This window comes from Brevibacillus formosus (assembly GCF_003013405.1).
In the GTDB taxonomy this organism is placed as follows: domain Bacteria; phylum Bacillota; class Bacilli; order Brevibacillales; family Brevibacillaceae; genus Brevibacillus; species Brevibacillus formosus.
Window position 1 is genome coordinate 518,106 of the sequence record NZ_PXZL01000013.1, and the last position, 115,343, is coordinate 633,448.

The following is a 115,343-nucleotide window of genomic DNA, read 5'->3' on the forward strand; positions in this document are numbered from 1 at the left end:
GCGGCTATCCTTCTCTTGACTGCTTACAGTCAAAAGGACATGGTCATGCAAGCCAAAGCGAAAGGGATATGTGCCTATCTGGTCAAACCCGTCATGGAGGAAGAACTGCTACCGGCAGTGGAGTTCGTGCTTACGGGCAAACAATGAACGCAAAAAAGTGAATCGTATGAAGAGCAACGGCGCTTGGACCAAGGCGAGCAATTCGTCTTATGTTTCGAAGCGCTTTTTTCGTTCCATGAGATAGAGTTTACGGAAAGTTGAAAAGAAAGTGAGTGAAGCTAGAGATGAAATTGGCTTGCGTGGTACGTAAACAGCATTACCAGTTTACTTCGGTTCGTGATGTATTGGCAAAAGCGAGTGAAGAAAAGTCTGGCGATCACATGAGTAAATTAGCAGCCAATTCCGCACTGGAGCGGATGGCGGCGAAAGTCGTATTAAGCGAAATGCAACTTCGTGATATATATGAAAATCCAGTCATTCCATACGAAAAAGACGAAGTGACGCGGATCATTTATGATGATATCAATCTCTCTATTTACGATGAGATTAAAAATTGGACAGTAGGGGAACTACGGGAGTACATCTTGTCGTTTTCCACAGGAATGCCTGAGCTGACACGAATTAGTCGCGGGCTGACCAGCGAAATGATTTCCGCTACGGCCAAACTGATGTCCAGCATTGACTTGGTCATGGCTTCACAAAAAATGAAGCATCAAGCCTATTGCAACACACTGATAGGCGAGCCGGGAAGACTGGCGTTCCGCTGCCAGCCAAATCACCCGATCGATGATCCCGATGGCATTTTGGCTTCGATGAAGGAAGGCTTGTCCTATGGATCAGGCGACGCTGTCATCGGAATTAACCCTAATAATGACTCTGTTGAAAGCGTTACCAAGCTCTTGAAAATGACACATGATTTCATGCAAAAGTGGGAAATCCCTACGCAAAACTGCGTACTGGCTCACATCACGACACAGATGCAGGCTCTTCGCGGCGGAGCGCCCATTTCTCTGATGTTCCAAAGTCTGGCAGGTTCCCAACGCGCGAATGATGCGTTCGGGGTAAACAAAGAGATTTTGGATGAGGCAATGGATTTGATGCTTCGAAAAGGCACAGCGTCGGGACCAAACGTCATGTATTTTGAGACAGGGCAAGGCTCCGAAGTGTCGCTGGACTCTCATGAAGGCGTCGATATGCAGACGCTGGAAGCGCGTACGTACGGTTTTTGCCGTCACTGGAAGCCGTTTATGGTCAATAACGTCTCAGGCTTTATCGGGCCAGAAACACTTTATGATGGCAGACAGATGATTCGTGCCGATCTGGAGGACTTATTCATGGGCAAGCTGCATGGTTTGCCGATGGGAATCGCTCCGACTTATACGAATCATATGTATGCGGATCAGAATGACCAGGAGATTGCAGGGATGCTGACGACCTTGGCAGGGGCGAATTTTTATATGGGCGTACCTGGTGGGGACGATGTCATGCTCAGTTACCAGGACACGAGCTACCACGATGACGCCAGCTACCGCGAGCTTTTGGGACTGCGACCTCTCCGGGAATTCGAGAAATGGTTGGAAAAAATGGGCATTATGGAAAATGGTCGTTTGACAGAGCGTGCAGGCGATTTAACCATTTTTGACTAACGAGTGGGGAGGGAAGCAAGATGAAACAGATCAATATGGAGGATCTCGTCCAGCGCGTAATCGATGAGCTGTCCAAAAAAGGTCATGGAGTTATTCATTTTCCTGAGCAAAAGCAATGCGGAGTCAAGAACCCAAACAATCCAGAAGCATTGGAGCTGGCGATGAAAAGAACGCCAGCTCGCATCGGAATCGGGCGGGCGGGTACCCGGATGAAGACGGGAAGCTACCTCCAATTTCGGATTGATCAGGCAGCAGCACGCGATGCGGTCATGAAAACCATCAGTCCAGAGCTGATCGAGAGCCTGCAGTTACCTGTCCTCCATTCAAGAGCGACGAGCATGGAGGAGTATTTAATGAACCTCGACTCCGGTCGGATGCTATCAGATGAGTCTGTTCGCTGGCTGGAGCAGAATGGGGATAAAAACAAAGACGTGCAAATCATCATATCGGACGGACTGAGCACCTCTGCATGTGAGGCGACCATTCCAGACCTCTTGCCTGCCTTGATGCAGGGATTGTCCATGCGAAACATCAGTGTCGGGAAGCCAGTGTTTATTCACAGAGGCCGCGTTTGGATTCAGGATCAGGTCGCGTCCATTGTCAATTGCAAGGTCGTCATTTCCTTAATTGGGGAAAGACCGGGGCTTGCGACGGCAGAAAGTCTCAGTGCTTACATGATTTACAAACCGGATGCCAATACGGTAGAATCGGATCGTACGGTTATTTCTAATATTCATAAGGGTGGCACGCTACCGATTGAGGCAGGTGCTTACCTTGCAGAGCTTTTGGAGGAAATTTTGAAGTACCAAGCGAGTGGTGTAAAATTATCACAGCTTCGGGCGATTAACGGGTAGATTCCCACTGGCGCTTCCTCCTGTCTTGCACTAGAATACATAGAAGATAACCAATTTCTATGAGGAGTTGCTACGCATGACGGAGCCAAACCAAAACGAAAAAGAAACCACTGAGCAAAAGCCTGGGAAAATCAGCCTGCAAGAGGCGATGAAGCGCAAATTGGCGGAGAAAAAACAAGCGCAAGCACAGGCCAATAACCCACTGAATCAAAAGGCGAAAAACCAAACGATGAAAAGCCAGCTCACCAAAAAACCAAACAATCAACGCAGACGTATGGGCGTATAGCTTTGAATGAAGCAAGGCAAAAAGGGAATGTGCAGCACGTTTTGGCTGCAGATTCCTTTTTTGTATGATCAATCATACCGAATGATCTTCAAATTTTTAAAGGTATCGAAGAACCAATAAAGCTGGCGAGAAGAAAAAGCACAGGGCTCGCAGACCTTGACAACGCCTACCCAGTCGGAACTTCAAAAAGGGGACCACGCTCGTCGAACACATCTCCTTTGAGAAACTTCCGCCCGTAGGGTGGCTTTGGCTCGACGGTCCCCTTTTTGAAGTGGGGACGTCCAGTCAATCCCCCCAGTTGGCGTGTCAGAGTCGAAGAGACCTGTGCTTTTTCTTCTCCACCACTATGTTGACTCAAAAGAAAAGTGGAGGCGATCATGAAGGTAGAACGGCTACTCGCTATTGTCATCATGCTGTTGAATAAACGTCGTGTGAGCGCTCGTGAACTATCCGATCACTTTGAAGTATCCTTGCGTACAGTCTATCGGGATTTGGAAACCATTAATGCAGCCGGAATTCCGATCGTAGCGTACCCTGGGGCAAGCGGCGGATACGAGATCATGGAGAATTTTACGATCGATCGGCAATACTTATCCCTGGACGAGCTAGTCGCGGTGATTGCAGCGCTAAAAGGGGTTCATTCCTCTACAGACGATAAGCAAATCGGACAGCTTCTGGAAAAAATAAAAGCGTTGCTCACCACTGCACCATCCTCTTTGCAAGGAAGTGCACATCCCGTTGTTTATGACTTCAATCCATGGGGAAGTACACCGGCAATCGCCGAGAAAGTAAATAAGCTGCGGGAAGCCATCGAGAAAAGACTTCGTGTGCGGATCATTTATACGAAAATACAAGGCGATGCGACAGAGCGCACCATTGAGCCTGTCACACTAATTATCAAAGGTTATGTGTGGTACGTGTATGGCTATTGTTTACAGCGCCAGGAGGATCGTCTGTTTCGCTTATCGCGGATTGCAGACATGTCTGTGCTGGCAGAGGAGTTTTTGGCTCGTCCCTATCAAATAGATAAACTGGAATGGCTCGAAGAATGGGATACAGCAGAGCGCATTTCTCTTGTCCTCGAATTTGCGCCGCGTGTACATGTAAGGGTACGGGATATGTTTGCGCCAGAAGCAATAGAGACCCAGCAGGATGGTTCATTGTTGGTACGAACGATGATGACAGACGATGAATGGTTAAACGGGATGCTGCTTAGCTTTGGCGATGCCCTGTGTGTACATGAGCCTGCGCATGTGAGGCAGAGAATTGGGGATACGGTAAAAAGAATGGCGAAACTTTATGAATAAACGGTAGAACGTTGACAGATAGTTGTCAGGGTATGGTCGTTATACTAAGTCATGTAAACAAACTCTTACAGGAGCGTGGTTAATGATGAACCCAACGATTGTCAAACTGGATGAAATTCGTGTAGCTGGCTTGCAAATTCGGACAACGAATGAGGCGGAATGCGGACCGAATGGGAAAATTGGGGGACTGTGGCAGCGCTATTATCAAGAAGAGCATCCTTTCAAAACTCCCCATCAAAAAGAACCGGGTGTTGTTCTAGGGGTGTACTCCGATTACGAGAGTGATGAGACCGGCGAGTACTCCATGTTAGTAGGAACCGAGGTAGAAAAGAACGGTGAGCTTCCTGCTGAGCTCACAGTCAAGGATCTGCCTGCTGCTACCTATGCCGTATTTACGACTCGCGTAGGCCCGATAGTAGAGGTTGTGACGGAAGCGTGGGCGAAGGTGTGGGAGTGGTCCCATCAACCGGGGAACAAGCGGACATTTACTGGAGATTTCGAGCGATATGACGGAGTGCGCTGCGCTGATCCCAACAACGCACAAGTGGATTTGTACATCGCGATCGCTGAAGAATAATGGTGCATCCAATCATACAAGCAGTCGTAGTCGATCAGGCTACGACTGTTTTGCTTTTTTCCATGATTTCTTCACAAGTTTCGTTTACTCTAGAGAGAGTGGCAGAGGGGAGTCATACAGACGGATGGATTGGATAACGAATGTAGAAGCCCTGGCAGAATGGATTCGTTCTTTGGGGATGCTGGGGATTATCGGCAGTATTTTATTGAACATCGTGATCAGTGTGGCAGGTGTATTGCCGTCCATTTTTTTATCGGGTGCGAACGCAGTCGTGTTTGGCTTGTACGGAGGGTTCTTGATTTCCTTAACGGGAGAGGTAGCGGGTGCTTGCATCGCCTTTTTCCTTTATCGCTACACGATCAAAAAAGCAGATCGGCTCGAAAAGCTGAAATCATTCAAATGGGTACATGCCATCAATGGAACGACGAGTTTTCGCAAATGTCTTGCCGTTGTTTTGCTCCGGTTGAATCCGTTGATGCCTTCGGGTGTGATTAATTTGGGCGCGGCTTTGACGAATATCACCTTCGCGCAATTTTTTGTGGCGACCTTGTTAGGAAAAGTGCCGTCGATGGTATTTGAAACATTCGTTGGCCATGATCTGATAACATTTCGTGAAAACAAGTTTCGCTTGCTCTTTGCCTTGCTAGCAGGTGCTCTCGTCTTTTTGCTTTTCTGGAAAAAAGGAAAAGATCAAACACAACAGGAGTAGGGAGGATTCACATGTCTACCATTTTGCTAGTCGACGATGAGCCGCAAATCTTAGAAATATTGTCCTCCTATCTGCAAAAGGAAGGCTATCATGTTCTGACCGCACAAACTGGCAAGGAAGCAGTGGAAATGGCCACGACGATTTCATTGACCTGTATCATTCTGGATCTGATGCTACCTGATCTGAGCGGGGAAGAAGTCTGCGTCCAAATTCGCAAAGAGTCGCGTGTCCCGATTTTGATGCTAACGGCGAAAAGTGGAGAGGCGGATCGAATTCGCGGTCTTACGATTGGCGCTGATGATTATTTAATCAAGCCCTTTAGCCCGAGAGAACTTGTAGCCCGTGTTCGAGCCGTCATGCGTCGTGCGGGCGATTATTCAACACTCTCCGATTTCGTTGAAGTTGGCGACTTGACCATATCGATGAATGAGAAGAGAGTCACGAAAAATGGAGTCGCTTTGGAGGTTACGCCAAATGAATACCGCTTGCTCACAACGCTTGTCCGTTATCCGGGGAGGACGTGGGGCAGGGAGGAGCTCGTGCGTGAGGTAATGGGGTTTGATTTCGAGGGATACGACCGAACCATTGATACGCATATCAAAAATCTTCGCCAAAAGATAGAGGCAGACCCGAAGCAACCGGAGTATATCAAGACGGTGTATGGATTGGGCTATCGCTTTGACGATCCCATGAAGAAGTGAGGCCACGATGAAGCATATTTGGGTAAAGCTTGCCTTTGTGATCATGACAGTCGGCGCATGCGCTGTTCTTTTTTCCTCGTTGTTGTCCGTAAAGGAAATGGATGTTCATTTTTCCATGTATGCCGATGAAGTGAGAAATCAGCATAACGAAGAAATATCGCGAGTCGCACTCCAGGCGTATCAGGACAATCAGGGCTGGGGAGCGGAAGCCTATCATAAGCTTGAAGCAGTTTCTGAGGTTTTGGGATTACATATCATACTCCTGGATCAGCAGCAACAAGTGAAAAACGAGTGGGGCAAGCGGCCAGTCCATCCGAGCAATTACAGTGTTGACAAGATTCCCCTTGTCAGTAAGGGTGTCATGATTGGGCAACTAGTGATTAGCCACGATGATCGGAGTGCCTATATGACCTTGGAAAGTCATTTCCAATGGGCCCATAAAAACACGACGATGTGGACGATGGCTGTGCTGCTCATCCTGGTCATTATCATCAGTATACCGCTCGCTCGGACCATGGTGCGTCCAGTCGTACAAGTGAGCACCGCAGCGCAACGAGTCGCGCGAGGCAATCTGTCCATACGCGTACCGGAGCCTCGTGGCAAGGATGAAGTTACGTCATTGGTCGTTGCTTTTAACAACCTGGTCCATAGTCTCGAGCATCAGGAAGAGCTGCGAAAGCGACTGACCTCCGATATTGCCCATGAATTGCGAACACCACTGAATACCTTGCTGGCGCAAGTAGAGGGGATGATCGACGGCATCTGGGAAGCAACTCCCAAAAATCTCGAAAGCACAAGGTCTGAGGTACTGCGTTTGAGCCGTCTCGTCCGCGATTTAGATCAGGTGATCCAGGTGGAGTCAGGTTCCTTGCAAATGCGCAGTGAAGAGGTGGAGCTACGTGAAGTTGTCAAAGAAGTCACCGAGTCGATGAGTGCTACGTTTGCCCGTGAGCAAGTGAAATTTCACTTCAAAGGTGATCACGCTGTCTGGATCAAAGGGGACAGGCAGAGACTGGCGCAAATCGTAGCCAATTTGTTGACGAATGCCTGCAAGCATACGCCAGCGGGAGGAGAAGTCGTAGTCACGGTAGACAAGCCGAGTCCGATGGTCCGGTTGCAAGTGAAGGACAGCGGCACAGGCATCGATCAAAAGGACCTCCCGTACGTCTTCGAGCGTTTTTATCGGGGAGATCGCTCGCGAGCAAGAGAACGCGGTGGAGCAGGATTGGGGTTGACGATTGTGAAAGGGATCGTGGAGGCGCACAAGGGAATCATCTCATTGGATAGCAGAGTGGGGGAGGGAACGACCATCACGATTTTGTTTCCGTCACAAGCTCATGAAGGCGAAAAGTAAGCCTATACCGTATCGTTCTGGCTGTACATCGTTTATGATAGAAAGAGAATTTGAATATTCGATACAAAGAGGGAGAGCACATGTTTGATTGGACTACCATGGGGGCATTTTTAGCTGTTGTGATCGGCCTCTTTTTAATACCGGGACCCGCTGTCCTGTTAACTGCGACGCGTACCGTTCAGGGAGGACGTAAAGCAGGGATCATGGCTGGGCTGGGCATTGCTACCGGAGACTTCATTCATACGATTTTTGCTGCCGTCGGTTTATCCGCGATTTTGATGACATCTGCATGGGCATTCAATCTCGTAAAATTTGCGGGAGCGGCTTACTTGGTCTATTTAGGCGTTCGGGCCATGCTTGAAAAACCGGTTGACCCAGAGCTGCCAAAAGTAACACCGTTGCCACCGCTGCAATCGTATGGGCAAGCCATCCTCGCAGAAGTTCTGAATCCGAAGACGGCGTTGTTCTTTCTGGCGTTTCTGCCACAATTTGTACATCCTGAGCGTGGGGGAGCCATTTTCCAATTCCTAGTCCTGGGGCTGATTTTCGCTATCTTAGGGTTCTTTTACACCGCGTTGATTGCGATCAGCATCAGACCACTGGGGCATCTGGTGAAGCGAATTTCCTGGCTGGGCCGTTGGAGTGGCAAGATCGTAGGCTCTGTTTATATCTTATTGGGATTAAAAATAGCATTGCAAGAAAGATAAGTTATGAGTCGGGAAGACAGTCTTCCCGGCTTTTTTGTTGCTTGAATATGGCTATAAGGTACTTTTTAGTGCCTATGATACTTGAAAGTACGTACTTCCTATCAAGTTAGGCATGAGACATAATAGCATTCAGAACCAACATATTCGCCAATCATGATAAGTAAGGGCCCTGCTTTGTGAACGGCAAGAAAAATAAAGGGAGGATACAACTCAGATGAGCACTATTACATCCAACGAGAAGCAGCAAGCAATCGGTGCGAAAAACTCCACTCTTGCTTTACTTGCTCTCGCAATCAGCGCATTTGGTATCGGGACTACTGAATTCGTAATCGTCGGTTTGTTGTCTACAGTCGCACAGGATTTGAAAGTAACCATCACCTTAGCAGGACTTCTTATTTCTGGATATGCATTAGGGGTAGCTATTGGAGCACCGATTATTACAGCACTCACAAGTCGAATTCCACGCAAAATGCTGCTTATGCTTTTGATGATTGTCTTTGTAGTCGGAAACAGTGCGGCAGCCTTGTCGAGCAGCTTTGCAATATTAATCATTGCCCGTTTCTTTACTGCGTTTTCTCATGGGGTATTTTTCTCCATCGGTTCGACGATCGCAGCCGATCTGGTGCCAGAAAACAAGCGTGCCAGTGCGATTGCGACGATGTTTACAGGTCTGACTGTTGCTACTGTTACAGGTGTACCTTTGGGAACGTTTATTGGACAAATGTTTGGATGGAGAGCGACTTTTTGGGGAGTGGCCATTCTTGGCGTGATTGCTCTTATCTCGACAGCGATTCTGGTACCAAGCAATTTGAAAAAAGCCAAGCCTGCTTCTATTAAAGACCAAGTGAAAATAATGACAAACTTGCCACTGTTGCTTGTCTTTGCAATTACGGCGCTTGGCTACGGAGGTACCTTCGTAACCTTTACGTTCTTAGGTCCGATTCTGGAAGAAATTACAGGTTATCAGGCGAGTGCCGTCAGTCTGATTCTTCTCGTCTATGGGATTGCAGTAGCGATTGGAAATACGGTCGGAGGAAAAGCGGCCGACAAGAATCCAGTAAAAGCGCTGCGCTGGATGTTTATCATTCAGGCGATCATTCTGGTCATTCTCACGTTTACTGCGCCTTTCAAATGGGTGGGAACCCTCACGATTATGCTGATGGGCCTCTTGGCCTTTATGAACGTACCGGGCTTACAAGTATATGTCGTGCAGTTGGCTGAAAAATACGTGCCAAGTGCTGTTGATGTAGCTTCTGCCATTAACATTGCGGCATTCAATCTCGGCATTGCGATTGGAGCGTTCGTGGGAGGAATCATCGTCGATACCATTGGACTGATTCATACTCCATGGGTCGGCGGAGTGATGGTGTTAGGTGCAGCCTTACTCACGGTAATCAGCAGCAAGCTGGAAAAAACTCGTCGTTAATCGAACAAAGACGGCGGATGCGGATCAAAGCATGTGTCCGCCGTTGGTTTCCCAAATCCATCACGTAAGGAGAGAGCAGCGTTGAGCAAATTCGCCGGTCACTATGGTTTTCAGCGAATGTTCAAAGAAGGAAAAATGACGTTAGGATTTCACATTCCGCTGGAGGCATACGAATGGGAACCACCGACAATGGAGCGCCAGGTTGAACTTGTCCAAGCGGCAGAAGACTACGGCTTTACTGGTATCTGGCTGCGCGATGTGATTTTGCAGGACCCCGCTTTTGGTGACCCTGCAACGGGGCAAATTTATGACATGATGATTTATTTAACCTATTTGGCTGCGAAAACCAAAAAAATCGCTTTCGGTACCTCGAGCATCGTGCTTCCACTGCGGCATCCGTTGCGAGTGGCAAAAGAGACAGCGACCATTGAAAATTTGTTTCCCCAACGTCTGATGATGGGGATTTCCTCTGGAGACAGACGGGCTGATTTTCATGGATTGAATGTGCCGCATGAACAGCGTGCGGAGCTGTTTCGCGATGGCTACGACTACTTGCAGAAGGTTATGGCAGAGGATTTCCCGAAAATCAACTCTCCATACGGTATGATTAATGGAGCGAATCTGGTGCCTAAATCGACTGCGCCCATTCCTACCTTTATCACGGGGTACAGTCAACAAACGATGGACTGGTTTGCGCAAAACGGAGATGGCTGGATTTATTATCCACGTGACCCATACAACCAAGCACACGCCATCCAAGAATGGAGAGAGCTTGTCCAGAAATATCACCCAGGTGTATTCAAGCCGTTTATTCAGCCTCTACACCTGGATCTTGCGGAAAATCGGGATGAGTCGGTCACGCCAATTCGATTAGGGTACCGAGTCGGTAGAAAAATGCTTGTAGAACTGCTGGCCCTGTATCAAGAGATCGGCGTCAATCATTTGTTCTTTGCCCTGTTCCCTAGCCAGCGTCCCATTGACGAGGTCATCGATGAGCTTGGACAAGAAGTATTGCCTTATTTCCCGGCCCATATCGACGCACCGGAGCGAGTTTGAGCACATCTTCGTATGAGGAGGGGAGGACATGGAAAAATACAATATCCCTGTAGAGGCAACATTGGAAGTTATCGGGGGGAAATGGAAAGTAGTAATTCTCTGTTTGTTGGCAAAAGGGACAAAGCGGACAAGCGAATTGAAACGCGCAATGCCTGCCATCACGCAAAAAATGTTAACGCAGCAGCTGCGAGAATTGGAAGCGGACAATATCATTTCCCGCAATGTGTATCAGCAGGTTCCCCCACGCGTCGAGTATGACTTGACGGAGTACGGCAAGACACTGTCGAAGGTTCTGGATATCATGTGTGAATGGGGAGAGAGTCACATCGAAAACCAATTGCGAAAAATAGCCGAATGAAAAGGGGAGGTTCTATGAGAGGAATTGGCATTAAGCAATACGGCGACATCCAACAGCTAACAGAAATTGAACTGCCAACAAAGCCGATCGGGCCGGACGATCTACTCATTTCCATAAAAGCGAGCGGAGTAAATCCTGTGGATTGGAAGGTGCGGGAAGGACTGTTGCAAGCAGATTTTCCTTTTGAACTGCCACTTATTTTAGGGTGGGATGCGGCGGGCACGGTAACGGCTGTCGGTACGCATGTGCAGGATTTTCAAATCGGGGATGATGTCTTCTTTCGTCCAGAGCTGGAAAGAGAAGGGACATACGCAGATGAAATTGTCGTTCCAGCGAATATCGTAGCCCCGATGCCACGTGGTTTGTCGTATGCGGAAGCAGCTTCGCTTCCTCTGGTCGGTCTAACGGTTTGGCAGGCATTGGTGGAGGTAGGCAACGTACAAGCGGGAGATAAAGTCTTGGTGTTGGGGGGAAGCGGTGGGATCGGTTCCATGGCGATTCAGCTAGCAAAAGCGCTAGGTGCCTATGTGGCGACGACAACCAGCTCCAAAAACAGCGATTATGTCCGCGAGCTGGGAGCAGATGAAGTCATCGTGTATGATCAGGGATCACTTCATACCTCTACACAATTTACATTCATGCTGGATACGTTGGGTGGCGAAGCATACGGTGAAGCTTTAAAATTTATGAAGCGGCAAGGAAGAGTGGCAACGATTATCAGCGAGCGTGATGCCAGGAAACCTTCGTTCGCTGATGCGGTTGAGAAAGAACGAGAGCTGGATGTTAGTTTTGTGTTTACGCGTCCAGATAGGGCAAACATGAATCATATCCGTGAGCTAGTGGAAGCCAAACGCGTAAAGCCTTGCTTGACAAAGATATATCCCTTGACCATTGAAGGGGTTCGAGATGCGCATCTCTTTAGTCAAACGGGTAGAGTGCGTGGCAAAATTGTACTCGTCCATTCATGAGAGGGGAAAGAGCACGAGTAAGTTGCGCAAATGGAACAATGGCGGGCAAGGAGTAGCGTTTTCAACCGAGCCCGCTGCTGTTTTTCATGAAAAAGCCAGTGTGACGGTCTAGACCGCCTTCGCTGGTAACCGCTCGCTTCATCTCTTTCGAATCACGGCCCCTTGTAGAACAAAGGTAATCCCTAAGATTCCTGCGATAGCAAGCAGGCGAATGAAACCGTTGGAGACAAACAGATTGACACAGATCAGTCCAATAATGATCAGAACAAGCAAGATCACGGTTTTCCCCGACATGTACGTATTCCCCTTTCCCCAGACAAAATAAGTGGTCTCGTCAAATCGGAATATACGGGTCGTTTCATGGCGTATGTAATTTGACTTTTTGTTGTCAGAATCTTCTGCTCATCCTTTCGATACCTACCATTGTAGCGAATGCAATCGTAGAAGAAAAGGCGGGGATGACGTGAAAAAACTCCCTTCTGTCATCGTCAGGTGCTCACCTGTACGCTTGAGAGGGAGTTTTCGCATGTGATCAAGCTACTCTCGTTACTTCGTAGCTAGCTGACGCTCCGTTGTTTGCTGCTTCAACGGCTGTCCGGCCAATTGTGATCGTATGGATCGAATCATGATGGCAGTAATCAACAGCGCAATACCATTGATGATAAATACGTAGCGAATCGGGATGAGTCCCCCGAGAACACCGCCAATGATCGGCCCCATCATCGTCGCGAGCTGCGTCGAGGATTGGTTCAAGCTAAATGCTCTGCCGCGAAATTCTGGTTCCGTGACCTTTACGATCATGGCGTTGATTGATGGATAAACAGCGGCAAAAAACAGTCCGTACGCAAATCGCAAAATGCCAAATCCATACAGATTGGTGAAGAAAAATTGCAGTAAATTTCCGATCGCTCCACCCATTAAGCCGATAAACAAGATTTTGGAATAGCCGACCTTTGACCCCAGCTTTCCCCATTGTGGAGCAGCAATGACTGTCGCGATTCCGACTGCCGCAAAAATGATGCCGGAGCTGAGGGAAGCGTCTTGCTGCGAAGCGCCCAATTGCATGACGTACACGGTGAGTAAAGGTTCAAGTAGCATAACGGAAATCGTGACCATCAGGCTCATACCCAGTATCGACATCAACGGCCGGTTTGCCATCGCAGCGCGCAAATCTTCCCGCACACTCGAGCGGCTGCCGGAGCGGTTCAAGTTCGTTTCCTTCACGAAGAAAGTAGCGATCACTGCTGCTACGAGCACGACAAATCCTGAAAAAATGAATGCTTCCGCGTTTCCCCATACATGACTGACGACACCGCCAACCAACGGACCGATGATTCCTCCTGTTGCTCCCGAAGTCGCCATAATCCCCAGTGCGTACCCGACGTGTTTTTCTGGTGTATTCGTCGCTACCAACGCAATGGCGGCAGGTACGTAGCCGGCAAGCAAGCCCTGGAAGATCCGTAACACAAGAAACAAATAAGGGTCCGTAATCAAATACGTCAAAAAGTACAACAAAGCGAGGCTAAATCCAGAACGAATCAACATAGGCTTTCGTCCATATTTGTCCGCAAGAGAGCCCCAAAATGGCGAAATAAGTGCACTTGCTAAAAAAGTGATGCCAAACGAAATGCCGGACCAGGCCTCCAGATGCTCATTGACCCCCAGTGAAGTATGGAGGAAGATGGGCAAAAAAGGGATGGAGATGGAGTAGGCGGTGCTACAGAAAAATACCCCAATCCATAACACAATCAAATTACGTTTCCATGAAAATTCCATCTTTCTGTCACAACCTTTGCAGTTAAAAAGCAGGAATATTGTTATTGATCATTCTAGCACTGCAAAATGATGCTGACCAATTCGGAAATATGATCGGACTATTGCAAAAATGAAATAAGAGGAAATCTTGACTTCATTTGCACAAAAGGAAATCCCCTAACGACAAGAGATGGAGCTCTTGTATCCGTTAGGGGATATTCATTGAAAACGGCAAATTAATGTCCGGCAGGAGTACTTATACCCACACGATCAATCAATCGTTTGCTTTCTTCATTAAGTCCGGTGATGAGTACGAATTTGTCCAGTTGTCTGTATTTGTCTACGACCTTCGAGATAGCCGTAACAGCTGACAAATCCCAGACATGGGAACGAGAAAAGTCAATGATAATCTGCTGGGGATCATCCTGAAAGGAAAATTGGTCGACGAAGTGTGTCATGGTACCAAAGAAGAGCTGACCTGAGACGGTGTACACTTTTTCGCCCGTATCGCTCTCATAGGAGGAGGCATGCAACCGAGCCATCCTCCAGCCAAAAATGACTGCACTCAGGATCACACCAGAAATGACCCCTTTTGCCAAATCGTGCGTAGCGACGACGACGATCACCGTAGTAATCATCACAATGGCATCCCCAAAAGGAATTTTCCGCAGATCCCGTATAGACTGCCAGTTAAATGTCCCGATCGATACCATGACCATGACACCGACGAGGGCAGCCATCGGGATTTGTTTGACGACGTCCCCAAGCACCAGGATCAAGAACAAGAGAAAAATCCCTGCAACCAAGGTGGACAGGCGGCCACGCCCACCTGATTTCACATTGATAACGGACTGTCCGATCATGGCACAACCAGCCATTCCGCCAAAGAATCCGGTGATGATGTTGGCGATCCCTTGGCCTTTCACTTCCGTATTTTTGTTACTGCGCGTATCTGTCATCTCATCAAGAATGGCAGCAGTCATCAATGATTCCAGAATCCCGACCAATGCAAGTGGAAAGGAGTAAGGCAGTATGATCATGAGTGTTTCCCAGTTCAACGGGACACTAGGAAGGTGGAACATTGGCAATTGACGCGTGATTTCACCCATGTCACCGACGGTTCGTACATCAAGACCTGCCCAGATGGAAATGACAGTCATGAAAATGATTGCTACGAGAGCAGAAGGGACTGCTTTGGTGAGACGCGGCAACAAATAAATGATCGCAAGCGTTCCAGCCAGCATGACGTACATTACCCAGGTCGCCCCAATGAAATGGGGAAGCTGAGCCATAAAGATGAGAATAGCCAACGCATTGACGAAACCAATCACAACGGTATGAGGGACAAAGGTCATCAGCCTGCCGATTTTACAGGCCCCCAGTATCACTTGCAAAATACCGGTCAGAACAGTCGCCGCAAATAAATACTCGATGCCATGCTCCTTGACCAGAGTAATCATTAATAATGCCATAGCACCAGTAGCTGCCGAAATCATGCCTGGTCTTCCTCCGACAAACGCAATGATGACTGCGATGCAAAAGGAAGCGTACAATCCAACCATTGGATCGACACCGGCAATAATAGAAAAAGCGATGGCTTCTGGAATCAGGGCAAGTGCAACCGTAATACCTGCCAGTACGTCCGCACGTACGTTAGAAAACCATTCCATTTTTAGTTGTTGAAGGTTCAAATATGTTCCTCATTTCTGTATCGTATAGTGACTTTCCCCTTTCAGAAAAGTCGGGGCCGTTTTTCACAGTTTTTCATTATAGTAAAAAGGCTTCATCTTCGCCATTCTTTTTTTAAAGGAAACTGTAAAAAGGCAAAAAGATATACGACTTTCCGACCAAAAGTGCAGAGGGGAATTGAGCGGGTCGCTGAAACAAGTTATGATAAAAAATAAGTCTGAAATTTCAAAAAATAATTTAACTTTTATGATGAAGGGTGGATACGACGATGGCCAAGGATTGGAAGGATGCGAAGCAAGTACAAGAGAAGCATGAAGAATTGCTAGTGAAACCATCCGTAACCAGGCGGAAATTCCTCCAAAAAACAGCCATGCTAGGATTGGCGGCAGCCGTACCTGCTTCTCTCCTGACGCTTGGAACTGCTATTGGACAGGAGCCAGCGATAGAAGAAGGAAGCTCGTCGAAAAACGGCTCACCCCGAATGCCAAAGCTTGCAAGTGGTACGATTGTCGATGTTCCGGGAGTCAAAGTCGGACAAGTCCAAAATGAGGAGGCCTTGACTGGCTGTACAGTGATTGTTCTGGAAAAAGGATCAGCATGCGGGGTAGATGTACGAGGTTCTGCACCTGGGACACGAGAAACGGATTTGTTGAATCCGATCAATTCTGTCCAGGAGGTCAATGCAGTCGTTTTAACAGGGGGCAGTGCTTATGGATTGGATGCCGCAAGCGGTGTCATGCGTTATATGGAAGAACAGGGACAAGGCTACAACGTCGGAGTGGGCGTCGTCCCGATCATTCCGGCTGCGGTTATTTTTGATTTATCGATCGGCAGTGCCAAAATCCGTCCGGATCAACAAATGGGCTACGAGGCAGCACGTCTTGCCAGCAAACAGCCAGTCCAGCAAGGCAATGTCGGGGCAGGGACGGGTGCGACAGTTGGAAAAATGGCGGGGATGAAGCGAGCAATGAAGGGTGGGCTTGGAACAGCTTCTCGCCGTCTGCCAAATGGTCTCGTCGTAGGTGCAATCGTAGCGGTGAATGCCGTCGGAGAAGTGCGGTTACCCTCCACAGGAGAAATTTTGGCAGGAGCAAGGGGAGAGGATGGCAAGATCCGCGAAAGCCTGTCATGGATGATCGATGCGGCAACTCCCCCGGTTCCGGCAGGGACAAACACTACCATCGCAGTGGTTGCGAGCAACGCGAATTTGAACAAAGTACAAGCGAATAAAGTCGCGCAAATGGCGCATAATGGACTCGCCAAAACGATTCATCCGGTTCACACGATGAGTGATGGAGATACGATTTTTGCCATCGCCACAGGGGGCGTGGAGGCTTCGGTCAATCTCGTCGGGACGCTGAGTGTCGAAGTGCTGGCGGAAGCGGTTGTCAATGCGATCCTCTCTGCCAAAGGGGCGGGTGGGGTGCCTGCTTATCAAGATTTACGCTAAGTGACATTCAGGTTCGAGCCTCGCATTCCTTGATGGATAAGGAGGTTCGAACCGTTTTTTCTGCCAATGTGCTCCGTGAAGAAAAAAATTCCAATAAAACATCGATATAAAAGTCAAATCCATATATAATGAAAATGATTTTCAAAATCAAATACTTGATTGATGTTGTTCTTGAGAGAGGAGTTGCTGCTTCAATGCTTCGCAGATTTTTTTCTTACTATCGGCCTTATCGTGGATTATTCATCCTCGACTTCACGTGTGCAGTGTTCGTTGCCTTGTTGGAGTTGGGATTTCCGCTTGCAGTGAACATGGTTGTCGATCAATTACTTCCAAGTAAGGATTGGAACATGATCGTGTGGGCGTGCATTGGACTTTTGGCCTTGTATGGTCTTAACGCCGGGATGAACTATGTCGTCACGTACTGGGGACATATGCTTGGAATTAATATCGAGACGGATATGCGTAAGAAGCTGTACGACCATATTCAAAAGCTCTCTTTCCGCTTTTTCGATAATACCAAGACGGGGCATCTGTTATCTCGCCTAACGAATGACTTGATGGAGATCGGGGAGGTCGCGCACCACGGTCCAGAAGATCTGTTTATCGCCGTGATGACGCTAATCGGTGCTTTTCTCCTGATGTACAATATAAATGAAGAAATGGCACTGCTTACGTTTTTGGTGATTCCGCTCTTGATATTCTTCGTTGTTCACTTCAACCGTAAAATGACGAGAGCGTTCCACCGTCTGTACGGCGACATGGCGGATTTCAACGCACGTGTTGAGGACAACGTAGGCGGAATGCGTGTCGTACAAGCTTTTGCCAACGAGCAATTTGAAAACAAAAGATTTGCAGAGAACAACCAGCGTTTTCGGATCACCAAGCTGCTGTCCTACAAAATCATGGCCCAAAATATTTCCGTCAGTTACGTCTTGATGCGTTTAGTCAATTTGTTTGTCCTGATTTGCGGCAGCTGGTTTGTGATTCAAGGTGAATTGACCTATGGTGAATTTGTCGCTTTCTTACTGTTAACAAATGTATTTTTCCGTCCGTTGGAAAAAATTAATGCGATTATCGAGAGCTATCCAAAAGGAATTGCCGGCTTCAAACGCTACATCGAAATCATGGACACAGCACCAGATATTGCGGATGCTCCAGATGCGATCCAGGTAGAGTCCTTGAAGGGCGATATCTCGTACAAGAATGTTTCGTTTAGCTACGACCAAGAGTCTTCTGTTTTGCAAAACATCGATTTGAACATCCGGGCGGGCGAGACCATTGCGTTTGTAGGCCCTTCTGGAGCAGGAAAAACCACGTTGTGCAGCCTCTTGCCAAGATTTTATGAGATCGACGGGGGCAGCATCTCCATTGATGGAATGGATATCCGTCAAATCACGCTAGCGTCATTGCGCAGCCAAATCGGGATCGTTCAGCAAGATGTGTTCCTCTTTTCAGGGACGATTCGCGAAAATATCGTGTACGGAAAACTAAACGCTTCAGAGGAAGAGATCTGGGAAGCAGCACGTCTGGCTAAATTAGAAGAGTTTATCCGTTCTCAGCCTGCTGGTCTGGAGACGATTATTGGTGAACGCGGAGTCAAATTGTCCGGTGGTCAAAAACAAAGACTGGCGATTGCGCGCATGTTCTTGAAAAACCCGCCGATTCTGATTTTGGATGAAGCTACTTCTGCACTTGATACCGAAACGGAGGCGGCGATCCAGCAGTCCTTGCAGGAATTGTCCAAAGGACGTACGACATTGGTCATCGCACACAGACTGGCTACCATTAAAAATGCCGATCGAATCATCGTTGTAACGGAACAAGGCATTACCGAGCAAGGAAGCCATGATCAGCTCTTGGCTCGTGAAGGCATCTATAGCAGACTGTATCAAGCACAGTTTGGCACGTACCTCGACCAGTCAAACAGCGTTTTTTCTTGATAACGAATAGAGGGAGAGATTGTGTTGCAACAATGGGATGATGATTTTCTCGCACAGCGTTTTAATATTTCTTCCAAAAAGAGACCCAATACCTTATTTTCAATGAAGGCAAGAGATTTGGTAGACCCGACACATATGAATGAGCTCGTACAAATCTATGCTCCGTTAATCAAGGCACATGAGCTGACTGCTGCTGGTACTTACATCAGCAGTTGGCTCACGAGCCCTTCTCTCGGTCTTTCGTACATGATCTCTGTCTGGAATCGTGCACTTACCATGACGCTGGATCATATGACGATTGAATTGTTTTACGAGGATGACTATCCGCAATTCGCCTTCGTGATCCCGGCGTATGAAATCGTAGAAGCGCCTTTCAGCGAAGCAGAGCGTACAATCTGGCTGAAGGAATGCTATCGTGCGTATTTCCGAGACTTCCTGCACCCGTTGCTCACGACTCTTGCAAAGGTAACGGGAAACCCCGAAGCGATGCTTTGGGGGCAGTTCCCAACCAGGTACAATTACCATACGGATGCTTTTGTGGCGTTGGTAGAACAGGATAGCATCAAGCAGCAAGTAAGGGCTGACTACGATGTCCTCTGTAATCAATTGGAAGGCGAGAGCTTTGGATTGCAAAAAAATCCATTTAAGGTGAAGGTGCGTTGGATCGAGGATATGCGCGATCCGCAAGCGAAAGTGCGGATCAAGAACCAATGCTGTTTGTACTATAAGACGGGGGAGCAAAAGTATTGCTATACCTGTCCGCGGATAAAAGAAGAAGAGCGTGCTCTGATGAGAATTCGCGCGTAGCTGACCCTCCCATTGCGGAGGGTTTTTTCTATACACCTCGACGTATGGAAATTTCCTTTCCACTAGCAAAATCAAACCCAAGGCTAGGGACCATACGTGATCAGGCCTTGGGTTTTTCTCACTTACTCTTTCTTTGTTTGGTTATCGGAAAATTGTTGTTGAACAGCTTCCAAAAAACGCAGCCATGCCTCAGGTAGCTTGGGCTCTTCTGTAGGGCGGCGCATAGTGGAATTGCTGTCGTTTTGTTTCACTCGCTCCATTCTCCATCTATCCTTTCGTGTCTAGCCAATCATGGCGAAGGGTGAACAAATCCCGCAGCTCTTCCGTAGATAGCTCCGTGATCCAGCTTTCACCCGTCCCGACAATTTGCTGGCTCAACGATAGCTTTCTCTCCATCATCTCATCAATGCGTTCCTCAATTGTCCCGAGCGAGATGAATTTGTAGACGTGAACATTGCGCTTTTGTCCTATGCGATGAGCACGGTCAGTGGCCTGATTTTCTACCGCAGGATTCCACCAGCGATCTACGTGAATGACGTGGTTGGCTTCCGTCAAGTTCAAGCCGGTTCCACCCGCGCGCAAGGAAAGGATGAAGATGGCTCCGCGTTCATCGTCCGGAAGTGTCGGGTCTTGAAAACGAGCGATCATCTCATCGCGTTTTTCTTTCTTCGTGGCCCCATTAAGGAAGTAGACAGGTCCATAGCCTTGTCGTGTCAGCACTCGTTGGAGCAAATTGCCCATTTCGATGTATTGGGTAAAAATCAGGCAACGCTCTTTCTTTTGGCGAATATCCTCCACCAATTCCAGCAGTCTTTCCAATTTGTGCGAGCGACTGGCTTCATCTGTTGTGGAGATTTCATTCAAAATGAGGGCGGGATGGTCACACAATTGTTTGAGACGTGTCAATGTCGTCAGTATCAGACCGCGCCGTTCCATAGGGGAGGCTTTTTCCATACGATCAAACATATCTTGAATCGCTGTCTCATAAAGTGCGCCTTGCTCGGTGGTCAGCGGCACATATTCCTTACTCTCATTCTTGTCAGGCAAGTCGAGTTGAATGTTCGGATCGGTTTTCACACGACGGAGCAGGAAAGGCTGAATAAGTCGTTGCACTTGATTGATGAGCTGCTGGTCTTGGTCGCGCTCGATGGGGTGAACAAAGCGCTGGGTAAATTCCCCGAGACTTCCCAAGTAGCCAGGATTCAAGAAATCAAAAATGGACCAGAGCTCACTCAGACGATTTTCGATCGGAGTGCCTGTGAGAGCGATCCGATGCCATGCTTTCAAATCGCGCACAGCGGACGCTTGCTTTGTATAGGCGTTTTTAATATTTTGCGCTTCGTCGAGACAAATCGTATCCCATGTAACCATTCCTAGCTCCTGCTCATCCAAATGGGACAGGGCGTAGGAGGTAATCACCAGATCCGCTCCCTTGATCGCTGGCAAGAACGCTTCCTTCTTCTGGCGATCATTGCCATAGTGAATCATCACGTGAAGAGAGGGGGCGAAACGCTTCAGCTCTTTTTGCCAGTTGCCTATGACGGAGGTCGGACAGATTAAGAGAGAAGGCGTACTGGCTGGGCCATGTTGCTTGACATGTAGCAAATACGTAATGAATTGAACCGTTTTTCCCAATCCCATGTCATCGGCCAGACAAGCTCCCAACCCAAAGCGGCGTAAAAAGAACAGCCACGAACTGCCCTCCAGCTGATAATGGCGCAACGTCCCGTGAAAAGTAGATGGCTGCTCCATGATCGGGATACGCTTTGTTTCCTGCAATTGATTCAACAGCTCTCGCAAATGCTGGTTTAGCTGAACTTCAACAGATAGAGAAGTGTCGAAATCGAACTCATCATCGGGTAGCTCCTCAACCTCCACAGTAGGGGCGAGGTGCATTCTCATGACATCGCGCAGCGTCATGCCGTTTTTCGCTTTGTTTTTCTTGAGCGCTTCCTGTAGCTGCAAGAATAGATCGGGAGTCAATTGTACCCAATGCCCGCGAATTTTCAGCAGGCGCTGTTTTTGTTTAATGAGTTCCTCAAATTCCTCTTCGCTGAGCTCCACAGGTCCCAAGGCGAGCTTCCATTCGAAATCCATAAGCTGGGAGACACCCAGGAAGGACTGTCTGCTAGCTCCGACAGAGGATGTAATTTTGGCTTTTAGCTTCGGTTTAACCCGGCGCACTTGTTCCCACCATGCTGGCAGAAAGACGTGAATGCCTGCTTGCACCAACTGCAAACTGCTCGAAGTCAAAAAGATCCATGCTTGCTCGTTCGTCAGTCGGGTGAGAAAACGGATTTGATTCTTCTGGGTGTCTTTTTGCCAAGGGAGAATCTCTTTGCATTTGGCCAGGTCCGTGAGAAAACGATTCCAGTGTTCACGCCAGTCAGCAGGGATGCGAGCGGTGGCTACTCCCTCAGCCGTCAACTGGTGTGGCTCTATGAGAAATAATTGATCGGGCTCTTCACGATTCTGCAAATACACTTGGAGTTGCCAGTCATTGGGGTGCTCCTCAGCCTCGACGATTTGCAAGCATGTGCGAAACGGTGTTGTATCTGGCAGCCAGCCTATCGATTGCAACCATTCTTGTTCCTGAAGGTGTGGAGAAAGCTCCGCGCCCATGACGTACAGAGCCGGGTATTGCGTCAACAGCTGCTCCCACTTTCGCCCGATCTCGCCAGTACCTTGCAAGGATTCCTCCACGACGAGCGAAAGCCACCTGTGTCCATACTCCGGAAAATCGTCGGAATTATGCAGGGCTCTCCAGCCGATATGTCCTTTTTTCCAGGAAGAAAAATCAGGGGCAATGGAGCCTTCTGCGAGCGAATCACGGATCATTCCCGCGACATGCGTAAATTGTTCAAATGGCGTGCTGGATGAATAGGTCCGATGCAAAAGCCACTGGGGGGAGACGAAAAAGGAGAGGGCCTTGGCAGGGCTGAGCAATACGCCATGCTCGTTTTTGTCCAGGAAGGTTCCGTAATAGGATGACTCATCCCACGCAAACAGTGTTCCTGCCAATTCTTCTGGATCGACCACCGCTCCTTGCGTGTCTTTACCAGTAATCAAGAATTGTCCGTCTGCCAAAAGCTCTCCGTCTAGAACCAATGTAGTGACGGTATTCATAAGTTGAAATTTCCTCTCCTTAGCTCTTCTTGAAAAGCACGTAACCGATTATGTTTGGCAGATAATTGTTCCACGTATTTTTCCCAGCGCGCATCTTGGTTTGCCCTGTTGTAAATCGTCCTTACCTTTTTCATGAGCTTGATCGCTTCTTTGTAGGCCGTTCGATTACGTTCCGCAATGAGCCTGTTCACCTCGCGCAAATAAAAAGGGAAGAGCAGAGTTGGCTCGGCTTCCTCGATTTCTTTCACCTGCACGATCGAGATATCTGCCATAGGCACTTGAAACGACATTTGCAAATCAATCCATTGCTGAAACTGTCGTTCTTCATATAAATAGGCGGCATATTCGTGATAACTGCTCGGTAAGAACTGCTTCAGCTTGGCCCCGCACTCAGCGGATCGTCCCACTTGCTCCATCGCTTCCTGCCAAATGGCGATAACGAGTCGGTAATGCTGTGTCTCGGCTTGACCGATTAAGGATGTCAACGAAGCAGTCCAATCGAGAAATCGCTGCCATTCTCCATTGCGAGCGAATGATTTCATATAGGATAAGTAAAAGGAGAGGTTCAAGCGGCTCATTCTTTTCCAGATTTGTAGAGCAGCTTCGTCCTCCTTTTCCATGACATAAAAGTGGGCACGGAGCAGCAGCGCTTTTTCCTTTTCGTCGGCAGAACTGTTTTCATCGTTGATAAGCTCATCCAGCACATGGATCTCCTCTTGTATCCACTCTGGCTTCTTCAATAGCATCCACCATAACATTTGATAGGCGAATATCCAGTAGAGGGAGGTGGCTTCGTTTTCTTTCAATTGCTTGGTCAGCTGAAGAGTATCAACGATGGCATCCTGATGGTCAGTTAAAAGAGCAGGGATGTCTGCAAAGTACAACGTTCCTTCTAATTGATCCAATAGCCGCTCGGCTGTCTGAACCAAATCGAGGAACCAGTATGATTGGCGGTACGTTTTAACGTATTGTGTCAGCTTCATGAGATGAAACAGATTGGCATGAATGACAAAGAGTTGTGCCCGATCCTTCGGCCACGAGGCAGCAACACTCAACACATTTTGATAGCTCGATAATAATTCAGAGGAAGCTCGATACGATTCCATGGCCGCAAACAGATTGCGTGTCCAGCTCTCAAAAAATGCCCACCACTCTTTGACGGAGCTGTTCGCGGTAAGCGGCGAGGAAACAGACGCTGTATCCTGCTGAGCAGGAGCGGTATGGCTGTATTTATAAGTAGGAATCAGCAGATGAGGAGAAAAAGTAGCTCGTCTTGGTTGTTGGGAGCGGGTCAAAAATGTGCGAGGATTCTCGAACACGCTGTACATCTGAAAAAAAGTAGCAGCAATATGCTTGCAAATGCGCGAATAAGGGCACGTACAAGTGCTGTTTTGAACCGTTTCCATATCGAGGCGAACATGATACACCTCGGAACCCTGAACATCACTTGTCAAATATTGACCTTGTTCTACGCGTGTATTGAAGACGGCGCCATCTGAAAAGTACGTATAGCCCCGTTCAATGATGTGTCCTTCGACGGCAATTAGGATTTGCTCGCCTACCTGTATCGCTTGTTCCCGAGTCAACTCTCTTTGCAGCATGTAGTCAGATCCTCCGAACGAAGTGTCATCCCTCCATTATAACCCAAAATGCGGAGAATGGAAAAAGATGCGTGTGTTCGAAGCATCAATAAAATGGTTTGGGCGATAAGCGGAAACAATGCTTAATTTTTGCGGGAACTGGGTGTATACTTTACACGTCGAACGAAAAGCAACTAAACGCAATGTGTTTAATTGTCTTTGGTTGTGTTTGTACAACAAGAGAGAGAAGGGGCACACATGCTATCGATTTCGATTCTGCTCGTACTATCGTCTGGCCTTGCGCACGCAGTCTGGAACCTGTTCACGAAAAAAAGTGAGAACAAAATGGCGTTCCTTTTGTTGATTACATTGCCAACAACTGTGATTCTCTTGCCTGTTCTCATATGGGAATGGATACACTTGCAACTGACATGGTCTTTGGTTCTATTTCTGTTTATGTCCTTTTTCTTTCAAGGATGCTATATCTTGTTGATTTCAAAGGCGTATACATACGGGGATATCTCACAGGTTTACCCTATCATGAGGGGGACGGGGACGCTTCTCATTCCGTTTTTCAGCGCGATTTTCTTTCAAGAGTATTTATCGGTACCGGGATGGCTAGGAGTCATTTGCATTGTGATCGGAGTCTTCGCCATTAGTGGGATGATAGGCACAGATCGTCAGGCTCAACCAGTGAATCCGCTCGCCCTGCAATACGCTGTTGCTGTTGGACTATGCATTACAGGGTACACGTTAACCGACAAGCAAATCGTCCAACAATTATCTCCATTCGCTTTATTGGAAATAACCAACTTTGCCTGTCTGATTGTCGCTGGGGGCTTCGTATGGAAGAAGGGACTCATTCGCCGTGAGTGGCAAAAAAACTGGCGAACGATTGTACTCGGTGCCGTCCTGTCACCAGGCTCATATTTGTTGTTTTTGTTTGCCATGACATTGGCACCGCTGGCAGCTATTGCGCCCATTCGTGAGGTAAGTACGGTTTTTGGTACGCTGCTCGGGGTTTTCTTGTTAAAGGAGCGACAACGCGTATGGCGTCTGTCCATGTCTTTGATGATCACGATTGGCATTATTTCGATTGCCCTTTGGGGTTAAAGGATGAGAAAGAGTCGGCTGGGAGAAATCCTGTCTGGCTATTTTTTTTGCTAGCAGGGAAAGATGAAGTGGTAAGAAAAAACGGCTAAGGATGATCAAAATGGATGCAAAAACGGTTGCTCCGATCACTCATAAGCGGACGAAAAAAAGAAGGATCGCACTAAGAGCTCTCGGAATCGTCATTGGAGCTTTGTTGGTGGCAGTCGGGCTGGAAATCTTTCTGGTTCCAAACAACATCATTGACGGTGGTGTAACTGGTGTTTCCATTATGGCCTCAAAGCTGACGGGAGGCCCGCTCGGATTATTTTTATTCCTGCTGAACCTGCCTTTTTTACTTATTGGCTACAAGCAAATTGGCAAGACATTTGCCGTCTCTACGCTGGTCGGTGTCGTTGTGATGTCGTTGGGGACGAACTACCTCCATCATGTCCCTAGCTTGACGGACGATTTACTTCTCTCTGCTGTTTTTGGCGGAATCATCATCGGAATCGGTGTGGGACTTGTCATTCGTGCGGGCGGTTCCCTGGATGGAACGGAAATTGTTGCAATCCTGATGACGAGGAAAAGTCCGTTTTCGGTCGGCGAAATGGTCATGTTTTTTAACATTTTTATTTTGGGCAGTGCCGGCTTCATTTTTGGGTGGGACCGGGCCATGTACTCGTTAATTGCTTACTACATCGCTTATAAAATGATCGATATTACCATGGTCGGACTCGAACAATCCAGATCAGTATGGATCATCAGTGATTATCCAGCAGAAATTGGCGATGCGTTAACGGCGAGACTGGGGCGGGGAATTACCTATTTGAATGGAGAAGGTGGATACTCCGGAGATGACAAAAAAGTCATCTTCTGTGTCATCACCCGTTTGGAAGAAGCGAAGCTGAAATCCATCGTGGAGGAAATCGATTCCTCTGCCTTTTTGGCAATCGGTCATATTCATGATGTTTCTGGTGGACGGTTTAAGAAAAAGAATATTCACTAAAACCTTACGTACAAATTACCCCTGAGCCAGTAGGTAGAACGACCTAATTGTTAAGGGGTAAAAATGTATTGACGAAAATAACTGAATTCATTTAATATTGTGTCATGCCAAAATACAAAATAATGTTCCGTATTTTGGGACAAGCGAATGGTGATGAAAATGGACAAAACAGAAAAAACGGCAAACCGAAGTGTGTTAAAAACGCTAGAGTTTCTAGAATATTTTATCCAAAACAGTGAATTAAGCCTGGCTGAGCTTGTCGAGTTGTCAGATATGCCGAAGAGTACGGTGTTTCGAATTCTTCAGACGCTCGAAATGCGCGGCTTTGTCTCCAAAACGACCACTCATAATCCGCCTAAATACCAATTGGGATTGAAGCTGCTGGAGTTTGGGAACATTGTCGCCCAACGGCTGGAGATCAGGAAAATCGCGCTCCCGTATATGCAGCAGCTACGAGATACGGTGGATGAGGCAGTCAACTTGATTATTCGCGATCAAGACGAAGGGGTGTACATCGAAAAAGTCGATACCCGCCAGTATGTTCGTGTATATACGCAGGTAGGTAGAAAATCACCGTTGTACGCAGGTGCATGCCCGCGCATTTTACTCTCATTTATGCCGGATCATGAGATCGAAGAATTATTGAACCGGGTAGACATGAAGAAAATCTCACCAGACACAAATATAGACAAAGATTTGCTATGGCAATGGATACACGATGCACGTAAAAACGGCTATACAGTCAGCTACGGTGAATTGGAGCCGGATTCCGCAGCAATTGCCGTACCTATTCGAGATTTTACGGGAGAAGTAATAGCAGGTTTGAGCTTGGCTGGAGCTACATCACGCTTTCAGATCGATCGATTGGGGTATTTGGTAGAGGAGACAAAAGCAGTAGCGAATAAAATCATGAGCAAGCTGGGCTATTCAGATGCAAAGGCGGGACTTTGATGCTGGAAATCAAAAATCTTCAGACGAGATTCCGAACCGATAATGGAGAAATTACCGTTTTGGATGGAGTTAGTTTTCAAATCAACAAAGGTGAAACGATTGGAGTAGTAGGGGAGTCGGGCTGTGGGAAAAGTGTCACCTCTCTATCCATCATGGGGCTTCTGCCGAGAACCGCGCGAATCACCGGAGGAGAGATCCTGTACAACGGTGAAAACCTGGTTGCCTTTTCCAAGGATCAGATGAGGAAGGTACGAGGAAAAGAGATCGCGATGATTTTTCAAGAACCGATGACCTCACTCAATCCGGTTTATACAATCGGGGCGCAGATCATGGAGCTCGTCTTGAATCATACAAGTATGAACAAAAAACAAGCCAAAGAGCATGCGATCCAAATGTTGAAGCTGGTCGGGATTCCGAGAGCGGAAGAAATCGTTGATGAGTATCCCCATCAGCTATCTGGCGGGATGAGACAGCGTGTGATGATTGCGATGGCGATGTCCTGTAGTCCCTCTCTATTGGTTGCAGATGAGCCTACGACCGCACTAGACGTGACCATTCAGGCGCAGATTCTTGACCTGATGAGAGAGTTACAGCAGAAGAGCGAGATGACCATCATGCTGATCACGCACGATCTTGGTGTGGTAGCAGAGATGTGCGATCGGGTGGTCGTCATGTATGCAGGGCAAGTCGTCGAGGAAGCCGAGGTAGAAAAGCTATTTGCTACTCCAAAGCATCCGTACACGGTTGGTTTGTTGGGTTCGATCCCAGATATGGACACAGAGCAGGAGTACTTGTTTACGATTGGCGGGACCGTTCCGAGTCCAGGTCAGATGCCCCCAGGATGCCGTTTTGCTGAACGATGCCAGAAGGCTATGGACAAATGCTACGAGCAAGCTCCACCGTTATTCGATGTGAACGATGGTACAAAAAGCAGATGCTGGCTGTATGAGTAAGCGGAAAGGACGTGAATCTTTTGGAAAAATCAGAATGTAAACCCTTGCTTGAGGTGAGAGGGTTAAAAAAATACTTTCCGATTCGTAGTGGTTTAATGAAGAAGGTAACGAATCACGTCAAAGCTGTTGACGATCTCTCTTTTACCGTTGCAACAGGGGAAACACTCGGAATTGTAGGTGAATCCGGTTGCGGGAAGTCAACCACAGGCAGAGCCATTCTACGATTGCTCGAGCCTACGGGTGGCGAAGTGATTTTTCAAGGAGAGAATTTAGCGGCACTTTCCCCAAATGAGATGAGGATGAAGCGAAAGGATTTGCAAATCATTTTCCAAGACCCGTTCGCATCCCTCAATCCGCGAATGACAGTTGGGGAGATCATTGAAGAGCCGATGATCATATTCGAACTGTATGAAACGTCAAAAGAACGCAAGGAAAAAGTAGCGGAATTGATGAGGGTTGTCGGTCTGAAACCAGAAAATTCGGAACGCTTTCCTCATGAGTTTAGTGGCGGTCAGCGACAGCGGATCGGCATTGCACGTGCGCTAGCGCTTAATCCCAAGCTGATTGTGGCAGATGAGCCAGTATCTGCGCTCGATGTATCGATTCAATCCCAGGTATTGAACCTGATGAGGGATTTGCAAAAGCAATACGGACTCACTTACATATTCATCTCTCACAACTTGAGCGTCGTGAAGCATTTTTGCGACAGGATCGGAGTGATGTACCTGGGACGGATGGTTGAGCTGGCACCTAAAAATGCGTTATATGAAGAGCCACTGCATCCTTATACACGCTCATTACTGTCCGCAGTTCCGATTGCCAAGCCAAAAACGAAGCGTGAGCGCATCATCTTGACTGGAGATGTACCGAGCCCTGCGAATCCTCCGAGTGGCTGCACGTTCCATACGCGTTGTCCTGATTGTATGGAAATTTGCAAAACGGACAAGCCCGAATTTCAATCGATGGGCGATGGTCGATATGTTGCCTGTCATTTGTATAACCAATAGGAACAAATGACAGCTATCATATTTTTTCAACATGAATTCCAGAACGAAAAGAAAAGGGGGACTTTTTTTGAAAAAGAAGATAGGTATCACCGCTTGCTCCGCATTACTCGTGCTAGCTGCTGCTTTGGGCGGATGTTCGAGTAAGCCAGCTGACACGAGCACACAGCCAAATCCGCAATCTAAGACAGAAGCGCAAGCTCCGGCAAAAAATGAACTTACACTTGGTGTGAATGGAGATCCGCACTCTTGGGATCCGATTGATACGTTTTTGCTTGATTGGAGTACTGTAGCAACATCTGTATTTGAAGGCTTAGTCGAACGTACCACTGACTTGAAAATCCAGCCAGGACTCGCTGAATCGTGGGAGTTCAAGGATGACAAGACACTTCAATTTAAACTTCGTCAAGGAGTTACCTTCCACAACGGTGAGCCATTCAACGCGGAAGCAGTGAAATTTACATTTGATCGCCTGCTTGGTGAAGAAGGGAAAAAAGGACCACAGCAAGCGAACTATGCTTCGATTGACCGAGTAGAAGTGGTGAACGAGTTTACAGTCAACATGATTCTCAAGGAAAAAGATCCTGTACTCCTTACAAAGCTGGCAGGTTATGGCGGTGTGATCGTTCCGCCTAAGTATTATAAGGAAAAAGGGGACGAGTACTTTAACACGCATCCAGTAGGTACGGGTCCTTTCAAAATGGATAGCTATGAAAAAGATAACAAGGTTGTACTGGTGAAAAATGAAAACTATTGGAAGCAAGGTCAACCGAAGCTGGAAAAAGTAACGTTCCGTTTTATTCCAGAAGCGACTACACGTCTAGCTGAAATGCAAACAGGTGCCATCGACATTATGAAAAAAGTCGAGATTAGCCAAACAGAATCCATCAAGGGCATGTCTGAACTTGAACTGATGCAAGTCGGTTCGCCAACCGTTTATTCCATTCGTTTCAATACATCGATGAAGCCAGTCGACAATGTAAAAGTCCGTGAAGCGATTGCTTACGCGATTGATGCGGACTTGATTATCGAAACGCTGCTCGGCGGATATGGTAAGCGCGTCAATTCATTCCAAAGCGATATGTCTTTCGGCTATGATCCTAACCTGCCATTACGTAATTATGATCCAGAAAAAGCAAAACAACTGCTAGCAGAAGCAGGTGTGAAGGAAGGAACTGAGCTTGATCTCTTCCTCCCTGGTACAGATGCTACGTTTAAAGAGGTAGCACAAGCGATCGAAATGCAATTAGGTCAAGTCGGTCTCAAGGTGAAGCTGAATCTGGTGGACGCCTCCACATTTACTTCTGACCTCATTCCGAACGGAAAAGCAGGACATATGTACCGGAATGGCTGGGGTGGATGGACGCTCGACTTTGATAATACTGCCTATCTGATGTATCACAAAGGCGAGTTCTGGAACCCTGATTTCTATGACGAAAAAGTAGAGGAGCTTTTGAAAGCAGAACGCTCCACGTTTGACCAAGAAAAGCGTCTGGCAGCATTTAAAGAGCTGAATCAACGTCTGTATGAGCTAGTCCCAGATGTACCGCTCTATCAATCGATCAACCTGTGGGCTGTAAACAAACGCGTAAAAGGCTTCCAACCTCCGACAGATGAACGTATCGATTTGCGCGAAGCATCGGTTGAATAAGGAATGTTTTGAACAGGGGAGTAGAAGATGTCTCTTCTATTCCCTTCATTTTTGATAAAGGAGGAGCGGGATGGCAGCCTTTTTAATTAGACGTCTACTACATAGTGTTTTTGTCGTTCTTGCTATTACTCTTGTCATTTTTGTCCTGGTGCGAATGACTGGTGACCCAGTATCGATCATGTTTCAAGCAGGTGAGCCTACCAAAGAGGCAATTACTGAGCTTCGGCAAAATCTCGGTCTGGACGAGCCCGTTCATGTACAGTTCGGGCTTTATTTAAAAGATATGTTTACCGGTAATTTTGGCACCTCTTTCCGAACGGGTGAGAGCGTGATCGACATGATGAAGGAGAAAATGGGAGCAACTTTGCTGCTTGCCTTCGGGGGAATGTTTGTCGCCTTGTTGATTGCGATTCCAGTAGGTATCATTTCTGCCGTTTACAGAGGCAGTGTAGCTGACTTTTTGGGACGCATTTTTTCATTGCTAGGAATCTCTTTTCCTAACTTTTGGTTAGGGATCATGTTAATCATCATATTTGCCGTTAAGCTGGGCTGGTTTCCTGCTTCTGGTTACGAAGGTCTGGAGTATTTGGTTCTGCCTTCCGTTGCACTCGGACTCATCTTGTCAGGGATTTTGGCTCGATTAGTTCGCTCTTCCATGCTAGAGGTAATGAATCAGCAATATATCAATACGGCCCGTTCCAAAGGGATCAAGGAATGGCTTGTCATCATCAAGCATGGCTTACGAAACGCATTAATCCCAACGGTAACCTTTATTGGACTGCAATTTGGAACGTTGTTAGGCGGTACCGTGATTATTGAGCAGGTTTTTTCATGGCCAGGTATCGGGCGTATGCTGATTGACGCGATATCGCAACGTGACTTTCCAGTGATTCAAGGCTCTGTGATTATCTTGTCTTTTTTGATGATCTTCGTGAACCTGTTGGTTGATATCAGTTATGGCTTTATTGATCCACGTATTAGGCAGGGAGGAGGAAAAAGCGAATGACTACAGCGACAGTTACAAACAATCAGACCAATCCACCAATCAAAAAACGTGGAAAATGGAGCAAGATGGGCAGAAGATTCGTTCGAAATCCGTGGGCAATGACGGGGATGTTCTTGCTTATGCTTGCCGTCGTATCCGCACTTTTCGCTCCGGTAATTGCGCCATCCACTCCTGATAAAGCTGATTTGCGTGCACGGCTGGTTGCTCCCTCGTGGATGGACGATACTGGGAAATCCGAGTATTTGCTAGGTACCGATCAGGTAGGACGTGACTTACTGAGCCGAATCATTTACGGAGCGCGAATATCGTTATTGGTTGGTGTTGTATCCGTACTGATTTCCTTAGTTATCGGGGTGATTCTGGGCCTCATCGCAGGCTTTTACGGACGCTGGGTAGATGATCTGTTAATGCGCTTGGCAGATGTACAGCTGGCATTCCCTTTCATTTTGTTTGCGATTATTGTCATGACGGTCTTTGGGGCAGGTCTATGGAAGCTCATACTTGTTCTGGGGATCAGTAACTGGGTAGGCTTTGCACGCCTGGTTCGAGGACAGGTCATGAGTGTAAAAGAAATGGAATACGTCCAGGCTGCAAAAGCAATCGGGGCTACGAATTTGCGGATCATCAGAAAACATGTCCTGCCAAACGTTTCTTCTTCGATCATCGTATTGGCAACGTTAAATGTAGCCACCAACATTTTGTTGGAAGCATCGTTGACGTTTATTGGGTTGGGTGTAGACCCTTCGATTCCTACATGGGGAGGCATGCTGGCAGACGGTCGCAACTATCTGGAGACGGCATGGTGGGTTGCTACTTTCCCTGGCATCGCCATTATGATTACGGTGTTTGGAATTAACCTGCTGGGCGATTGGCTGCGTGATGAGCTAGATCCAAATCTGCGCGTGTAAGGGGGCTAACCAATGAGAGGGCTAGGTGATATTTTTACAACGAAAGGGTTAGTTGCGGACCGAAACAATGATGGTGTAGCTGATTCATTGTCTGTTTCCTTCTGTTTTCAAACGGGAATCGTCGTAGAAGGATTCATTGATTTTTGTGCCCGATTAGGCCTTGAAACAAGTGAGCTGGATCTGCCTTCCATTCATTTTGAAGATTCACCGATGGTTGCTAGCAGCACGAAAAGCGGTGAGTGGCTTTGCACAGTATGTATTGAGCCATCCTGCGACGTGGATGATGCTTCATGCACTCTCGATCGAGGGAACAATCGAATTGCTTTCGTTGGTGGAAGCGAGGAGAGTCTTAGCCGATTACTGCGCTGGATGGCGGCGTATTGGACAGATGCAGTACCTGCAACCACTTCACTCGGTGACATTGAAAGGATTCGTTGTTCTTTACATGAAGTTCAACTATATGTTTGTGCGGATGCTTCACCTGTCTATCAAATTGCGATAGCCCAGTACGGGCTGATGAGCTCGCATGAGGGAAGTCCTATCGTAGAGAGACCAACTCCGCTTGATAGTCTGGCAGAGCTTTGGACGACGGCAGGGTTCTATCAAGCAGGGCGTACGGATTTAACGAGTCGGACAGATGTATTTTTTACAGGGATCCATACTGCAGAGGCGGTTATGTCTGCCGCCCGCTTTGCAGCTCGGATTGGTCTAGCCTCGACCGGGATACTTTTCCCGCTCACAGGAGAAGCAAATCGGATTGCGGAGCTCACCTTTTCTTTACACATGAATGGTGAAGCACCTCTAGCAAGTGGAGTGGTCGAAGTAATCCCAGACCCTAAAGAAAAGACAGCAAGAGTCATCCAGCTTTCAGGGGGAGGACAAGCGATTGTTGCTGCGCTTGATTATTTCGGGACTGCCACTTCGCACCGACTCGGGGGGACTTTTGGTGCATGGGAAGTATCAGACGAGCCAAAAGAGAAGGAATTCCCTTTATTTATAGAGAAAACATGGAAAGATCAGGGCGAACGAAATGAGATAGAACAGTTGTTTCATGAGCAGTTGATCGCGATTGTTAGTCAAAAGGAGACGGACGGGTGTTTATCTTCTCCGCTTGCGGTCACCGCGTTTTTGTCAGAACCAAAAGAGATTCGACGTGCGTTGGAGCGATGCTGGAAGAGCGCAATCACGGAGCTGCTTCCGGATAACGATAGTACGGTACATATTCACTCTGCTTTTAAACCAGGCTTGTGCTGGATAAAAGAAACGATTTTGCCGTCTCTTGTACGTACAGGGGAACGAGTAGAACGAATTTTGATCTCTTTCCAACGAGAAGAAAGAGAAGGAGGCATGGAGCTTTCTCATCGATGGCTTCAAGAATTATACCCGGTTGATCAGTTGTTGGAAAAAGAATTGGGCTTGTCCTTGTCGCAAGTATCATTCGTGATGGATGAGAACCTACCTTATACTTACCAAGTCGAGGCTTGGGGAGTCGGGTTGGAGCACTTAGGTACATGGAATTTGGATGTACCTGTATCCACAGTGCCGTATGCCGACGAGCAAAGTCGAGCTTATCCAACTACGTCAGGACTCTTCTTCTCCTATGGAACAACAAAAGAACAATTCTTGGTTCCTACGGATCGGGAGAGGTTTTGGCAATTCTATACGCAGCAATTTTTACCTGAGTTGACGGAAGGATTGTTATGTAAACAAAATGAACCGTATCACGGAAACATTCCGCTCTTTCATTCGATAGAGGTAACCGTCACTATGAGTGAACAGGAAGAACGGCTAGACATAGACGAAGAAACAATATCGTCGTTAGAAGCGTTGCATGAAGATATTTATTTTTATACGCTGGACTACTATGCGTATTTGGGTGAAAGAAAAACGGGAGTGGCGTGGAATTCTCCTGGGGCGGTGCGACCATTTGTAAAGGTCAAACCAGGAAGCTCTCCAGTGGCAACCATTCGCGTAAAAGAATATAAAGAGGAACCAGCTTTCTCTATCAAAACGACTCATTTATACTTCGAGGCAGAGCAATCTGCTCCTGTAAAAGCACGCATCCAGAGAACGAACGAAAAGAGTACCAGCATCGAAGAACGGAAGCTTCCTAATCTACACCGAAACCATCATCCAGATATGTGCGAATGGGCAGAGCTGGCTACACATCCGTCTGTGCATATCTGGGAAGTAGAGAAATCGTTTGAAGGAAGGCCGATTTTTGCAGTGGAAGTAACAGCACCCCAGATTTCTACATACGTATCAACTCACAAGCTATCTTTGTATAAACCAACCATTTTGCTCGAAACCGGACATCATCCAAACGAGGTTTCCAGTATGCCTGCTGCACGTGAACTGGTGGCAGAGCTCATAACCGAAAAAATGGATTTGCTTACTCGTTTCAATCTGATCGTGATTCCATTTGCCAATCCGGATGGGGTCGCACTTCATCAAGAGCTCGTCAAAGATAATCCATTTTGGAAGCATCATGCTGCCCGTTATAATGCCGTTGGATTAGAATATACCAATCACCGTTTTCAGCCGAGTGTTTTTGGCGAATCGCGGGTAGTTCCCCAACTGTTTTATCGCTGGTTGCCGGATGTGATCATTGATGATCACGGAATCCCTTCGCATGAATGGACACAACCATTCGCAGGGTACAATAGCCCGCCGAGATTCCCAGTATCCTATTGGTTGCCGATCTCACTCTTTTACGGAATTGGCCGCGAGATGGAGCGATCTGACTATCCTCATCATGCTGTCGCTCTTGATACGGTTCAAAAGGCAGCCGAGGAAGGGCTGAGACATCATCCGCGTCTGTGGAACAAAAATAAACGCTTTATCGAGCGCTACATTCGGTATGGACATAATTGGGAGCCCGCCATTTTCCCATTGCCTACTGATCAAGATTTCTTGTTTTATCGTTGGCCTACAAAGCCGAACAGAACCTCTCCTTCTTTACTCTCTCGTTTTCCTGAATGGGTGACGCTTGATTTAATAACGGAAGCGGCTGATGAGACGGTCGCGGGAGGAGCATTGCGAGATTGCATAGAAACACATAAAGTTTTCAATCGTGCTGTCATGGAGTGTGTGGCATCCAGCCCACGGCGTGTTTCGCGACAGTATAGACAAGACCATATTCGACTCACACGAATGAGACCGATGCGGATCGGAGGAGGCAATTATGAAGACCATTTTAGTAACAGGGTTTGATCCTTTTGGTGGAGAAATGGTTAACCCTGCTTGGGAATCAGTAAAAGAGCTGGGAAAAATCGAGTCTGATTTGTATAAAGTAGAGCTGCGCCAAATTCCTACGGTTTTTGAAAAATCTATCGAACATCTGTACACAGCGATAGATGAAACGAATCCGGACATCGTGTTATGTATCGGTCAAGCAGGTGGACGAGGAGATATTGCGGTTGAGCGTGTAGCGATTAACGTCAATGATGCTCGAATCCCGGATAATGAAGGAAATCAGCCGATTGATACACCGATCAGGGAAAATGGTCCTACTGGCTACTGGTCTACATTACCAATCAAAGCGATTGTACACGAGTTAAAACAACAAGGAATTCCGGCTTCCATATCGCAGACGGCGGGTACATATGTGTGCAACCATCTTTTTTATGGATTGATGCATTACCTTGCTGAGAAAGAAGCTTCCGTACGCGGCGGGTTCATCCATATCCCTTATTTGCCTGAACAGGCAGCAAGGCAAGCAGGGCAGCCAAGCATGGCGTTAGAAACAATTGTAAAAGGCTTGCGATTGGCAATCGAGACGACCATATCTAATGATCGAGATATTGTCATGGAAGGCGGACAAATTAGCTGAGCAGGAGGAGAAACCCTCCTCCCTTCCATTCATGTGGCAGTGCCGATATTCGAAAATGGAGGGAAAACCGTTGCCTAGATATGAATTCTCTCCTCTTGGGGACTCGGGTGTCATGGTCAAACTAGGAGAGGTTATCGATCAACAGACCCATGAGAAGGTCATCCAATTCTACGAATACCTACAGGAGCATCCTTTCCCCGGGATGATCGAATCTGTACCTGGCTTTACGACTGTTACAGTCTATTACGATCCGATTACTCTTTTCGATCCACTTGATGATATTTTGCCATACGATCGTGCTGTTGCTATTCTTGAGCAAATGTCGCAGCAAATCTCCAACACTCACTCTAAAGAGTACAGACTGGTAGAAATCCCGGTTTGTTATGGTGGGAGCTTTGGGCCGGATCTAGAAGTTGTTGCCAAACAAAATGGTCTTAGTATAGAGGAAGTGATTTCGATCCATTCGACAACAGAGTACCTGGTGTACATGATCGGATTTGCTCCTGGCTTTCCGTATCTCGGTGGAATGGATGAGCGACTGGCTACGCCGCGACGTTCCTCGCCACGACTATCTATTCCGAAGGGTAGTGTAGGAATCGGAGGATTGCAAACAGGTATTTATTCGATAGAGAGCCCAGGTGGGTGGCAAATTATCGGAAGAACACCATTGAGCTTATTTCAGGCAGGTGAAAGTTCTCCAAGTCTCTTGTGCGCTGGTGATAAAGTTCGTTTCCGTCCTATCTCCGAGCGGGAATACGATAACGGGGAGAAGGTGTACTAAGTGAGTGTAGAGGTGATTACGCCAGGACTTTGCACAACCGTTCAAGATACAGGTAGATTTGGCTTTCAGCAGTATGGGGTCAGTGTCAGTGGGGTGATGGACAAACAAGCTGTACAGATTGCGAACATGATAGTTGGCAATCAACAAACGGATGCGGTTCTGGAGCTGACGATGAGAGGTCCAAGCTTGTTGTTTCATAAGGACATGCTAATAGCCATTTGTGGTGGTGACTTCAAAGTCACGATCAATGATAGATCCGTCCTGCCCAATCGAGCAATCTGGATCAGGAGTGGAAGCATCTTGAAGTTTGGCCTTGCCCAGGAAGGCTGTCGCGCCTATCTCGCAGTCGCAGGCGGATGGGATGTGCCACTTTTGATGGGAAGTCGTAGTACGAATCTCCGTGGAAGCTTCGGAGGCTTTGCGGGTAGAATGCTTGCGGCAGGAGATAAGCTAGTTCAAAGCTCTCCAGGTGCATTCAGCCAATTTCTCGCTAACCAATTGGAAAAAAAGGCAGGAGCGGCTCCCTTCTACCAAGCGAATTGGTTTATTCCTTCAAATACGTTTGTAAAAAATGGAGAAGCGGTTGTACGGGTGATACTAGGCGAGCAATTCGCAGATTTTTCGGAAGAGAGTCGTCAAAGCTTTTTCGAACAAACCTTTCAAGTGTCTACTCAATCAGACAGGATGGGGTATCGCTTAACAGGACCGGCGCTCGAACTTACGAAGTCAATGGAACTGATCTCGGCTGCGGTCACCATTGGTACGATACAGGTTCCGCCAAACGGTCAACCTATTATCCTGATGGCAGACAGACAAACCATTGGAGGTTATCCGAAGATAGGCTATGTGCCAACGATAGATTTGCCGATCGTCGCCCAGTTGCGGCCAGGCGAAAAGATTCACTTTCAAGAAATTTCTCTGCGTGATGCTCAAAAGGCGCTTATCGAGAGGGATTCATTGATGAAGGCGATCAAGCTTGGTATAGAAGTAACCGTGGGATGGAGGTGAAAAGATGAAAACAGTAGATCTAAACTGTGATCTGGGAGAGAGCTTTGGCGCCTATCAGTTGGGCAACGATCAAGAAATTTTGTCCTATATCACCTCTGCAAATGTGGCATGTGGTTTCCATGCTGGCGATCCTGTGACGATGAGAAAAACAGTGCAAATGGCTTTAGAGGCAGGTGTGGCAATCGGTGCCCATCCCGGATTCGCTGATTTGGTCGGCTTCGGTCGCCGAAACATGGAGATTTCTCCTGAAGAGGCGTACGATCTAGTCGTGTACCAAATCGGCGCACTGCAAGCGTTTGTCAGGGCAGAAGGGGGCGTTATGCATCATGTGAAGCCACATGGGGCCTTGTACAATATGGCAGCCACAAGACCCGCGCTGGCTGAGTCTATCGCGTTGGCCATCTACAAAGTAAATCCGGAACTGGTGTTGTATGGCTTGGCGGGGAGCGAATTGACGCGTGCTGGCGAAAAAATCGGACTAGCTACGGCGCACGAAGTGTTTGCCGACCGTACGTATCAGCACGATGGCACGCTGACACCACGCAGTCAGCCGAATGCGCTGATTACAGACCGACAGCAATCCCTTCAACAAGTCATTCGTATGATAAGCGAGGGACGCGTCCTGACCCAGCAAGGCGTGGATATCCCGATTCAGGCCGATTCCATTTGTATTCACGGCGACGGTGCCCATGCGTTGGAATTCGCGCAGAGCATCCGAGAAGCTTTGTTAGAAGCTGGCATTACCATCTCAGCACGATTTGCTCGATAGGCATCTATCGGGCATTTTCTGTTTCTGGCCCGGGAGTCTGGTGTCGTGCGGTACTTCGCTTTTTCCCCCAGAGAAGGAAGAGCACGAACAATAGCGGGATATAGCCATAAATGAAAACGAGGCTTACTTTCCCATAAAAATCGAGTGCCATGAGCAATGGAGTCGTACCTTCGAGCAGATAGGAACCCATTGCCAAAGATATGAGGAGAAGCAAAAGGGAGCGGATTTGACTGATGCCCAATAGTTGTTTCATTCCGCGGGTAACCCCCCATAGATTGAGACAGATGTTAGGTAAAATCACGAACAGCCATAGAGAGATCACAATGAACTCCAATCGCTGCAAAATCGGAATTTCGACGATTTTGAGCATGGTCAACGTCGGCCAAATAATCTTATCCAGTTCACCGTGGCTAAACATGAGAAATGTTACGATGGCGACGGCTACATATAGAAGCGTGCTGATAAGGACGCCAGCGTGGGCCCATTTTTGCGAGTGAGCTGCTCGCTTGATAAACGGGTAGTAGAAGAGCACTAATTCAAAGCCCATATAATTGATAACAGCGTCTTTGGCAGATGCGATCAAAGCGGTGAGATTATGCGAAAACATCGGGAACAGGTTATTTGGGTGAGCGTACTCGAAAGGGAATAGAAATAAAGGAAGCATTAAAATCGCCGGAATCACCACACCTAAAAAACAGACGCCCGTAACCGTGCGAAAACCGCCAGCAACAATGTACAGAATGAGGAGCAAGATTATTAGCGTCGTACTCCACGTATGCATGAGAGGGAAAATAAACTGCTTCACAATACTGACGTAAGAACGCAAGATGAGAAAAGCAGCCATCCAGACGTAGATCAATACGACAAAGCTCATCAGCTTGCCTAGCCATTTTCCAAAGCAGAGCTCGTGAAGGGAGAACAGATCTTGGCTGCCCGCATTCAACATAAAATAGAGCATCCAAATAATGAGATGGATGCTTGCCCCGGCAAGTAGAAGGGAGATCCAGGCATCGTATCCGGCATGGGATACGATTGTCCGTTGAAAGCCCAGTATCCCGATCCCCACGATATTGGCGTGCACGAGAAAGAATACAAAAAAAGGTGAAACCATCGCGCTTTCCCGAATGGAAGTACTCACCTGATCCCTCCTGGTTATTCATTACTCACCTGTTTGCTCCAGCTTAATCGAGGCCGTCACGGCGATTTTTATGTGTGGATACATCTTTTTGAAGTGGGAGTAGTCCCATGACGTGCTTCGACTGCGAACCAAATCACCAAATCCAACCGGATCAACTTCAAGCTTCTGCAAATGCTTTATAAAAATCGTCACCTCCTTTTGCAGGTAGGAGGAAAGTTCTTTTTCCATTTGGCGCAATACCTGCGGATTGGATAATTGCAGCCACTCCGAATAATCGCTGATTTGCCCATTTATCATGAGCTTTACCCTGATGCTGGGAACAGATTCGTTCATATTGACATCGAAGACGGCATGGGAATGCAGATTTTTCAACATCCCTGTTTCTTTTCGATTCTTGATCGTCACCTCAAATGGAATTTGGCCACTCTTGGCTTTTTCAACCATGATTTTTAACAAAAAGCTTTCTTTCGAATTGATGCGATGCACGAATTTGTCATCTCGAAAAAGCGCGAGACCATCCAGCTTCACTCTGTCATTATGCATGACGAAATAGGGTAGGTAAGGATCACGGCCCTCGCCGTATAAATTGAACAAGAAAATATGCAGGTTGGTCTTGGGCAAATTCAGTGTTTTGATATTTTGAGCGACGCTATCGGAGATGAAAAAAGGAATTTGCATATGACGTATGCCTTTCAGAATCGTCAATGCCTTTGTTTCCGCTACAGCGAGTTGAAGGCGAAAACCAATAGAGGGATCGCGGCAAAGTGTATGTACCAGCGCTTCCACTCCGTTTTCAGCGTATTTTCTCCCAACAATGACGGAACGCAATTGCCCTAGCTCCACTTGAGAAGGAGTGATGGTATTAAAGTCAGGGAGGATCGTAAATAAATTCGAGCTTTTTGTTTCCAGCAGCTCTATCTGTGTCGTTTCCTTTCCGTACACGTGAGTGATAGCTGCCCCTTCTATTTTTTGGTCTTCGAGATCGAGACCCAGTGAATGAATCAGTTGTACTTCGCTGACGATTCGAGTCGAAGAGCAGCCAGTCATGATCCATATCAATAACACCAGTATCCATTTCCTCTTTGCAACCATGGTTTCCTCGATGGCTCCTTCATCTATTCATCTATATCTCTTTTCTGAGTGGCCTTGTCAGGATCGTATCTCCACTGCGAGATGACGCGCATAATAGCAGACCTTCTGGCCGTTCTGCTATAGGAAGAGCGAATGAAGCTGTCCGCGAAGCTGCGTCTGCGAAAAGGGTAAAGCGGAGCAAGGTAAGGTGTTCCTAACGATTTAAGCTGAAGTAGATGAGTCAGCATGAACATGAGACCGATGGCAATCCCAAGCCCGCCCCATATTCCAGACAAAATAATGAGCGGAAAGCGCAAGAAACGGATCGTGTTTGACATTTTGTAGATGGGGGTGGTAAAAGAGGCAAGCGCCGACAGAGCTACGATGATTAGCAATATATTGCTGGTCAAGGCTGCTTCGACTGATGCTTGACCAATGACGATTCCACCTACGATTCCAAGAGTCTGCCCGACCTTTGTCGGAAGCCGGGCACCCGCCTCTCGCAAGAACTCGATCGTCAGCTCCAGGAAAAGCACTTCCAAGACAGGAGGAAAAGGGACGTACTTCCTCGATAAAATGATGGGAGCCAGCATGTCTTGCGGAATCATTTCCAAATGAAAAGTGAGAACCGCCGTATAGGCAGGTGTCATCAAGATAGAAAAAAGCACACCAAAAATACGAATCAACCGAAACAAGGACGATAAGATCCACGGTAAATAATAATCCTCGGGAGAAATGAAGAAATCAAAGATCGTGGTTGGACCGGTAATGACATACGGAGATGCATCGGAAATAATCACGATCTGCCCGAGAGTTAACGCATAAATGACCCGGTCAATCCTTTCTGTAGACAGAAACAGTGGGAAAGGGGTATTCGAATTATCACTCATGATTTGATCGAGCTGTGATGAATCAAAAATGATATCGAAGTCAATCGTCTGTAGTCTTTGCTCAACGGTTTCAATGTGCTGAGGATTCGTTATGCCAGACAAATAAACGACGGCGATGCGCGTATGAGAGAGCGTACCTAAGGTTAATTCTCGAATGATTAATTTGGGTGTGCTGATTTGTTGACGAATCAGATGCAGGTTGATATCGATGTTTTCAACAAAGCCTACCTTTGGTCCAACAACACTAAACTCATTTTCCGTGTCGTTATCAGTTCGTAGTCCTTCAGTCGGATTGGCTAGATTGATAAGGGCGAAGAACTGTAGATTGTCTTTCGATTGGATGGCTGCATAGCCTGTCATGATTTTGGAGACGACTGTCTGTATGTCATCTGTATAAATAATATCCTCTACATGGAGAAAGCGGGAAAAGTGGCGCAGGTCCGTGATCGATTCATTTGCTTCCATACGCTCTTGAAGGGGGCGCAAGAGATTTTTTTGCAGCAGCTCTGTTTTAATCAAGGTTTGATAGTACGAAATAACAAAAGGACTTTCCTCGTTGAGCAGGGGGTAATGCTTAAAATCATTCGAGTCTTGTGCGATGGAAAGAAACTCATTCCATTCCGTTATCATGTCGGTTTCGCTCCATAAGCTGTTGATCATTTGTGTTTTACTATGTCCGGTTAACAGTGGAATTATCATCTAAGAAATAGAATGATTTCCTATAGGGTGGGGAACAATCAAACAAAGAACGAAGCGTGAAGAGAAATGGAAATTGAGGGGTTCATATGCTGGAAGTTAATTGTGACACATCATCGCTGAAGGCGGAATTGCTGCAAGAGCTGAGGGGAATATCCGTTACGTTAGATGAGAGCATCCATGCGTTAAAAAATGAAAATGAATGTGTGCTCGGGACGTTTGATCAAATACGGACGAAGTTTAGCCGACTCGAAACAGTAGCAGCCTCCTTTTATTTACAATGCTATCTCTCACCCTATACGGAAAAATATCTGGATTTATCCAAGGCCGTGCAGCACTTGGCCAAAAGGCGCCAAGGAGCATTGATTGTCGTTGAGCGTGAGGACCCGCTTGATCAGCTGCTACAAGCAGGCATACCGATTGAGGCTGCGATGAGCCATTCCTTGCTGGAGTCGATCTTTTATCCTGGCAGCCCTTTGCATGATGGGGCCGTCCTGATTCGGGAAAATCATATCGTTTCCGCGGCCAATGTCCTGCCATTATCTCAGGTTGTGGTAGGGGAAAAAAAGCTGGGAACCAGACATCGTGCTGCGTTGGGCTTGAGTGAAAAAAGCGATGCGCTGATCGTCGTTGTTTCCGAGGAAACGGGGAAAGCGTCCTTTGCCATGCAGGGACACTTGTATCCGATAATTTCCCCTTCATGAAAGTGCTCCGGGGAAAAAATGTTGTATCCGAGAAAAGAAAGAGGCTGGATTTGTCATGGATGACAGAAATCCAGCCTCTCGCTATGCCATTCTCAGGTTAGATTCAAGCCCAATTTCCGTTGCGGAATAATGGTTCACGCTTGCCGTCAGCTGTTTCTCCATCAATGTTCATCTCGGCAGAGCCGATCATGAAATCGACGTGAGTAAGGCTGATATTGATTCCGTGGCTAGCTAATTCTTCATTGCTCATGTCAGCGCCACCTTCAATATTCACACTATAAGCGTTCCCGATCGCCAAGTGGTTGGACGCATTTTCATCAAAGAGCGTGTTATAGAAAATGATATCTGATTGCGAGATAGGGGACAGATGAGGAACCAGAGCCACTTCCCCCAAATAATGCGAGCCTTCATCTGTTTCAATTAATTGCTTCAGGGATTCTTCTCCCTTTTCAGCAGTTGCCGAGACAATTCTTCCGTTTTCAAACGTCAACGTAAAGTTCTCGATCAAATTCCCATGATAGCTCAAAGGCTTGGTGCTGCGAACGGTTCCGTTGACGCCTTCTTTTAATGGCGCGGTGAATACTTCTTCTGTCGGCATGTTGGCCATGAAGGAGACACCTTCTTTATTTACGCTACCGCCGCCAATCCAGATGTGGTTTTTAGGCAGCTCAATCGTCAAATTGGTGCCGGGAGCTTCGTAATGAAGATAGCGGTATTGTTTGGCGTTGAGCTGATCTACCTTGCTATTCAATGTCGCATGATGGTCATGCCAAGCTTGGACAGGGTCATCCATATCTGCGCGAGTAGCTCGGAGGATAGCATCCCACAGAGCAGGCTCCTGTTCCTCCTGTGGCAAATGCGGGAAGACCATGGCGGCCCACGCAGGTGATGGAACTGCTAGCACGCACCAGCTCACTTTATCGGACATGGTATAGCTGCGGAACTTATGGAGAGCTTGACCCGCTGTTTTGTTGGCAGTAGAAATGCGGTCTAGATTTACACCCTTCAGCAAATCGGGGTTCGCAGAAGAAACGTAGAGAAACGCCGCGCCATTTTCCGCCATTTCCTCTAACCCTTGTACCTTCCATTGCGGGTATTCACGAAACGCTTCATCAGGAGCCAAATCATATTTCATCCGTGTGAGTTCATCGTCGGTCCAATCAATATGTACGTGCTTGGCACCCGCTTCGTACGCTTTTTTTGCTACCCTTCTCACAAAAGGAGCAGTAGATAGCGGAGCTGTTACTACTAACGTTTGCATAGGCTGTACGTTCACGCCGACTTTTACAGCGAGATCAGCGTAACGGTCAAACAAGGTTTCAAAAGACATCGTTCATTTCCTCCTTTTAACAACAAAAGGCTTACTTGCATTCTAACTATTTTACCTTCCTCCCCGAAATCACCTGCTTATGATTTGAAAGAATTTCCTAGGAAAGCGCAGAAAAAGACAGATTACGGCCTAATTCGAGCAAGTTATCCACTTGTTTATTTTGATTAATTGTAGGAAAATTCAAATGAAAAGGCAAATTTATTACATAAAAAATATTTTATTGGCAGAATTAAAGGAGGCAGTCACAGTGAAGACAAGACAGACACGTGATCAAGTCGCTGTCGAGTATACGTGGAACCTGAACGATCTGTTTGAGAGCCAGGAAGCGTGGGAGCAAGAATTAGCAGAAATTATACAGCATCTGCCTGTCGTCACAGCATTCAAAGGTCAGCTGCATAAGAGTGGAGAGACGTTGTTGGCATGCTTGGAGGCAAACGAGGCGATCAATGTTCGGGCGAATATCGCAGCGTCTTATGCCAGACTGCGGTCGTCTGAAGACGGGACGAATCCACAAAACCAAGCGAACTCTGCACGGGTAGGGGATGTCGTGTCCCAGCTAAACGCTGCGCTTTCTTTTATACCCTCCGAGATTTTGGCGCTGCCTGAAGGAAAAATCGAGAGCTTCTTGAAGGAAGAGCCAGGACTCGAAATATTCCGCAAAAGCCTGAATGATTTGCTGGAAACAAAGCCTTACCGACTGTCGGCTGAGACCGAGGAAGCATTTGCGGCTATGGGCGAGGTTTTCGGTGCACCATATAACATTTATTTGCGCGGAAAGCTGTCGGACATGTCATTTGTTCCTGTCCAGGATGGGGAGGGAAATGAGCGTCCCGTATCCTTCGCGCTGTTTGAGACTGATTATGAGATGTCTTCCGATGCGACGCTGCGCCGTGCTTCGTACGAATCCTTTTCGAAGACACTCGCTTCTTACCAAAACTCCTTCGCTGCGGTATACGCGTCAGAGGTGAAAAGACAAACCGTCATGTCCCGCCTGCGTGGTTATGAAACCGTAACGGACATGCTGCTTAAGCCACAGCAGGTTACACTGGATATGTACCACAATATACTGGATATCATCGGGAATGAACTCGCTCCGCACATGCGGCGCTATGCGAAGCTCAAAGCAAAAGAGCTCGGTCTCGAAAAGCTTGCTTTTTGTGATTTGAAGGCACCGCTAGACCCAGAATTCAGCCCGCCAATTACGATTGAAGAAGCTGGGCAAAAGATACTGGCATCCTTGCAAGTGATGGGGCCTGAATATACAGCCATTATGGAAAAAGCGCTGAATGAACGCTGGATCGACTACGTAGATAACGTGGGCAAATCGACAGGTGCTTTCTGCTCAACGACCTATAGCAAGCATTCTTATATTCTCATTACGTGGTCGGGGAATATGCGCAGTGCTTTCACGCTGGCTCATGAGCTGGGGCATTGCGGACATTTTATGCTGGCGACAAGAGAGCAAAGCTTTACGAACTCTCGTCCATCGCTGTACTTTATCGAAGCGCCGTCCACTCTCAATGAGCTCTTGCTCGCGCAGCATATCGTGGAGCAATCCGACGATCCTCGTCTGAAGCGTTGGGTCATTTTGCAATTGATGAATACGTATTACCACAACTTTGTCACGCATCTGCTAGAAGCGAGAATGCAACGAAAAGTGTACGAAGGAGCGCAAAAAGACGTACCTTTGACTGCTAAACAGCTCTCCGAATGGAAAGGGCAAGTGCTCGCAGACTTCTGGGGTGATGCAGTGGATCTGGACGCGGCAGCGAGTCTTACATGGATGCGCCAACCGCACTATTACATGGGGCTGTATCCGTACACGTACGCAGCTGGTTTGACCGCTTCCACAGCAATGGCAGCGAGCATCAAGCAAGAGGGACAGCCTGCCGTTGACCGTTGGATCGAGGTGCTCAAAGCAGGAGGGACGCTGACGCCGCTGGAGTTGATGAAAAAAGCTGGAGTGGATATGTCAGATCCGCAGCCAATCCGCGAGGCAGTCGCCTACGTCGGAAGTCTGGTTGACGAGCTGGAAAGACTGTTTTAACCTGAAATAAGAAGAAAAGGCTTGTGATCTTCGAGGAGTCACAAGCCTTTTGATTTGATCAAGCAAGAAGGAGTAGTCATCATGACCGAATTTACGCAGCGCGCACTAAACATTATTGCCGGGATTCCAGCGGGCTATGTCATGACTTACGGGCAAATTGCTGCGTTGGCCGGGAGTCCGAGAGCTGCCAGACAAATTGTTCGCATCCTTCATTCCATGTCCAAAAAGCACAAGCTTCCTTGGCATCGGGTTATCAACGCCCAAGGAAAGATTGGATTGCAAGATTTGGATTCGTTCACGCTGCAAAAAATGACCTTGGAAAGCGAAGGGATAGTTGTGTCAGCAGCAGGAGAAATAGAGTTGGAGCGTTATCAGTTTCACCCACATGTAGTTGATGAGCCGGGATTCTAGTATCCTACCTCTACCGAAGCAATGACGATATAGGCAAGGTCGTTCTTGTCCTCTTTTTCAGCGATCACGACCCCACTGCTCGTCAGCATGCCGCCATCGACGATTTCAAAGGAGACTTCCCCATAAGGCAGTGCTTTACGAACCGTTTCCAAATCGAGCTTGTCCTTGTCAGCAGGAACGGCCAGTCTCACATTTACTTTCATGTTATGGATATCGTTTCCTGGCAGGACAGAACGCAGTCCAGGCATCGAATTATGATGGATAGCATTTTGTACAGCGCGGACTGCGGCTTTGGTGACGTTTTGTCCATGCATGTCGATGCCCATTCCCATTTCAATAAACATTACTTTTTTCATAGGTTTGTTCACTCCTATTTCATTCTACTTTTTTACCATCCTTATCTTACCACGAAATGGAGTGGTTTTTTCTCTCATCTATATTGTGTTTATCGTCAAGACATGTCATCATTACATTTTGGCAATTCTATGCTTGACGATTCTTTTCATTATTGGAGGCAGGTCACAATTGGAACGTTATCCTTTTGCCTACGATCCGTCCCAACCGTTCATCCCTCAGGTGAGTGATTGGGTAGCGGACGTTTTTTATGAAGTATTGCCTGAGGCTGGATTCGAGGTGCGTGATGAGCAAATCTACATGGCCTTTCAGCTTGAACGGGCTTTTATAGAAAAGCAAACGATTTTTGCAGAGGCGGGAGTTGGTACGGGGAAAACATTGGCTTACTTGCTGTACGCTATCTGCTATGCACGATATACCAGAAAGCCCGCCATCATTGCCTGTGCCAATGAGTCGTTGATTGAGCAGCTCGTAAAACCGGAAGGCGATATAGCCAAACTGGCTCGCCATCTCAACCTAACCATTGACGCGAGACTCGGAAAATCTCCGGACCAATATCTCTGTTTGCGCAAGCTGGATGAGGCGAGATTCCAGCCTGAGACAAGCGAAGCTTTCCAGCATATTTATCAAGAGCTGCCTTCGTTTGTTCATACACACGAGGCCTTGCAGTCGTTTTATCCGTACGGGGATCGCAGCACATATCCTGACCTGGATGATCAAGAATGGGCGCAGATGAACTGGGATACTTTTCAGGATTGCTTTGTGTGCGACAGACAGCACCGGTGTGGGCAGACCCTTTCCAGAAATCATTACCGTCAATCAGCCGATTTGATCATTTGCTCCCATGACTTTTATATGGAGCATGTGTGGACCTATGAGATCCGCAAGCGCGGAGGTCAACTGCCGTTGCTGCCACCGCATAGCTCAGTCATTTTTGACGAGGGTCATCTGCTGGAGCCTGCTGCCCAAAAAGCATTAACGTACAAGCTGAATCACTCCGTCTTCGAAGAAACGATTACGCGTGTGTTGAAGGGTGAGATTAGGGAAGAGCTCGCCATTGCCATTGAAGAAGCCATTGCCCAGAGCGAGGAGATGTTCTCCCGATTGAACGAAGAGAGCAAGGCTGTGATGGGCTCCAACCGCAAAGAAATCCATTTTCATCCGGAACTCATTGCAACCATCCACCGTTTTACGAATCTCGTCAGTTGGATTGAAGAAGAGCTGGCGCTAGAGGGTGGTCTGTATACGTTGGACGAGTTCCAGCTGCGGATTGTCGAGGAGCATTTGGAAATGATGCAGCTGGCACTGGGACTTTTCCAAGACCCGGATCACGTCATTTCCTGGATGAGTGAAGAGATTACAGGGCCAACCTTGGTCGTCATGCCAAAAAAGGTGCAGGAAGTACTGGAAGAGCGCGTCTTCTCACAAAAGATGCCGATTGTCTTTTCCTCTGCGACTTTATCTGTTGATGGATCGTTCAAGTATGTGGCGGACAGCTTGGGCATTGAGCAATACCTGTCTTTCTCGGTGGCTTCTCCATACGAATACGACAAGCAAATGGAGGTATACGTACCGACACTCTCTGCGACCGACTCCTTTGCGGAAAAAATGAGCCAGGCTAGCCAATTACTGCAAAAATCAGGAGGTAGTGCGCTTCTGTTGTTTTCCTCCATGGAGGAATTACAGCAATTCAAGGCCGCTATCAAAAACGATCCTACCTGTACGGATCTGCGATTCTTGTTTGAAGGAGATGCAGAAATCAGCCATCTGATCTCTCAGTTCCAAAACGACGAGAAAAGCAGCCTTTGTGCGGTGAGCCTGTGGGAAGGGCTGGACGTTCCGGGGCCTTCGCTGTCCAATGTGATCATTTGGTCACTGCCATTCCCGCCGAATGATCCGGTGTTTACAGCAAAACGAAAAAGTGCAGCGAATCCTTTCGACGAGGTAGATATGCCTTACATGCTGCTGAGACTGCGTCAAGGCATCGGGCGCTTGATCCGTTCGCGAGAGGATAGCGGTCTGGTATCGATCTTGAGTCCGCAATTGAGCCAAAACGACAAGCTGAGACAGCAAGTACAGGATGTTTTCCCAGCTGGCGTAGAATGGAAAACGTCTTTGGACGGTGTATTGGCGTAATGAAAAAGCAGGAAGCCATGAAGGCTCCTGCTTTTTTCTATGGCTATTCCGGCATGTTGCCGACAGTAGGGTCGACGACGAAATCTGGCTTGAAGCCTTCATATTTTACTTCGGATACCATTCCTTGCGCAGCATGGCCCAAATCGTGGCAGTGGAACATCCAATCTCCTGGATTGTCTGCTTCGAATGCGACTACATAAGCTTCACCCGGCAAAATGTTCAGCGTATCTTTGACCAGAGGGGAGCCTGTGATAGGCTGTCCGTTTTTGCTTAATACTTGGAAGAAATGTCCGTGCAAATGCATCGGATGGATATCTTTTGGTGATTTGTTCACCAGCGTGACTATGACCAGATTGCCTTTTTTGACGTTGAGCGGAGGGACATCCGGGAACGTTTTTCCATTGATGGTAAAGGCCATTTTTCCATCTGCCGTTTCCGTGTTCAGATCCATTTGATACGTGATGTCATATTTCTGCTCCAGCGTAAAGCTGCTTTTTGCCGCCTCGCCGTATTTGGTAATGTCTATCGTCGGCATATCGCCAGCTTCGGATTTGGCTGTTTTTGTTTCCGAGCCTTCATAGACGATGGGTACGACAAGGGACTTGGCGCCAGGATTAGTGCTGCGCTCCTCTAGTAACCATTTGCCAGGATTGTTTGCGACGAATTCGAGATCATATCGTTCGCCTGGTCCGATATTGAGGAGCTGGCCTCCCACGAGGGGCGGATTGTTGATGGGTTGTCCGTCTGTTGCCACGATTTTAAATTCATGACCTTGCAGGTTCAGCTTGTGGTTCAAGTATCCGGCATTGATCAGGCGGATTCTGACTTTCTCTCCTTCTTTAACAGATAGCGGCTGGATTGCCGGGCCTGTTTTTCCGTTCACGGAAAAGATCGTATACATCAACGGCATCATCTCAGCGTCACTCATGGGCATCTCCATACCGGACATGTTGTGACCACCAGAGGAGGAGCTATCGGAAGAAGGGGCACTCATGCCGTGACTCATGCCACTTCCGTGCATTTCTGCCATGCTATCGTCCTGCATCCATTCATCCAGAACGAGGGTAAAGTCCTTGTCAGCTGGCTCTGGCGTAGTCGGTTCCACCACGAGGGAACCATACAAGCCTTTGTCTACCTGCTCGGCGCTGTTTTGATGTGAGTGGTACCAGTATGTCCCGGCAACGTCCACCTTGAATTTGTAGGTGAAGCTTTCGTTTGGTTTTACGGCATTTTGGGTCACGCCAGGTATTCCGTCCATATTATTCGGGACGGGTAAGCCATGCCAGTGAATGGTGACTGGCTCGGGCAATTCGTTTTTCAACGTCACGCTGATTGTTTCTCCTTGTTTGACACGAAGCTGTGGGCCTGGAACGGTTCCATTGTACGTCCATGCGTTTTTCATGGTCTTATCATCGAGGTGGAGCATAGTTTCCTTTGCCGTGAGGGTAAAGGCATTGCCTGTCAGCACCTCCATCGACGAGTCGCTGGAAGCAGACATTTGCTGCAGTTGCGTTTCTGCTGGTGCTTGTGGTGAAGAATTCATGTTGTGTCCATTATGATCCATCGTGGAATTGTCAGTGGCAGTGGAGCATGCGGATAACAGCAAAACGCCACCTAGAACCAAGGGATAAGCCCACGGGCGTATTTTCCGTTTGTTCATGTGCAATTTTTCCTCCTTTGCGCTGTTGGAGAAAGCGTACCAAACGATTGTGTAGAAAACATGAAGACAAAGATGTATGACACTTCTGTTACGCATTTTGCAAAAATGGGAAAGTAAGCGTGAACAAATGCTATAATGGAGTATCGTACATACAAGTAATCAGTAGAATCGGACAGGGATGGTGTTCACGTTTGGGTAACGTAGATTTTGCGAGCTTGCCTTGGAATGTTTTTTGGGTTGGAGTCGCTTATTTTTTGGTCACAGGAGTCTTTTTCTGTCTTGGGTTTATGCGATTGCTTTCCGAACGGGTGAAAAGCGGCATTGTATGCATGGTGATCGCGGTTGTCAGCGGTGGTTTTTTCTTAAATTATTTGTTTACTCATCATATTTAAAATGGGATAATCAAGCGAAAATCCTCGTCGGTGCTGGTAATCGATGGGGATTTTATTTTTGTCTTGTGTTTCCTGTTTCAATTGGAGAAAATGGTAGTGATAGGGGAATAACCGTTAGAAGACGCTATACATACTAGCTTTTGGATTTGGCCTTACATCATGCAGATACTTATTGGCTCAAAGGTTTATCAACAAATGACAATCAGGAATGTCAATACAACTCGCAAAATTTACGAACGGATCCAGGCTGTTGATCCGTAAATCTTTTGTGACAAGTAAACACGTTGCATTTTGCATCTGACAGTGGTGGTCTGCGATGATCTACAATCGAGAAGCTGATGGGGGAAAGTATACCAGCAGCTTCTTTTTTATTCCGCGTTTTTTCCGGGAAAAAACATGGTCAGAATGTAAACAGTTTGTAACGAGTTATCCCCCGAAATCGTCATATAATCAGGTTACAAACAACATTCAGCAAGAGTCTAACGTAAGACAAGGACCGGGTAATTTCCTTGTGAAACCATCCACTATAAGGAAGGTGTGGTGCATATATAAGGGAGTAAGAGAACCAAAAAAACAACGAGATAGTGAGTAGTTCATCACATCCTGAATACGGGCAATGATGATGGGAAGAATTCATTTTCCATAAAGATAATGAACGAGACCAACCCCCGTTTTCGCACGATTCCAAAAAACAGGGGTTTTTGCATTCATAGAGCACGCAATTCCCGATGTGTAATGACTGCCCCCAACAACAAATGATGAAAACAGAACGGAAGTAAAAAGGGGAGAATGTTAGATGTTTTGCATGGCGAGCACGAAGAATCACCATAAAAAAATGAAAAGGACGATGGGTACGAAAAGAATTAATAATCAGAACGAATTAATCACTCGCCAACATGCAACGATAGGAGGCCACCAGCATGCCTGAACCGATCAAAGGCTCCAGCAGTCGATACATGGCTGGGATCGACGGGCTTCGTGCGCTGGCGGTACTCGCAGTCATTATTTATCACTTGAATTACGACTGGGCACCAGGGGGGTTACTGGGTGTCGGGATTTTCTTCGTATTATCGGGATATTTGATTACAGACTTATTAATTGCAGAATGGAATCGGAATGGCAGACTCGACATGAAAGACTTTTGGTTGCGCCGTGCCAGAAGATTGCTCCCAGCGCTTTTCCTCATGCTGTTTGTGGTGATGGCAGGGGTAGCCACCTTTTCGCCAGACCAGTTGAAAACCATCCGCGGAGATGTAGGAGCAGCCGTTCTGTACGTAAGTAACTGGTGGCTGGTCTTTCATGATGTATCTTATTTTGAAAAATTCGGACCGCCTTCACCATTAGGTCATCTGTGGTCATTGGCAGTAGAAGAACAGTTCTATGTCATTTGGCCGCTGGTGCTAGCGCTGGGACTACGCTTCCTGAAACGCAGGGGTCCAATTATGATCATTACTCTGGTGCTGGCTGCACTATCCGCCATCTCTATGGCCGTTTTGTATGAGCCAGGTCTTGATCCGAGTCGCGTTTATTACGGAACGGACACACGGGTTTTCGGGTTATTGATTGGTGCCGCACTCGCCATGATGTGGCCGAGTCGCTTGCTTACGACGAACATTTCGCAAAAAGCGCGAATTACCCTTGATCTAAGCGGTCTCTTGAGCTTAGGAATTCTTTTGTACAGCATTTGGAAGACGAATCAATATGATGATTATTTGTACGAGGGCGGGCTCGTCCTACTGTCTGTCGTCAGTGCCGTGTTGGTCGCCGTACTCGCACATCCGGCAAGCAGCTTGGCGAACTGGATGGGCTGCAAGCCATTGCGCTGGATCGGCGTTCGATCTTACGGGATATATTTGTGGCATTACCCTGTTATCGTTTGGACGAATCCGTTTTTAGCGGAAAGAGAGTGGATGGCGGTACCTGGAGCGGTTTTGCAGCTCCTCGCAAGCATTTTGCTGGCTTCGCTGTCATTTAAATATCTCGAAGAGCCTATTCGTTACGGCGCATTAGGGAGAATCTGGCATCGTTCCAATAAGGCGGGGCAGAAAACAAAACGATTAAACCGTGTATTGGCAACTGGTTGCGCGATTGCTCTTTGTGTCACGTATTATGGGATCGCTTCGCTCACGTCAGATGCAACCGCTGGAAATGTCACGCAGCCAACTCAAACGGTCACGGAGACAAAGGTCCCCGATAAGCCCCATGGTCCTGAGGTGCCAATCGTAGAGAAGAAGCCGGAAACGGTTCAAAAACCAGCTACTCCACCGACAAAGCCGAAAAACGAGCAGAAGACAAATAACAACGGACAAAAGCAGAAGCCTGTGGAGAAGCAGAAAGATTCGAATGCTTCCAAACAGCCTAACCCAAAACAAGAGCCGATAAAAGCAATTGGCTCCGGTAAAGGAATCACTGTGATTGGTGATTCTGTCATGATAGACGTGGCTCCTTACCTGGAGAAGCTTTTGCCAGGAATCGTCGTGGATGCCAAAATCGGAAGGCAAATGGCGCAAGCTCCTGAGGTGATTGCCCAGCTCAAGGCAAAAGGTCAATTGGGAAACCGCGTCGTGATTGAATTGGGCTCGAACGGCGCCTTTAGTAAAGGGCAGCTCGACAAGCTGCTGCAATCACTCGATGGCGCAGAGCAAATCATTCTCGTCAATTCTCGCGTACCTAAACCGTGGGAAAGCGTCGTGAATAAGATGCTGGCGGAAACGGCTGCAGCCCATCCGCATGTCGTTCTTGTGGATTGGTATACGGCAAGTGAAGGACAAAGCTCTTACTTTTACAAAGACGGAGTTCACCCGAATAAGGAAGGCTCGCAAAAATACGCGGCACTCGTGGCGAGTGCAATCGCGCCGACGGAGCCAGAGAAGAAGCCGGAAGTGAAAGAGGAAGAGAAGGCGAAAGAGAAAGAGTCGGCTGTAGAAGAGGCAGGGCAGATGGAAGGGGCACTAGAAGCAACTGAGGAACCCCCTTTAGAAGAAATGGTACAATAAAACACGGGAAGACCAGTGAACCAAGTCGTTCGCTGGTCTTTTTTATGTGACAGTGCGGACAACCAAACATAATTTCCATCAAACAATAGCAGATCAGCTCATGGACTTTTTTCGCACTCTCCTGTACGATAGCTAACGGAAGAATAATGCATCGGGTGAAAGAAGGAACAATCATGATTCGGTCGTACTTGCTGTTGCTTTTTTGTGTGACGCTGTGGGGCAGTAATTTTGTGTTCGGAAGCATGCTGGTTAAAGAGTTTCCTCCGCTGTTTTTGGCAGATGTACGCTTGCTTTTCACATCTATGTTTCTTATCATTTACGCGTGGCTGACCAAAAAATTCGTAAAAATCACAGCTCGTGAGCTAGGACTTCTTGTATTGCTTGGCTTGATTGGGACGCTTGCGAATCAAACGGCGTATTTCAATGGGCTCTTGACGACAGACGCGACAACGGCATCGTTGATTCTTTCCCTGTCACCGATCGTCACCGCAGTGCTTGCCTCCTTGTTTTTGAAGGAGCAGTTTACCTTGCGTATGAAGATCGGATCTGGATTGGCGCTTATGGGAACATTCTTCGTAGTCGGTGTTGGGGCTGGACTGTCCATTTCCAAGGGAGTCTTACTCATTGTGATTGCCATGGTCACATTCTCGTCCTCCATGATCATCATTCGCAAACTGACGCAAACGATCCAGCCGTTTATTGCCACCGTGTACTCGACGACGGTTGGCACTTTGTTTTTGACTCCTGCGGCGCTGTTGACGATCGAGCCCGGGGCGCAGATCAGCCATGAAGTGTGGGCATGGGCGATGCTCATTTTGACAGCAATCCTCATGCAAGGAATATGTGGAATCGTCTGGAATCAGCAATTAAAAGTGGTAGGGACGGGCAAAGCAGCTATTTTTCTTAACTTGCAGCCCTTTGTAGCGATGCTGGTCGGGTTTTTGCTGCTTGGTTCACAGGTGACGTCGATTCAAGTGGGAGGCTCCTTGTTGATCGTCGTGGGTGTGATTGTTGCCAGTGTTCAAAAGAAACAATCTGTTCAGCCATCTAAATCGGTATAGGGCTTACTTGCTCATAAGAAAAGGACCTGATGGGAAGGTCCTTTTTTGCATGGAAGGAAAACGAATGGACGCTATACGAATTTGTACATCAGGACATCATCTGCGTATTCATTCTCAGCCAGCTTGAATTCTTTCACTTTTCGTCCTTCTTCCACAAATCCAAGGCTTTTGTATAAAGCAATCGCTCTCAGATTGTTGGAGAACACCCCCAAGCTCACTTTTTCAATGAGCGGATGTTGCTTTGCCCAAGCTAACAACTCCTTCAGTAAAACCTTGCCGCTGCCCTTATTTCTGTGAGCTTTTTGGATCATCATCGTGATCGAACCTGTATGAGACAAACGTTTGCGAGCCGGAGATACGAACACGACCATGCCAGCCAACTCACCGTTTATTTCCGCTACGAACATGGTTTCCCTGTCATTGTCGATGATGTTTTGTATCCACTCAAGCTGCTGCTCCATGGTTTTGTTGAACTCTTCGGAAACAGCAATAAAAAAATCACCCTCACAAACCACATCACGCTGCAAAGATAAAATGGCTGCCGCATCCTCGATACGAACGAAGCGAATGGTCACTTTGTCGTCTGTATGTTTAGTCAATGATTTCACCCTTCCTACCATGGTAATGCCTACACCTTGAAAGCTTTTCGTAATTGCGCCGACATCTCATCCAACGATTCTTGCGCTTGCTTGACAGTAGTATGGAATCCAATGAAGGAATGGATCAAGCCTTGTTCATTCCGATAGACGACATCGACACCGCTATCGCGTAGCTTGTCCGCATATGTTTTTCCGCCATCCCGCAAAGGGTCGTATTCGGCTGTAATCACCATGGCAGGAGGCAGTCCAGTGAGATCGGCTCCGTTGATCGGATCAAGATATGGATTTTGTAGATCGGCTGGCGGTAGATAATGAGAGAGGAACCAATTCAATAATTCCACATCCATCAAATAACCACTTGCATTTTCCAGCATGGATGGGTAGGGAGCGGTGTCCACAATTCCTACGGCTGGATATATTAATAATTGAAATACGATAGGCGGGCCCTGTCGCTCTTTAGCCATGAGACTCACGACGGTGGCAAAATTACCTCCGGCGCTATCTCCCCCTACCGCTATCCGTGATGGGTCAATGTCAAACTGATCGGCATGGTCCGAAATATATAGGAGAGAATCATAGGCGTCTTCCAATCCAGCAGGAAAGGGATGTTCAGGAGCGAGCCGATAATCAATAGAAATGACCACACATTTTGCGTTATTTGCGAAGTTGCGACATACCGAGTCTACCGTTTCGAGATTGCCGATCACAAATCCGCCTCCATGATAGTACACGAGCGCAGGGAAGGGGGCATGTCCTTCTGGTGTGTATATGCGAATCGGAATGGAACGACCTTCTAAGAGAAGTGATAGATTCTCGACCTTTTTTACCTGTTCGCGTTCCACGCTTGAATCTCGATTTTGATCAGTCGCCATTCGCATAATCTGTGGGGTCAATTGGTTAAAATCAACATCATGACGTGAGCGGTTGAAGACGTCTAAAATTTGTTGAATCTGTGGATGAACGGGCATATGACAACCTCCTTTTTGATCATTGGATATTATATAGTCTATGTGCTCGGCTTACGCCTTTCTCATGGAGAAGCATTTACGTGGTTTGTGGGGAGGGGAGTATACGATAAATTTTCCGTGGGCGCCCCCGGTTCGTTGGCGTCTCTTCCCCAATGAGCTCGATAATGTTGTGCTCTGCCAAGTCACTTAAGATTCTACGCGCATTGCGAGGGGTCATACCCATCCATTCCGCGATCATCGAAGCGCTGATATATTTTTGCCCCAGCGCTTTTTGGACAGAGAGGATTTTGTTAAACGTCGTAATGCTGACACCAGCTTTTTTCAGATTTTCGCTGATTTCTTTGTCCTGTGTCCAATATTCGTAGCTGATGCTGTTCGGCTGACGCAGCGGTCCTTCAATCGAACCGTCATGGTCAACGAGGATCACGGCATCCCTATGGTTTTTGGCGTGACCGAGAGCGAGCTGTGCATTGCGCTCAGCAGACAATGCTGTGACACCAAAGCCGATTCCCATATTCGCATGCGAATGGGTGAGCAGCTTGATTTTTTCCAAAAGGATCGTAGGGTGAAAATCTGGATTGTCTTCATACGAACCGCGGGTGGAAAAAATAATGAACTTAGAATTGCCGACCGCGACGAAGCTACCGGAAATCGACTCTGTGTAATCGAGGACGAGCTCTTGCAGCTTCAAGTCGAGGCGGCGCAGCTCGTACGCGTTTGCAGGTTCATTTACGAGCTTTTCCATGTCGGATACCTCAATCAATTGAACAGCAATTTGGGATCGCTTGAAGTGGAGCGTTTCACCCTCTTGCAGAATTTGCTTGAAAATCTCGCGAAATATGAAGCGCGTAAAGCCCATTCGGTATACTCTGATTCCCAGTCGTTTTAATTCTTCTGTGACGAAAAGCGTTCCCGTGACACAAGCGTCTACCTTGCCTTCCTGGATAAGGCGGGTATGATAAGCTACCAATTCAGATCTCTTTCTGAATTCTTTGTACGGCTTTAGGTATGGATTCTCACAGTGCAGGCCCAATTCCTCTAAAGTCTCACGAAAATGCGCTTCCGAAACGGTATCAAAGCTCACGCGATCCAAAGACAAGCCATCGCGGTATACCAATTCCAGCAATACTTTTGTCAGGACACTTGAATTGACTTGCGGATAAAAGGCTTTTTTCTTGCCAATATGCGCTTTTGCCATCGAGTAGGGGGCGACTCCAGAGAAGAACCAGATGTCTGTTTCCATATCATTTTCGGCTACATAGGCAGGTACTTGTTCCACTCCTTGATAAATAAAGGAGGTGAGCAGGATGTGATCGGAAAACTCTCGTCCTACAGCTACCATTGCATCTACTGAATCTTTTGGACCGACTATGCCAACTTTTATCATCAAAATGTCCTCCAAAAAAGTTAACTACGGGATAAACAATACGTCAGGAAGGAAATCCATCCTTTTTTCGGCATTCTAGTATGCCAGTCTTTCTTATATAGATAGAATATAACCCATCGAATGGGCATGCGAGCTGTAGCAACCGCGAGGCTTTAAATAGGGATGTTTTAGGGAAAATTTCCGTATTAATTATTTTATATTTGACAACTTTCAGCAAATTCCTTTATGAATCGATGTAAAAAATAAAAAAATCAGAATTGACATTAAATAATCACGGCACTATATTGTTGAATTAAGGAATGTTTTAGGTCAATTTCCGTTAAAGAGGTTGTTCAAAAAGTTGTCTTTTGATCACGAAGTAGTCAAGAAAGCGAATTCGACATCGAATATGGCGTTCACCTCTGAAGTCCGGTGCTCATGTAGATGGCCTACACTGTGCTCCTCCTTCGTTCGGTTCTCGCCATCCTCTCGGTGCTGAAAAGTCAACTTTTTGAATTATGAACAAAAGGAGGGTGCGTTTAATTTTCTTAATCTTTTTGCAAGTCTGGACTAGGGGGCTCGAATAGATGTCGCGTTATTTACTTAAAAGAATTCTGATGATGGTACTCACCTTGTGGATTATTGTAACGTTGACTTTTAGCCTTATGCATATGATCCCTGGTGATCCATTCGCGTCGGAATCAGATCAATTGCCCGAGCAAATATTGCTCAATCTGCGTGCCAAGTACAATTTGGATGAACCGCTGCCGATGCAGTATTTGCTTTATCTAAAAAGTTTGGTCATGCTCGATTTAGGACCTTCTATTAAGTCGGAGACACGCGGTGTCAATGATATGATCAAAGATGGCTTCGGTTCATCTGCACTGATCGGTTTGCAGGCGATAGCGGTTGCCCTTTTTTTCGGACTTTTATTCGGAACAATTGCGGCATTAAACCGAAATACCTGGATTGATTATGCGGCAATGGTTTTAGCAGTATTAGGGATTGCTGTACCCAGCTTTATCATGGCGCCATTGCTTATTAATTACTTGGCAATCAAATGGCCGTTGTTCCCAGTAGCAACGCTTACCAGCTGGAAACACTCGGTTCTGCCTTCACTCGCACTTGCTTTTGGACCGTTAGCGATCATTACACGCTATATGCGGACGAGCATGATCGACGTAATGAATCAGAATTACATACGGACCGCTGAGGCAAAAGGAATTCCGACTTTTCTGATAGTGGTCAAACATGGCATCCGCAACGCGATTTTGCCGATTGTCACGTTTATGGGACCGCTTATCGCGGGGTTGTTAACTGGAACGTTCGTCGTCGAAAAGATTTTTGCGGTACCTGGGATTGGCAAGTACTTCGTCGATGGCATTTTCAATCGAGATTATCCCGTTATTCTAGGAACCACAGTATTCTACAGTGCCATCCTGGTGCTCATTATCTTCTTGATTGATTTGGCCTATATGTTCATCGATCCACGAATCAAATTATCGAGCAGGGGGAGGTAGCCAATGGCGGTAGATCAATCAGTAAATGAGTTGTTTCGACCTAAAGCTCAAAAAGCAGATGGACAGATCGCCCAGATGCGACCGAGCCTTACTCATTTTCAACAAGTAACGAGAAAGCTCGTCAGAAACAAGCTGGCCATGGTGGGTTTGACTCTGATTGTTTTATTGATTGCCATGGCGATCATAGGACCACATCTCGTTTCGTACAGCTATTCCGATCAGAGTCTCTTGAATGCGAATCAGGAAATTTCGAGCGAGCATTGGTTCGGAACAGATGAGCTGGGTCGCGACATGTTTTCACGGACTTGGTACGGAGCGCAGATTTCACTCATTATCGGAATATCGGCAGCGTTAATTGACTTGATCATCGGAGTGACCGTCGGCGGTATTGCCGGTTACATGGCAGGTCGAGGCAAAAAGGGTGACCGAATCGATACTATTATCATGCGATTGATCGAGGTCTTGTACGGACTGCCATACCTGCTCGTGGTGATCATGCTGATGGTTGTCATGGAGCCTGGAATTGTTACCATCATCATCGCGTTGTCCGCAACCGGTTGGGTAGGGATGGCTCGTCTCGTTCGAGGACAAATCCTGCAATTGAAAAACCAGGAGTTCATCATGGCTGCCCAAGTGCTGGGTGCCAAATTCCCTCGCATTCTGTTACGCCACCTGATTCCGAATACGATCGGAGTCATCATCGTGAACTTGACGTTTACCATTCCGTCAGCGATATTTGCAGAATCTTTCCTCAGTTTTTTGGGCTTGGGTGTGCAAGCGCCAATCGCTAGCTGGGGCACGATGACAAACGATGCACTCGGCGTTATTTTGACAGGGGATTGGTGGAGACTTTTCTTCCCGGCCCTGATGATTTCTTTGACGATGTTTGCTTTCAACGTTTTTGGTGATGGCTTGCAGGACGCATTGGACCCAAGAATTCGCGAGTAACCACGCCACGAAGATAGGAGGATCAGACATGGCGGATCATTTGCTACAAGTAGAAAACCTCCGCGTACATTTCAAAACGTACGGTGGAGAGGTACAGGCTGTACGGGGAGTTACCTTTCATGTTGATCGTGGCGAGACGCTTGCGGTAGTGGGAGAGAGCGGCTGTGGAAAGAGTGTAACCGCCCAAGCGATCATGGGCTTGATCCCGAACCCGCCGGGAAGAATCGTGGATGGTCAGATTCGTTTTGACGGAAAAGTTATCACGGGGATGAGTAAGAAGGAATTGCTTTCGGTTCGTGGAGCTGAGATCGGGATGGTCTTCCAGGACCCGATGACAGCACTGAACCCGACGATGAAGGTCGGCGCCCAAATCGTCGAGGGATTTGTTCGTACACAGCAGGTCAGCAAAGAAGAGGCACGGAAAAAAGCGATGGAGATGCTTCGACTGGTCGGTATCCCCGATCCGGAAAAACGGGTTGATCAATACCCGCATGAGTTTTCCGGGGGAATGCGGCAACGTGTCGTCATCGCGATTGCACTAGCCAATAATCCAAAGCTCGTCATTGCAGATGAACCGACGACAGCATTGGATGTAACCATTCAAGCACAAATCTTGGACTTGCTTCGAGAATTGCAAGAAAAGCAGCAGCTCTCCATCGTGATGATTACACATGACTTGGGTGTCGTAGCCGAAATCGCGCACCGGGCCGTGGTCATGTATGCAGGAATTGTTGTGGAAACAGGCAAGGTAGAGGATATTTTCGCAAATCCGAAGCATCCGTACACATGGGGCTTGATGCGCTCGCTGCCGCGGATCGATGGTGTGGAAAAGGAACGCCTGGTACCGATTGAGGGAACGCCGCCAGACTTATTCCACCCGCCAAAAGGTTGTCCGTTCGCTCCGCGTTGTCAGTTTGCGATGGAAATATGCGAGCAGCAAATGCCGGAAGCTTCCACATTCACTGAGGGTCACCAAGCTGCATGTTGGCTACATGATCCACGGGCACCGAAGCTGGAAGAACTGGTGGCAGCAGGGAGGCAGACGTAGATGAGCCAAGCGTTGGTTGAAGTCAAAAATCTAAAAAAGCATTTTGAAATCGGTAATGGAGTTACGCTAAAGGCGGTCGACGGCGTTACCTTCACGATTAATCGCGGCGAGACGCTTGGACTAGTCGGAGAGAGTGGCTGCGGTAAGTCGACGTTGGGCAGAACGATGATTCGTCTCTATGAAAATACAGATGGAGAAGTTTTATTCAAAGGTAAAAATGCACACCGCTTAAAAGGGAAAGAGGCAGAGCAGTTCCACCGCGACGTCCAAATGATTTTTCAAGACCCGCAAGCAAGTCTGAATCCGCGCATGACCGTCATGGACATTATTGCGGAGGGCTTGGATATTCACGGCTTGTCTCGTGGAGCAAGAGCGGATCGGGTCAAAGAATTGCTGGAGCTGGTTGGTTTGTCGAAGGAACATGCGAACCGATTCCCCCATGAATTCAGCGGAGGCCAAAGGCAGCGGATCGGGATAGCCCGGGCACTTGCGGTTGAGCCGGAATTTATTATCGCAGATGAACCGATTTCGGCACTTGATGTGTCGATCCAAGCGCAGGTCGTGAATCTTTTGGAAGACTTGCAGCAGGACAGGGGGCTGACTTACTTGTTTATCGCCCACGATCTGTCCATGGTGAAGCACATTTCTACTCGAATCGGAGTGATGTACCTCGGCAAAATGGTAGAAATGGCAAACAGCTTCGAGCTGTACGAAAAGCCGCTTCATCCATATACACAAGCGTTACTGTCCTCGATTCCGATTCCTGATCCGACGATCAAGCGGGAGCGCATCATTTTGCAGGGCGATTTGCCGAGTCCTGCCAACGCTCCAAGCGGTTGTGTTTTCCGAACAAGATGCCCAAAGGCCATGGAGCAATGCGCGGCACAGGTTCCTGAATGGCAGGAAGCCGCACCGAACCATTGGGTTGCTTGCCATCTCTATCAGTAGTTCGATTTTCAATCTTAAAATATAGGGGGAAACAACGTGAAGAAAATAGCTGCCTTTGCCCTGTCACTCTCGCTCGTCATTCCGGCTCTGGCTGGATGCGGCGGTAGTGGTGAGTCAGCATCGACTGGAGGTACCACAACCCCAGGCGCTGCTGTCAAACAAGAAGTTGTGTTCAATGCCAAGTCTGAGCCGCCAGACTTGAACCCGCTCACCTCGACGGATACCACTTCCTTCTGGATCATGGATCACTTGGGGGAAGGCTTGTACACCAAGGATAAGGACGGCAATCCGATCCTGGGACAAGCCAAGGAAGTGAAGCTTTCTGATGACAAGCTGAAGTACACGTTCATTTTGCGCGATGACGTGAAATGGACCAACGGCGAGCCAGTGACAGCCGAGGATTTTGCTTACACGTATATGAAGCATCTGGATCCAGCAACTGCTTCGACTACGGCTTACTTGCTCTATTACATTAAAGGAGCAGAGGCATACAACAAGGGCACAGGAAAAGCAGAAGATGTGGGCATCAAGGCCGTGGATGCAAAAACGCTCGAAATCGAGCTGGTTGCTCCTACGTCGTACTTTGACAAAATGCTAGCTACCCGTTACTGGCACCCAATCAACAAGAAGCAGGCAGAAGCCACTCCAAAATGGGCAGCAAATGCAGATACCTACATCTCTAACGGTGCTTACAAGCTCGTATCCTGGAAGCACGACTCTGAGCTCGTTATCGAAAAGAACGAGCATTATTGGAACAAAGCGGACGTAAAAATGGAGAAGATCACTTGGAAAATGGTGAATGACGCCACGACTGCTTATCAGATGTACAAGAGCGGTGAGCTCGACTTCAACAAAGAGATGCCATCTGACATCCTCGCCCAAGAAAAATCGAGTCCAGACTTTAAATCCGTTCCTTACTACGGTACCTATATGTACATGTTTAACGTAACGAAAGAGCCATTTACGAATAAAAAAGTTCGCAAAGCATTCGCCATGTCGCTTGACCGTAATGCACTGTCAGAAATGGTTAGCCAAGGTGGAGAGACACCAGCTTACTCTATGGTTCCGCGTGGAGCGATGCAACCAAACGGAAAAGACTTCCGCGAAGAGGGCGGAGACTACTTCAAAGAAGATTACGAAGCAGCGAAGAAGTTGCTGGCTGAAGGTATGCAAGAAGAAGGCTGGTCCACACTTCCAGAAGTTACACTCATGTACAACACCGATGAAAGCCACAAGAAAATAGCGCAGGCGATCCAGGAAATGCTCAAGAAAAATTTGGGCGTAGAAGTGAAAATGACAAACCAAGAGTGGAAAGTATATCTGGATACAACGAAACAAAAGAACTACCAAATGGGCCGTATGGGCTGGGTAGGTCAAATCAACGACCCTGCGTTTAACCTTGACTACTATTTGGGTGAAAGTCCGAACAACCGTACTGGTTGGGTGAACAAAGAGTATGATCAGTTGAATATGGCGGCAAAAGTTGAGCAAGACCCGAACAAGCGTATGGAATTGCTTCACCAGGCAGAAGCCATTTTGATGGATGAAATGCCGTTCATTCCAGTTTACCACTACCAGCAAAACTATTTGGTGAAACCGAATCTGGAAGGGCTCACTTATCCAGTTAACGCGTTCCCAAGCGCTCGCTGGGCAACAAAAAAATAGGAAAAAAGAGGAGCTTCTCCTCTTTTTTCTCTTTACATACTCCAACGAACATCTAGCAAGTGAGGAAAGGATGATTTCTCGTGATTTTGGACTATCTGCAAGTGAAATCCGCGTATCAGTTGAAGGTGGTACCGCAGCGTAGAGAGATTACCTTTTTAACGAAGCTGACAGGCATCGCGCAGTTGTGGCGCTGGAATGAAGAGTCCAACCGCTCGGAGCAAGTGACCTTTTTCCCTGATCGAGTAGTAGAAGTTGACCATTCCCCGTGTGGAACGAAAACGATTGTCGGTATGGACAACAAGGGAGATGAGCGGCAGCAGTTCTTTTTGCTAACAGAAAATGGAGCAGTCGTGAAACCGTTGACGGACGCTCCTGCTTATTTTCACTATTTGGGTGGCTGGTCACCTTGTGGGCAAAAGATCGCGTGGTCCAGCAATCGTCGGAATCCGCGTAGCTTTGATATTTTTGTACAGGATGTCGAGAGCGGTGCGTATGAAGAAGTCTTCCGTTATGATGGGCGCACAGATCCAATTTGCTGGCTGCCAGACGGGACAGGACTCATTTTCAGCGTGCAGGAGACCAACATTGACAATTGCCTGTATTTGTTGAATCTGCAAACGAAGGAAGCACAAAAGCTCGCCATTTGCAGTAAACATGCGCGCTATCATTCCTTGGTACTGTCTATAGACGGCCAAACGGGATATCTTGTAACTGACCGCGATGAAAACACGAAAGCGTTGTGCCGCTTTTCACTGCATACAGGACAGCTGAACAAACTGGTGCACGACCCGAAATGGGACATTGAGGTGGCTAAATTATCCCCCGACGAGAGGCTGCTTGCCTTTACGATCAATGAAGGAGGCTATTCCGCACTTGCTCTCTATTCCTTGACAGAGAAACGCTGGGAGCGGGTGGAGCAAGCGCCACGTGGAGTGATCTCTTCTTTGGCGTGGGTGGATGATGATCAGCTCGCTTTTACACTGAAAAGTCCTACACTTCCAGGCGACATCTGGACGTACACCATTTCGGAGAAAACTAGCAGGCGTGTGACGAACATTGGTCGATCTGATGCTCTGGAGGATAAACTCATCGAGCCGGAATTGTGCACCTTTCACTCTTTTGATGGCTTGGAAGTTCCGTATTTCCTTTATGCCAAAGATGCATCTGAACATTCTGAGAAAAAACCAGTCGTCGTCTACGTTCATGGCGGTCCAGAGAGCCAAATTCGCCCGGAATATCATCCCGTTTTTCAATTTTTGGCGAATGAAGGCTTTACGGTGGTAGCACCAAATGTTCGCGGCAGCATGGGCTACGGTCGGGAATATGTCCAACTCGACGATCGTCGCAAGCGGATGGATTCTGTAGCAGATTTGGCTTGGCTGGTCAAAGATTTACGCAACCGCCCAAGCGTTGACCCGAATGCGATCGGCATTATGGGCCGCAGTTACGGAGGCTTCATGACATTGGCTGCGCTTACGCATTACCCTGACCTGTGGGCCGCGGGTGTTGATATTGTCGGGATTTCCCACTTCAAAACCTTTCTGGAGAACACCGGCGCATGGAGAAGGAGATTGCGTGAGGTGGAGTACGGGTTCCTCGGCGAAGACGATGACTTTTTTGAAGAAATTGCTCCTTTGAATCATTCCCATAAGATCACGGCTCCGCTTCTCGTATTCCATGGGCGCAATGATACGCGTGTTCCTGTCAGCGAAGCAGTACAGCTTGTAGCAGACATGAGAGGCAGGGGACAAGAAGTCGATTTGCACATTTTTGAGGATGAAGGTCACTTTACCGAAAAACTGGACAATCACATCACGTTGAATCAAAAAATTTCCCAGTTCTTTTTGGAGAAGCTTGGATCCACCAATAAAATCGAGGAGTGAGTAGAATGACGCAAGCAAAAAGAGGCATAACGGCTGAAGATTTGTATCAAATGCGGTACGCGAGCGATCCGCAGCTATCACCAGACGGAAACACGCTTGCCTATGTGGAAAATCAAATCGATGAGTCACACGCATACCAAAATCACTTGTATTTACGCAGATTGGATGCAGATGATCCACAGCCTTTGACGTCTGGCTTCCGCGACACCTTTCCGCGCTGGTCGCCGGATGGTTCAAAGATTAGCTTTGTCTCGAATCGATCTGGAAAACCACAAATTTGGCTGATCGATGCTAACGGAGGAGAAGCAAGGCAGCTCACGTGTTGCAAAAACGGCGTCAGTAATCCGATTTGGTCACCTGATGGCAAATACATTGTCTTTTCGTCGATCATGGATGAGGGAGAAACATTTGCAGACCAGGAGGGAACCGAAGAAAAAGGAAATGCCAAAGCCATTCATGTCGGAAGAATGAAGTATAAATCCGATGATCTCGGGTTTATTTACGAGAAAAACAAGCAGTTGGCCATTGTTCATGTAGAAACAGGCGAGGTTACGCCACTCAGCGATGGCCCGTACAATCATACGGTTGGCTCCTGGTCTCCGGATGGAAAATGGCTCGCGATTACGGCGAACCGAGCAGAAGACCCTGATTTTCAGCATAGTGTTGACGTTTTTCTCATCCCTTTTGAAGGGGGAGAATGGAAAAAGCTGACCAACAGCAAAGGGATTTTTGCCTACCCAACCTGGTCACACGACGGTAAGAAGCTAGCGTATATCGGAAGTGAATTGGACACGCATTTGTACGCAGCACAGAAGCGCATCTGGGTATATGATTTTGAAAAGGGCGACTATACGTGCATCACAGCGGATTGGGATGTACAGGTTGGCGATTCCACTATCGGAGACATGCGCTCGCCTGGTCACCCCAATCCAGGTGCTGTATGGACAGCGGACGGAAAAGGCATGTACTTTATTGCAAGTGAACGAGGAAATTCCGGCATCTATCACGTGACATTGGACGGACAAGTCACTCATGTCGTAGCGGGGGACCGGAATATTTACGGCTTTTCGCTGGATGAAAACGAACAAACGGTGGTTGCTGCTATCAGTGACCCGTTTACGCCAGGCGACTTGTATCAAGTAAGCCTGAAGGACGGAGAAGAAAAACGTTTGACAGCACTGAACAAAGAGCTATTTGCGGGCATTGAGCTCCCGGTTCCAGAAGAAATCGAGTTTGTCGCAAAGGATGGCTGGAAGCTGCACGGTTGGATGCTCAAGCCAGTCGGTTTTGAAGAAGGAAAAAAATACCCGATGGTTCTGCAAATTCATGGCGGGCCTCATTCCATGTATGGAAATACGTTTTTCCACGAGTTCCAGCTGCTCGCTGCAAAAGGCTACGCCGTACTCTATACGAATCCGAGAGGGAGCTTTGGCTACGGAGAGCGATTTGTTCAGGCGTGCTGCGGTGACTATGGCGGGAACGATTACCGCGATTTGATGACGGCTGTGCAATTTGCATGTGATCATTTCGATTTTGTCGATGAGGACCGCTTGGGTGTCGCAGGGGGCAGCTACGGTGGCTTCATGACGAACTGGATCGTCGGTAAAACCAATCGATTCAAAGCGGGTGTAACTGATCGGAGTATTTGCAACTGGGTAAGCTTTTACGGTGTCAGTGATATCGGGTATTTCTTCACTGCCGAAGAGATTCAGGCAAATCCATTCACGAATCCGGAAAAAATGTGGCAGCATTCACCGATTCGCTTGGTAGAGAACATCGAGACGCCTCTGCTGATCATGCATGGGGAACATGACTACCGTTGCCCGATCGAACAGGCCGAGCAGCTTTATGTGACATTGAAGCATCAAGGCAAGGCTCCGGTATCGTTTGTCCGTTTCCCGGGTGCCAGTCATGAGCTTTCCCGCAGTGGTGATCCAGAGCAACGCGTGTTGAGACTGCAATATACGACAGATTGGTTCGACAGTTATTTGGTTGCACACCAAAAAGAGAAAGTCGAATAAGCAGGTAAATGCCAGTAGGAGGTGCCCGATCGTGAACAAAGAACAAGTTATAGGCATCGTGCAAGAAAATTTGCCGCATGCAATCGAGAAGCTGAAGCAATATTTGCGTTTTCCTACCGTATCCGCACAGCATAAGGCCATCCCAGAGACGGTTGAATACGTGGTCAAGATGATTCATGAGGTTGGCGGTGAGACAAAGGTCCTCGATAATCTCAGGGGCAATCCAGTGGTGTATGCGTTTTTTGCAGCAGGCAGTGAGGGAGACGCCAGCAAAACGATCCTGTTTTACGATCACTACGATGTTCAACCACCTGAACCGTTTCATGAGTGGAACACGGAGCCGTTCGACCCTACGATCATCGATGGAAAGCTGTATGCGCGTGGGGTTGCCGACAATAAAGGTGATCTCGTCGCGCGTCTGACGGCGATTCAGATTTTGCAGCAGCAAGCGGGCGGTTTGCCTTGCAACATCAAGTTTCTGATCGAAGGAGAAGAAGAGATCGGCAGCCCGAATCTGGAGCCATATCTTCGAGCGTACAAGGAGCTTTTCCAGGCGGATGCCTGCATTTGGGAATTCGGTGGAAAGGACGAAAATGAGCGAATCAGCATGGTTGCCGGGATCAAAGGAATGGCCTACCTAGAGCTGACATGTGTTGGGGCAGATATCGACATGCACTCCTCTGTCGGTGCCTATGTAGACAATGCAGCATGGCGCCTCGTACAGGCATTGGCGACGATGAAAAATCAGCAAAACGAGATTTTGGTCGAAGGCTTCTTCGATGGGATCGAGGAACCGACAGCGGATGAAAAGAAAGTCGTTTCCGAATTGCCGTTCAGTGAAGAGGCGACAGCAGCGCTATACGGCTTGAAACGCCCACTGATTACCGCGTCAAACAACGTGGACCCGCGAGAAGCTATGGTATTCCACCCGACCATGACCATTTGCGGTCTGGATAGCGGCTATACAGGAGAGGGCGCGAAGACGGTGCTGCCGAAAAGCGCGATGGCCAAGCTGGATTGCCGCCTTGTCCCAGGACAAGATCCACAGCACATCATGAAATGCATCGAGAATCATTTGGAGAAGCATGGTTTTACGGATATTACCGTCACCATGATCAACGGACAGAAAGCGTATCGCTCCGATTTCCACCATCCATTTGTTGCTCATGTACTGGATACGGCTCGCGTCATATATGATCATGAACCCGTGCTTTCGCCAAACGCGGCAGGCACAGGTCCGATGTATATTTTTGGTGAACAGCTGAAGCTTCCTGTCGTCAGTACAGGGGTAGGCTGGGTTGGCTGCAAAGTACATGCGCCGAACGAATCCATCCGTTTGAAAGACTTCGAGGAAGGAATTGCCCATATGGTTGTCATGCTCTCTGGGTTTGCCAAAGCGCTGTCAGAGTAGCAGCATACGAGTAAAGGATTATGCAATCTGATAGCGAAAAAGGGGCCTTTCTTATAAAAAGGTCTCCTTTTTTATTTGGAACCCCTCACAGCACTTCCAGAGTGGACTTTGCTTTTGCAAACCATGTACAATCGTAGATGATAGTGTTACATACTACATTTACAGGAGGCGAAATGCGTGAACAGCGATACACATCCATTCGAAATCGCAACCTTTGCTGGCGGATGCTTCTGGTGCATGGTCAGTCCGTTTGACAAGATGCCAGGCATTCAAAAAGTCGTCTCCGGCTATACAGGCGGTCATGTCGAAAACCCAACCTATGAACAGGTATGCTCTGATACGACGGGACACTATGAAGCGGTCCAAATCACATATGATCCGTCCCTGATCTCATACGACGAATTGCTGCAAATGTTTTGGAGACAAATCGACCCGACAGACGCTGGTGGTCAATTTGGTGACCGAGGTCAATCGTATGCGCCGGCGATCTTCTATCATAATGAAGAGCAAGAAAGGCTTGCGCAAAAATCCAAGCAAGAGCTGGAAGCGAGCGGTCGTTTCCAAAAGCCCATTGCAACGCTGATTTTGCCAGCCAAACCGTTCTATCCGGCGGAGGAGTATCATCAGGACTACTATAAGAAAAATCCGGTTCGCTACCAGTATTACCGCGCGGCATCAGGCAGAGCGAAATTCACCAAGGAAGCATGGCGCGACCGTGCGAAGCAAGAAGAATTGAAAAAAATCTTGACCCCGCTCCAGTACGAGGTCACGCAAAACAACGGGACAGAACGTCCGTTTACGAACGAATTCTGGGATCACAAAGAAGAGGGCATCTACGTTGACATCGTCTCCAACGAGCCTTTGTTCAGTTCCTTGGACAAGTTCGATTCCGGTTGCGGGTGGCCATCCTTCACCAAGCCATTGCAGGAGGAGAACGTAACCGAGCATGTGGATTTGACACATAATATGATTCGTACAGAGGTTCGCAGCAAAGAAGCAGATTCTCATCTCGGCCACGTTTTCGAGGACGGTCCAGGTGAAAATGGATTGCGTTACTGCATCAATTCAGCCGCATTGCGCTTCATTCCGAAGGATCGTTTGGAGGAAGAGGGCTTCGGGGAATATAAGCGATTGTTTGAAAAAGAATAGAGTGTGGACCGCTGCTCTCCGGGAAACATGGGAGAAGGGCGGTCTTTTTGCTAAACATACAACGAGGGAAACATAAGAGAATGCAGGGAGGGTCCAATGTACACACAGACATCCTTACACAGACGAATTGGACTGTTACTCGCAGCAATCATGACCATAGCAGGCTGTTCTTTCGGTCAGGAGCCTTCTCACAACAACCAAATCGTACCGACACCCCAAAACGTTGCTGAGGGTGGGACGTTAATCATTGCACGTATGTCGGATGCAGCCAATCTCGATCCCCATTTTATTTTGACGATTAATGAGGCGAGTGTCGTCCAAGGAAAAGTGTATGAAGGGCTCGTCAAACGTGATCGGAACATGAATATTCAGCCACAGCTGGCAACTGCATGGGAACAAATCGATGATCTTACTTGGGAGTTTACTCTCCGACAAGGCGTTATTTTTCACGATGGGACCCCCTTTCATGCACAGGCAGTCAAGAAAACATTCGATCGCGTATTAAATCCAGCGGTGGCTTCTCCTCGAGCAGCGATGTTTGAAAAAGTAAAGCAGGTTAGGGTCATCAATCCGTACAGAGTACAATTCATCCTTCACAAGCCATTTGCGCCTTTGCTTTCTATTTTGGCCAGTCACGAGGGGAGCATCATCAGCGCTACTGCAATCGATAAATACGGACGGGAATTATCGCAGCACCCGGTTGGTACTGGCCCTTATCAGTTCCAATCATGGGAGCATGGCAGTCAAATTACGTTGAGCAAAAACCATTCCTACTGGGGCGAGGCCGCTACGCTTGATCATGTCGTCTTCAAGGTTGTTCCGGATGGTGAGGCCCGCATTGCGATGGTAGAGAAGGGAGAAGCACATGTCGCGGAGTCCATCCCTGTCATGGAGCTGGATCGAATTCAAGCCTCCAACCAGATGCGCGTGTACCGCAGTGATGCGCTCGGGACGGAGTTTATCGGGTTTAATGTATCACGTCCACCACTGAACGATATCCGTGTGAGGAAAGCCATCAGTATGGCGATCGAGACGGGAGCGATCATTAAAGGGGTGTATAACAACGTGGGAACAAAGGCGAATTCCCCGATGGGACCGCATGTGTTCGGCTACAGTCCAACTGTGAAAAGCTATCCGTACGACATCAATCAAGCGCGTCGGTTGCTAACAGAGGCAGGCTATCCAGATGGTTTTCCTATTCAAATGATTACCTTCAATAGACAGGATCGAATCTTGGTTTCCCAAGTGATACGGTCGCAATTAAAAGGGATCGGCATCGACGCGGAGCTAAAAGTCGTCAGCTACGATGAGTTTGTCCGAACCATTGAGCAAACGAAGGATCATGAGATTTTTGTCAGTGGCTGGGCAAATGCAACTGGGGATGCCGACTACAATCAGTACAATCTGTTTCATACATCGGGTGGAGGGGCGGGCAACAGCTTTCAATACAGCAATCCCGAGCTGGATCGTCTCATCGAGGCTGGTCGTATCGAAACAGATCCGGCCAAAAGACTTGCCATCTACGCAAAGGCACAAGAAGTGGAGCTGCAAGACGCTTTGGTTGTTCCGATTCGCAATCTGGAGAATTTGGCTGTGATCAGCAACCGTATTCAGGGCTTCTCCATCAGTCCAGCGGGTTATCTGAATCTCGATCAGGTCGTGATTTCTCAATAAAACATGTAACGAAAAGCCGGTCAATTATGTCATAATAGGTACGTACTTTTATTACCTACATAATTGGATCAGCTCCCAAACGAAAGGAACGTTACAATGAGAAGTTTTCGAAACCGGCTTTTGCATCCACTCGTGCTCGTAACGGCAATGACATTTGTGTTGTCTGGATGTAACAGTATAGCTGCTCCTCAAGAATCACAGACACCACCATCCGTGGAGACACCAACTCCTCCAAAGAAGGAAGAAGCGAAGCCAAAGGAGGAGACAACGCCTCCACCTGCTGAAACACCAAAGCAAGAACAACCGGAGCAACCCCAGAAAGCGAAGCCAACGGAAACGAAATCGGCAGAAAAGCCGCCAGCGGGTCAGCCGTCTGAGCTGTTGTTCCCGGACATCGCGGTCGTGGGTGAGCCTGAGAGTATTGCTGTACTGGTGAACAAACAGCGCAAGCTTCCGGAGAACTATCAGCCAAATGATTTAGTGTTCCCAAACGTTCCTTACTTGCTCCCTGAAAAGAGCGAGAAACGAAAAATGCGCAAAGAAGCAGCGGGTGCGCTTGAGCAGTTATTTGCGGCAGCCCAGGCTGATGGTGTTCAGTTGGCGGGCGTTTCTGCCTATCGCTCCCACGCCTACCAGAAAGCGCTGTTTAATCGCTATGTAAAAAAAGACGGGGTAGAGAAGGCACGGACTTACAGTGCAGTTCCTGGGACGAGTGAGCATGAGACGGGACTCGCGATTGATGTCTCTGGTAAGGATGGCAAATGCGCAGCAACAAGCTGCTTTGCCGGAACCAAGGAAGCGAAGTGGCTGGATGAAAACGTCGAGAAGTTTGGATTTATCATTCGCTACCCAGAGGGAAAAGACTCGATTACTGGCTATATTTATGAGCCGTGGCATTTGCGCTATGTAGGTGTCGAGATCGCACAAGAAATCGGAGAAAAAGGGATTACGCTCGAAGAATATTCAGGTGTCGTACCTGTTTCCACACCAACGAATTAAAGAAGCAACGCCGATCTCTTACCGAAGAGAATCGGCGTTTTTGCTAGGCAGTTATGCTATAATGTTCACGGGTGAAGATAATGGTCGAAAAATCAATCAGAGAACGTATTATTGAAACATCCATGCGCTTGTTTGAAGCAAATGGCTACCACAAAGTGACTGTGGATCAAATTGTGAAAGAAAGCGGCACGTCGAAGGGAGGATTTTATCACAACTTCAAATCCAAGGATGAACTTCTCTACATCATTCATGATCAATTCATTACGTATGTGCTGGAGAAAGCAGAGGAAGCTTACGAGAAGTGGGATACCCCGACAGAACGACTGCAGGCCATCGTAAAATCCTTCGTTATGATGATTGATCTGTACCGCTCTCAGGTTACGATTTTTTATCAGGAAAGCTTGTTTTTAGCTCCGGAGTACTACACGGATATTGAAACGAAACGGGATCGCTATAAAAAAATTATGTTCACCGTCATTTCGGACGGGATCGAATCGGGTGAGTTCCGCCCGGAGCTGCCCGTGCCGATTGTGTCCATGGCTATTTTTGGCATGGTGAACTGGATTTACAAGTGGTATCAAAAGTCAGGGACGTACTCGATCGAGCAAATCGCGGAGATTTATGCAGATATGGTTCTTCATTCCGTTTTGAAATCAGAATCGATGGAAAACCCGGCCTTTCAGCGTTTTTTCCTGCAATCACAAGATAATCCCTTCAAGTCATTGTAGGGGGCTAACTAGGATCATGCGGCTACACTCAAGCTTTTCGATAGGAGACAGGGGCATAGTCGCTTGATGGTCCCATCTAAAATAACCGGATCAGACCAACTGGTTGGTCTGTACTAGTATTCTGACATTTGTTATAATATCAAAAAGACCAACTGGTCGGTCTTGCTCAATCACCACAGACCAACTAGTCGGTTCGGAGATTGTGTAGTCAGATTCGGAATAGGGAGGAATAGTCGTGCTTACCATTTACGAAATGCGAGAACTTGTGAAGCTATTGGAGCAGACGGACATAGAATCTTTTGAGGTAAATGACGAAGATTCTTCTTTGCGTATCAAACGAAGAAATGGGAATCAAGTCACAGCCGTACATCAGCCCCCCGTACAAGTCAAAAGCGCGCCAATCGTGACGGCGGCACCCGCTGTTCTTTTGCCTAAAAAAGAAGCGATTGAGCGCCCGGTCGCAACCGTTCCGGTGGAAGCACCTCAGAAATCGGCGGAAGTGACGGAAAACTTGTACAAAATTACTTCACCTATGGTCGGAACCTTCTATGCAGCACCTGCCGTTGACGCAGCACCATACGTATCCGTAAATGATCGGGTAGAGCCAACTACCATTGTCTGTATTGTCGAAGCCATGAAGCTGTTTAACGAGATTGAAGCAGAAGTAAAAGGAGAGATTGTCCAAGTCTTGGTGGAAAACGGCCAGCTGGTCGAGCATGGACAGCCGTTATTCCTGGTGAAGCAAGCGTAATGGAGCAGCTTTTAAGGGGAGGACTGGAAGAGTGAGCAAACATACATGGTTCAAGGAATTCTCCGTTCCCACGTACGAGCAGTGGCGGGAAGCGGCAGAGAAATCGCTAAAGGGTGCATCCTTTGATGCCAAGCTACTGACGCATACGTACGAAGGGATTGTTCGCCAGCCAATCTATAGATACGAAGATGTCAAAACATTGCCGCATCTGGAAGCGCTACCAGGAGAAGCGCCTTTTCACAGAGGGAACCAGCAGGCTGGCGAGCATAAGGAACACAAATGGCATGTCTGTCAGGAGATCATCGCACCCAGTGCAGAAGCTTTCAATCAGGCAGCCATAAACGATTTGGCGCGAGGACAAACCATGCTGCATCTGATGGTGGATCAAGCGGCTTTGGCTGGGCTTGACCCTGACGAAGCTTTGCCAGAAACGATTGGTCACAAAGGCGTATCTGTTTTTTGCCGAGAGGATATAGAGCAGGCATTTCAAGGGGTGAAGCTTTCCGAGGTCCCTCTTTACGTGAACACGGGAGCGCTGGGCTTGCCCATTCTTTCGCTCATTTTGGCACATGTTGAAGCGACAGGCGAACAAGTCTCCGAGCTTCGCGGATGCATCGGCCAAGACCCTGTAACGGTTCTGCTTACAGAGGGCAAGCTCCCTTGTTCCTTGCAGGCAGCTTATAACGCTATGGCAAGTGTGGTGAAATGGGCAAAGGATCATGCACCTGCGCTGAAAACGATCCTGGTTCAAAGCAATCCTTATCAGGACGGCGGCGGAAACGCAGTAAACGAACTGGCTTTTTCACTGGCCACAGGGGTCGACTATTTGCAGGCGATGCTTGAGCGGGGAATTTCCATAGATGATATCGCAGCACGGATGCAGTTCTCATACTCGATTGGTTCAGATGTTTTCATGGAAATCGCGAAGTTGCGTGCTGCAAGAATGCTCTGGTCAAACATCGTGGCGGCCTACGGTGGATCAACGGAAGCCCAAAAGATGACGATTCACGCCAGAACTTCGGCCTGGACGAAGACGATTTACGATCCGTATGTCAACATGCTTCGTTCCACAACAGAAGCGTTCTCAGCAGTCATTGGCGGAGCAGACAGTCTGCATGTATCCGCGTTTGACGAAGCCATCCGCCCTGCCAATGAGTTTTCGAGAAGAATCGCCAGAAATACGCAAATCATTTTGCAAGAAGAAGCGCATTTGGCAAAAGTGATCGACCCTGCGGGAGGTTCTTGGTACGTAGAATGGCTAACAGATGCATTAGCGAAAAAAGCATGGGAGCTGTTCCAGCAGGTAGAAGCGCAGGGTGGCATGCTGAGCGCGTTAGAGGCAGGCTTCCCACAAGGCTTGATCGCTAGAATCGCGGATCAAAAAGCGGCGAGCATTGATACCCGTAAAAAGCGTTTGGTTGGAACCAACATGTATGCCAATACGGCTGAGCTGCCACTAGAGGCCAAGAGCCTTCCGAGTATTCACGAAGAGCGAGCAGCGGAAGCACGATCCCATCGGCTAAAACAGAACGCGACTCTCGTCTCCGCAGCGCTCAACGAGTTGTCAAAACATACCGATGAGCTCGTGGCACGTGCAGTAAAAGCTGTGCTTCATGGAGCGACTGTGGGGGATATCGCCAAAGCCATGAGCCGTGAAGATTCCGTGCAGACAATCATCCAGCCACTCCGTATTCACCGGGCATCCGAACGCTTTGAGGCCCTGCGGATACAGGGCGATGATTTCTTGAAAGCTACAGGAAAAAGACCGACCGTGTTCTTAGCGACGATGGGGCCAGTGGCAAAGCATAAGGCCCGGGCAGACTTCGCAGCAGAGTTTTTTGCGGTTGGCGGCTTTGATGTTATACGCAAGCAAGCATTCTCTACAACTCAAGAGGCGGCTGAAGCTGCGGTGGCATCAGGTGCAATGATCACGGTCATTTGTTCGGACGATACGAGTTATCCGGAGCAGGTGCCTCCATTGGCTCATGAAATCAAGCAACGTGTACCTCAAATGACGGTTCTGTTGGCTGGCTTGCCTGAGGCAGAGCAGCTGGCTACTTATAAGGCAGCCGGTGTAGATGACTGCATCCACATGCGTTCCAATTGCTACGAGATGCTGCGAGAACTTCAGGAGCGGATAGGAGTGAGCTCATAATGAAGCGACCCGATTTTTCAAAAATGGCTTATCAGTCCAAACGAGATGTGTCTGATTTGTTCCCCCAATTGGGTGCGAACCCACAAGGAATGGAGCAAATGTGGCAGACACTAGAGCAGATCCCTGTTAAACCTCTGTACACAATGGAAGACGTGGAGGGAATGGATCACCTCGGCTACATGCCTGGTTTGCCACCGTATACGCGCGGGCCGTATCCGACGATGTACGTGACTCAGCCATGGACGGTTCGCCAATATGCCGGATTTTCTACGGCGGAAGAGAGTAACGCTTTTTACCGACGGAATTTGGCTGCGGGACAAAAAGGGCTGTCGATTGCCTTCGACCTCGCGACGCATCGCGGCTATGACTCCGATCATCCCCGGGTAGTCGGTGATGTCGGGAAAGCGGGCGTGGCAGTTGATTCCATTCTCGATATGAAAATCTTGTTCGACGGCATCCCCCTCGATAAAATGTCCGTCTCCATGACGATGAACGGAGCGGTTTTGCCGATTATGGCGTTCTATATCGTGGCGGCTGAAGAGCAAGGGGTTTCACAAGAGGAGCTTACCGGAACGATCCAAAATGACATTTTGAAGGAATACATGGTTCGGAATACTTACATTTATCCGCCAAAAGCGTCGATGAAGATCATTTCCGATATTTTTGCCTACACCTCCAAGCACATGCCCAAATTCAACAGCATCAGTATTTCAGGCTACCACCTGCAGGAAGCGGGTGCGACCGCGGATATTGAATTGGCTTACACGTTGGCAGATGGCTTGGAATACGTTCGCACGGGACTTGCAGCAGGTATTGACATCGATGCGTTTGCGCCACGGCTGTCATTTTTCTGGGCGATTGGCATGAACTACTTCATGGAAGTGGCGAAAATGCGGGCAGGCCGCTTGATTTGGGCCAATCTGATCAAGCAGTTCCATCCCAAAAACGAAAAGTCGATGGCACTGCGGACACACTCACAAACGTCTGGATGGAGCTTGACGGAGCAGGATCCGTATAACAACGTGGTGCGGACGTGCATCGAAGCCATGGCGGCTGCTCTGGGGCATACCCAATCTCTGCATACGAACGCATTGGATGAAGCGATTGCGTTGCCGACAGACTTTTCAGCTCGGATCGCGCGAAATACGCAGTTGTTTTTGCAGGACGAAACCGAGATAACCAAGGTCGTCGATCCGTGGGCAGGTTCTTATTACGTCGAGTCGTTGACGGCGCAGCTCGTGGAAAAAGCGTGGGCGCACATCGAAGAAATCGAAGCACTTGGCGGTATGGCAAAAGCAATTGAGACGGGATTGCCGAAAATGAAGATCGAGGAAGCGGCAGCACGCCGTCAGGCACATATCGATTCGGCGAAGGAAGCCATTATTGGCGTGAACAAATACCGTCTGGACAAAGAAGATCCGCTGGAAATTCTCGAAGTCGACAACACAGCGGTCCGAGAAGCGCAAATCAGTCGTTTGCAGGAGCTGCGCAGTAACCGGGATGAGGCGAGAGTGCAAGCAACACTTCAGGCCATTACGGAGTGCGCGAAAACGGGTGAAGGCAATCTGTTGGAGCTGGCCATTGAAGCGGCGCGAGCAAGAGCTTCTTTGGGAGAAATATCGGATGCCTATGAAAAGGTCGTGGGGAGACACAAGGCGGTCATTCGCTCCATCAGCGGCGTCTACAGTTCCGAATACGCAGATGCCGATGAGGTAGCGGCAGTCCGCAAGATGGCAGACGAATTCGAGCAGTGGGAAGGCAGACGTCCCCGTATTATGATCGCGAAAATGGGTCAAGACGGACATGACAGGGGCGCGAAAGTGATTGCGACCGCTTTTGCCGATTTGGGCTTTGATGTCGACATCGGTCCGTTGTTCCAGACACCTGAGGAAACAGCAAAACAAGCAATTGAAAATGACGTGCACGTGATCGGCTTCAGCTCGCTTGCGGCAGGACATAAGACATTGCTGCCACAACTGGTGGGAGAGCTCAAGAAGCTGGGACGCGAGGATATTGTCGTCGTTATAGGTGGTGTTATACCAGCACAAGATTACGCCTTTCTGCGAGAGCATGGTGCCGCAGCTATCTTTGGGCCAGGAACAGTCATTCCTGTAGCAGCCCAGCACGTTCTCCAAGAGATCGTGTATCGCCTGGAGGCTGCTGGACAATGACCGGGGGCAAGGCTGACAAGAATTTCTTGAACGTTTCCTCCAGGGCACGCCTCCCACGTTTATCGGTGGATCAATACGTCACAGGCGTACGAGAGAATAACCGAACGGTTTTGGCACAGGCAATCACACTGGTCGAGAGCAACGCTCCCGCTCATATGGATATGGCCCAAGAGGTGATCAAGCAGCTGCTTCCTCATACAGGTCAATCCATACGCATAGGGATATCCGGTGTGCCAGGTGCGGGCAAGAGCACGTTCATTGAAGCATTTGGCAGTATGCTTTGCGAAAAAGGTCATCGTGTCGCTGTTTTGGCCGTTGATCCGAGCAGTACAGTTACACGCGGGAGCATTCTCGGTGACAAGACACGAATGGAGCTCTTGTCACGCAATCCACAGGCGTTCATCCGACCGTCTGCCACTGGAGGCACGCTAGGCGGTGTCAATCGGAAGACCCGAGAAACGATGCTGATCTGTGAGGCAGCAGGCTATGATGTAATCTTGGTTGAAACGGTCGGCGTCGGACAAAGCGAGACGACAGTCAGGTCCATGGTCGATTTCTTTTTACTCCTGATGCTGACAGGTGCGGGCGATGAGCTGCAAGGAATCAAAAAAGGCATCATGGAAATAGCAGATGCGCTTCTGATCAATAAGGCCGATGGGGAAAACCGCACGCGTGCCTTGATCGCCAAAGGGGAGTACAATCGCGTTCTGCATTACTTGCAGCCGGCAACCACTGGCTGGGAGACGAAAGCATACATGTGTTCCTCGCTAACAGGGGAAGGCATTGAAGATATTTGGGAGGTCATCGGTCAATTTCGTGAAACCACCATTCAAACGGGTGGCTTCGAGGCAAGGCGCAAAGCACAGCTACTCGATTGGATGCACAGTATGGCTCAAGACTACTTGCGCGCGACCTTTTTCGGCAACCAGCAAGTAGCCAAGCTGCTTCCCTCCATTGAAGAAGCCGTTGCGAGTGGCGAGATTTCACCGACGAGCGCTGTACAGCAATTAGTGGCGATCTATGAGAATGCGATCATGAAAAAGGAATAGAGAGATGGTGGTCCATATGAGCAGCAATATGTACGAAAAAATTGATGAATTGATGGAACGCAAATATAAAATCCAGCTAGGCGGCGGTGATGCTCGCATCGATGCCCAGCATAACCGCGGCAAGTTGACTGCACGCGAGCGGATCGAGCTTCTGCTTGACCCAGATACCTTTATGGAGCTGAACCCGTTTGTTGAGCACCGTGCTACGCATTTTGGTCTCGACCAGATGGAGGCACCAGGCGAGGGCGTCGTGACGGGCTACGGTAAAATCAACGGTCGCCCTGTCTATTTGTTCGCGCAGGATTTCACGGTATTTGGCGGTGCTCTGGGTGAGATGCACGCGATGAAAATCGCCAAGGTAATGGACTTGGCAGCGAAAAACGGCGCTCCTTTTATCGGTCTGAACGACTCTGGCGGCGCACGCATTCAAGAAGGGGTAAGCTCGCTGGATGGCTACGGCACGATTTTTTACCGCAATGCCATTTACTCCGGTGTGATTCCGCAAATCTCTGTCATCCTTGGACCGTGTGCAGGAGGAGCGGTTTACTCTCCAGCAATAACTGATTTCGTGTTCATGGTAGAAAAGACGAGTCAAATGTTCATCACAGGTCCAAAAGTGATCGAAACTGTTACAGGTGAAAAAATATCCGCGGAGGACCTAGGCGGAGCAAAAGTCCATTCGACGGTGAGCGGCAATGCCCATTTTACGGCAGAAACCGAACAGGAAGTATTGGAAGGAGTGCGCAGGCTGCTCAGCTTCCTGCCACAAAACAATCGCGATCGCGCACCTGTGGTAAAAGCAGAGGAGAATAATGGTTGGCAAGAGGAGCTTTTGGAGCTGGTACCTGCTGAAAGCACCAAAGTATACGATGTGCGCAAGGTCATCGAAAAAATCGTGGACCACGGTGATTTCATGGAAGTACAGCCAAACTTTGCCCGCAATATCGTTATCGGTCTGGCGCGTATCGATGGACACAGTGTCGGCATTATCGCCAACCAGCCGAAGGTCATGGCAGGCGGGCTGGACATTCATTCATCGGATAAGCTGGCACGGTTCATCCGTTTCTGCGACTGCTTCAACATTCCGCTGCTAACCTTTGAAGATGTCTCTGGCTTTTTCCCGGGAATCAATCAGGAGCACGGAGGGATTATCCGTCACGGGGCGAAAATCTTGTATGCATACTCAGAAGCAACGGTTCCCAAAATCACGGTGATCTTGCGCAAAGCTTACGGAGGGGCTTACGTGGCGCTGAACTCCAAATCCATTGGAGCAGATGTCGTGTATGCATGGCCGAATGCAGAGATTGCCGTCATGGGTCCAGAGGGGGCAGCCAACGTCATTTTTGCAAAGGAAATCGAACAAAGTGAGGACCCGGCCGCGACTCGCGCAGAGAAAATTGCCCTCTACCGTGAAAAGTTCGCCAATCCATATGTCGCGGCAAGTCTCGGGATGGTGGATGACGTCATCGATCCGCGCGAAACCCGCCAAAAGGTGGCGCAAGCGTTGGAGATGCTAAGAAACAAGCAGGAAGATCGTCCGTACAAAAAGCACGGGAATATCCCGCTTTAGAAAGGAGCTCTGATCGTGCTATGAAGCTGCATGAACTGCGTGAATTCATCAAGCTGGTAAATCAGTCTTCCATTGAGGAGCTGGAATGGGAGAAGGGCAAGACCCGAATCGTGATCAAGAAAAGCGCACCAGTAGATGTCGTGGCTGTCAATACGCCTATACAGGTGGGCGAAGTGGAGAATGGTTATCAGGAGGCAGCCGCCACTGCTGAGTCCGTCGATGTTGCTGCTGAGGCACCTAAGGAAGTGACACAACAAGTCATGTCTTTAGGAGTAGGACTGTTCTATGCGGATGTGACAGTGGGGCAGACCGTTCAAGCAGGCGAAAAGGTTGGACGCTGCACGGCTGATGCTCTTCAGCTATCTACCGATATTACGACCCCCGTTAGCGGAATCATCACGGAAATTCTCGTCGTGGATGGTCAGTTTGTCGATTATGGAAAAGCTTTGATCGTTGTCAAAACTCAGTAGGAAGGAGAGCGCCTATGTTTACGAAAGTATTAATTGCCAATCGCGGCGAAATCGCTGTCCGCATTATCCGTGCTTGTCAGGAACTAGGGATACGTACAGTCGCTGTCTTTTCTGAGGCGGATCGGGAAGCATTGCACGTAGAATTGGCGGATGAAGCGTATTGCATCGGACCTACGGCGTCCAAAGACAGCTATTTGAACATGGCACGGATTATGACGGTCGCACTTCACACGAAGACAGACGCTATCCACCCGGGCTATGGCTTCTTGGCGGAAAACGCTTCGTTTGCCCAGCTTTGCCAAGATTGCTCCATTACCTTTATCGGTCCAGATCCCGAAGCGATCACCAAAATGGGTGACAAAGCCGTAGCAAAAGCAACGATGAGTCAAGCGAATGTTCCATTAGTTCCAGGTACAGAAGGCTTGATTGAAGACATCGATGAAGCATTGCAGGTGGCGGAAAAAATCGGCTATCCTGTCATCGTAAAAGCAACGGCTGGCGGCGGCGGTAGAGGCATGCGTGTCGCTTTTGACGCCGATGAGTTGTCCAAGGCCATTCGGCAAGCCCAGAAAGAAGCGGAGACGGCATTCGGCAACGCCGGCGTATACTTGGAAAAATACGTGGAAGAGCCGCGGCATGTGGAAATTCAAATCATGGGCGACAAGCACGGCAACGCTGTGTTCTTGGGAGAGCGGGATTGCTCCATCCAACGTCGTCATCAAAAGCTGGTAGAGGAAGCGCCATCTCCGGCGCTGGACCAAGCCCTACGCGAGCAAATGGGGCAGGCTGCGGTAGCGGCAGCCAAAGCGGTTTCGTACCACGGTGCGGGTACCGTTGAATTTTTGCTCGACAAGCACGGCCAATTTTACTTCATGGAAATGAATACGCGGATTCAGGTAGAGCATCCCGTGACAGAGATGATCACAGGGATCGACTTGATCAAAGAACAAATATCTGTCGCAGCAGGCAATCCGTTAACCTTCTCACAAGAAGACGTGAAAATCAACGGATGGGCAATCGAGTGCCGGATCAATGCCGAGAATCCTGCCAAAAACTTTATGCCATCACCAGGGAAGGTCATCAATTACTTACCGCCTGGCGGTTACGGTGTGCGCGTGGACAGTGCGGTTTATCCCGGCTACGAAATCTCTCCCTTCTATGACTCAATGGTCGCCAAGCTGATCGTTTGGGGAACAGATCGCAATGAAGCATTGGCGCGCATGAAGCGGGCGCTGGGTGAGTTTGTCATCGAAGGCGTGCATACGACGGTTCCCTTCCATGAGAAGCTGCTGGAGCATCCGGACTTTGTTGCGGGGAATTTCGCTACGAATTTTCTGGAAAAAAATAAGCTGGATTTGTAACGAGCATGAAAGAACTGTGACAGAAATCGCTCTTTTGTTACAGTTCTTTTTTCATTTACCCGATGGAGGGAAAAGTGTTATTGCCCCTGGAAAAAGGCTGCAAACAAGTCTTCTGCGACCAGCGCTGGTTGGAGGGTGCTGGATTCATAGGAGTGTTGACTTTATCTTGGAATAACAGTAGTATTCATTTATACTACTAAAAAGAACGGAGGTAACAGCTTGATTGATGAGCTCCGAAAAATAGGATTGTCAGACCTGGAAGCCAGATGTTATTTGGTACTTCACGAGGAACCAAAAATTTCTGGATATGAAGTGGCCAAGAAAGTTTCCGTCTCTCGGACAAACGTATACGCTGCACTTCGAGCATTGACCGAAAAGGGCATGTGCCGCATGATCGAATCGGAGCCTGTTCTTTATGATGCGGTACCGATCGAGCAGCTGATTCGTTTGTTACAATCGGAATTTGATCAAACAACCCGTGTACTTCAAGAACAGTTGAAATCCACTCCCCGAACGTCCCCTTCCTTTTATAATTGGCAAGGTGACAAAGCGATTGAAACAGCCATTAAACGTATCGTCTCAAATGCAAACAAAAGCATTGTTGTCGATATTTGGTCTGAAGATGTTCATTGGGTAGAGGAACCACTGGTAGAAGCAGAAAAACAAGGGGTTGCTGTCACGCTAATATCCATTGGCGAATGCCATGCAAAGCTAAAAAATGTTGTCGTACATAAAAGGAGTGCGGAATGGAATCAAGTGCAATCCAGGAAGTTCTCTATACTTTGCGATGCACATTCGGCGTTGCTGGGCAGCTTTGGGCGTGGGATCAAGCCCACTATACTGGAGACGGACCACCCGTCACTCATTGAGTTGCTGCAAAATGCGTTCTACCATGACATCATCATGGGTCAGATCGAGAAAGATTTCGGCCAAGTGCTGGAAGAGAAATATGGGAGTGACTATGTACGCATTATCACCCCTTACAGGGAATACTTATAACGAGTATTTCCTCTTTTTTTGACTGAATCATAGTCGTATTTATGAATACCTCTATTAATCGTTGGCAGGGAAGTGACTTTTGTATGAACTACACCCATTCAGAAACGACAAGGAAGTTGGACACAAAACGATGGTGGGCACTGTTTGTTTTACTACTCGGGACGTTAATGGTTATCAATCTCCCTATTGGAATTTTGGCAATGCTCATGATTATTCCGTTATTAAGAGAACCCCCATCGAATGGGAATCAGAAAATAGATGTGCGCGGCATTATCATTCTTACTTGCGGTTTGCTGTTGCTTGTTTATCCCTTGGTCGTCGGTAGAGAAGCGGGATGGCCTCTCTGGATCTATTTGAGCTTTGTGGGAGCGATAGCCTTATTTTTCCTATACCAATTCCATGAAAAACGGATGACGCTACGCGGGGATGAGCCGTTAATACGTGTAAACATATTCAAGGAGCGCACTTTCACCCTTGGTGTGTTTACAATTTTGGCCTATCAAATTGGAAACAGTGGATTTTTTCTCGTTGTTTCAATGACGCTTCAGGACGCCCTGTCCCTTTCGGCGATAGACTCGGCCATTGCTTTTATTCCCATTGGTTTCGCCTTTTTTATAGCCTCCCTGCTTGGCCCCAAATTGGCTAAAACAAATGCATCCGTGTTGAAATGGGGCGCAACATTATTAATAGCCGGATATGCAGCGGTGATTGCAGTGTGTTCTTATTACGGGAACGATCTGCATTGGCAGCAGTTGATCATGCCGTTCTTCTTGATAGGTTGGGGACAAGAATTCGTTGGGGCACCACTGATGGGGACAATTATGTCAGGTGTACCGAAAGAGCAGGTAGGTTCAGCCTCCGGTATTTTAAGCACCTTTATGCAGACAGCCAATGCACTTGGGATTGCAGCCATTGGAAGCGTATTTTTTGCTGTCCTGTCCCAGTCAGCTACATACACCGGTACATCAGCGCTTCAACTACAATTGCACTCTTTTATTGTAGCGTTAGCTTGCAGTGCCATTCTAGGGGCAGTGACATTTACTCTCATCCTATGTTTGCAAAAAAACCAAAAAGAATTAAACACAAAAAGCTAGCATGTAAATGACAGCCAATCCAAAGAGGGTTGGCTGTTTATTATGGAGGAGCCTTAATTCTATTATTTCAACTCGTCAAGAAAGCTTCTTACAGCCTGATAGTATCCATCAGGGTCTGTAGAATGGATATCATGCCCGCACTCAGCAAAGCTTGCAAGCTTTGTGTTTGGCCTTTGGGTCACCATGCGCTCGGCTTGACTTTCATCCAGTACAAAGCTTTTTTTTCCATGAATCAGCAAGATCGGGCAAGAAGACGCTAGCCAATCGCTCCACCATTCACCGTCAATGTGCCGCTGAGAGATAGGCATGCCTTTTAAATCAGAACGGAATCCCCAGCCTTGTTCATCCTCAAACACGCTTTCCGAAAAATAATCGACCGCCCGAACGCCGACTTTTTCAAGTGATTTCCTTAGGTCGTGTAAAGAAGGGGAGCGATGTGGGAGTTTTTCTGCAAAGGATAAGTCGGCCTTAATTTCTACCCCGATATCTTCTACAATGACTGCGTCCACAAGCTCAGGATAACGGGCCGCAAATTGATAAGCGTTGACGCCTCCTAAAGAATGCCCAACGATCGTAACAGGAGCTCCATCCAAAACGGTCTGAACAAAGGCAAGAATATCGTTGAGGTAGCCTTCACGTGAATAGTCCGTATCTGGAGCATGCTCACTCCAGCCGTGGCCTCGTTGATCCAATCCAATCACGCGCCAATCTGTGAATCTGGAAGCAAACCCGGTAAAGGTCCGCGCATCATTCATATGACCATGCAACAGGAGCAAAACTCTTTGACTGTCCCCTCCGAAATCAAGGTAAGATAGTTTTACGTTACCTGATTGGAAAAATTTTCTCGTTATCGTTCCTTTTTCTTGTGGATAAAGCATACAGCTATTCCTCCTTAGTTATCATCAGCATCATGTCCAACTCGACTTCTCCTTCACAATAACAGATAATAGTGACAGGAATTGTCATAATAAAAACATTTGGAGAGTTATACCATGCCAAAATCAAAAAGACTGCTGGAAATGATGATGACTGTCAACCGGAAGCGCAAGTTTACTGTGAGTGAGCTTGCTAACGAATTTGGCGTTTCAGGGCGAACAATACTCCGCGACCTGCAAGAGCTGAGTGAGTTAGGGGTGCCTTTGTACTCTGAGGTGGGACCGCATGGCGGATATCATGTTTTGAAGGAAAGGATTTTGCCGCCTATTGCATTCTCAGAGGAGGAAGCGGTCGCAATCTTTTTCGCGATCCATGCTCTTCGACACCATACCTCACTGCCATTTGAGACAGAATCCTCCTCGGCGCTGAACAAATTTTATCAGTTCATGCCTCCGGATATTCGCGATCGCATTGATCAGATGAAACGCCGTGTTGATTTTGTGACACCGAAGCGGCAAGCAAGCTCTCCGCATTTATCCACTCTGCTGGATGCCGCCATCCAACAAAAAGTGCTAAGCATCACTTATGAAACGCGTGGACAACAATCCACACGGGAGATACAGCCAATTGGAATTTATACAAAAAACGGTCTATGGTACAGTCCGGCTTATTGTTATCAACATCAAGATATTCGCGTGTTCCGTTGTGACCGTATCCATGACGTCGTACCATCGGCATTGACGCCGTTGGATCTTCGAGACATTCACTTGGAAAATAGACAGGTCAAAACCGTCGAGGATCAGGACACCGTCCACTTATTTGCAGAGCTGACGATTGAAGGTGTGCAGGCTTGTGAGGCTGAACTTTGGCTTGCATCTATGCTGCATGTTCGGCAGGATGGAAGTGGTTGGTTGGAAGGAAATGTATCGAGAAGTGACATCTTGTTTTTTGCAAAGTTTTTGATTGGGTTGGGGAAAGAAGTGAGTGTACAGCATTCACCGGAAATAATAGACGGAATAAAAGCGTATTTGGCAGAACTGATGAACATTTATTCGCAATGAGGAGGTAGCCATGGCATTACCCAAAAAAGGCACGAGGGGCATAACGGTAGGAGAACAGCGATATCGATGGGTCATTAGCCCAGCAGCGAAGGGTCTGCTCGCGTTGACGATTCAGCACAATGAAGGGATAGGGCAGTTAATTCGCGTGTACGTAAAATCCGATGTGAATGACTTTTGGGCGGAGTTTCCACTTGTGCAGCATTTGGATATGAGAGTGATAAAGCCAGCCGATGTCGCGGCGATTATTGAAGATGCGATCAAGCTGGGATGGCAACCTGACAAAAAAGGGGCGCCTCTGAGCTTTGACTTCGTCGGCAGTACGCTCGTTAAAAAAGGGAATACATAGCAATACCGGAACGGGAGTTGTCTAGATAGAAGCAGAGGAGAAGAAGTCGGATGGAATGGGCAATCGTCAGCAAGACAAAGGATATTGAGATCGTGCGAGCAGCAGTGGATCAATTAGATATCAACGAACGAGATCAACGCGGGAGAACACCGCTGATGCTTTTTATCACAAACCGAATGCCGCCAGAAGCGATTCAGATGCTGTTGGATAAAGGCGCAGAGCTGGAGGCGGAAGACAAGTTGGGCGAAACCGCGTTGAAAAAAGCCGTCAAATTCAAGCAAGTCGAAGCCGTAAAACGATTGCTGCAACAGGGAGCCGAGCTTGATTCTAAGCATGGCATTTTGGCCACTGCTTGGAATGCCGCCAGAATGGACAAAGCGATTGCAGACCTGCTGCTCGAAACGAAAGGCGCAGTACGTCTAACGCTGTCTTCTGAGGAAGAGGATGCGGTGGACGATATTTTATATGAGGAATCTGAGCACAAGCGGTGCCAAAAAATAAAACTGCTTGATTCATCTGTTCTCCTTCATGCTGTCGTGAATGGCTACAACTGGGATGACGGACCGGAGGCGATGATTGCGGCTTTTGAGAATCCTGCCTGTGCAACAATCACTCTTTTGGATATGTATGAACTGATGGATGCCGACTATTGGCTGGAAATGGACGAGGAGGAAATCGCGGAATCGGAGGAACGCAACCGCTGGAGAATGCTCGCCATCCAACTAAAAGAGAAACTGGCAGATGAATGGGATAGGGGTTGATCATCATGTGTCGATATGGGATGTATGGTCCATACAAACAAATATACGCCTGTTTTCCTTGCCGAAAAGTGTTCAAGCAAACCTCCAAGTATGAGATGACGGAGGAAGAATGGAAGAAGATCAAGCATAGCTGTCCGCAATGCGGTGAGGGAATGAAGGATATGGGGCATGATTTCAAGGCTCCAAAGCAAACGGATGTGAAGCAGTGGAAAAAGGTTGAAATTCTCTATGAGCATGGGTTTACCTATCATTCCTGTGGATGTGGTGGACCAGGCTATCGGCCAGCCCAATTACAGGAAGTGAACGAATTTCTTGAAAAGAACAAGCGGTTCAACACAGAGGGAGAGAAATTGCTGAATAGACTCACTGTAAGAATGTAAAAATGAGCAGGGGGCGGGGAATCGTGGCAACCTTCTTTTTGATCATGATTTACTTGTCGTTTATCAGCTTGGGTCTTCCCGATTCGTTACTGGGGGCAGCTTGGCCGGTCATGCAAGCAGAATATGGGGCGGCATTTGGTATGGCTGGTGTGATCAATATTGTGATTGCTTCTGGAACGATCGTATCTAGCTTGATGAGCGGTGCATTATTAAAACGACTGGGGACAGGACAGATCACCCTGATCAGCTGTTTGATGACGGCGGCAGCCTTGCTCGGCTTTTCTTTTGCCCCTTCGATTATTTGGTTGCTGGCATTGGCATTGCCGCTGGGACTAGGAGCTGGCTCTGTAGATGCTGCACTGAACCATTATGTCGCCACGCATTATCAAGCCCATCATATGAGCTGGCTGCATTGCTTCTGGGGAGTGGGTGCTACGCTTGGCCCCATTATTATGTCTGGCTTTATGCACGATCATGATTTATGGCGGAATGGCTACTTTACCATTTCTCTTATACAATTTGCATTAGTCGTACTTCTCGCGTTTACACTTCCTTTGTGGAAGCGGATGGAGAACATACAGAGCCATGCTGTCAAAGAGTCACAGGCTCAGCCGTCTCGCGGGCGGAGCGAAAAAATGTTACAGACGAAAGGCGTCAAGCTGACTTTGCTGACCTTTCTATTCTATTGTGGGGCTGAAGCTTCGGTGGGATTATGGGGGAGCAGCTTTTTGGTAAATGTGAAAGAGCTACCTGCGGCATTGGCAGCGGTGTGGGTAGCCATGTATTACGGTGGCATCACTGTTGGGCGATTTATCACGGGCTTTGTAACCTTCAAAGTGAGCAACCGCATCCTGATTCGCAGTGGACTTCTCGTATCTTTCGCCGGGGCATCGCTGTTGATGTTGCCATTACCAACCTACTATTCGCTGATCGGTTTACTGTTGCTCGGGTTGGGCTTCGCTCCGATTTATCCTTGTATGCTGCATGATACCCCAGAACGCTTTGGGAAAGAGCAATCGCAAAAGCTGATGGGCTATCAGATGGCTGTAGCGTATACGGGAGCCACGTTTTTGCCTCCGTTGCTAGGGTGGCTTGCTGCACAGACGACCGTTTCGATTTTACCGTTTTTTATAGCCTTCTACATTGTGTTCATGCTATATGGTTCAGAGAGAGTCAATCGAATCATGAAGCAACGGATTGCCCAGTCAGAAACGATCTAGCTTGAGGCACTCGCTATTTTGACGATAGCATGTTTTGCAAAGCTTTTCCGTATAAAGACAGGGGCATCTGGTCGCCGCTTATGTAATAAAAGATGGCCATGCCATTCTCTAAAGCAAGAATCGTCCATGCCATTTCATCAGCAGATAGAGTAGAGTCACTTTCTTTTGGCATCAATGTCTGTATGGCCTTGGAAAGATGCTGTACCGACTCGATGATCATGTTCGACCATCGCTTTCGAACAGACTCTTCGCGCATGGCATAAAGCAAAAATTCCAGGTTCAGCATGTTCCACGTACGATTTTGTTGCTGAACGGACATAAAATAGGCGTCCATGGCTTCTATAAAATGCGATAATGATGGCTGGTGATCAATTACGTGATGGATATTCGACACATGTAATTGCATCTGACCTTCCAAAATAGCGAGAAAGAGATCTTCTTTGGACTGAAAATGAGCATAAACAGCTCCTTTGGTAAAACCAGCATGGTCTGCGATTTTATCAACGGAAGCCCCGTGGAAGCCTAACTGAGCAAAAATCTCAATGGCTGAGTCAATGAGCAATTGGCGTGTTTCCTGTTTACGCTCTGCTTGGGTTAATCTGCGTCTGTTCATTCGTCCGCCTCCTTCTCTTGACAATCATACCATATAGAATTAACATTCCATATAGTATTTAAATGCTTATCGGTATGTAAGATACAAATGGCAGTTTTGTAGGATTTAACCGTCTACTATGTCATGCTATTTTGGAGTACGATAGATATAGATCATCTAGTAAGAGGGGACAGTGTACGAATGCAGAGGGAAGAAAGCGTAGCAACGCGGAATCGGCCTATGTCCAATATTTTGGCGCAAACGGTAAAGACGGGGATTATCAAATCGAATCTGATTCCGATGTTTGCCGGATTAACATTGGCTTTATATACGTATCACTTCAGTCTTTTAGATAAGCTACCAGAAATCTTATTTGCTACAATCGGCTCTATTTTAATCATGGGTGCAGCGGGTGCCTTTAATAACGTGTATGATCGCGATATCGATTCGATCATGGAGCGGACGAAGAACAGACCTACGGTGACAGGGGATATATCAACGAAGACTGTTTTATGGCTCGCCTCCTTGATGACGATTTTTGGCTTGGTGGCTCTTGTCTTGGCAACACCGTTGGCTGCTATCATGGGTTTTCTCGGACTGTTCTTTTATGTCGTGCCTTATACGATGTGGACCAAAAGAAGGACGGTTTACAACACGGAGGTAGGGAGTATTTCTGGCGCGATGCCGCCGCTCATCGGTTGGGCTGCCATTCACCCAGATATCACGCATCCTGCTATCCTTGGTCTCTTTATCATCATGGTCATTTGGCAAATGCCTCACTTCTATGCGATTGCGATTCGCAAGCATGATGAGTACAAGGCGGCTGGGGTTCCGATGTTGCCTGTGGTCAAAGGTGCAAGACGTACCTACATTCAAACAAATGTTTATTTGGTCATTTTAATTGCCAGCAGTTTTCTATTTTGGTCATTAAGCGCTGGTCTTACATTTATGGCCCTGCTCCTGAATGTTTTATGGCTGGTTCTGAGTGTTTTTGGATACCGGAAAATGGATTCACAGAAATGGTCTAAAACAATGTTTATTTATTCGCTGATTCATATGACGGTGCTGTTCTCGACGGTGATTATTTACTCGCTGATGGGGATTATTTTCAAGTTGTAGAGATGAATAGATTAAGTATGTCGAAATATGTATATAATTATCGATTGATGTAGATTTGGAAAATATTATAATATAAAAGTAAGATGACCCGATAAGTATCTCATCGGTGTCATTTTTTTTTGCTTGAAAAGAGTAAGAACACATTTTCATGGAGGATAGACGTAATGATAAGGCATAATTTATTGATAGGAAATATTCCAGCAATTTTGTGGGGGGACAAATCAGATAAGTTATTTATAGTTGTGCATGGTAACATGTCAAATAAGGCAGATGACTCGATTATTGTATTTGCAGAAGAAGCGACAGCAGTAGGTTATCAAGTTCTTAGTTTTGATTTGCCTCAACATGGTGAACGTAAAGATGATACTTATCTTTGTAAAGTTCAAAACTGTGTTCAAGACCTTAATAAAATTATGACATATGCAAAATCGTTATCAAATCATATAAGCATTTTTGCTTGTAGCATGGGAGTATATTTCAGCCTATTAGAATATTGCCATGAGCCATTGAATCAGTGTTTGTTTCTCTCTCCTGTGGTAAATATGGAACGTATTATAGATAATATGATGACATGGTTTAACGTAAGTGAAAGTAGACTAAAAATTGAGAAAGAAATTTCCACACCTATTGGACAAACTCTCTATTGGGATTACTACTGTTATGTGAAAGAACACCCTATTGTAGCTTGGAATAATCCGACTTCCATTCTCTATGGTTCAGGAGATAACTTATGTGAGTTTGACATTGTATCTGAATTTGCTAAACGCTTTAACTGTAATTTGCAAGTAATGGAGAATGGAGAACACTATTTCCATACTCCGGAACAATTGCAGTATTTCAGACAATGGTTAAAAAAGAATATATACGTTAAATGATTAAGGGAAGTCAAAATGGCTTCCCTTAAAAGTTATATAATTTCAACATTATTTTAAGTCAATCGAACTATGAAAATGTTTTCTGTTGACATAAAATGTGCCCTTCTCTATTATAAACGTAAATGATAATCATTATTAACATATAAGAATGGAGATACCACTTTATGTTTGGATCAACTAAGAAGGCCGTTTTATTGATGGTAGCTGTTATTCTACTCTTATCAACAACTCTATTGGGGTGCACGAAAAAGGAAACAGAGTCAAATGGTGAAAACAAGGCGGCTTCAGCGGAAAAGGTAATCACATTATCTTGGCCGAGGGATGTCGGACCGATGAATCCTCATACATATAACCCTTCACAATTATTTGCTCAATCGATGATCTATGAACCGTTGGTTAGCTATAAGGAAGGGGGCAAACTTGAACCCTATCTTGCAGAATCATGGTCGATCTCGAAGGATGGCAAAGAGTATACCTTCAAGCTCCGTCAAAATGTAAAATTTTCGGACGGAACCCCGTTTAACGCAGCTATTGTGAAAAAAAACTTTGATGCTGTAATGAAGAACCCAAAATTGCATAGTTGGCTTGGCGTTATTAATGCTCTTGACAAGACAGAGGTAGTGGACGAGCAAACTTTCAAAATGACTTTGAAGGAACCCTATTACCCTGCATTGCAGGATTTGGCGCTAGTCCGTCCGGTTCGATTCCTGGGTGAAGCGGGTTTTCCGGATGACGGCGACACTTCCAAGGGCTTAAAAAAGCCGATTGGGACCGGCCCGTGGGTGCTGGCCGAATACAAGAAAGACGAATATGCTGTGTTTACCCGAAACCCAAATTACTGGGGCGAGAGTCCAAAGATTGATAAAGTAACCGTAAAGATCATTCCCGATGCAGAGACGCGCGTAATGGCTTTTGAAAAAGGTGAGTTGGATTTGATATATGGTGAAGGAGCCATCAGCATGGATTCCTTTAATCAACTGAAAGAATCGGGAAAATATGTGACGGAGTTATCCGACCCTGTCGGAACGAGAAGCTTGCTTTTGAATACCTCCAATGAAAAGCTAGCTGACCTGAGGGTACGCATGGCCCTCCAGCACGGATTTAACAAGCAAGCAATGGTGGAAGGCATCACGCTAGGTCTGGAGGAGAAGGCGGACAACATCTTGTCCAAAAACTTCCCGTATACCAATATGGATGTCCAACAGGTCGAATACAATGTGGAGAAAGCGAATGCTTATCTTGATGAAGCCGGATGGAAGCTTCCCGCAGGCAAAACTGTACGGGAGAAGGACGGTCAACCGCTTGAGTTGGAATTGATCTATGATAAGACCGACCCCATTCAAAAAGCGATGGCGGAAACCATGCAAGCCGAATGGGGAGCGATTGGTGTTAAACTTAACATTACGGGTCTTGAATTGACGGTTCAAATTAAACGCCGGAAAGCAGGCGAGTTTGACTTGGATTTCTGGTACAACTACGGAGCGCCATATGATCCGCACTCGTTCATTAATGTTGTGGCAGAAAAAGGATGGGGCGTTTCGGAAGCACATTCGCACTTGTCTATGAAACAAGAATTAGATCAACAAATAAAAGAAACCCTTGCCTCAACGGATGAGGCAAAGCGCGAACAGCTTTACAACTCCATTTTGAGAACTTTGCAGGACCAGTCAGTTATCGTTCCGGTGTCTTACATCAAGAAAACGGTTGTTTACCAGAAAAATGTGAAAGACTTTAGCTTCCCGGCGAATAGGGATGAACATCCATTCTACGGGATTAGTATCAGCAAGTAATCAGCAGGGAGGCAACTCATGGTCAGCTATATCGGGAAGAGAATTCTCGCTATCATTCCAATTGTTCTCTTTGCCATTCTTATCACGTTTGTACTCATCCATATCTCACCGGTGGACCCGGCTGAGGCTTATTTAAGCGCAGCCCACATTCATCCGACTGAGGAGTTATTGGCTGAGAAAAGACATGAATTTGGCTTGGATCAGCCTTTGATCGTACAATATTTTCAAACTGTCATGAAGATTTGCCGACTTGATTTCGGCAGATCTTATCTTACGAATGAGCCGGTTTGGGGTGAGGTTACGGCCCGGATGCCTGCGACCATTCAACTCGCCGTCAGCAGCATTTTGTTCGCCATGATTGTTAGTATACCGCTCGGTTTTTTGTCAGCGGTTTATAAAAACAGCCTGATTGATAATTTCAGCAGGCTGCTCTCTTTTTTCGGCGCTTCCATTCCGCAATTTTGGCTTGGGTACTTATTGATTTTTTTCTTTTCCGTCAAACTGGACTGGCTTCCTGTAGAAGGAAGAGGGTCGTGGGAGCATCTAGTGCTTCCGACCATGACGTTGTCGTTGGCACTGATCGCGATCTATACCCGTCTTCTGCGCGCGAGTGTGTTGGAACAATTGCAGGAGTCGTATGTCTTATATGCCAGGACTCGGGGCATTAAAGAAAAAGTCATTATGGTGAAGCATGTGTTGAAAATTGCTATTTCACCGGTGATTACCGGCTTGGGCATGAATTTCGGCAAATTACTCACGGGAACCATTATCGTGGAGCAAGTTTTTTCCTGGCCGGGGTTCGGACGCTATTTTGTCGAGGCGATTTTTAATCGGGATATTCCTGTTATCCAATGCTACGTACTCCTCGCAGCCTGTTTGTTCATCGTGTGCAACCTGATTGTTGATCTTGTCCAGCTGTATATGGATCCCCGAATTTCTTTGAAAGGAAGAACCGACCAGTGATTCCGCATATACGGACCGTTCTCAAGGGACAGAAAACCATAACAGTATGCTCGGTCTTAGTACTGGTTTTCGCCATTATTACCGTTTTGGCTCCATGGATATCACCTCATGATCCAATTAAAGTGAATGTAGCGATGAAGTTGAAGCCCCCTTCCGCTGAGCATTTGCTGGGTACAGACCATTTGGGACGTGACAATCTTTCTCGTCTTCTGCATGGAGCCCGCATATCGCTGGGGTTTGCCTTCTTGATTTTCGTTTCCTCGATAGGAATAGGCTTGATCGTCGGAACCATTGCCGGTTACAAAGGCGGTTGGATTGATACAGTACTGATGCGGTTTTGCGAAGGGGTCATGGCGTTTCCGAATCTTGTGCTGGTATTGGGGATTGTCGGAGTGTTTGGGCCTGGACTGATACAGGTGGTTTTGGCGTTGATGCTGGTGCAATGGGTATACTATGCCCGGATGTTCCGAAGCATGGTCGTCAGCTTGAAGGAACGCAATTTTATTATCGCAGCTCGAATTAGCGGCTCTTCGCAATGGAAAATTATCAAGCAGCACATGATCCCCAATATACTGCCTCCGATTCTCGTGATGGGCACATTGGAAATGGGATGGGCGATCATGGACATCTCTGCGCTGTCGTTTTTGGGCTTGGGCATTCAGCCTCCAACACCTGAATGGGGGGCAATGATCCACGAAGGAAAAAGCTTTATACGAAGTCATCCGGAATTAATGCTGTATCCGGGACTGATGATTTTGTTTGTCGTGATTACATTCAATGTACTAGGGGAAGCTTTGTCGGAACGATTTGGGGTAAAACGACGTTTTTGAATGGGAATGAGGCCAGTGATGGAAGAACCACGCAAAGTATTGCAGGTGAGCGGTCTGCATGTCAAGGTAAAGGCAGAGCAGGGAATGCTTTCTCTGATTCAGGATATTCATTTTGATTTGAAAAGCGGTCAAGTGCTCGGCCTTGTGGGGGAGAGCGGCAGCGGGAAGACTGTCACCTGCAACTCCCTCCTGCAACTTCTGGACAGGAAAAATACCATCGTAGAAGGCAGTATTCAATTGAATGGCCGAGAACTGAACGGCTTGAAAGCAGAGGAGATGCGACGTATACGCGGGAAAGAAATCGCCTTCATCATGCAAAATCCGATGAGTGCCTTTACACCGGTGTATACGATAGGTATGCAATTCATTGAAACGATTCGTACCCATACCATGCTAACAAAAAAACAAGCAATCGAGCTGGCGGTCACTTCCATGGAAGATGTGAATTTGCCTGATCCACCCAAGCTGATGAACTTGTACCCCTTTCAATTGAGCGGGGGAATGCTACAACGGGTGATGATAGCCATTTCCATGTGCTTGCGACCATCTGTCGTGATTGCCGATGAGCCGACTACAGCGCTCGACGTGGTGAATCAATTGCAAGTGTTGAGGCAGCTGGACCGATTGCGTCTGGAATACGGCACATCGATTATGCTGATTTCCCATGATTTGGGTGTCATTTCGGAATTGGCTGACGAAGTCGCAGTGATGCAGCATGGACAGATCGTAGAGCAGGCGAATGTCTTTAAGTTGTTCGATCATCCTCAGCATGCGTATACGAAAAAACTGCTGAATGCCAGACCAGCCTTTCCTTTACAACAGTTGAATAGGGAATCTGTTTAATTATTTTCTCCTGCATGGTTTTACTGTCTATTCTATGAAAAACGGAAACAGGGGGTGAGCGCATGCTGCTTCAGGTAAAAGACGTAACCCATTCTTATGGCGTACCGAGGCTGTTTTGGCGGTCAGATCGACGAGTGCCCGTCCTCTCCGACATTTCTCTTACGATTGAACAAGGAATGTGTCTGGGTCTACTGGGAACCAGCGGTGCAGGAAAAAGTACATTGGGCAAAGTGATTCTGGGATTGGAAAAGCCTCGACAGGGACAGGTTTTTTTTCAAGGTCACGATCTGTATAGCACGGATATACAAACTCGTAAAGTGTTGCGACGGGATCTTCAAGTCGTGTTTCAAGATTGCTACTCATCGGTAAATCCACGGATGACGGCCGAACGGATTATCGGAGAACCGTTAGATAACTATGAGAGATTGTCCTTGAACGAGCAAAAACGAAAAATCGGAGAGTTGCTGGAAATGGTCGGGTTAAATCCAGAGGACATGCGGAAATACCCTAACCAATTTAGCGGAGGACAGCTCCAAAGAATTAATATCGCGCGGGCAATTGCCTTGAAACCTAAAATGATTGTATTGGATGAATCGGTAAGTAGCTTGGACATGGTGAATCAAACCCACATTTTAGGCTTGTTAAGAGAATTAAAATCGGTATTCGGGCTTTCATACCTATTCATCACGCACGATATAAAAGCTGCCTACTCTATTTGTGATGGACTCGCGGTACTCGAAAAAGGGGAATTGGTAGAGATGTTCGACGATAAGGATCGAATTTTTGCCTCCTCCCATGCCACTGTGAGAAGTCTGATTTCATCCATTCTTTCCGAGCATCCCCGACACCGTTCTCTTTCTTTAGACGGAGATCCAACTTAACATACTGAAAAGAATGAGGTAAATAATTGACTGAAACCATATATCTACCGTATCGGCAAGGTAATACTTTAAAAAACTTTAGGCAAACATCGCTTTAAAGTTTTTTTTATTTGGGCTTATTTAGATGGCCTATTACAAAGGTGTTCATTATGACTGCACATACTCTTGGTGAGCGAGTAAAAATGCTTTGAACATGGCATTAAAGGACAAATGTTAAATTTGCTTCACATATCCCGTTCATTGCATAAATAGTAAGCGCCTTAAAAATGGGCGCATGATCATGGAACAAATACCCAATGTCGCTTCATAAATCTAGAGTAGCTCCATGAAGTGGCGGAGGTGAAGATGAATGGATGAATTCAAAAAAGAGCTAAAAAAACTAAAGGCTTCCGAAATAAAAGCAGATCAAGTACAGCGCTGGGATAAACAAAAAATGAATGAAGCGACACTTGTTCGCGGGCGATGCGGATGTGGTAGATGTGGATGCGGCCGATGTGGTTGTGGCCGCTGCGGGCGTTGTAGTTGTTCTTGCTCTTGCTCCTGTAGCTGTTCCTGCTTCTTCCCATGCAGCTGCACTTGCTTCTTCCCATGCTTTATCGTATGAATGGCGATATTTTCGAACGATAAACCGAATGAAGCGCCCTGCCAGGATGACGTCTTGGCAGGGGTTTTGTTTTTCCCGCTGGCATGTGAGACAACGTATTCTACATAAAATAACGATGATACATCATGTCGCAAAAGCTGATCTCGCATAATAAGGGGGAGGAGAATGGTTAGGCTGAATCCTTCAATGCGCATAAAAGTAAAGCGGGATACGGTTTATCTGCCTGATTCAGATGGGAGTGTATACTTTCGGAACAACATCGGAACATTTCGAATGAAGGGGGATATGATTGACCGATGGGTTGACCAGCTCATGCCGATGTTTAATGGGGAGTACACGCTGGCCCAATTAACCGACGATTTGCCGGAAGAATACCAACAACAAATATACCAGGTGGCGGGAACGCTTTTACAAAATGGATTTCTTCAAGACATGAGTCTAGAGAAGCCGCATGAGCTTTCGCCTGAAATCATGTCGGCCTATGGAGAACAGATTGAATTTTTGGACCAGTTTGGCGGATCGGGTGGATATTTATTTCAAAAATATCGTACGGAAAAAGTATTGATAGTTGGGGCAGGTTCCTTTCTTCTTTCCGTTGTCCATGCCTTGCTGGAATCAGGCTGCGTTGAATTCCATTACGTCATCACGAATGAAGCACCCACGAATCGTGAGCGATTAGACGCAATCATCGAGCATACACGCAGGAAAGACCCGCACGTGAAGCTGGGGGAGCTGAAACCAGCATCGTGGGGGATTGCAGAGTGGTCGGAGGCTATTGAGCCTTTCGCTGCTATTTTGTACACCTCAGCGCAGGTAAACAAGGATGAAGTGAGCGTCATTCATTCCGCGTGCAGAGGGAGGAAGAAAGTATTTGTTCCTGCCGTTTGTCTGATGCAAAAAGGAATAGCAGGACCTTTGATTCATCCCGAATCAGCAGCTTGTTTAGAATCGGCTTGGCGCCGTTTGCACCGACAGACTTTATGTGCGGATCCCGATCAACATCCATTTTCAATGACGGCAGCAGCAATCCTGGCCAATATTGCCGTGTTCGAATGGTTTAAACATGTGACTGGTGTCAATGAAGCTGAGGATGAAAACAAGGTGTATGTACTGAATCTGGAAACACTGGAAGGCGGCTGGCGATCATACCTGCCCCATCCGCTGGTGAATAAAGAGATGAGCCTGGAGGTATTGGATAGAAAGGAGCTCGAATCTCGGCTATCCAATATGACGGAACCAAAGGAAGGACTACAGTCTCTGTTTCAGTCGTGGACCTCATCGGATACAGGAATTTTTCACAGCTGGGAGGAAGGCGAGCTCACGCAATTACCGCTCACACAGTGTATGGTTACAGCCGTCGATCCTGTCTCAGAAGGCCCGGCGGAGCTGATGCCGCAAGTCGTCTGCCCTGGTTATACCCATGAAGAGGCACGAAGAGAAGCGGGACTTCTTGGGGCAGAACTGTACGTTGGTAGAATGGTGAACCACCTCGCAACCATAGACACTGCCTTTTCAGCTGTAGGAAATGGCAATATCGGAGTCGGTGCAGGGGAAACGCCGGCTGAAGGACTTAATCGCGCACTGCGGCATTGCTTGACGCTCACATATGTAGCAGATATGAAAGGGAGACAACCAACAGCGAGACCTGTCCACGCTGACACGATTGCTGATGAACCATGCCAATTTTATATCCGGTCATTTACTACATTGGGTGAAAAACCAACGATTGCAAAGGGCTATGGGGTGTACGGATTTCCGGTGTATTGGGTGGGAACACGCACGGGATGGTACGGAAGCATTGGCTTGCAGGAGCGAGACGCATTACGATCAGCGCTGATGTATGCCTTGCAACAGATTCAGACTCCAACCACTCAAGTGTCCAAGTATGTCCTGACAGCGCAATCTGTTGGATTGGCAGGTGAAGCCATCGAGGTTGCACTCAACAGCGTTCAGGAAGAATCGGAAAAAGAAGTCTGGAAACAGGCTGTCGAGGTGCTGACCCTTCATCACCTTTCTCCGCTGGTCATCAATGCCGCGATGGAGCCTTTCCTGGAAGAAGACCTTGGCGGAGTGTTCGCCTTGCTGCTCTCGCAGGAGGTGCCTCGATGAGCGCTGACATTCTTATCATTGGAGACGGAGTACTGGCAGAGCTGGTTTCGGAACGTTTGAGGAAGGACTATCATGTGTGGCGCAGTGAAAACATGGAGTCTGCGACAAGCGTAGCAGATTTGGCTCTCCTTTTGCACGATACTTATCATCCCGCTTTGCATTTGCAGGCAGAAAAAAACTTTCGACAAGCTAACATTCCATGGCTGCGCGGTTTTGTTTCATTTGGGGAGGCCATCGTAGGTCCGTTGGTTCGTCCAGGTCAAACAGGGTGCTCCCAGTGTGCAGATATGCGGCGACTGATGGCGGGACGCGATCGCAAAGAGATGTGGAAGGTACAACACATGCTGAGTGAAAAAGGCGGCATACTGCGTGACCCGTGGGCATCCCGCTCTGGATTGTTACAGGCGGCATACCATGTAAGCACGGAGGTTGATCGTATTTTTGAAGGCAGGCAAGCCCAGTTGTCAGAGCATATCCAATTCATTGATTTACAAACATTGACAAGCACGCGTCACTTCTTTTTGCCGAATCCGTTATGTCCGGTATGCAGTCAGCTGCCCGAGGATTCCGAAGAGCAGGCGAGAATTCGCTTGAAGCCTATCATAAAGCAAAGTCTAGACAGCTATCGGACCAAATCCATCGCCGATTTAAAACAAGCTCTCTCCACCGAATTTTTAGATTCCCGTACTGGATTTTTGAATGGGAAAGCACGTGATCTTGTCTCTGTGTTCGCAGATGTAAGTGTCAATCTGCCGTTATTTTCCCATGATGAGGGTACGGCCGGCAGGTCTGTTTCCTACGCGGATAGTGAGATAACGGCGATTTTGGAAGGAATGGAAAGATATTGCGGGCTGATGCCGCGTGGAAAGAGGACGATGGTACGCGACTGCTATGCCAACCTTGCTTCGCATGCCCTTGATCCGACGACGGCGGGAACCCATTCAGAAGAGCAGTATGCCCTGCCTGATTTTCCGTTTCAGCCGTTTGATCCCAAACGGGAAATGAACTGGGTATGGGGGTATTCTTTTAAAGAAGAGCGACCCATTCTTGTACCCGAACTCATGGCCTACTACAGTATGGGATTCGGGGAGGGAGTTGTATTTGAGACCTCCAATGGCTGTGCATTAGGCGGCAGTTTGGAGGAGGCGATCTTTTACGGCATCCTCGAAGTGGTGGAGCGAGATGCTTTCTTGTTGACCTGGTATGCCCAATTGCCATTGCCACGCCTCGATCCGACTACGGTCGATGATCGGGAATTGCTTCTGTTGATCGATCGGATGCAGACCGTTACCGATTACGATTTGTACTTGTTCGATGCGACCATGGAAAATGGAATACCTGCTGTATGGACGATTGCGAAAAATCGGAGAGCGGAAGGCCTGCACTTCGTTTGTGCAGCAGGAGCGCATCCTGACCCCATCCGCGCTGTAAAAAGCTCCATTTTCGAAACGGCTGCTATGCTCATGCCTTTGACAGACAAATACGAAGCGAATCGAGACAAATACTTGCGCATGCTTCAAGATTCGTCCTTGGTGAAAAAGATGGACGATCATGCGATGCTTTACAGCTTGCCGGAAGCAGCGGAGCGCTTATCCTTTCTCATGGATGATTCACGTCCAATGGTCTCTTTCGCTGAACAATTCCCTAAACGAAACCAAAATCGTGATCTGACGGACGATTTGCGGGAGTTGCTCGGTGTGTTCCAAAAGTTAGATCTCGATGTCATTGTGGTGGATCAAACGACACCAGAGGTAGGGCGGCACGGCTTATCTTGCGTGCGCGTATTGATTCCTGGCATGCTCCCGATGACTTTTGGCCATCATCTCACGCGAGTAACGGGGTTGAAAAGAGTATTGGAGGTCCCTGTGAAACTGGGTTACGCGAATCAACCGCTGCGTGTAGACGAGTTGAATCCTTTTCCGCATCCGTTTCCATAACATGCATCTGGGAGTGAGCCGGATGAGCCTCGAAAATTTCTTGTACCGCCTTCATTTTGATATAGAAAACGCCAGGTCAAGTGATCTTGAAGTGGATTGGGGGGATGCGCCACTGACATACAAAGTGTACAGGGGACTACCTGTCATTCCACTGCCAGAAGATGTTCCTTTATCACTCGTAGATCAAACGGTTTCACAAGAGATGTCTCTTCCTCAATTGGGCGCTTGGCTATGGTATAGCTACGGACTGATCCAAATCAGCCAATCGTTGTTAACCACGACCTCGGCAGATGCAGAATCTGAGTCGTTTTTGCCGCTTGTAACCAATCGGAGACCGGTTCCGTCAGGTGGAGGACTCTACCCGAGTGAGCTGTATGTGTATTTGAAGCTGTCGAGTATTCCGCCAGGTCTATACCACTACGATGTGGCCCATCATAGACTCGTCCAATTGCACGAAGGGAATTTTGACCATGTCCTTAGCCGAGCACTTGGTGGCAGTTGTCCAGTACATGCATGCTTTGGAGTTGCGTTCGTATCCATCTATTTTTGGAAGAACTTTTTTAAGTACGATGAGTTTTCCTATCGATTGCAGGGCCTCGATGCTGGTGTACTGCTGGGACAATTGCAGGAAATGGCAAACCAGTTCGGTGTGACGACCGCGGTACATTACCAGTACCTCGATAGAGCGATAAATGCACTGCTAGGATTGTCTGCCGATCAAGAGAGTGTATACGCGGTAGTTCCCTTATCACTTCAAGCAGAAGGGGAGAGGCATTCGCACTCACCGGCACCATGGACAGAACGAGGAGAGGAGACGGCAAGCGAGCTAATCAGAGCACTGCCTGAGCAAAAGCATGTGCATGTGATGCGCTCAAAAAGAATGAGGCAATATCCTGCGCTGCTGCAAATGAATGAAGCTGCCGCGCAGGAATCTACCCATGCAATGAGACGATATTCGGATCACTTTGAAAGCAAGGAGACTCGTCGTTTCGATGAGCGAATCCTACTCCCGCGTTTGGAGAAACCGACCTATGATCTGGCGCAATACTGTCGGGAGCGTTTTTCACCAGAAATGGACTTTGTCAGAAAGAAAACAAACCAGAATCAGGTAGCGCGTATCGTGGAAATGACGATGAGTGCTCTATCGTACGGCAATGATTTGGGAAATAATCAAGAAGCAGCGTGGGAAATGCTTTCTCTCCTTGTAAGCATCCATCAGGTAGAAGGGCTACAAGATGGGGCATATGCCTACGAACCAATGGAACACGCTCTTTATCCGATTGTCTATGGGGATGTGCGAGCACGCCTGCAAGACGGAATGACCCTGGACAATGTGAATTTGTATCAAGTGCCGCTATGCTTTCATGTGGCGGGTAAACGCGATCATTTGATCAATCAGCTAGGGTTTAGAGGATATCGCATCCAACAGATGGAGGCGGGAATCGTCGTGCATCACTTGCTTTTGGCAGCGTTCACGTGTGGAATGGGCGGTCACCCGCTACTCGGATTTGACGTGGAGAATTGTGATGATCTTTACAACCTGGAGACCGAAGAGAAAACCTGCTTGATTCAAATTCCGGTCGGGCACTATCGCCCCCGCGCCAGATTTCAGACCGGGCTTCATGGATAAAAACGTAAAAGGCCCGAGTCGCGTTGACCCGGGTCTTGTATTATGCTCGTATAATGGCTTTGATACCTTGAATGAAACGATCAATTTCCTCGCGGGTATTGTACGGTGCCAGCCCCGCTCGTATCCAGCCGCCACTTTCATTGATTCCCAAACCGTTGGCGAGTGTTGTCGCATAGAAGTCCCCGTCCGCAACGAATATGCTATGCTCCTCACACAATCGCTCACATATTTCTTGGGGAGAAAACCCTTCAATTCGAAAAGCGATCGTCGGTGTTTTCGGTACATCTTCACCCGCTTGATAGATGGTGACACCCTTCATTGCGCCTAGTTCTTTTCGCAGTTTTTCTGCCAGCTGATTTTCATAAGCTTCGATCACCTCGTAACCAGAACGGATTTTGTCTGGGAAGTTATCACCGAGACCAAGCGACGCAACAAATTCGATAGCGGGTCTGATTCCTGCGATCCCTTCATGATTCTGTGTTCCGGTCTCCAGTTTATCTGGATAAGAAGAGGGGGCAGGAACCAATTTGTAAACATCGAGTGCTTCAAAAATTTCTTTGCGGATGACAGCGATTCCTACATGTGGGCCAAAAAACTTGTAGGCGGAGCAGAGGAGGATATCGGCTCCGATCTCGTCACGATGGATAGAGAAGTGAGGGACCGCATGCACGGCGTCGACAGCAACAACGACTCCTTTTGCGCGCGCTTTTTGGGAAATGGCAGCGAGATCATGGATCGTTCCGACAGCATTGGAAGCAAGCCCGACTGCCACAAGTCTGGTTCGGGAAGTAAGGAGGGTATCGAGTTCATCTAGTTGTAACGTAAGTGTCTCTTTATCCACCTTCAACCACCGAACGGTCATTCCGCGATCAGCGGCAACAGTCAGCCACGGGTCTACATTGGCGCGGTGATCCATCTCGGAGACGATGATCTCATCCCCTTCCTTCCAATGTCGACCTAATGCACGCGCAATCGCAAAGGTCAGGGTGGTCATATTCGCACCGAAGGCTACCTCTAGCGGCCTCACATGGAAGAGGTCTGCTACGGCTTGCTTGGCATCTGCCAGGATGGCTTCTGTCTCCTTGCTCGTTGGAAAGGAGCCGTGTAAATTCGCTCCACCGTTCGCCATATAGCGATAGATCGCGTCCATGGAGGATTTTACGACTTGTGAGCCGCCTGGGCCATCGAGATAAACAACTGGCTTGTCTTTGTACGTTCGTTGTAGTGCGGGGAATTGCTCCCGGACTTTTTCAATGGGGAAATGTCCGGATGCAACCTCTAATCGCCAATCATTGGAGCGCATTAAACTTCCAGGAGGGTATTCAAAGACGCATTCTGATTGCAGAGTGAAACCAAGCTTACGGCAAATGGCATTCGAGGCAGGGTTGTCCACGGAGGGATAGGCATGAATAAACTTATGTCTTCGTTCTTGGTTGATGCGTGTGATGAGTAAGGCTAAAGCCGCAGAGGCAATTCCTTTCCCTTGAAAGGGGGGCAGGACGCTCCAACCTACTTCGTATACGTTTTCTCCTTGCCAGATGCGGTCCCAATAGCCGATGCTTCCGACAGGGGTGTTATCTGGCAGCAGTACGATGCTGAACATCTTGCTCGTAAGCTGTCCGTCCTTATTGACGTATCGTTCGTGCCGAGCAAGGAGCTGCTCCTCCGTCTCTGGGCCTCCAAGCTGCTCCATCATGGCTGGGGCATTCAAAAGACGCAGCAAGGGAAGATCGTCATCCGCCCAGGGCTGAATGCGGACAAGCTCAGTGTTAAGTGTTGTGGACATGTTCTCACTCCTTACCAACTGGATTTCCGTGGTGTCCATCCTCATTCGTTATCTCTCATTATTCGGAAAAGATTCCAATTAATCAATCTTCCATTCGTTCTAAGAAAAAGGGATGGAAAATCATGCTATAATGGTGGTGCCCGAGTGATTCTTCCTATCGGAGTATTGAAAGAGTAGCTGAGGTGTAGGAATAGACCCTTTCTGAAAAAAACACCGACAATAAAGAAAAGAGGAAGGGGTACCTATCCGTGAATGAAAAAAGTATTCATACACAACGGCTTATATTGATTCCATTTACACATAGAATAGCGACGAATATTTTGCAAGAAGATTACGAAGAGTTATTGGATATGGGGCTTACATTAGGCGAAGGCTGGCCTGATGAGGATGCGATTGAAACGATACCCAAAATCATCAAAGCACTCGAACTCACAGGGGAACCGACAGGATTTGAATCGTGGATGATTATTACAAAGGCTGGCAGGAAGATCATCGGGGATGCAGGGTTCAAAGGAGTACCGAATGCGGAGGGAGAAGTAGACATCGGCTATGGAATTATTGAAGCCGAGCGAAAAAAAGGCTACGCGTACGAGGCGGCTGAAGGCTTAGCGAATTGGGCATTGTTGCAGCCAGATGTGAAAAAGATTACGGCGAAGTGCTTGCTAGATAACATAGATTCGGCAAAATTATTAGTCAAAATGAACTTTACCGAAATAAAGAGGGACGACACAATGATTTACTGGTCTAGGCAGAAGGAATAGCACGGAAGAACAGCAGCAGGGTTTCACACGAAAAAAGGACGCACACATGGCGGTCCTTTTTTTCGTGGAGAACATCAGTTACTGGAATTTTCTATGGGAACGTTGTAGGTATGCTTCGTGCCATCGTTATACGTAACCTCGAGTACACCTGATTGAAGGGACGGGCCTTTTGCTTTTACTTTTTTCTTCGTGGAGAACTCTCCTGACTTCGAGTCGATTCGCAACGTAATGACCGTATTAAAGACCTGAATCGTTACGCGTTTGATATCGTTATTGGAGGCTTTCCCTGTCACTTTGAGTTCGTAATACGATTTAGGGAGTACACTTGATTCAGCCTGGAGCTCGATCTCATCTGGATTGAGGGATAGCCCTGGAAGAAGTTTCGTCTGCATCTTTACGAATTCCTCTTTACGTTCATCTTCGGGTCCAACGAGGATGCGTACGGAAGAATTCAATTCAAAAGAGTCTGGCGTAAGACCATCCGGCAGTTCGTCTGTTCGGAAATATTCATCTTGCTCGATAGTTCTCCCGGGCTTTAAGGTTTTTTCCTGGATGACCGTGGGACATGCAGGTTCACTTTCAGGGTAAGGAAGCTCCCAAGAGTCTCCAGAGGCATACGCTTCTAGTCGTGTTGTTACACCATAGCAATGACCAGTCGTGTATGTGATTGGTTTCCGCGAAATATTGGTGACAATCGTATTTACGTGGTACGTTGGTGAATCATATTTTGGATTGTCGATTTCGGTAACGGTCACTTGAAACCGAAGTCCTTCTTTCTTGAATGGTTTGTCAATGAAAAACATGCCGGTTGCTTTTGGTTGCGCAGCGTTTACATTCACGGCGCCAGCCGTTATAACCAGTAGAAAACATACGAGTGAATGGACAATCTTGCGAAACACACAGTTCACCTCCTCACGATTCATTTTTAAAAAATGTGCATGGAGGCACCTTTTTAATATTCCATATATTCCCTCCCTTTGCAATGTTTTTTGTTCAGAAATATTTAAAATGAAAATTTTCAAAGGAAAGGTAACCCAAGACTTCCTTCTTTCGTATTGAAATAAAGGAAAAGATGATCGCTTTTCATTGAACTATGCAACGCGTGTCTCTATACTGGAGAGATAAGCATTGGTAAATAATTGTGAGGGATAGCATGCAGAACTGGATGACCCAAATTATTGAACAATATAGTTACTTCGGTATCTTACTGATGATGGCACTGGAAAACATCTTTCCACCCATACCTTCTGAGGTGATCTTGACGTTCGGTGGATTTATGACAACGCAATCATCCTTAACGGTTTTTGGCGTAATCATGTCAGCTACAATCGGTTCGGTAATCGGGGCAATCATTCTCTATGGAATCGGTTATTACCTAGACGTCAAAAAAATAGAGAAGATCGTAGCGAGATGGGGGCATATTCTGCGGATTAAACCGGCAGATATCCATAAAGCGAATGAATGGTTCGACCGATACGGATACTGGACGATCTTTTTTTGCCGTATGGTCCCATTAATCAGAAGCCTGATTTCCATTCCAGCAGGTATGACCAAAATGAATTTCCCGCTGTTTTTGTTGTTTACAACACTTGGTACGTTTATTTGGAACATCGTCCTCGTGATGGCTGGTCACTTATTGGGGGAATCGTGGGAAGACATTCTGTACTACTTCGATCTCTATTCCAATGTCGTTTATGTTGTACTCGCATTTGCGGGGGTAGCGTTCCTCATTTTTTTCCTCCGCAACCGAAAAGCGGATGCCTAAAACCTTCAAACCATCTTTCTTTCAAGGGAAGGTGGTTTTTCCATTTGGAACCTAAAGGTAAACATATTATAAAAAGTCGTAATTTTCTTGCAAATACAAGATGCCAAAATTGAGCTAAGGTGTAGGGAGGGGGAGTAGGTGTTATGGGCACCGCCCTTATATTTGAGGCTGGGGGAGATGCATCTTGATCGATTTGTTACTTGTAAACGGGGTAGTCATTACCATGGACAAAGACCGTCGGGTATTACAGGACGGGGCAGTCGCCATTGATAAAGGAAGAATTTTGGAGGTAGGCGACACTCCGCTTCTAAAAGACAAGTATCCCGCGCAAAAGGTAGTTGACTGCGCGCATCATTGTATATTGCCAGGCTTCGTTGACGCACATGGTCATGGCGGACATTCGTTATTCAAAACGATTGCGACGGACAATATCAACGACTGGATGCCAATCATGACCAACACTTATAAACACTACGTGACAGACGATTTCTGGTACTACGAGGGAAAGCTGTCAGCGTTGGAGCGGCTAAAGGCTGGAATTACGACAGGGGTTAGCGTACTAGGCTCGATGCCACGCTCAGATGATCCGATCTTTGCTTTGAATCACGCCAAAGCGTACAACGAGGTTGGCGTTCGTGAAATCGTAGCGACAGGTCCATGCAACCCACCGTGGCCGCATCCCTTCAGCCGCTGGGTCGATGGACAAAAAGTAACGAAGGAAGTCACGTATGAGCAGGTTCTCGCTGGAGCAGAAGCAGTGATCGAAGCACTAAATCACGCGAATCACGATAAAACCAGAGCTTATATAACTCCATTTGTCATCGTGACCTCTGTCAATCCGTCCTATCCGACGCCAGCTGACCAATTGTTTGGCCTAACGGATTTCGACCGTTACCAAGCCCGGAAAATCAGGGAGATTGCGAAAAAGTACGACACGCGCATCCATTCCGATGCTTTTGGAGGCATGATTCACCTCGCGATTCAAGACAAAGAGTACGCGCTGCTCGGCCCAGACGTACACTTGCAGCATTGTCGGGGAATTTCTTTTGACGAGGCGAAAATTTTGGCCGAAACAGGAACGAATGTGAGTGCTTCTCCTGGTTTTGGTCAAATTAATGCACGCACCCCGATTACGGAATTGCTGGAGATGGGAGCGACTGTTGCGATCACCACAGACGGCACCTCGCCGATGACTCCTTTTGACATGTTCCAGGCTATGCGCAGAATGCAACTGCTGCAACAAGCGGCGCTGCGTGACTATTATTACCTCCCGCCGGGCAAGCTGCTGGAAATGGTCACGATTGATGCGGCACGCTGTGTCGGCTGGGATGACGAGCTGGGGTCGCTTGAGGCTGGTAAAAAAGCGGACGTCATTACTGTAAATATGCATCAGGCCCACTTGAATCCGGAGAACATGCATGTCCATCGTGTCGTCTATCAGGCAGTCGGCGGAGATGTGAACCATGTCATTGTCGATGGGGAACTAATTATGGACGAGCGTCGTGTGTTGACTGTGGATGAAAAGCAAATCCTCAAAGAAGCGAATGAAGAGGCGAATCGCACGATCGAGCGGGCAGGTCTGGAAACCTACATGCAGCCAAGCAAGTATTTCTGGGGGCATGCGCGAGCTTATTTGGATGAGAGAAGATTTGATCCGACGAAGTTGTAGGGGAAAAAAGTAGTAAAGTAGGTGAGGTGTTATGCTGCACATAAAACTTGGATAGTGCATTGAATAGGAGAAGGTGCCCGCCGCCTTCCCTTTTTTATTGGATTATAGTTGACAAAAACGATAGGATTAATCATTATTTATTTCATAATCCCCATCGACAAAGTTGGAATAAAGAGGTGCAGCCATGTATCTGACTATTGATAATGTTACGAAACATTTTGTGAATGAGCAGAAACAAAAAGTAAAGGTGCTGGATGATATCAATCTTGAAGTGGAAAAGGGCAGCTTCGTTTCCATTGTCGGCCCCTCTGGCTGTGGAAAATCGACGCTGCTCTACTTGATAGCGGGATTGGATCAACCTGATAGCGGTGACATACACGTTGCTGGCAACAAAGTGAATAAGCCCGGGCCCGACAGAGTTGTCGTTTTTCAAGAAGCAGGATTATTTCCATGGCTGACCGTTTTGGAAAATGTTACATACGGGCTCAAGTTGAAGAAAATGTCTACAGCGAAAGCCAACGAAAAGGCCCTGGAAGTGCTCAAAATGGTCCATTTAAGCAAGTATGTTCATTCCTATCCCCATCAGCTCTCAGGCGGGATGAAGCAACGTGTAGCCATAGCTCGGGCACTTGTCATGGAACCCGACATTTTGCTGATGGATGAACCTTTCTCGGCGCTGGATGAACAGACGCGGATGGTTCTTCATAAGGAGTTGCTTGAGATTTGGCGGACGACCAAGGTCACGATTTTTTTCGTCACCCATAATATCCGGGAGGCTGTTCAGCTTGCGGAGAGGATCGTCGTTTTTGCCACACGCCCCGGAAAAATCAAGGAAATCATTGCGGTTCCTGCTATGCGCGATGGAGTCATGCCGGACAGTGTGACAGTAAACACAGAGCAGAAGGTGCTGTCGATCCTGCAAGAAGAGATAGAAAAGGTGCTGAAGGAGGAAATGGGCAATGACTACAGCTTTAAGACGGGTCATCTTCATCGCTATGATAGCGGGGATCTGGGAAGTCACATCTAAATTATCTGGACTGCCATCGTTCATGTTTCCCAGCTTGACCCAGGTTTTCGAAACACTCGTAAATGGCTTGATAAGCGGGCAAATTACCGCCGCGATTGGAAAAAGCATGGGACGAATCCTGTTGGGCTTTCTCATTGCCATTATCGTCGGTCTGATATTGGGCTACTTCATTTGGAGATACAAACTCGTAGAAGATACGCTCGGCTTTGTCGTGACGGCGCTTCAATCCATCCCGAGCATTGTCTGGTTCCCGCTTGCCATTATCTGGTTTGGCTTAAATGACTTTTCCATTCTGTTCATCGTGACGATCGGGGCGACCTGGACGATGACGGTAAACGCGACCAGCGGTTTCAAAAATGTCCCGCCGCTATATCAGCGGGTAGCCAGGACTTACGGTTCGACTGGCTTTCACTTTGTACGAACGGTGATTCTTCCTGCATCCGTACCGCAAATCATCTCTGGGCTTCGAATTGCTTGGGCATTTTCCTGGCGGGCACTCATGGCTGGTGAGCTGCTCGGGGGTGGCGGTGGTCTCGGTCAATTGCTCGAGATGGGACGTTCACTTGGACAAATGGATTTGGTGATATCTGTCATGATCATTATTGCGATCATCGGTACCATCGTCGACAATGTTGTCTTTTCACGGATCGAACGCAACGTTCAGATGAAGTGGGGAGTTCATTCATAAAACGACAAATAGCGAAGGAGTGTGTCACATGCTTAAAAAATTGTTCAGTACCGTTGTCGCATCCCTATTATTGATGGGGGTTGCGAGCGGGTGCTCTACAGGCGGAGCAGGGTCCTCTGAGAAGGAAATAAAGATCGGATATTTCCCAAATCTGACCCACAGCGCAACGATCATTGCACTGGAAAAAGGCTATTTTAAGGAAGCCTTCGGTGCTGATATGAAGATTCAAACAAAAACGGTCACCAATGGCGGATTGTTTATGGAAGCGATGGCTACCAAAGCAATTGATGTAGGGACAGTCGGACCAGGACCACTGTTGAACTTTTATGTCAAGCATCCCGGATATCGCTTGATTTCAGGTGCGGTCAATGGCGGAGCAGTCCTCGTCATGAATGGTTCAACCACTATTACGGAACTAAAAGATGTAAAAGGCAAAAAAATCGCGATTCCGGTAATCGGCAGCACACAGGATGTCATGCTAAGAAAAGCACTGAATGAGGTTGGACTGAAACCGACGACGAATGGTGGCGATGTGGAACTGTATGCGGCGGCTCCGGCAGATACGGCAGCATTATTTGTACAAAAATCCGTTGACGGTGCTGCAACGCAGGAGCCGTGGGGATATGTACTGGAAAATCAGGCGGGAGGAAAATTGCTTTTGGACTGGGATCAATTCGCTTGGGGGAAAGAATCAACCAATACCGTGGTAGCAGCCAGCGATGAATTTTTGAAACGAGAAGGATTGGCAACCGCCTACCTGCAAGCACATAAAAAGGCAGTCAAATTCATTCAGGAAAATCCCGAAGAAAGCCAAGACCTGATCATCAAGCATTTGAAAAGTCTGACTGGCAAAGAGCTGAGCAAAAAAGAAGTGCAGGCAGCTTTTTCCCGTTTGGAAGTAACAACGGCGGTCAATGAAAAAGTTATTCAGGAAATGGCAGATATTAGCCAGGAAGCCGGCTATATTTCCAGTAATAAAATCGATGGCTTGATCGATTTGAAATACTTAGAAGCAGCGAAATAATATCGGGCGAGAAGGAGGGAGATTCAGCAGGAGGAATGAGGGGTTGAAAGGAATTAGATGGGAAAGGAGGTCATGCCGCGATGAGACCACATGAACAAGGAAGTAATCAACCTAACGACACCTCACTGGAAACACAGATTCATACTGATTTCCAAAAAGAAATGACGTACGGCGATTATTTACAGCTCGATCAAATCTTGTCGAGTCAACAGCGTCAATCTACCCATCATGATGAAATGCTGTTTATTATCATTCATCAGGTGAGTGAGCTATGGATGAAACAAATTTTGCACGAACTGTCAGCAGCAAATGAGTGCATCTGCAATCACGATCTGGAGCCAGCTTTCAAAATGTTCGCGCGAGTCTCGCGTATCCAGCAGCAATTGATTAAATCGTGGGATGTCCTTTCTACATTGACGCCAGCCGATTACCTCCAGTTCCGTGACAAGCTGGGTCATTCGTCCGGATTTCAATCCTATCAAAACCGACTCATCGAATTTACGCTAGGATATAAGAACCAGCATGTCCTCGCGGTGTATGCGCATCAACCAGAGCTTCACGCCCAAATGAGTGCGGCTTTGCAGCAGCCCAGCATTTACGATGCGGCGATCAGGGAGATGGCTGCTCGCGGCTTGCCGATTGATCCGGAATGTTTGAATCGCGACTGGTCACAGCCGTATCAACCAAACCAGAGTGTAGAGCAAGCTTGGCTGACCGTGTATCGAAATGTAAACCAGTATTGGGATTTGTACGAGTTGGCAGAAAAGCTGGTGGACATCGCCAGTCAGCAACAACAATGGCGTTTTAACCATATGACGACAGTCGAACGCATCATAGGCCAAAAGCCGGGAACAGGAGGGTCCTCAGGCGTCATGTACTTACGCAGGGCGCTCGATCACCGTTTTTTCCCGGAGCTTTGGAGCTTGCGGACGTTGTTGTAAAAAATCTTCAAATAAAGCGAGAAAAGTGTCTTGGGGACCCAGGGCGCTTTTTTCGCTTGTAGTACTCCTTTCACATTTTTTCACATATCTTACCTAATATTGGGTACAAATACCCTTCTTTTCCTAACAAACATATGTTTTCATTTTTAATAGTGTACCTATTTTTTCAAGAACA

The 115,343-nt window shown here is 47.6% G+C and carries 99 protein-coding genes (1 of these 99 only partly in view); 80 read left to right on the forward strand and 19 right to left on the reverse strand.

Translation table 11 applies throughout. From position 1 onward, the window contains the following. From C7R91_RS15175 to C7R91_RS15245, 14 genes are all read left to right on the forward strand, one after another. Positions 1-147: the 3' portion of a response regulator gene (locus tag C7R91_RS15175; RefSeq protein WP_047069120.1), read on the forward strand. It extends 228 nt beyond the left edge of the window; only the last 147 of its 375 coding nucleotides appear in the window; its start codon lies off the left edge, out of view; the stop codon is at positions 145-147. A gap of 137 nt (positions 148-284) precedes the next feature. Then, a complete protein-coding gene (locus C7R91_RS15180) occupies positions 285-1,646 on the forward strand; it encodes an ethanolamine ammonia-lyase subunit EutB (protein WP_047069121.1) in 1,362 nt (453 codons plus the stop codon). Between the two features lie 20 nt (positions 1,647-1,666). Continuing rightward, positions 1,667-2,500, forward strand: a complete 834-nt coding sequence (gene eutC, locus C7R91_RS15185; protein WP_047069122.1) for an ethanolamine ammonia-lyase subunit EutC — start codon at positions 1,667-1,669, stop codon at positions 2,498-2,500. Between the two features lie 76 nt (positions 2,501-2,576). Beyond that, positions 2,577-2,786 carry a hypothetical protein gene (locus C7R91_RS15190; protein WP_047069123.1) on the forward strand — a complete coding sequence of 70 codons (210 nt, stop codon included), beginning with the start codon at positions 2,577-2,579 and terminating at the stop codon, positions 2,784-2,786. A 377-nt stretch (positions 2,787-3,163) separates the two neighbouring features. Next, positions 3,164-4,093: a helix-turn-helix transcriptional regulator gene (locus tag C7R91_RS15200; RefSeq protein ID WP_047069124.1), complete on the forward strand. Its 930-nt coding sequence runs from the start codon at positions 3,164-3,166 to the stop codon at positions 4,091-4,093. Between the two features lie 82 nt (positions 4,094-4,175). Further along, positions 4,176-4,670, forward strand: a complete 495-nt coding sequence (locus C7R91_RS15205) for a GyrI-like domain-containing protein (RefSeq protein ID WP_047069125.1) — start codon at positions 4,176-4,178, stop codon at positions 4,668-4,670. Positions 4,671-4,794: 124 nt separating this feature from the next. Further along, positions 4,795-5,379, forward strand: coding sequence for a TVP38/TMEM64 family protein (locus tag C7R91_RS15210; protein ID WP_047069126.1), 585 nt, complete (start codon positions 4,795-4,797; stop codon positions 5,377-5,379). Positions 5,380-5,390: 11 nt separating this feature from the next. Continuing rightward, positions 5,391-6,080: a response regulator transcription factor gene (locus C7R91_RS15215; RefSeq protein WP_015890914.1), complete on the forward strand. Its 690-nt coding sequence runs from the start codon at positions 5,391-5,393 to the stop codon at positions 6,078-6,080. Between the two features lie 7 nt (positions 6,081-6,087). Further along, positions 6,088-7,434: a HAMP domain-containing sensor histidine kinase gene (locus C7R91_RS15220; protein WP_047069127.1), complete on the forward strand. Its 1,347-nt coding sequence runs from the start codon at positions 6,088-6,090 to the stop codon at positions 7,432-7,434. 80 nt (positions 7,435-7,514) lie between these two features. Further along, positions 7,515-8,141 carry a LysE family translocator gene (locus tag C7R91_RS15225; protein ID WP_047069128.1) on the forward strand — a complete coding sequence of 209 codons (627 nt, stop codon included), beginning with the start codon at positions 7,515-7,517 and terminating at the stop codon, positions 8,139-8,141. 214 nt (positions 8,142-8,355) lie between these two features. Next, complete coding sequence (locus C7R91_RS15230) at positions 8,356-9,567, forward strand: MFS transporter (RefSeq protein ID WP_047069129.1); 1,212 nt, start codon at positions 8,356-8,358, stop codon at positions 9,565-9,567. 81 nt (positions 9,568-9,648) lie between these two features. Beyond that, on the forward strand, positions 9,649-10,623 hold the full coding sequence (locus C7R91_RS15235; RefSeq protein WP_047069130.1) for an LLM class oxidoreductase: 975 nt from the start codon (positions 9,649-9,651) through the stop codon (positions 10,621-10,623). A gap of 28 nt (positions 10,624-10,651) precedes the next feature. Next, positions 10,652-10,981, forward strand: a complete 330-nt coding sequence (locus C7R91_RS15240; RefSeq protein ID WP_047069132.1) for a winged helix-turn-helix transcriptional regulator — start codon at positions 10,652-10,654, stop codon at positions 10,979-10,981. Between the two features lie 14 nt (positions 10,982-10,995). Continuing rightward, positions 10,996-11,949 carry an NADP-dependent oxidoreductase gene (locus C7R91_RS15245; protein WP_047069134.1) on the forward strand — a complete coding sequence of 318 codons (954 nt, stop codon included), beginning with the start codon at positions 10,996-10,998 and terminating at the stop codon, positions 11,947-11,949. A 138-nt stretch (positions 11,950-12,087) separates the two neighbouring features. On the opposite strand, the gene C7R91_RS29385 is transcribed toward C7R91_RS15245, so the two are convergent. The 3 genes from C7R91_RS29385 to C7R91_RS15255 all read right to left on the reverse strand — a co-directional run bounded on the left by C7R91_RS29385 (position 12,088) and on the right by C7R91_RS15255 (position 15,395). After that, positions 12,088-12,243 (reverse strand): hypothetical protein, encoded by a 156-nt coding sequence (locus tag C7R91_RS29385; protein ID WP_162837747.1) that lies wholly within the window; start codon positions 12,241-12,243, stop codon positions 12,088-12,090. Between the two features lie 252 nt (positions 12,244-12,495). Next, on the reverse strand, positions 12,496-13,725 hold the full coding sequence (locus C7R91_RS15250) for an MFS transporter (protein ID WP_047069136.1): 1,230 nt from the start codon (positions 13,723-13,725) through the stop codon (positions 12,496-12,498). A gap of 215 nt (positions 13,726-13,940) precedes the next feature. After that, positions 13,941-15,395 (reverse strand): SulP family inorganic anion transporter, encoded by a 1,455-nt coding sequence (locus tag C7R91_RS15255; RefSeq protein WP_236697832.1) that lies wholly within the window; start codon positions 15,393-15,395, stop codon positions 13,941-13,943. Between the two features lie 266 nt (positions 15,396-15,661). Between C7R91_RS15255 and C7R91_RS15260 the strand changes: the two genes are divergently transcribed. From C7R91_RS15260 to C7R91_RS15270, 3 genes are all read left to right on the forward strand, one after another. Continuing rightward, positions 15,662-16,843 (forward strand): P1 family peptidase, encoded by a 1,182-nt coding sequence (locus C7R91_RS15260; protein ID WP_106786202.1) that lies wholly within the window; start codon positions 15,662-15,664, stop codon positions 16,841-16,843. 194 nt (positions 16,844-17,037) lie between these two features. Continuing rightward, positions 17,038-18,783, forward strand: a complete 1,746-nt coding sequence (locus C7R91_RS15265; RefSeq protein ID WP_047069137.1) for an ABC transporter ATP-binding protein — start codon at positions 17,038-17,040, stop codon at positions 18,781-18,783. 21 nt (positions 18,784-18,804) lie between these two features. Then, on the forward strand, positions 18,805-19,590 hold the full coding sequence (locus C7R91_RS15270; RefSeq protein WP_236697833.1) for a Fe-S oxidoreductase: 786 nt from the start codon (positions 18,805-18,807) through the stop codon (positions 19,588-19,590). Between the two features lie 122 nt (positions 19,591-19,712). Here C7R91_RS15270 and C7R91_RS29390 read toward each other — a convergent pair whose 3' ends face one another. The 3 genes from C7R91_RS29390 to C7R91_RS15280 are packed head-to-tail and all read right to left on the reverse strand — an operon-like array spanning position 19,713 to position 24,317. Next, positions 19,713-19,850: a hypothetical protein gene (locus C7R91_RS29390; RefSeq protein WP_162837748.1), complete on the reverse strand. Its 138-nt coding sequence runs from the start codon at positions 19,848-19,850 to the stop codon at positions 19,713-19,715. A 7-nt stretch (positions 19,851-19,857) separates the two neighbouring features. Then, a complete protein-coding gene (locus tag C7R91_RS15275; protein ID WP_047069139.1) occupies positions 19,858-22,716 on the reverse strand; it encodes a DEAD/DEAH box helicase in 2,859 nt (952 codons plus the stop codon). Continuing rightward, positions 22,713-24,317 (reverse strand): SWIM zinc finger family protein, encoded by a 1,605-nt coding sequence (locus tag C7R91_RS15280; RefSeq protein ID WP_047069141.1) that lies wholly within the window; start codon positions 24,315-24,317, stop codon positions 22,713-22,715. Before C7R91_RS15280 ends, C7R91_RS15275 begins: the two co-directional genes overlap by 4 nt. 237 nt (positions 24,318-24,554) lie before the next feature. On the opposite strand from C7R91_RS15280, the gene C7R91_RS15285 reads away from it, so the two are divergent. The 13 genes from C7R91_RS15285 (at position 24,555) to C7R91_RS15345 (ending at position 39,257) form a co-directional block, all read left to right on the forward strand. After that, entirely contained in the window at positions 24,555-25,409 is an 855-nt protein-coding gene (locus C7R91_RS15285; protein WP_047069142.1) for a DMT family transporter, read from the forward strand. 100 nt (positions 25,410-25,509) lie between these two features. Beyond that, positions 25,510-26,394, forward strand: a complete 885-nt coding sequence (locus tag C7R91_RS15290; RefSeq protein WP_047069144.1) for a YitT family protein — start codon at positions 25,510-25,512, stop codon at positions 26,392-26,394. A gap of 159 nt (positions 26,395-26,553) precedes the next feature. Beyond that, on the forward strand, positions 26,554-27,345 hold the full coding sequence (locus C7R91_RS15295; protein WP_236697834.1) for an IclR family transcriptional regulator: 792 nt from the start codon (positions 26,554-26,556) through the stop codon (positions 27,343-27,345). After that, a complete protein-coding gene (locus C7R91_RS15300) occupies positions 27,345-28,298 on the forward strand; it encodes an ABC transporter ATP-binding protein (protein WP_047069146.1) in 954 nt (317 codons plus the stop codon). The genes C7R91_RS15295 and C7R91_RS15300 overlap by 1 nt, the downstream gene beginning before the upstream one ends. A gap of 11 nt (positions 28,299-28,309) precedes the next feature. Beyond that, complete coding sequence (locus C7R91_RS15305; RefSeq protein ID WP_047069147.1) at positions 28,310-29,305, forward strand: ABC transporter ATP-binding protein; 996 nt, start codon at positions 28,310-28,312, stop codon at positions 29,303-29,305. Positions 29,306-29,372: 67 nt separating this feature from the next. Continuing rightward, entirely contained in the window at positions 29,373-30,953 is a 1,581-nt protein-coding gene (locus C7R91_RS15310; protein WP_047069148.1) for an ABC transporter substrate-binding protein, read from the forward strand. A 70-nt stretch (positions 30,954-31,023) separates the two neighbouring features. Next, positions 31,024-31,959: a nickel ABC transporter permease gene (gene nikB, locus C7R91_RS15315; RefSeq protein WP_047069149.1), complete on the forward strand. Its 936-nt coding sequence runs from the start codon at positions 31,024-31,026 to the stop codon at positions 31,957-31,959. Continuing rightward, complete coding sequence (locus C7R91_RS15320) at positions 31,956-32,867, forward strand: ABC transporter permease (protein ID WP_047069150.1); 912 nt, start codon at positions 31,956-31,958, stop codon at positions 32,865-32,867. The genes nikB (C7R91_RS15315) and C7R91_RS15320 overlap by 4 nt, the downstream gene beginning before the upstream one ends. 12 nt (positions 32,868-32,879) lie before the next feature. Continuing rightward, positions 32,880-36,080 carry a M14 family metallopeptidase gene (locus tag C7R91_RS15325; protein ID WP_047069151.1) on the forward strand — a complete coding sequence of 1,067 codons (3,201 nt, stop codon included), beginning with the start codon at positions 32,880-32,882 and terminating at the stop codon, positions 36,078-36,080. Next, the gene (gene pcp / locus C7R91_RS15330) at positions 36,052-36,699 is read left to right on the forward strand and encodes a pyroglutamyl-peptidase I (protein ID WP_047069152.1); all 648 of its coding nucleotides are present in this window, start codon (positions 36,052-36,054) and stop codon (positions 36,697-36,699) included. Before C7R91_RS15325 ends, pcp begins: the two co-directional genes overlap by 29 nt. Before the next feature lie 31 nt (positions 36,700-36,730). Further along, positions 36,731-37,480 (forward strand): 5-oxoprolinase subunit PxpB, encoded by a 750-nt coding sequence (gene pxpB, locus C7R91_RS15335; RefSeq protein WP_047069153.1) that lies wholly within the window; start codon positions 36,731-36,733, stop codon positions 37,478-37,480. Then, complete coding sequence (locus tag C7R91_RS15340; RefSeq protein ID WP_047069154.1) at positions 37,481-38,488, forward strand: 5-oxoprolinase subunit C family protein; 1,008 nt, start codon at positions 37,481-37,483, stop codon at positions 38,486-38,488. A gap of 4 nt (positions 38,489-38,492) precedes the next feature. Continuing rightward, positions 38,493-39,257 carry a LamB/YcsF family protein gene (locus tag C7R91_RS15345; protein ID WP_047069155.1) on the forward strand — a complete coding sequence of 255 codons (765 nt, stop codon included), beginning with the start codon at positions 38,493-38,495 and terminating at the stop codon, positions 39,255-39,257. Between the two features lie 4 nt (positions 39,258-39,261). On the opposite strand, the gene C7R91_RS15350 is transcribed toward C7R91_RS15345, so the two are convergent. Genes C7R91_RS15350 through C7R91_RS15360 form a run of 3 tightly spaced genes read right to left on the reverse strand, consistent with a single transcriptional unit; the run spans position 39,262 to position 42,986 of the window. Beyond that, a complete protein-coding gene (locus C7R91_RS15350) occupies positions 39,262-40,395 on the reverse strand; it encodes a GerAB/ArcD/ProY family transporter (RefSeq protein WP_047069156.1) in 1,134 nt (377 codons plus the stop codon). A 21-nt stretch (positions 40,396-40,416) separates the two neighbouring features. Next, positions 40,417-41,460: a Ger(x)C family spore germination protein gene (locus C7R91_RS15355; protein WP_236697835.1), complete on the reverse strand. Its 1,044-nt coding sequence runs from the start codon at positions 41,458-41,460 to the stop codon at positions 40,417-40,419. A gap of 50 nt (positions 41,461-41,510) precedes the next feature. Then, the gene (locus C7R91_RS15360) at positions 41,511-42,986 is read right to left on the reverse strand and encodes a spore germination protein (RefSeq protein ID WP_052773372.1); all 1,476 of its coding nucleotides are present in this window, start codon (positions 42,984-42,986) and stop codon (positions 41,511-41,513) included. 155 nt (positions 42,987-43,141) lie between these two features. Here C7R91_RS15360 and cdaS point away from each other — a divergent pair, with 155 nt between their 5' ends. After that, positions 43,142-43,756 carry a sporulation-specific diadenylate cyclase CdaS gene (cdaS, locus tag C7R91_RS15365; RefSeq protein WP_047069158.1) on the forward strand — a complete coding sequence of 205 codons (615 nt, stop codon included), beginning with the start codon at positions 43,142-43,144 and terminating at the stop codon, positions 43,754-43,756. Between the two features lie 103 nt (positions 43,757-43,859). Here the strand turns inward: cdaS and C7R91_RS15370 are convergent, their stop codons facing one another. After that, a complete protein-coding gene (locus C7R91_RS15370) occupies positions 43,860-45,086 on the reverse strand; it encodes an aminopeptidase (RefSeq protein WP_047069159.1) in 1,227 nt (408 codons plus the stop codon). Positions 45,087-45,333: 247 nt separating this feature from the next. Here C7R91_RS15370 and pepF point away from each other — a divergent pair, with 247 nt between their 5' ends. Continuing rightward, positions 45,334-47,133 (forward strand): oligoendopeptidase F, encoded by a 1,800-nt coding sequence (pepF, locus tag C7R91_RS15375; RefSeq protein ID WP_047069499.1) that lies wholly within the window; start codon positions 45,334-45,336, stop codon positions 47,131-47,133. A gap of 81 nt (positions 47,134-47,214) precedes the next feature. Beyond that, a complete protein-coding gene (locus tag C7R91_RS15380) occupies positions 47,215-47,544 on the forward strand; it encodes an MGMT family protein (RefSeq protein ID WP_047069160.1) in 330 nt (109 codons plus the stop codon). Here C7R91_RS15380 and C7R91_RS15385 read toward each other — a convergent pair. Continuing rightward, positions 47,541-47,900, reverse strand: a complete 360-nt coding sequence (locus tag C7R91_RS15385) for a Lin0512 family protein (RefSeq protein ID WP_047069161.1) — start codon at positions 47,898-47,900, stop codon at positions 47,541-47,543. The two genes, C7R91_RS15380 and C7R91_RS15385, sit on opposite strands and share 4 nt — an antisense overlap. Before the next feature lie 169 nt (positions 47,901-48,069). Between C7R91_RS15385 and C7R91_RS15390 the strand changes: the two genes are divergently transcribed. Next, complete coding sequence (locus tag C7R91_RS15390) at positions 48,070-50,034, forward strand: ATP-dependent DNA helicase (protein ID WP_047069162.1); 1,965 nt, start codon at positions 48,070-48,072, stop codon at positions 50,032-50,034. A 43-nt stretch (positions 50,035-50,077) separates the two neighbouring features. Here the strand turns inward: C7R91_RS15390 and C7R91_RS15395 are convergent, their stop codons facing one another. After that, the gene (locus C7R91_RS15395; RefSeq protein ID WP_047069163.1) at positions 50,078-51,694 is read right to left on the reverse strand and encodes a multicopper oxidase family protein; all 1,617 of its coding nucleotides are present in this window, start codon (positions 51,692-51,694) and stop codon (positions 50,078-50,080) included. 1,312 nt (positions 51,695-53,006) lie between these two features. Here C7R91_RS15395 and C7R91_RS15415 point away from each other — a divergent pair. Together C7R91_RS15415 and C7R91_RS15420 are read left to right on the forward strand one after the other, a co-directional pair. Next, positions 53,007-55,082: an acyltransferase family protein gene (locus C7R91_RS15415; RefSeq protein ID WP_047069165.1), complete on the forward strand. Its 2,076-nt coding sequence runs from the start codon at positions 53,007-53,009 to the stop codon at positions 55,080-55,082. A 173-nt stretch (positions 55,083-55,255) separates the two neighbouring features. Beyond that, complete coding sequence (locus C7R91_RS15420; protein ID WP_047069166.1) at positions 55,256-56,143, forward strand: DMT family transporter; 888 nt, start codon at positions 55,256-55,258, stop codon at positions 56,141-56,143. A gap of 71 nt (positions 56,144-56,214) precedes the next feature. Here the strand turns inward: C7R91_RS15420 and C7R91_RS15425 are convergent, their stop codons facing one another. The 3 genes from C7R91_RS15425 to C7R91_RS15435 all read right to left on the reverse strand — a co-directional run bounded on the left by C7R91_RS15425 (position 56,215) and on the right by C7R91_RS15435 (position 59,097). Continuing rightward, positions 56,215-56,763: a GNAT family N-acetyltransferase gene (locus tag C7R91_RS15425; RefSeq protein ID WP_371863595.1), complete on the reverse strand. Its 549-nt coding sequence runs from the start codon at positions 56,761-56,763 to the stop codon at positions 56,215-56,217. Positions 56,764-56,771: 8 nt separating this feature from the next. Further along, entirely contained in the window at positions 56,772-57,710 is a 939-nt protein-coding gene (lipP1, locus tag C7R91_RS15430; protein ID WP_047069167.1) for a LipP1 family hormone-sensitive lipase, read from the reverse strand. Between the two features lie 76 nt (positions 57,711-57,786). Beyond that, positions 57,787-59,097, reverse strand: a complete 1,311-nt coding sequence (locus C7R91_RS15435) for a helix-turn-helix domain-containing protein (protein WP_047069168.1) — start codon at positions 59,095-59,097, stop codon at positions 57,787-57,789. A 566-nt stretch (positions 59,098-59,663) separates the two neighbouring features. Between C7R91_RS15435 and C7R91_RS15440 the strand changes: the two genes are divergently transcribed. The 21 genes from C7R91_RS15440 (at position 59,664) to C7R91_RS15540 (ending at position 86,690) form a co-directional block, all read left to right on the forward strand. Further along, a complete protein-coding gene (locus tag C7R91_RS15440; protein WP_047069169.1) occupies positions 59,664-60,596 on the forward strand; it encodes an ABC transporter permease in 933 nt (310 codons plus the stop codon). A 3-nt stretch (positions 60,597-60,599) separates the two neighbouring features. Beyond that, positions 60,600-61,544 carry an ABC transporter permease gene (locus C7R91_RS15445; RefSeq protein WP_047069170.1) on the forward strand — a complete coding sequence of 315 codons (945 nt, stop codon included), beginning with the start codon at positions 60,600-60,602 and terminating at the stop codon, positions 61,542-61,544. A gap of 28 nt (positions 61,545-61,572) precedes the next feature. Further along, entirely contained in the window at positions 61,573-62,592 is a 1,020-nt protein-coding gene (locus C7R91_RS15450) for an ABC transporter ATP-binding protein (protein ID WP_047069171.1), read from the forward strand. Then, positions 62,593-63,540 carry an ABC transporter ATP-binding protein gene (locus C7R91_RS15455; protein WP_047069172.1) on the forward strand — a complete coding sequence of 316 codons (948 nt, stop codon included), beginning with the start codon at positions 62,593-62,595 and terminating at the stop codon, positions 63,538-63,540. It abuts the gene before it with no gap. Between the two features lie 36 nt (positions 63,541-63,576). Continuing rightward, positions 63,577-65,205, forward strand: coding sequence for a peptide ABC transporter substrate-binding protein (locus tag C7R91_RS15460; RefSeq protein ID WP_047069173.1), 1,629 nt, complete (start codon positions 63,577-63,579; stop codon positions 65,203-65,205). A gap of 80 nt (positions 65,206-65,285) precedes the next feature. Further along, a complete protein-coding gene (locus tag C7R91_RS15465) occupies positions 65,286-67,088 on the forward strand; it encodes a S9 family peptidase (RefSeq protein WP_047069175.1) in 1,803 nt (600 codons plus the stop codon). A gap of 5 nt (positions 67,089-67,093) precedes the next feature. Continuing rightward, the gene (locus C7R91_RS15470) at positions 67,094-69,109 is read left to right on the forward strand and encodes a S9 family peptidase (protein WP_047069176.1); all 2,016 of its coding nucleotides are present in this window, start codon (positions 67,094-67,096) and stop codon (positions 69,107-69,109) included. A 31-nt stretch (positions 69,110-69,140) separates the two neighbouring features. Further along, positions 69,141-70,520: a M20/M25/M40 family metallo-hydrolase gene (locus tag C7R91_RS15475; protein ID WP_047069177.1), complete on the forward strand. Its 1,380-nt coding sequence runs from the start codon at positions 69,141-69,143 to the stop codon at positions 70,518-70,520. Between the two features lie 177 nt (positions 70,521-70,697). Further along, positions 70,698-71,669, forward strand: a complete 972-nt coding sequence (gene msrA / locus C7R91_RS15480) for a peptide-methionine (S)-S-oxide reductase MsrA (RefSeq protein ID WP_047069178.1) — start codon at positions 70,698-70,700, stop codon at positions 71,667-71,669. A 96-nt stretch (positions 71,670-71,765) separates the two neighbouring features. After that, on the forward strand, positions 71,766-73,343 hold the full coding sequence (locus tag C7R91_RS15485; RefSeq protein WP_047069179.1) for a glutathione ABC transporter substrate-binding protein: 1,578 nt from the start codon (positions 71,766-71,768) through the stop codon (positions 73,341-73,343). A 96-nt stretch (positions 73,344-73,439) separates the two neighbouring features. Next, complete coding sequence (locus C7R91_RS15490; protein WP_047069180.1) at positions 73,440-74,342, forward strand: M15 family metallopeptidase; 903 nt, start codon at positions 73,440-73,442, stop codon at positions 74,340-74,342. A gap of 80 nt (positions 74,343-74,422) precedes the next feature. Beyond that, on the forward strand, positions 74,423-75,070 hold the full coding sequence (locus C7R91_RS15495; RefSeq protein WP_047069181.1) for a TetR/AcrR family transcriptional regulator: 648 nt from the start codon (positions 74,423-74,425) through the stop codon (positions 75,068-75,070). A 235-nt stretch (positions 75,071-75,305) separates the two neighbouring features. Further along, a complete protein-coding gene (accB, locus tag C7R91_RS15500) occupies positions 75,306-75,821 on the forward strand; it encodes an acetyl-CoA carboxylase biotin carboxyl carrier protein (protein WP_047069182.1) in 516 nt (171 codons plus the stop codon). A gap of 31 nt (positions 75,822-75,852) precedes the next feature. Further along, entirely contained in the window at positions 75,853-77,976 is a 2,124-nt protein-coding gene (locus C7R91_RS15505; protein ID WP_047069183.1) for a methylmalonyl-CoA mutase family protein, read from the forward strand. Then, on the forward strand, positions 77,976-80,147 hold the full coding sequence (gene scpA, locus C7R91_RS15510; protein ID WP_047069184.1) for a methylmalonyl-CoA mutase: 2,172 nt from the start codon (positions 77,976-77,978) through the stop codon (positions 80,145-80,147). The genes C7R91_RS15505 and scpA overlap by 1 nt, the downstream gene beginning before the upstream one ends. Beyond that, positions 80,144-81,196, forward strand: coding sequence for a methylmalonyl Co-A mutase-associated GTPase MeaB (gene meaB / locus C7R91_RS15515; RefSeq protein WP_047069185.1), 1,053 nt, complete (start codon positions 80,144-80,146; stop codon positions 81,194-81,196). The genes scpA and meaB overlap by 4 nt, the downstream gene beginning before the upstream one ends. Positions 81,197-81,200: 4 nt before the next feature. Continuing rightward, positions 81,201-82,766, forward strand: coding sequence for an acyl-CoA carboxylase subunit beta (locus tag C7R91_RS15520; protein ID WP_047069186.1), 1,566 nt, complete (start codon positions 81,201-81,203; stop codon positions 82,764-82,766). A gap of 20 nt (positions 82,767-82,786) precedes the next feature. Then, entirely contained in the window at positions 82,787-83,236 is a 450-nt protein-coding gene (locus tag C7R91_RS15525; RefSeq protein ID WP_047069187.1) for an acetyl-CoA carboxylase biotin carboxyl carrier protein, read from the forward strand. Positions 83,237-83,250: 14 nt separating this feature from the next. Continuing rightward, positions 83,251-84,597, forward strand: a complete 1,347-nt coding sequence (gene accC / locus C7R91_RS15530; RefSeq protein ID WP_047069188.1) for an acetyl-CoA carboxylase biotin carboxylase subunit — start codon at positions 83,251-83,253, stop codon at positions 84,595-84,597. A gap of 219 nt (positions 84,598-84,816) precedes the next feature. Next, positions 84,817-85,596: a TrmB family transcriptional regulator gene (locus tag C7R91_RS15535; protein ID WP_047069189.1), complete on the forward strand. Its 780-nt coding sequence runs from the start codon at positions 84,817-84,819 to the stop codon at positions 85,594-85,596. Between the two features lie 83 nt (positions 85,597-85,679). Then, positions 85,680-86,690 (forward strand): MFS transporter, encoded by a 1,011-nt coding sequence (locus C7R91_RS15540; protein ID WP_047069190.1) that lies wholly within the window; start codon positions 85,680-85,682, stop codon positions 86,688-86,690. A gap of 62 nt (positions 86,691-86,752) precedes the next feature. On the opposite strand, the gene C7R91_RS15545 is transcribed toward C7R91_RS15540, so the two are convergent. Further along, positions 86,753-87,568 carry an alpha/beta fold hydrolase gene (locus C7R91_RS15545; protein WP_047069191.1) on the reverse strand — a complete coding sequence of 272 codons (816 nt, stop codon included), beginning with the start codon at positions 87,566-87,568 and terminating at the stop codon, positions 86,753-86,755. A gap of 114 nt (positions 87,569-87,682) precedes the next feature. Between C7R91_RS15545 and C7R91_RS15550 the strand changes: the two genes are divergently transcribed. From C7R91_RS15550 to C7R91_RS15570, 5 genes are read left to right on the forward strand one after another with little or no spacing between them, the layout of a single operon-like run. Then, positions 87,683-88,627, forward strand: a complete 945-nt coding sequence (locus tag C7R91_RS15550) for a helix-turn-helix transcriptional regulator (RefSeq protein WP_047069193.1) — start codon at positions 87,683-87,685, stop codon at positions 88,625-88,627. Positions 88,628-88,637: 10 nt separating this feature from the next. Next, a complete protein-coding gene (locus tag C7R91_RS15555; RefSeq protein ID WP_047069194.1) occupies positions 88,638-88,973 on the forward strand; it encodes a hypothetical protein in 336 nt (111 codons plus the stop codon). Positions 88,974-89,023: 50 nt separating this feature from the next. Then, positions 89,024-89,734, forward strand: a complete 711-nt coding sequence (locus tag C7R91_RS15560; protein WP_047069195.1) for a DUF4274 domain-containing protein — start codon at positions 89,024-89,026, stop codon at positions 89,732-89,734. A gap of 5 nt (positions 89,735-89,739) precedes the next feature. Further along, positions 89,740-90,114 carry a hypothetical protein gene (locus C7R91_RS15565; RefSeq protein WP_047069197.1) on the forward strand — a complete coding sequence of 125 codons (375 nt, stop codon included), beginning with the start codon at positions 89,740-89,742 and terminating at the stop codon, positions 90,112-90,114. Between the two features lie 23 nt (positions 90,115-90,137). Continuing rightward, positions 90,138-91,334 carry an MFS transporter gene (locus C7R91_RS15570; RefSeq protein ID WP_083995041.1) on the forward strand — a complete coding sequence of 399 codons (1,197 nt, stop codon included), beginning with the start codon at positions 90,138-90,140 and terminating at the stop codon, positions 91,332-91,334. Between the two features lie 13 nt (positions 91,335-91,347). Here the strand turns inward: C7R91_RS15570 and C7R91_RS15575 are convergent, their stop codons facing one another. Next, a complete protein-coding gene (locus C7R91_RS15575) occupies positions 91,348-91,947 on the reverse strand; it encodes a TetR/AcrR family transcriptional regulator (RefSeq protein ID WP_047069198.1) in 600 nt (199 codons plus the stop codon). 180 nt (positions 91,948-92,127) lie between these two features. On the opposite strand from C7R91_RS15575, the gene cyoE reads away from it, so the two are divergent. The 11 genes from cyoE (at position 92,128) to C7R91_RS15630 (ending at position 105,507) form a co-directional block, all read left to right on the forward strand. Beyond that, positions 92,128-93,045 carry a heme o synthase gene (gene cyoE / locus C7R91_RS15580; RefSeq protein WP_047069199.1) on the forward strand — a complete coding sequence of 306 codons (918 nt, stop codon included), beginning with the start codon at positions 92,128-92,130 and terminating at the stop codon, positions 93,043-93,045. 164 nt (positions 93,046-93,209) lie between these two features. Then, the gene (locus tag C7R91_RS15585) at positions 93,210-93,920 is read left to right on the forward strand and encodes an alpha/beta hydrolase (protein WP_047069200.1); all 711 of its coding nucleotides are present in this window, start codon (positions 93,210-93,212) and stop codon (positions 93,918-93,920) included. Between the two features lie 164 nt (positions 93,921-94,084). Further along, the gene (gene nikA / locus C7R91_RS15590; protein WP_047069201.1) at positions 94,085-95,710 is read left to right on the forward strand and encodes a nickel ABC transporter substrate-binding protein; all 1,626 of its coding nucleotides are present in this window, start codon (positions 94,085-94,087) and stop codon (positions 95,708-95,710) included. 18 nt (positions 95,711-95,728) lie between these two features. Next, on the forward strand, positions 95,729-96,673 hold the full coding sequence (gene nikB, locus C7R91_RS15595) for a nickel ABC transporter permease subunit NikB (RefSeq protein WP_047069202.1): 945 nt from the start codon (positions 95,729-95,731) through the stop codon (positions 96,671-96,673). Next, on the forward strand, positions 96,670-97,503 hold the full coding sequence (gene nikC, locus C7R91_RS15600; protein ID WP_047069204.1) for a nickel ABC transporter permease subunit NikC: 834 nt from the start codon (positions 96,670-96,672) through the stop codon (positions 97,501-97,503). The genes nikB (C7R91_RS15595) and nikC overlap by 4 nt, the downstream gene beginning before the upstream one ends. 18 nt (positions 97,504-97,521) lie before the next feature. Continuing rightward, positions 97,522-98,346: an ABC transporter ATP-binding protein gene (locus C7R91_RS15605; RefSeq protein WP_047069205.1), complete on the forward strand. Its 825-nt coding sequence runs from the start codon at positions 97,522-97,524 to the stop codon at positions 98,344-98,346. Between the two features lie 62 nt (positions 98,347-98,408). Beyond that, positions 98,409-99,227, forward strand: a complete 819-nt coding sequence (gene nikE / locus C7R91_RS15610; protein ID WP_047069206.1) for a nickel import ATP-binding protein NikE — start codon at positions 98,409-98,411, stop codon at positions 99,225-99,227. 349 nt (positions 99,228-99,576) lie between these two features. After that, the gene (locus tag C7R91_RS15615) at positions 99,577-99,831 is read left to right on the forward strand and encodes a heterocycloanthracin/sonorensin family bacteriocin (protein WP_083995042.1); all 255 of its coding nucleotides are present in this window, start codon (positions 99,577-99,579) and stop codon (positions 99,829-99,831) included. A gap of 186 nt (positions 99,832-100,017) precedes the next feature. Then, positions 100,018-101,940 (forward strand): putative thiazole-containing bacteriocin maturation protein, encoded by a 1,923-nt coding sequence (locus C7R91_RS15620; protein WP_236697850.1) that lies wholly within the window; start codon positions 100,018-100,020, stop codon positions 101,938-101,940. Further along, complete coding sequence (locus tag C7R91_RS15625) at positions 101,937-103,877, forward strand: TOMM precursor leader peptide-binding protein (protein WP_047069210.1); 1,941 nt, start codon at positions 101,937-101,939, stop codon at positions 103,875-103,877. The genes C7R91_RS15620 and C7R91_RS15625 overlap by 4 nt, the downstream gene beginning before the upstream one ends. A gap of 22 nt (positions 103,878-103,899) precedes the next feature. Beyond that, positions 103,900-105,507: a SagB family peptide dehydrogenase gene (locus C7R91_RS15630; protein WP_047069211.1), complete on the forward strand. Its 1,608-nt coding sequence runs from the start codon at positions 103,900-103,902 to the stop codon at positions 105,505-105,507. A 40-nt stretch (positions 105,508-105,547) separates the two neighbouring features. Here C7R91_RS15630 and C7R91_RS15635 read toward each other — a convergent pair whose 3' ends face one another. Next, complete coding sequence (locus C7R91_RS15635; protein ID WP_083995043.1) at positions 105,548-107,293, reverse strand: cysteine desulfurase-like protein; 1,746 nt, start codon at positions 107,291-107,293, stop codon at positions 105,548-105,550. Between the two features lie 248 nt (positions 107,294-107,541). On the opposite strand from C7R91_RS15635, the gene C7R91_RS15640 reads away from it, so the two are divergent. Next, positions 107,542-108,054, forward strand: a complete 513-nt coding sequence (locus C7R91_RS15640; protein WP_047069212.1) for a GNAT family N-acetyltransferase — start codon at positions 107,542-107,544, stop codon at positions 108,052-108,054. Positions 108,055-108,128: 74 nt separating this feature from the next. Here C7R91_RS15640 and C7R91_RS15645 read toward each other — a convergent pair whose 3' ends face one another. Beyond that, positions 108,129-108,953 carry a hypothetical protein gene (locus C7R91_RS15645; protein WP_047069213.1) on the reverse strand — a complete coding sequence of 275 codons (825 nt, stop codon included), beginning with the start codon at positions 108,951-108,953 and terminating at the stop codon, positions 108,129-108,131. Between the two features lie 254 nt (positions 108,954-109,207). Here C7R91_RS15645 and C7R91_RS15650 point away from each other — a divergent pair, with 254 nt between their 5' ends. The 6 genes from C7R91_RS15650 (at position 109,208) to kynA (ending at position 115,168) form a co-directional block, all read left to right on the forward strand. Continuing rightward, positions 109,208-109,819: a DedA family protein gene (locus tag C7R91_RS15650; protein ID WP_047069214.1), complete on the forward strand. Its 612-nt coding sequence runs from the start codon at positions 109,208-109,210 to the stop codon at positions 109,817-109,819. 184 nt (positions 109,820-110,003) lie between these two features. Continuing rightward, on the forward strand, positions 110,004-111,488 hold the full coding sequence (locus tag C7R91_RS15655; RefSeq protein ID WP_174769352.1) for an amidohydrolase family protein: 1,485 nt from the start codon (positions 110,004-110,006) through the stop codon (positions 111,486-111,488). 184 nt (positions 111,489-111,672) lie between these two features. Then, positions 111,673-112,515, forward strand: coding sequence for an ABC transporter ATP-binding protein (locus tag C7R91_RS15660; RefSeq protein ID WP_047069215.1), 843 nt, complete (start codon positions 111,673-111,675; stop codon positions 112,513-112,515). Then, positions 112,448-113,203, forward strand: a complete 756-nt coding sequence (locus tag C7R91_RS15665; RefSeq protein ID WP_047069216.1) for an ABC transporter permease — start codon at positions 112,448-112,450, stop codon at positions 113,201-113,203. Before C7R91_RS15660 ends, C7R91_RS15665 begins: the two co-directional genes overlap by 68 nt. A gap of 28 nt (positions 113,204-113,231) precedes the next feature. Next, the gene (locus tag C7R91_RS15670) at positions 113,232-114,227 is read left to right on the forward strand and encodes an aliphatic sulfonate ABC transporter substrate-binding protein (RefSeq protein WP_047069217.1); all 996 of its coding nucleotides are present in this window, start codon (positions 113,232-113,234) and stop codon (positions 114,225-114,227) included. A gap of 80 nt (positions 114,228-114,307) precedes the next feature. Continuing rightward, positions 114,308-115,168, forward strand: coding sequence for a tryptophan 2,3-dioxygenase (gene kynA / locus C7R91_RS15675; protein WP_047069218.1), 861 nt, complete (start codon positions 114,308-114,310; stop codon positions 115,166-115,168). The last annotated feature ends 175 nt before the right edge of the window (positions 115,169-115,343 follow it).

Coding starts and splice junctions, on each gene's coding strand:
- C7R91_RS15180 (WP_047069121.1), top strand. CDS start 285: ATGAAATTGGCTTGCGTGGTACGTAAACAGCATTACCAGTTTACTTCG.
- eutC (WP_047069122.1), top strand. CDS start 1,667: ATGAAACAGATCAATATGGAGGATCTCGTCCAGCGCGTAATCGATGAG.
- C7R91_RS15190 (WP_047069123.1), top strand. CDS start 2,577: ATGACGGAGCCAAACCAAAACGAAAAAGAAACCACTGAGCAAAAGCCT.
- C7R91_RS15200 (WP_047069124.1), top strand. CDS start 3,164: ATGAAGGTAGAACGGCTACTCGCTATTGTCATCATGCTGTTGAATAAA.
- C7R91_RS15205 (WP_047069125.1), top strand. CDS start 4,176: ATGATGAACCCAACGATTGTCAAACTGGATGAAATTCGTGTAGCTGGC.
- C7R91_RS15210 (WP_047069126.1), top strand. CDS start 4,795: ATGGATTGGATAACGAATGTAGAAGCCCTGGCAGAATGGATTCGTTCT.
- C7R91_RS15215 (WP_015890914.1), top strand. CDS start 5,391: ATGTCTACCATTTTGCTAGTCGACGATGAGCCGCAAATCTTAGAAATA.
- C7R91_RS15220 (WP_047069127.1), top strand. CDS start 6,088: ATGAAGCATATTTGGGTAAAGCTTGCCTTTGTGATCATGACAGTCGGC.
- C7R91_RS15225 (WP_047069128.1), top strand. CDS start 7,515: ATGTTTGATTGGACTACCATGGGGGCATTTTTAGCTGTTGTGATCGGC.
- C7R91_RS15230 (WP_047069129.1), top strand. CDS start 8,356: ATGAGCACTATTACATCCAACGAGAAGCAGCAAGCAATCGGTGCGAAA.
- C7R91_RS15240 (WP_047069132.1), top strand. CDS start 10,652: ATGGAAAAATACAATATCCCTGTAGAGGCAACATTGGAAGTTATCGGG.
- C7R91_RS15245 (WP_047069134.1), top strand. CDS start 10,996: ATGAGAGGAATTGGCATTAAGCAATACGGCGACATCCAACAGCTAACA.
- C7R91_RS29385 (WP_162837747.1), bottom strand. CDS start 12,243: ATGTCGGGGAAAACCGTGATCTTGCTTGTTCTGATCATTATTGGACTG.
- C7R91_RS15250 (WP_047069136.1), bottom strand. CDS start 13,725: ATGGAATTTTCATGGAAACGTAATTTGATTGTGTTATGGATTGGGGTA.
- C7R91_RS15260 (WP_106786202.1), top strand. CDS start 15,662: ATGGCCAAGGATTGGAAGGATGCGAAGCAAGTACAAGAGAAGCATGAA.
- C7R91_RS15265 (WP_047069137.1), top strand. CDS start 17,038: ATGCTTCGCAGATTTTTTTCTTACTATCGGCCTTATCGTGGATTATTC.
- C7R91_RS29390 (WP_162837748.1), bottom strand. CDS start 19,850: ATGGAGCGAGTGAAACAAAACGACAGCAATTCCACTATGCGCCGCCCT.
- C7R91_RS15275 (WP_047069139.1), bottom strand. CDS start 22,716: ATGAATACCGTCACTACATTGGTTCTAGACGGAGAGCTTTTGGCAGAC.
- C7R91_RS15280 (WP_047069141.1), bottom strand. CDS start 24,317: ATGCTGCAAAGAGAGTTGACTCGGGAACAAGCGATACAGGTAGGCGAG.
- C7R91_RS15285 (WP_047069142.1), top strand. CDS start 24,555: ATGCTATCGATTTCGATTCTGCTCGTACTATCGTCTGGCCTTGCGCAC.
- C7R91_RS15290 (WP_047069144.1), top strand. CDS start 25,510: ATGGATGCAAAAACGGTTGCTCCGATCACTCATAAGCGGACGAAAAAA.
- C7R91_RS15295 (WP_236697834.1), top strand. CDS start 26,554: ATGGACAAAACAGAAAAAACGGCAAACCGAAGTGTGTTAAAAACGCTA.
- C7R91_RS15300 (WP_047069146.1), top strand. CDS start 27,345: ATGCTGGAAATCAAAAATCTTCAGACGAGATTCCGAACCGATAATGGA.
- nikB (WP_047069149.1), top strand. CDS start 31,024: ATGGCAGCCTTTTTAATTAGACGTCTACTACATAGTGTTTTTGTCGTT.
- C7R91_RS15320 (WP_047069150.1), top strand. CDS start 31,956: ATGACTACAGCGACAGTTACAAACAATCAGACCAATCCACCAATCAAA.
- C7R91_RS15325 (WP_047069151.1), top strand. CDS start 32,880: ATGAGAGGGCTAGGTGATATTTTTACAACGAAAGGGTTAGTTGCGGAC.
- pcp (WP_047069152.1), top strand. CDS start 36,052: ATGAAGACCATTTTAGTAACAGGGTTTGATCCTTTTGGTGGAGAAATG.
- pxpB (WP_047069153.1), top strand. CDS start 36,731: ATGTGGCAGTGCCGATATTCGAAAATGGAGGGAAAACCGTTGCCTAGA.
- C7R91_RS15345 (WP_047069155.1), top strand. CDS start 38,493: ATGAAAACAGTAGATCTAAACTGTGATCTGGGAGAGAGCTTTGGCGCC.
- C7R91_RS15360 (WP_052773372.1), bottom strand. CDS start 42,986: ATGATAACGGAATGGAATGAGTTTCTTTCCATCGCACAAGACTCGAAT.
- cdaS (WP_047069158.1), top strand. CDS start 43,142: ATGCTGGAAGTTAATTGTGACACATCATCGCTGAAGGCGGAATTGCTG.
- C7R91_RS15370 (WP_047069159.1), bottom strand. CDS start 45,086: ATGTCTTTTGAAACCTTGTTTGACCGTTACGCTGATCTCGCTGTAAAA.
- C7R91_RS15380 (WP_047069160.1), top strand. CDS start 47,215: ATGACCGAATTTACGCAGCGCGCACTAAACATTATTGCCGGGATTCCA.
- C7R91_RS15385 (WP_047069161.1), bottom strand. CDS start 47,900: ATGAAAAAAGTAATGTTTATTGAAATGGGAATGGGCATCGACATGCAT.
- C7R91_RS15395 (WP_047069163.1), bottom strand. CDS start 51,694: ATGAACAAACGGAAAATACGCCCGTGGGCTTATCCCTTGGTTCTAGGT.
- C7R91_RS15415 (WP_047069165.1), top strand. CDS start 53,007: ATGCCTGAACCGATCAAAGGCTCCAGCAGTCGATACATGGCTGGGATC.
- C7R91_RS15420 (WP_047069166.1), top strand. CDS start 55,256: ATGATTCGGTCGTACTTGCTGTTGCTTTTTTGTGTGACGCTGTGGGGC.
- C7R91_RS15425 (WP_371863595.1), bottom strand. CDS start 56,763: ATGGTAGGAAGGGTGAAATCATTGACTAAACATACAGACGACAAAGTG.
- lipP1 (WP_047069167.1), bottom strand. CDS start 57,710: ATGCCCGTTCATCCACAGATTCAACAAATTTTAGACGTCTTCAACCGC.
- C7R91_RS15435 (WP_047069168.1), bottom strand. CDS start 59,097: ATGATAAAAGTTGGCATAGTCGGTCCAAAAGATTCAGTAGATGCAATG.
- C7R91_RS15440 (WP_047069169.1), top strand. CDS start 59,664: ATGTCGCGTTATTTACTTAAAAGAATTCTGATGATGGTACTCACCTTG.
- C7R91_RS15445 (WP_047069170.1), top strand. CDS start 60,600: ATGGCGGTAGATCAATCAGTAAATGAGTTGTTTCGACCTAAAGCTCAA.
- C7R91_RS15450 (WP_047069171.1), top strand. CDS start 61,573: ATGGCGGATCATTTGCTACAAGTAGAAAACCTCCGCGTACATTTCAAA.
- C7R91_RS15455 (WP_047069172.1), top strand. CDS start 62,593: ATGAGCCAAGCGTTGGTTGAAGTCAAAAATCTAAAAAAGCATTTTGAA.
- C7R91_RS15470 (WP_047069176.1), top strand. CDS start 67,094: ATGACGCAAGCAAAAAGAGGCATAACGGCTGAAGATTTGTATCAAATG.
- C7R91_RS15485 (WP_047069179.1), top strand. CDS start 71,766: ATGTACACACAGACATCCTTACACAGACGAATTGGACTGTTACTCGCA.
- C7R91_RS15490 (WP_047069180.1), top strand. CDS start 73,440: ATGAGAAGTTTTCGAAACCGGCTTTTGCATCCACTCGTGCTCGTAACG.
- C7R91_RS15495 (WP_047069181.1), top strand. CDS start 74,423: ATGGTCGAAAAATCAATCAGAGAACGTATTATTGAAACATCCATGCGC.
- scpA (WP_047069184.1), top strand. CDS start 77,976: ATGAAGCGACCCGATTTTTCAAAAATGGCTTATCAGTCCAAACGAGAT.
- meaB (WP_047069185.1), top strand. CDS start 80,144: ATGACCGGGGGCAAGGCTGACAAGAATTTCTTGAACGTTTCCTCCAGG.
- C7R91_RS15520 (WP_047069186.1), top strand. CDS start 81,201: ATGGTGGTCCATATGAGCAGCAATATGTACGAAAAAATTGATGAATTG.
- C7R91_RS15525 (WP_047069187.1), top strand. CDS start 82,787: ATGAAGCTGCATGAACTGCGTGAATTCATCAAGCTGGTAAATCAGTCT.
- accC (WP_047069188.1), top strand. CDS start 83,251: ATGTTTACGAAAGTATTAATTGCCAATCGCGGCGAAATCGCTGTCCGC.
- C7R91_RS15540 (WP_047069190.1), top strand. CDS start 85,680: ATGAACTACACCCATTCAGAAACGACAAGGAAGTTGGACACAAAACGA.
- C7R91_RS15545 (WP_047069191.1), bottom strand. CDS start 87,568: ATGCTTTATCCACAAGAAAAAGGAACGATAACGAGAAAATTTTTCCAA.
- C7R91_RS15550 (WP_047069193.1), top strand. CDS start 87,683: ATGCCAAAATCAAAAAGACTGCTGGAAATGATGATGACTGTCAACCGG.
- C7R91_RS15555 (WP_047069194.1), top strand. CDS start 88,638: ATGGCATTACCCAAAAAAGGCACGAGGGGCATAACGGTAGGAGAACAG.
- C7R91_RS15560 (WP_047069195.1), top strand. CDS start 89,024: ATGGAATGGGCAATCGTCAGCAAGACAAAGGATATTGAGATCGTGCGA.
- C7R91_RS15565 (WP_047069197.1), top strand. CDS start 89,740: ATGTGTCGATATGGGATGTATGGTCCATACAAACAAATATACGCCTGT.
- C7R91_RS15575 (WP_047069198.1), bottom strand. CDS start 91,947: ATGAACAGACGCAGATTAACCCAAGCAGAGCGTAAACAGGAAACACGC.
- cyoE (WP_047069199.1), top strand. CDS start 92,128: ATGCAGAGGGAAGAAAGCGTAGCAACGCGGAATCGGCCTATGTCCAAT.
- C7R91_RS15585 (WP_047069200.1), top strand. CDS start 93,210: ATGATAAGGCATAATTTATTGATAGGAAATATTCCAGCAATTTTGTGG.
- nikA (WP_047069201.1), top strand. CDS start 94,085: ATGTTTGGATCAACTAAGAAGGCCGTTTTATTGATGGTAGCTGTTATT.
- nikB (WP_047069202.1), top strand. CDS start 95,729: ATGGTCAGCTATATCGGGAAGAGAATTCTCGCTATCATTCCAATTGTT.
- C7R91_RS15605 (WP_047069205.1), top strand. CDS start 97,522: ATGGAAGAACCACGCAAAGTATTGCAGGTGAGCGGTCTGCATGTCAAG.
- nikE (WP_047069206.1), top strand. CDS start 98,409: ATGCTGCTTCAGGTAAAAGACGTAACCCATTCTTATGGCGTACCGAGG.
- C7R91_RS15615 (WP_083995042.1), top strand. CDS start 99,577: ATGGATGAATTCAAAAAAGAGCTAAAAAAACTAAAGGCTTCCGAAATA.
- C7R91_RS15620 (WP_236697850.1), top strand. CDS start 100,018: ATGCGCATAAAAGTAAAGCGGGATACGGTTTATCTGCCTGATTCAGAT.
- C7R91_RS15625 (WP_047069210.1), top strand. CDS start 101,937: ATGAGCGCTGACATTCTTATCATTGGAGACGGAGTACTGGCAGAGCTG.
- C7R91_RS15630 (WP_047069211.1), top strand. CDS start 103,900: ATGAGCCTCGAAAATTTCTTGTACCGCCTTCATTTTGATATAGAAAAC.
- C7R91_RS15635 (WP_083995043.1), bottom strand. CDS start 107,293: ATGTCCACAACACTTAACACTGAGCTTGTCCGCATTCAGCCCTGGGCG.
- C7R91_RS15650 (WP_047069214.1), top strand. CDS start 109,208: ATGCAGAACTGGATGACCCAAATTATTGAACAATATAGTTACTTCGGT.
- C7R91_RS15660 (WP_047069215.1), top strand. CDS start 111,673: ATGTATCTGACTATTGATAATGTTACGAAACATTTTGTGAATGAGCAG.
- C7R91_RS15665 (WP_047069216.1), top strand. CDS start 112,448: ATGACTACAGCTTTAAGACGGGTCATCTTCATCGCTATGATAGCGGGG.
- C7R91_RS15670 (WP_047069217.1), top strand. CDS start 113,232: ATGCTTAAAAAATTGTTCAGTACCGTTGTCGCATCCCTATTATTGATG.
- kynA (WP_047069218.1), top strand. CDS start 114,308: ATGAGACCACATGAACAAGGAAGTAATCAACCTAACGACACCTCACTG.